Source organism: Cupriavidus sp. GW822-FHT02D05, assembly GCF_058802485.1.
The window spans coordinates 169,657-277,256 of sequence record NZ_JBXAOE010000010.1 but is presented as its reverse complement, the minus strand read 5'-3'; the positions used below and the strand labels follow the sequence as shown (position 1 = coordinate 277,256).

Sequence of the window (107,600 nt, the reverse complement as noted above, 5' to 3'; positions counted from 1 at the left end):
TCGAACTTGGGCTTTCGCCCAGGGCTTGGGGCCATCGATCTGAGGCTTCCAGGACATATTTTCCGACATACAAGGGGAGCAAGACCAGAACCAGCAGGCAACAACGAACGCAGTGCAAACACAACTGGAGACAGCCAAATGCAAACCAAAATGATCCGCCGCCTCTTCCCCCTCGCCGCCACCGCCGTGGCCACCCTGATGGCATCCGGCACCGCCTTCGCGCAGGAAGTCGTCAAACTCGGCTACACCGGCCCGCTGTCGGGCGGCGCCGCGCTGTACGGCAAGAACGTCCTGTCCGGCATCCAGATGGCAGTGGACGAAATCAACGCCTCGGGCCTGGAGGTCAAGGGCAAGAAGGTGAAGCTGGAAGTGGTGTCGCTGGACGACAAGTACGCGCCCGCCGAGGCCGCCATCAATGCGCGCCGCCTGGTGCAGCAGTACAAGACGCCCGCCGTGTTCGTGCCCCATTCGGGTGGCATCTTCGCACTGCAGGCGTTCAACGAGCAGGAGAAATTCCTGGTGATGGCCTACTCCAGCGTGCCGCGCATCACGGACACAGGCAACAAGCTGACCATCCGCATCCCGCCGTCCTACACTGGCTATATCGAGCCCTTCATCAAGGCGCAGATGAAGCGCTACGGCAAGAACGTAGCACTGGCCCCGGCCGACCACGATTACGCCAAGGCCTGGGTGCAGGCGTTTGTGCCGGCCTGGGAAGGCGCGGGCGGCAAGGTGGTGGCCAACAACCCGATGTCCTACACCAAGGCCACCGACTTCTACAGCGGCGTGTCACGCGTGCTGGCCGACAAGCCCGACGTGATGTTTGTGGGCGGCCCGTCCGAGCCGACCGCACTGGTGGTCAAGCAGGCGCGCGAGCTGGGTTTCAAGGGCGGCTTCATCGTGATGGACCAGGCCAAGCTGGATGAGATGGCCAAGGTCACCAACGGCCTGGCCATGCTCGAAGGCTCCATCGGCGTGATGCCGCTGGCCAACGATGCCCGCCCGGCCGCGCAAACCTACAACAGCAAATACAAGAAGCTGCATGACGGGCGCGACGCCACCACCGAGATGTCGCTCAACTACACCATGGTCTACGCGCTGGCCGGCGCCATGAAGCTGGCCGGCACCACCAGCGACGTGGCCGCGATCCGGGCCAGGATGCCGGAGGCGGTGAAGACGCTGGCCAAGGATGCCAACCCGAACGAGATCGAGAGCATCGACGCCAAGGGCGGCACCGTTGCCGACACCGTGGTGGGCTGGGTGCAGAACGGCAAGATCGCACCGGTGCGGCTGTCGGAACTGGCGAAGTAACGCGCGGCAAGAGACAGGCCCGGCGCACCGCCGGCGCCATCGGCAACGAGCCCGTCCTGGCTAGCCAGGGCGGGCTCGTTGCCCTTCAGGCGTGCGCAACCGCGCTCTCGCAAGCGATCCGCCCCGCCCTCACGCGTGGGGTGGCTGCGCATCCGCCGCCACGGGATGCGGCTGCGCCGCGTGTTGCTGCTGGCGCTGCAGTTCCTGCTGGCGCTTTTGCTGCTCCTGCTGCTGGCGCTGTTGGTCCTGCTGCTGGCGCTGCTGCTCCTGCTGCTGACGTTGCATCACTTGCTGCTGCCGCTGCTGCTCCTGTATCTGCTGTTGCTGCTGCTGTTGCTGTTGCTGACGCTGCTGGGCCTGCTGTTGCATGGCCTGTTGCTGCGCTGCCTGTTGCGCGCGCTGTTGCTCCTGCATCTGCCGTTGCATGGCTTGCTGCTGCCGTTGCTGCTCCTGCATCTGGCGCTGCTGGGCCTGCTGCTGGGCCTGCTGCTGCGCGGCCTGTTGCGCGCGCTGCTGCTCCTGCATCTGCCGTTGCTGCTGCTGGCGCTGCATCTCTTGCTGCTGCTGGAGTGCCTGCTGCGCACGCTGCTGGTCACCCGCCTGCCGCTGTTGCTGCTGGCGCTGCATCTCTTGCTGCTGCTGGAGCGCCTGCTGCGCGCGCTGCTGATCGCCCGCCTGCCGCTGTTGCTGCTGGCGCTGCATCTCTTGCTGTTGCTGGAGTGCCTGCTGCGCGTGCTGCTGGTCGCCCGCCTGCCGCTGTTGCTGCTGGCGCTGCATCTCTTGCTGCTGGAGCGCCTGCTGCGCGTGCTGTTGGTCGCCCACCTGCCGCTGTTGCTGCTGGCGCTGCATCTCTTGCTGCTGCTGGAGCGCCTGCTGCGCGTGCTGTTGGTCGCCCGCCTGCCGCTGTTGCTGCCGTTGCATGTCCTGCTGCTGTTGCAGCGCCTGTTGGCCGCGAGCCATGCCTTGCGGCTCCGGCTGCGGGCTGTGGCCATTCGGCTGTGCCTGCTGGAGGGGCGCTGCCGGCTGGCCGTTCTGCGGCGGCATGCCGCCGGCCTGGCCCGGGCGCGTGGTCCAGCCGCGCGTGCGCGGATCGATGCCCTGGGCGGGCGGCTGGGCGCCATGCTCGCCTGCCAGGCCCTGCGGCATCGGCGGACGGATCCCGCCTTCCGCCCGCTGCGGCACCATGGCCGGGTTGCCGAAGTTACCGCCTGCCGGACCGCCGACCTGGCCGCCTGCGATGCGGCCATGATTGGCCTGGGCTGCCTGGCTCAGCCGGACTGGCGCGGGCGCCGCCTGGATGGCGGCAGGACCGTTGCCCCGCCCTTGCCAGACTGGCCCGGCGCCAGGCACTGCGCCGCCGGCGCGGGCGAAGCGCTGGGCCAGTTCGTCGCTGGCCGGGCGGCCCGGGGGGCGCGCCGCGATAGCGGGACGCGCAAAGCCTTGCATCGCCGCGGCCGGAGCCGGCCGTGCGGGCGCCGGGCCGGCCAGGCTCGCCTTGACGGGTGCCAGCGGCGGCGCGCCATTGGCCTCGCCCCGCGGCAGGTCGCGCCAGGCCACGTTGCGAGCACCCGGAGGCACGCGCTGGCCCTGTACAAAGGCGCGCGCCGGCATGCCAGTGATGGCGCCGGGTACATCGCGATTGATGTACGTGTTGTGGACGTTGTTATTGATCGTCACGTTGTTGACCGCGACGTTGTTAATCCGCGTGATGTACGTCGGGCTTGCGCCGTAGACAGGCCGATAAGCTTCGCGCGGGCCGAGCGGGTACCAGGCGACGCCAGGACCATTGCCGATCTGGATGGACGCGTTCCAGCCACCGCCGCCGATAAAGCCGACCAGCGCTGGCGCATAGACCGGGCGCGCCGCGACCGGGCCCGGCATCCAGCCCCAGCGCTCGCCAACGCGCGCCCAGCGGCCGTAGTGGAACGGCGCAAAGCCCCAGGGCGCATCGTCGCACCAGCTCCACCCCCACGGCGCCACCCAGGCCCAGTGGCCTGTGCTGTACGGCGCCCAGTCCGCCGCCACCACACGCGGGAACCACACCGCGCCATAGCCGGGATCTTCCTGCCAGTCGCCGTAGCTATCCAGCTCGGCGGAGCCGGTCATTTCACGCGGCACGTAGCGTGCCGACGGCGATCCATCCTCCCGCGCGTCGCGCGCCAGGGCCCACCGGTCAAACGCATCCATCGGGGGATTGGAAGCACTGCCGTCTTGCGCCAGGTCGGAGCCATCGAAGCGGATCTGGTCACCGCGCCGCATTACCAGCGAGTGGTTGTCGCCGTAGACCACGGCAGTGCCGTGATGCATGGTGACGACCGTGCTGGTGCCGTCGGGCGCCACGTCCAGGCGGTAGTCGCCGGGCTCGCTGGGCACGAACGCCAGGTTGGGCGTATCCACCTCGACCGGCTGGTCCGGCGGCAGCGCGCGCACGCGCAATTGCAGCGTGCCCTGGGTCAGCTTGACCTGGGTAGCGCTGTCGTCGAGGTTGAGCACCGTCACGGCGGTACCGCTGCCCAGCCGGATCGCCGTGGAGCCGGCATGCAGCTCGGCACGGCCGCCATTGTCGACCCACAGGCGGTCGCCGGTGGTAATGGGCCGGTTCAGCGCCGCGGCTGCCCAATCGTCCGAACCCGCCGGGGCAAAGCTCAGGTTGCCGGCAGCATCGGTCACGGTGGCGATGCGGCCGGAGGGATCGGCGGACTGCGCCAGCGCCGGCAGTTGCCAGGTGGCGAAAACGAGGCCTGCGGCAAGCAGCAAGGCGCGGGCGCCGGGGCCAAGCCTGCGATCAGAGAACATTTGGAATACCTCTTGGTCAGTATGGGCGCCCGGGCCGAGACTCGCCGCCCCTGATATCACCATACTTCCGATAACGCCACGCAGCCAGACTGGCCGACTTGACTTTGTAAGCACATATGTCCCCGGCCCGGCCGTGACCGGCAAGCGCGCCCGCCTGCGTGCCCCGCGCGGCGGCCCAGGTGCTGCCGGCGTTAGCCGCAGGAGCCCGGTGGCCGGGACAAAGCCGGAAACAATTTGCCGCAAGCCGCGCGAGCGCGGGCCTTGCGCGCACGCCGCGCGGCAAGGCCATGGGACGATGGGGAAGTGGCGGAAAGTGGCGCAACGTGCCCGGGCAGCCGGCCCGGATCAGCGTGCCGACTGCTGCAGGAACTCGGTGAACTTGTCGGCGGACATGGGCCTGCCATACAGGTAGCCCTGTACCTCATGGCAGCCATTCTCGGAGAGGAAATCCCGCTGCTCGACGGTTTCCACGCCTTCGGCCACCACGCCGATGCCCAGGCTGCCACCCACGTTCACCATGGCGCGCACGATGGCGGCGTCGACCGGGTTCTGCGTGACATTGCGGATAAACGACTGGTCGATCTTGATACGGTCCACGGGGAAGGACTTGAGGAAGCTGAGCGAGGCGTAGCCGGTGCCGAAATCGTCGCAGGTCAGGGTCACCCCGTCGCGGCGCAGGGTCTGCAACTGCCCGGAAAACTCGTCGCCCTGCTGCAGGGCGATGGTCTCGGTGATCTCCAGCTCCAGCCGCTCCGGCGCCAGTGCCAGCTCGCGCAGCACGTGGCGGACTTCGGTCAGCAGCCGGCTCTCGCTAAGCTGCGCGGCAAACAGGTTGATGGCCACCCGCGGTGCATCGGCAAACCCGAGCGACCACATGCGCGCCTGGGCGCAGGCGGTATGCAGCAGCCAGACGCCGACGTCCGCCGCCACGCTGCTGGCGGCCAGCGCGTCGATGAAGCTGGCCGGCGTCAGCAAGCCCTGGGTGGGATGGCGCCAGCGCATCAGCGCCTCTGCGCCAACCACGCGGCCATCGCGCAGGTCGATCTGGGGCTGGTACAGCAACTCGAACTGGCGCTGCGCGTAGGCGTCGCGCAGCGCTTGCACCAGCGACAGGCGGGTCGTCACGTCGGTGCGCATCTGCGGCTTGAAGAAGCGGATGGTGCGGCCGCCGTCGCGCTTGGCCCGGCCCAGGGCCAGGCTGGCCGAGGCCAGGGCATCGGAGGCATTGTCGCCGCCAGCCGGCATCACGCAGGCGCCCAGGCTGGCCAGCACGTGGTGGCGCCGGTTGCCGTACTCGTGGGGCTCGGTCTGCAGCGAAAGGATGGCGGCGCTGACGTGGCGCACCAGGGTGGGATCGGCAATGGAAGGCAGCAAGACGGCGAACTCGTCGCCGCCGACCCGCCCCAGAATGGCATCGCGCGGCGAGGCGTCGCGCAGGCGGCGGGCCACCCGGCGCAGGATCTCGTCGCCCTCGGCATGGCCATGCATGTCATTGAACGCGCGGAAATCGTCGATGCCAAGCAGCAATAGCGAGCAGCGCGGGGAAGCCTCCGTGCGCAGGCGGCCCTCCAGCGTGTTCAAGAATGCCTGGCGCGACGCTACGCCTGTCAGCGGATCAATGTCCGCGTTTGGCGGGGCGCCGGCCTTCGCCTCTGACCTGGCCACCATGCCTGCCCTGTTCGTGATTATCGACATCGGTCCGATCTGTCTATTTGGCAAGTGTGACTAAAACCAGGAAAAAATCAAGCCGAGTTAAACGATATGTTGCGGCAACAAGTTGTAACGCACCGAATCCCCTTGCCGCTGCGCGGGCGCCATTGAAATGGCCGGGGCCTTACAGTACCCTACGCCGCTATCAACCGGCCGCTCGCGCCCGGCCCGCGCACGCGCGCCGATTCCCGTGCGCCCGGCCGGTCATGGACCGCCTTCCGACAAGAATAAGCAACGGGAAACCGCACCGTGACTCACTGGACCATCCGCACGCGCATCCTGGCAAGTTTTGCCTTCATCCTGGCGGTCATTTTACTCACGGCGGTGGTCGCCTATGACCGCCAGTCGGCCATCCAGACCCATGCGAATGCGCTGCGCGACGATGCGCTCCCGGGACTCTACTACAGCACCGCGATGCGCGGCGCCTGGGGCGAGACCTATGTGCTGGCCTGGCAGAGCGTGACCGCGGCCAATGACGCCGAGCGCCGGCAATACGCCGAGGCCAACTCGACCCTGCTCAAGCGGCTGGACGGCCTGGAGGCAAAGTACGCCGATTCGATCCGGCGCGCCGACGATCGCGAGCGCTTCGAGAAATACCGGGAACTGCGCCGGCACTATGACGAGCTTTCAGCGCCGCTGTTCGCGGCGACCGGCCCGGAGGTCGTCGCCGCGGAGGCCAAGCTGCGCGGACCCATCCACGCAGGCTGGACCGAAGGCCGCACGGCCGTGCAAGCACTGTTGGAAGATAACAACAAAGTGGCCGAAGAAGGCGCCAGCAGCATCAACCAGGCGGTGCAAACGGCCAAGATCAGCATCGAGGTCTCCCTGATCGCTGCCCTTCTGGAGTCGCTGGTGGCCGGCTACCTGCTGTTCCGCTCCATTACGGTGCCGATGCGCTCGATCGTCAAGCAGCTCGCCGACATGCGTGGCGGGGACTTCCGCCAGCGCCTGTCGCTAAACCGCAAGGATGAGTTCCTGGAAGTCGAGCAGGGCTTCAACCAGATGACCGGCGACCTCACCGCGCTGGTCGGGCAGGCCCAGCGCTCGGCCATCCAGGTCACCACCTCGGTCAACGAGATCGCCGCCACCGCGCGCCAGCAGCAGGCCACCGCCACCGAAACGGCGGCCACCACCACCGAGATCGGCGCCACCTCGCGCGAGATCTCCGCCACCTCGCGCGACCTGGTCCGGACCATGACCGAAGTCTCCGGCGCCGCTGAGCAGACCGCTGGCCTGGCCGGCACCGGCCAGGCCAGCTTGTCGCGCATGGAAGCCACCATGCACCATGTGATGGAAGCCGCCGGCTCGGTCAACGCCAAGCTGGCCACCCTGAACGAGAAGGCGGGCAATATCAACCAGGTGGTCACGACCATCGCCAAGGTCGCGGACCAGACCAACCTGCTGTCGCTCAACGCTGCCATCGAAGCCGAGAAGGCTGGCGAGTACGGGCGGGGCTTCTCGGTGGTCGCCACCGAGATCCGCCGCCTGGCCGACCAGACCGCGGTGGCCACCTACGACATCGAGCAGATGGTGCGCGAGATCCAGTCAGCGGTGGCGGCGGGCGTAATGGGCATGGACAAGTTCTCCGAGGAAGTGCGGCGCGGCATGTCGGAGGTGACCCAGGTGGGCGACCAGCTTTCCCAGATCATTGGCCAGGTGCAGTCGCTGGCACCGCGCGTGCAGATGGTCAACGAGGGCATGCAAGCCCAGGCGGGCGGCGCGGAACAGATCAACCAGGCCCTGATGCAGTTGTCCGAGGCGGCCCAGCAGACGGTGGAATCCCTGCGCCAGTCCAGCCAGGCGATCGACGAGCTGACGCTGGTCGCCAACGACCTGCGCACCGGCGTGTCGCGCTTCAAGGTTTGAGCGCACTTTGAGCGCCCCGGGCACCCACGCCACCCCATGAAACTCTTCCTGCTCTTTCGCATCGGGACCGACCACTACGCGCTGGACGCGAAGGAGATCGTCGAAGTGCTGCCGCTGACCACGCTCAAGCACTTGCCCGAGGCGCCGGCCTGGGTCAGCGGGCTGCTGGCGCGGGGCGGCCAGGTGGTGCCGGTCATCGACATCAATGCGCTGGCCATCGGCACGCCGGTCGCCAGCCGGACCAGTACACGCACCGTACTGGTGCATTACCGCCGGCACGCGGAGGCGCCTGCACGCCTGCTCGGGCTACGGCTGGAGTACGCCACCGAGACGCTGCGCTGCGAACCCGCCGAGTTTATCGACAGCGGCGTGGACGCCGCCCCGGCCCGCTACCTGGGGCCCGTGCGCAGCGGCAGCCAGGGGCTGGTGCAGTGGATCAAGGTCGATGCCCTGCTGCCCGACGACGTGCACGCCAGGCTATTCCCCGATCTGCCTGCGGCTGACGCCACCGCGCCAGGGCCATGACCACCGCCTCCCATATCGAAGCACTGCTCAAGGAGCGCATTGGCCTGGACGCCGCCACCGTCGGCCCCGGCATGATCGAGCGCGCGTTGCGCGAGCGCCTGGCAGCGGCCGCGGTGCCCGACCACCACGCGTACTGGAACCTGCTGCACTCGCACCCGGACGAACTGCAGTCGCTGATCGAAGCCGTGGTGGTCCCCGAGACCTGGTTCTTCCGCCATCGCGAGGCGCTGCTGGCGCTCGGGCGTTTCGCCGCCATGCGGGTCTTCGGCGGTGATCGCGCGCCGGACGGCGCCGCGCCCCTGCGCATCCTCAGCGTGCCCTGCTCGACCGGCGAAGAGCCTTACTCGATCGTCATGGCGTTGCTGGACGCCGGCGTGCCGGAGCCATGCTTCCAGGTCGACGCCGTGGACGTGAGTGCCCGCTCGCTGGAGCGCGCGCGCATCGGGCAATATGGCAACAACTCCTTCCGGGGCACCCCGCTGGACTTCCGCGACCGGCATTTCACCCCCTGCGCGGGTGGCTACGCGCTCAAGGCCAACGTGCGCGCCAAAGTGCGGATGCTGCGCGGCAACCTGCTCGACCCGGGGCTAATGGCCAATGAGCCGCCCTACCACTTTGTGTTCTGCCGCAACCTCCTGATCTATTTCGATGCGCCGACCCAGCACCGTTCGCTCAAGATGCTGGAACGGCTGAGCCGGCAGGATGCCACGCTCTTTGTCGGCCCGGCCGAGGCCAGCCTGCTCACGCGGCACGGCTTTATCTCGGCGGGCGTGCCGCTTGCCTTTGCCTTCACCCGGCGCAGTGCGCACCAGGCGGGCAGCGCCACGCCGGCAATGCCGCGCTATCCTGCACAGCCGAGTGCGCCGGCCCGGGCCGCCCCGCGACCGTGGCCGCAGCCGCCGAGGCCGCCGGCCGCAGGCGGCCATGCGGGCTCCATCGGCGTGCCGGCGCCCTCGGCACCGGCGCCTGGCGCCTCCACCACCGACAAAGCGGCCGAGCGGGCCGAGGCCAGCACCGACGCACTGTCCCGGATCTCCCGGCTCGCCGATCGCGGCGAACTGGCCGCCGCAGTGACGGCCTGCGTGGCGCACCTGGATGCGCAAGGTCCGTCGGCTGCCGGCTACTGCCTGCTGGGCGTGCTCCACGACGCCACCGGCCGTCCCGCCGACGCGCGCGAGTCCTATCGCCGCGCGCTTTACCTCGACCCGGCCCACCAGGAGGCGCTCTACCATATGGCTGCCATCCTGGAAGCGGAAGGCGACGGCGCGGCCTCGACCCGCCTGAGAAACCGCGCACAGCGCAAGACCCCGATCCGTCATGGCTGAGCCCGCATCGCATCCCCTGGCCGCGCATGGCCAGCCGCCCGGCATGGGCACTGTTACGGTCGCCGTCGACGATTGCTGGCGCCGCATCGGCGTGCTGGGCGATGGCAGCTGTGCGCTGCTGGCCGAGCACATCCATTGCCGCAACTGCCCAACCTATTCGCGCGCGGCGCTCACGCTGCTCGACAACCTGCCCACCGGCGAAGTCAGCCTGCCGGACGGCCACGCCGTTCATGCCAATGCCACCGCGCGCGGGCCTGCCATGTCATGCCTGGTGTTTCGCATCGGCGACGAATGGCTGGCGCTGCCCGCGGGCGCGCTGGCGCTGGTCACCGCGCCCTGCCCCGTGCACTCGCTGCCGCACCGCCGCCACGCCGCGGTACTGGGCCTGGCCAGCGTGCGCGGCAATCTGCTGGTATGCATCTCGCTGGCACGGCTGCTTGGGCAGGACCCTGCCGCCGGCGCCGCCTCCAACGCCGCCGCCAATGCCAAAGGCAGCGCCGGACACGGCGCCCGGCTGCTGGTGCTGGGCCAGGGCCGCACCGCCATCGCGCTGCCTGTGGATGAAGTCACCGGCATCGAACGGATCGCCGAAGCCGACCTGCAGCCTTTGCCGACCACCTTGTCACGCGCCTCGGCGCATTACACCCGCGCGCTGCTGACAAGCGGCCAGCGCACGGTGGGCTTGCTCGACCCGGCCCGGCTGCAACAAGCCTTGAAGCGGAGCCTGGCATGAACCCCGACCAGTTGCGCGACGCCTCGCTGCTCGAGCTGTTCGCGCTGGAAGCGCAGTCGCAGGCTGAAGTCCTCAACACCGGCCTGCTGGCGCTGGAGCGCGACCCCGCCGCGGCCGAGCAGCTCGAGGCGTGCATGCGCGCCGCGCACTCGCTCAAGGGCGCCGCGCGCATCGTCGGCCTGGATGGCGGCGTGCGCGTGGCACACGTGATGGAAGACTGCCTGGTGGCCGCTCAGCGCGGCGAGCTGCTGCTGCGGCCCGTGCATATCGACACCCTGCTGCATGGCACCGACCTCCTGCTGCGGCTGGGCTGCCCGCCCGGCGGCGATCTGGACTGGGCCGACCGGGACGGCAAGGCCGAAGTCGATGCGCTGGTGCTGCGCATGGCCGCGCTGCTGGCCGGCGAGGAGGTGGACTCCGACGCCTGGGCCGCGGGTCATGCCTCGGCGGCGGCAACGCCTGCGAGTGCATCCGCGGCCGAGCCAGAGGCCACGGTGACAGCGGCCGTCCACCCGGCGCCACCAGATGGCCCGCTGGCCGACGTGGTCTCCGATGCGGTCCCCGGCATGGTCCCCGGCACGGCCACGGCACCAGCCACGTTCGCGCCCGGCGAAGCCCCCCGCGAGCCGGAAGCCCAGGAGCGCATGCTGCGCGTCAGCGCCGATACGCTGGACCAGCTGCTGGCGCTGTCGGGCGCGGCGATGGTGGAGACGCACTGGCTCAAGCCCTTCGGCAACGCCCTGCAGCAGACCCGGCGCGTACAGATGCGCGCGCTGCAGGCACTCGACGCCCTGCAGGTCACGCTCGCGGCCGGCACGGCCGATCCCGCCGCCCACGCCGCGCTGGCAGAAGCACAGCGCCTGCTGGGCGAGAGCCACCAGCAACTGTCGCAACGGGTCACGGAGCTGGAGCAGTACGACCACCGCACCGGCCAGCTTTCGCACCAGCTCTATGACCGGGCGCTGGCGAGTCGCATGCGGCCCCTCGCCGACGGGCTCACCGGCTACTCGCGCATGGTGCGCGACCTGGGGCGCTCGCTGGGCAAGGCCGTGCACCTTGAACTGGTCGGCGAGAGCACCAAGGTCGACCGCGACATCCTGGAGCAGCTCGAAGCGCCGCTGGCGCACCTGCTGCGCAACGCGGTGGACCATGGCATCGAGCTGCCCGAGGCGCGCCGCGCCGCGGGCAAGCCGGTCGAAGGCCGCATCACGCTGAACGCGCGCCACAACGCCGGCCGCCTGATGATCGTGATTGCCGACGACGGTGCGGGCGTGGACCTCGACGCCTTGCGCGCCGCCATCGTGCGGCGCAAGCTGGTGCCCGAGGAAACCGTGGCCAGGCTGTCGCAGGCCGAGCTGCTCGACTTCCTGCTGTTGCCCGGCTTCAGCATGCGCGAAACCGTCAGCGAAGTGTCCGGGCGCGGCGTCGGGCTCGACGCCGTGCAGGACATGATCCGCCAGGTGCGCGGCAGCATCCGCCTGACGCAGGAGAGCGGGCGCGGCATGCAATTCCACCTGGAGTTGCCGCTCACCTTGTCGGTGGTGCGCGCCTTGCTGGTGGAGGTGTCCGGCGAGGCCTATGCCTTCCCGCTGGCCTATGTCATGCAGGCCATCAACCTGGAGCGCGGCAGCATCGAGCAGCTGGAAAACCGCCAGCACTTCCGCTTTGGCGGGCGCCAGGTCGGGCTGGTGAGCGCGGCACAGGTCCTGCAGCAAGCGGAGACCCGGCGCGACGAGGACACCGTGCCGGTGGTGGTCCTGGGCGATCACGAACGTACCTACGGCGTGGCGGTGGACCGGCTGCTGGGCGAGCGCATCCTGGTGGTGCAGCCCCTGGTGGCAAGCCTGGGCAAGATCAAGGACATCGCCGCCGGCAGCCTCACCGAGGATGGCACGCCGGTGCTCATCTTCGACGTGGAGGATATGGTCCGCTCCGTGGAGAAGCTGCTCTCGGAGGGCAAGATCGACCGCATCCGCCGCGCAGCGGAGGCCGCCCCGGTACGGCGCAAGCGCGTGCTGGTGGTGGACGATTCGCTCACGGTGCGCGAGCTGGAGCGCAAGCTCCTGTCCAACCGCGGCTATGACGTCACGGTAGCGGTGGACGGCATGGATGCCTGGAACGTGCTGCGCGCGGAATCCTTCGACCTGGTCATCACCGACATCGACATGCCGCGCATGGACGGCATCGAGCTGGTCAGCCGCATCAAGCGCGAGGCCCGCCTGATGCACCTGCCCGTGATGGTGGTGTCCTACAAGGACCGGGAGCAGGATCGCCAGCGCGGGCTGCAGGCCGGCGCGGACTATTATCTGGCCAAGGGCAGCTTCCAGGACGCCGCGTTGCTCGATGCGGTGCAAGACCTGATTGGAGAAGCACGCGCATGAAGATCGGCATCGTCAACGACTCCCACCTGGCGGTGGTCGCGCTGCGGCGCGTCATTGCCCTGGATCCCGCGTTGGAGGTCACATGGGTGGCCGAGGATGGCGAGAGCGCTGTGCGCCTGGCCGCCGCGCGCACGCCCGACCTGATCCTGATGGACCTGATGATGCCGGTGATGGATGGCGTCGAGGCAACCCGCCGCATCATGGCAGCCACGCCATGCGCCATCGTGGTGGTGACCATGGACCTTGGCCGCAACGCCACCCAGGTCTTCGATGCCATGGGGCAAGGCGCCATCGACGCCGTGGACACGCCCACATTGACCCAGCCGGATTCGCAACTGGCAAGCGGCCCCCTGCTGCGCAAGATCCGCAATATCGGCCGCTTGCTGGAGGGCCGCACCGGACCCGCGCGCGCGGCCGCGCCGCCAAGGCACAAGGCCAGCGCCGAGCGCCTTGTCGCGCTGGGCGCATCAGCCGGCGGCCCGGCCGCGCTGGCTACCGTGCTGGGCGGCCTGCCGGCCGGCTTCACCGCCGCCGTGGTCGCGGTCCAGCACGTGGACGAGGCCTTCGCGGCCGGCATGGCCGACTGGCTGGACGCGCAGTGCGCGCTGCCGGTGCGCCTGGCCCGCGAGGGCGAGGGGCCGCAGCCGGGCACCGTGCTGCTGGCTGGCAGCAACGACCACCTGCGCCTGGTCAGCGCCTCGCGCATGGTCTACACCGAAGAGCCGAGCGACTACCTGTACCGGCCCTCGATCGATGTGTTTTTCGAGACCGTGGCGCAGCACTGGCGCGGTGACGCGGTGGGCGTGCTGCTCACCGGCATGGGCCGGGACGGCGCGCTGGGCCTCAAGGCCATGCGCGAGCGCGGCTACCTGACCATCGCCCAGGACCAGGCCAGCAGTGCCGTCTACGGCATGCCCAAGGCCGCCGCCGCCATTGGGGCCGCCAGCGAAATCCTGCCTTTGCAGCAGATCGCCGCCCGCATCGTACGGGCATGCAATGCCATCAACAACCAGGGGTAGCACAGAGGCGCTAACAACATGAAACACAATGCAAACCTGGCCGCGCGCGCCTGCGCCGCCATGCCAGGATCATGCTGTTAGCGTCTCCAGGTCGGAGAGCACGAGGAAGACAATGTCTAAAGATACAACCCCTAGAGCGCCCCTGCGCCCGGATGAATACCTGGCCATGGTGCTGCTGGTGGACGACCAGGCCATGGTAGGCGAAGCGGTACGGCGCGAGCTGGAGCCCGAACAAGATATCGATTTTCACTACTGCGCCAAGCCTGACGAGGCCGTAGCCGTGGCCGAGCGCACCCGTCCCACGGTGATCCTGCAGGATCTGGTGATGCCTGGCATCGATGGCCTGACGCTGGTGCGCCGCTACCGCGCCAACCCGGCAACGCGCGATATCCCCATCATCGTGCTATCCACCAAGGAAGACCCGCTCATGAAGAGCGCGGCCTTCGCCGCCGGCGCGAACGACTATCTGGTCAAGCTGCCTGACACCATCGAGCTGGTCGCGCGCATCCGCTATCACTCGCGCTCGTACCTCAACCTGCAGCAGCGCGACGAGGCCTACCGCGCGCTGCGCCAGAGCCAGCAGCAGTTGCTCGAGACCAACCTGGAACTGCAGCGGCTGACCAACTCGGACGGCCTGACCGGGCTGTCGAACCGGCGTTATTTCGACGAGTACCTCGGGGCCGAATGGAAGCGCGCCAATCGCGAGCAAAGCCAGCTGGCGCTGCTGATGATCGACGTGGACTCGTTCAAGGCTTACAACGACACCTACGGCCACGTGGCCGGGGACGAGGTGCTGCGCCGTGTTGCCGGCGTGATCCGCGAGAACTGCGCGCGCCCGGCGGACCTTCCGGCGCGCTTCGGGGGCGAGGAGTTCGCCATGATCCTGCCGTCCACCTCGCCCGGCGGGGCACGGCTGCTGGCCGAGAAGGTCAGGCGCGCGATCGAGTCCCTGCAGGTGCCGCATAGCGGGTCGCTGGTGGGGCAGCATGTGACTGTCAGCATTGGGGGCACGGCGCTCGTGCCTGGTGCGGATTTGCCTTTTAGCCGGATTGTGGAGATTGCTGATGCCGGGCTTTATCAGGCTAAGCGGAATGGGAGGAATCAGGTTGTTATGACTTCTTGAGGGGTTGGGGCTTCAACTTCAACTGCAACTTCAACTGCGGTTTCACCACGCCTGCGGCCTGGGCACACCTTGACGGCTCGCTTCGCATCGCGCTTGGGTGTTACCCGCCTGACTGGCGGGTAACACGGCCGAACCGAATTGCTGCGGCGCGGGCTGCCGCCGGTTTGACCGTATCCGGTGCCGGCGCTACGATTGCCGCCAGACGCCATCCCATGAATATGGAGTACCGCCCCGCGCCAATGCGCGCCATAGTCGAGACTACCTCAGCCTGAACCATGCCCTCACAGAACCTGTCTGCGGCCCCGGAGGCCGATATCCGCGTCCTGCTGGTCGAGGATGACCCCGCCACCAGCGTGCGCCTGCAAAATGCGCTGGCCAGCTTGCCGGGCATCCAGGTGATGGCGGCCTGCGCGCAGCGCGCCAGCGCCTGCGAGTGGCTGGCCGCGCATGAGCCCGACGTGCTGCTGTGCGACCTCGGGCTGCCGGACGGCTCCGGCATCGATGTCATCCGTCAAGCGCGCCGGCTGCACCCGCGCTGCGACTGCATGGTGATCACCATGTTCGGTGACGAGGCCAATGTGCTGGCCAGCATTGCCGCGGGCGCCACCGGCTACCTGCTCAAGGACGAATCGGACGACAACCTGCGCGCCTCCGTGCTGGAATTGCGCGCCGGCGGCTCACCGATGAGCCCGGTGATCGCGCGCAAGGTCATCACCCGGCTGCGCAGTGCCAGCGTGCCTGGCATCCCGGCGCAGGGCGCGCAGGGCGCCCCTGGCATGGACGTGACGCTATCCGCCCGCGAGACCGAGGTGCTCGACCTGATCTCGCGCGGGTACACCTATGCGGAAACCGCCGGGCACCTGGCGATCAGCGTGCACACCGTGCAGGCGCATATCAAGAACATTTACGGCAAGCTGGCGGTCAACTCCCGCACCGAGGCCGTATTCGAAGCCCACAAGCTTGGCCTGTTGAAGACCTTTTGAGGCCAATGCCGATGGCCCTGCTGCCCATCCTGCGGCTGGTGTGCCTGAGTGCCCTGTGGCTCGCCATGGGCTGTGGGTTCACTGGCTGCCGCGCAGAGCGCCAGGATCCCGCGCGGCCATCCGCGCCGGACCCGGCAAACCAGGTGCAGGTGCTGCAGCAAGCGCTGGCCGTGGTCCGCCCCGACGGCGCCGGGCAAGGCCGGGCGCCCCAGCCGGCCGAGATCGCCCTGCCCCACGACTGGGACCGCCTCTACCCCGGCCGCGACGGCATGGCGACCTACCACCTGGTCTTTCCCTACCGCGGCGCCGGGCAGGACATCCCCGCGCTCTACCTGGCGCGCGCGGCCAACAGCTTCGAGATGCATCTCAACGGCAAGCTGCTGGCCGCCTCCGGCGCCATGGATGCGCCTGCCCTCTACGGCGGCCAGCGCCCCTTGTACATCCCCGTGCCCGAGGCCATGCTGCAGCCGGAGAACGAGCTGACGATCAAGATCGCCGCCCGCGCCAATGCCAAGGCAGGCCTGTCGCGCGTCGAGTTCGGGCCGGGCCGGCTGGTGCATTCGCACTACCTGGGCGCGCTCTGGTTCCGCGTGATCGGGCCGTTGGTGATCACGGCGCTGAGCCTGTTGCTGACGGCGATCTCGCTGCTGATCTGGTGGCGCCAGCGCGATCCATTGTTCGGCCTCTATGCGCTAGCCGAGATCGCATGGTCGGTCAGCGTGGTCGAGCGCCTGCTGGACAGCGCCCCGTTGCCGCTGCACGCGTGGCAGGTGCTGGTGCTGGCCAGCCGGACCCTGTTCATCGTGGCCACAGCCCGGTTCGCGCTGATCATCATCGACGTTCGCTCGCCGTGGCCGGCGTGGCTGGTCACCGCTTTCCTGTGGATCAAGCTGCCGCTGATCGTGGTGATGACATTCCTGTTCAACACCCCCAGCCTCAAGCTGTTCGACTGGGCCGTCAACATGCTGCTAGCGTGCGGCATCGCCACGGCGCTGGCGTGGGCGGCGCTGCGGCGCCCCAGCCGCGAGCGCCTGGTGCTAGCCGCCACGGTGGCGCTGGCCAGCGCGCTGAGCACCGCCGACGTGATCCGCATCCTGTTCAGCAACGATTTTTACTGGGACACCTCGCTAACCAAGTACGTCTCGCAGCTGTTCAGCCTCAGCATGGCCTGGCTGCTGGTGGACCGCTATACGCGCACCACCAGTTCGCTGGCCGAGCTCAACCGCAACCTGGACCGCAAGGTTGCGCAAAAGGAGGAAGAGCTGCATCTGCTCTACGCGCACTCACGTGAGATCGAGCGCGAGCAGGCCACCTTGCGAGAGCGCGGGCGCATCATGCGCGACATGCACGATGGCCTGGGCAGCACGCTGGTCGGGGCGCTCAGCCTGCTGCGCTCAGGCCATGGCTCGCCCATGGTGCTGCAGCAACATCTGCAGCAAGCGCTGGATGCCTTGAAGCTCTCGGTGGATGCCATGCAAGACACTGGCGGCGACCTCGCCGTGGTGCTGGGCAACCTGCGCTACCGGCTGCGGGCCCGCCTGGAGGCGGCGAAGCTGCGGGTGGACTGGCAAGTGGAGCGGCTGCCGCCCGTGGCCGGCCTGACGCCGCAGATCGTGCGCGAGCTACAGTACCTGCTGCTGGAAGCCTTCTCCAACGTCATGCAGCATGCCGGCGGCGCTACGGTGCAAGTGGTGGCGCGCAGCCTCGCGGGCGCCGGCCCCGCCCCCGAGGCCATCCTGATCGAGATCCGCGACGACGGGCGCGGCTTCGATGCGCAGTCCGGCGCCCAGGGCCACGGCCTGGCCAATATGCGCAGCCGCGCGGCCGCCATTGGCGGCGAGTTGTCGATTGCGTCTTCGGAGCGGGGCACGACCGTCAGCCTGCTGCTCTACCCGGCGCGGTGGGCCGAGGGCGAGGCCACCTGAGCGATAGCCAGGTGCGGCAATGCTAGCGCGTCTGCTCGATGTCGCTTTGCAGGACGTCGAGGTGCGACAGGTATTTGTGCAGTTCTTCGCGTCCGCTATCGGTAATGCAATAGACGCGGCCACTGCCTTCCACCAGCTCCGCCGTGATCGCGCGTGCGATCATCAGGCTGCGCAGGATGGGCCTGAGCGAACGGATGTTCTTTTCCACGCCATGCTCGCGCAGGCGGTCAACCAGCGTCATGACCGTCGACGGGCTCGACTGGACAAGCTTGAGGATGTACAGCTTCGAAACGAAGCCGTCTAGCGTTGGCGCTCTCATGCGGCTCCTGTGACACACCTGCCAGCGGTGCGATAGAGCAGATCTACATAGGCAGCCCTGGCGCGGCAAGCGCGCCCGGGCGTGTTACCTGCAAGCGGCCCGGTCGGCACCAGGCGCGCCAATTAAAAAAACGGGGTGCACGAGGCACCCCATTTCTTGCATTGCGCGCGCCAGCGCGAGGCCGGCGCGGGTGGGGCTTGACGACTACTCTTCCTGGAACGCCTCTTCGCGCTTTGCCTTGATGGAAGGCAGGGCAACGATGGCAACCAGCGAAGCTGCTGCGATCAGCAGGCCCAGCGACAGCGGACGGGTCACGAACACAGTGAACTCGCCACGCGACAGCAGCAGGGAGCGGCGGAAGTTCTCTTCCATCATCGGCCCCAGCACGAAGCCCAGCAGCAACGGAGCCGGCTCGCACTTGAGCTTCAGGAACAGGTAGCCGATGATGCCGAAGCCAGCTGCCATGAACACGTCGAAGGTCTGGTTGTTGACCGAGTACACGCCGATACCGCAGAACACCAGAATGGCCGGGTACAGGAAGCGGTAAGGCACGGTCAGCAGCTTCACCCACACGCCAATCATCGGCAGGTTCAGGATGATCAGCATCAGGTTGCCGATCCACATCGAGGCGATCAGGCCCCAGAACAGCGCGGGGTTGCTGGTCATGACCTGCGGGCCCGGCTGGATGTTGTGGATGGTCATCGCGCCCACCATCAGCGCCATCACGGCGTTGGGCGGAATGCCCAGCGTGAGCAGCGGGATGAAGGAGGTCTGCGCCGCGGCGTTGTTGGCCGATTCCGGACCTGCCACGCCTTCGATGGCGCCCTTGCCAAACTCATGTGCGTACTTGGAGGTCTTCTTTTCCAGCGAGTAGGCTGCAAACGAAGCCAGTGCCGCACCGCCGCCCGGCAGGATGCCCAGCGCGGAGCCCAGGAACGTGCCGCGAAGCACGGCCGGGATCATGCGGCGGAAATCTTCCCTGGTCGGCCAGAGGTTGGTGACGCTGTCGGTGAAGGTCTCGCGGGCTTCCTTCTGCTCCAGGTTCGCGATGATTTCCGCGAAGCCGAACATACCCATGGCCAGCGCGACGAAGTCGATGCCATCGGTCAGCTCGGGGATGTCGAAGGAGAAGCGTGCGGCGCCCGAGTTCACGTCGGTACCGATCAGGCCCAGCAGCAGGCCCAGCACGATCATCGCCACGGCCTTGGGCAGCGAGCCCGAAGCCAGCACCACGGCGCCGATCAGGCCCAGGCACATCAGCGAGAAGTACTCGGCAGGACCGAACTTGAACGCCAGTTCCGACAGCGGCGTAGCAAACGCGGCCAGGATCAGGGTAGCCACGCAGCCGGCAAAGAAGGAACCCAGGCCAGCGGTTGCCAATGCCACGCCCGCTCGTCCCCGCCGTGCCATCTGGTAGCCATCGATGGTGGTCACCACCGACGACGATTCACCCGGCAGGTTGACCAGGATAGCGGTGGTGGAGCCACCATACTGTGCGCCGTAGTAAATACCGGCCAGCATGATCAGCGCTGCCACCGGGGGCAGCGTGTAAGTCACCGGCAGCAGCATGGCGATGGTGGCCAGAGGCCCCAGGCCCGGCAGCACGCCGATCAAGGTACCCAGCACACAGCCCAGGAAGGCGTATGCCAGGTTCTGCAACGAAAGCGCCGTGGAAAAGCCCAAGGCAAGATGGTCAATCAATTCCATATGGCCGACTCCTTAACCAGTAATGAAAGCAGGCCACACCGGCATCTGCAGGTTGATGCCGTACACGAAGGCGCCCATGCTGATCAGCACCAGGACGATCGCGTTCAAGACCGCGCCCTTCCAGCTGAACTCATGGCTGGCCATCGACGACACCAGCACCAGCACGAACACCGACAACACCATGCCGAGCGGCTTGAGCAGCAGGCCGAACAGCACCACCGAACCCAGAATCCACAACAGGGTCTTCAAGTCCCAGCGGGCGAGCTGGTCAGCTTCACCCTTTTTCGATACCGAGCCGATCAGCACGAATGCACCGAGCACGGCGAGTACCAGGCCGAGTAGAAACGGAAAATATCCGGGGCCCATCTTGGCGGCTGTTCCCATGGAATAGCCGCGGGCGACCCAGGAAAAGCACAATCCGACCAGAATGAACATCAGGCCGGAGGCAAAGTCCTTTTGGCTGCGTATGCGCAAAACGATTCTCCTCAAAGTACGTGAAAGCAGTGCCCCTCCGCTCGCAGGCTCTTTGCATGCGGAGGTGGTCCGTTCGGCAGGAAGAAAATAGTGTCCCTGCAGGATGGAACGAACATTAGAGAGGCGATCTTTCAGCTTGCTTTCATTTGTCTTGGTTTAGGGGTATTCACCGATACGCTTGGAAATCCCGCCAAAATACATACATCACGCCGTGATGTAACACCGAAAGACGAATGAAAGGAAGCCGAAGGGAAATTGAAGGGGATCGAAAGGAAAACGTAAGGAAAACACGAGGATCATCCTGGTGCGGACGCGTGCCGGCAGACCCGAGGGCCGCTTGCATCACCTTACGGGCACGCGGGATATGCGGGCCAGCGACTCAGTCGGCGCCCTGCTTCGACATTGCGCGTGACTCTCCCGCCAGCGCCGGCTCGCCGGCGGCGCCGGCCGTGCTCAGGGCTTCCTCGCACGCTGTGCCCATGCTGGTATCGGGCGCCTGGGGCGCGAACTCCGGCTCCGGGGCCGGCCCGGGCGCGACCGGCAGGATACGGGCGGCGCGCCAGTTGCCAAAGCGGTAATACGCCACGGCCAGCGTGACCGAGACCACCGAGCCCAGCGGAAAGCTCCACCAGATCGCATCGGCGCCGACGGCGCGCTCGAGCACCCAGGCAAATGGCAGGCGCACCACCCACATCGACAGGAACAGGATCACCAGCGGGGCCATCACCGCGCCGGTGGCGCGCACGGTGCCGAACAGCACGATGGTGAAGCCGAACAGGATGAAGGACCACAGCACGATGGCATTGATATGCTGCGCAATACCGATGGCCGTGCCGTCATCGGGCAGGAACAAGCCCAGCGAGTGACGGTTGAACAGGTAGATCAGGGCAACCAGCGTTCCGGTCATCAGCAAGTTGAACATCAGCCCCACGCGTGTGATGCGCGTCACGCGACTCCACAGCCCGGCGCCCACGTTCTGCGCCACCATCGACGACACGCTGGCGCCAACCGCCAGCGCGGGCATCTGCACGTACGTCCACAACTGCGAGGCCACGCCGTAGGCGGCGGTGGTCTGCGAGCCGTAGCGATTGACCAGCGACATCATCACGATCGCCGACGACGAGATCACCACCATCTGCAGCCCCATCGGCAAGCCCTTGGCCACCAGCGCGCGCAGGATCGCGGTATCGGGCCTCAGGTAGGCGAGCTGGTGGCGCCGCAGCGCCAGGAAGTGGTGGCGGCGGTAGAGCACGACCAGCATCGCGGCCAGGCTCGCCAACTGCGCGATCAGCGTGGACAGCGCCGAGCCGGCGATGCCGAGCTCCGGGAACGGGCCGATGCCAAAGATCAGCAGCGGATTGAGCACCACGTCCAGCCCCACCGACAACAGCATGAAATAGAACGGCGTGCGCGAGTCTCCCGCGCCGCGCAGCGTCATCATCACGAAGTTGTAGAAATACATGAAGGGCAGCGCCAGGAAGATGATGCGCAGGTAGCTGATGGCAAGCGCCCTGGCATCGGCCGGCGTGCCCATCGCGGCAAGGATGTCGGGCGTGAAGGCGTAGCCCAGCGCCGCTGCCAGCACCGACAGCAGGACAAAGAAGGTGGTGCTGGTGCCCACCACGCGGCGCGCCTCGACCAGGTCGCGCGCGCCCACGGCTTGCCCGATCATGATGGTGTTGGCCATGCTGATGCCGAACACCACGCCGAGCAGGAAGAACAGGATGATGTTGGCGTTTGAGGTGGCCGTCAGCGCCGCCTCGCCGAGGAAATGCCCCACCCACACGGAATTGATCGAGGCGTTGAGCGACTGCAGGATGTTGCTGCCCAGCACCGGCAGCGAAAACAGCAGCAACGTGCGGCCGATCGGGCCCGTGGTCAGCTGGGCTTTGGATTTTGTTGGCATGTTCGGGGGTGGTCTCGTGTTTTTATCGTGTTCTTGTCGTGTTCTTGTCGTGTTCTGATTGCGCCTGGGATCGTCGGGAAACGCGGGGCAATGCCATGCGCGATGCCCACGTTTGCCACTATGTCACACCTTGCCGACAGCCCTTGTCGGTAGTCGTCTGTCAGACGGAAAGCCAATTGTAAGCAGTTGTTTGGATCAGGGCACGAGCTCTGCGCGCAAGGAGTCAAACATTGGCGAAACGCAATACACAAGTGGCCCTTGGTGTCTCGCAGAGCGGCCATGGCGGTGTCCCCGCCGTGGCGTCCAAGCGCCGTTTCCATCCATGAACCGTGAGGTCCGATATGACGAAGAACACGCCGATTCGCTTTTTGCAAGCTTCCACCGCCCTGGCTGCCGGCCTGCTATGTGCGGCCGCCTTTGCCCAGACGCCCGCCGTTCCTGCCGATAGCGGCAACGCCGCGGCGCCTGCCGGCATGACACAGATCGAGCCGCCGAAGGATCCGCTGGTCCAGCGCCGCGATGCCAACAAGCAGGCCTCGGACGAATACAAGACCAAGAAAAAGGCCGCCAAGACAGAGTACAAGCAGGACGTGAAGTCCGCCAAGCAGCAAAAGAGCGCCGAGAAGAAGGCCAACAACGACACCATGAAAAAGGACATGTCGACCACGCCCGCCGACGCGCAGAAGAACTAAGCGCGTACGGCCGCGTTTTGCCGCTTCCCCCTTCCCCCTTCCCCCTTCCCCCTTCCCCCTTCCCCCTTCCCCCTTCCCCCTTCCCCCTTCCCCCTTCCCCCTTCCGGGCAACCACGATAAAACGCCCCGCCTCCCCCAAGGAGGCGGGGCGTTTTATCGTGATGATCGCTTGAACCGCAGCGCCATTGGGCGAACCATCAGGCGCAATTTCCGAGTCTGTGGCATCTCCGGGTAGAATCGCGTTAGGTGCAAACTAGATCACATTATGGGAAGAACCGTGGATATCAATGGCAACGCATTGACAGGTGCTCAGCTGGAACAGTTACTGGATCGCCTCGAAGCCGATCTTGAGGAAGGCAATTCAAGCGAAGCCGCCGATTTGCTGGCCAGATTGCGCGCCAAGCCTTTGCGGGCCGACTCCCTTGAGTCCATCGACCGGCTGCATACGCTATGGATGCGCGCGGGGGATCCGGAGGCTGCGCTGGCGGTGGTCAACGTAGACGGCGCCGGCACGCTGGAAGCCACGCCGCGCGAAGCGCAGGCCGAACTGCGCATGTACCTGGCGCTCTATCGCCTCCAGATAGCCAACCACGTCAACGAGGAAGAGAGCATCCAGCGTGCCCTCGCTGAGATGCGCGCCATCGTGGCAGGGATGCCGGAGCTGAATGCGGACCGGTATCGGCAGCTTCGCGTGTTCGATAGCCTGGAAGTGCGCAAGCTGGGCATTGCGCTGGAGACAATTGACCTGCGCCATGCATTGAACGGGGCCATCGCGGAACGCGCGCCGTTCCGTGCATGGGACCTCGCCGACTATCAGCGGCGGCGCGCCTGGGCGCTGACGCGCCATGACAGCAACGACGAGGCCCGCGCAGCAGCTGGCGCGGCCATCCTGGCGCTGCAGACGGCCGACGCGCAACAGGACGTCGACGAAAACGACTGGCTGCGCCTGGGCAGCGCCCTGATCGGCATCGCGCCCGAGCGCCTCGCCGACTTCCAGCAGGCCGCGAGGGCCCTGACAGCGCAGCAGTCGTTGCCGCAGCGCCGTGAACTGGAAGTCCGGCTGTCCCGGCTCGCGGCGCGCGCCTTGTACGCGCAGGGCGATTTGCCTGGCGCACTGGACGCCTGCTCCGCCGCGCGCCATAGCCTGTCGTCGAACGGCAGCGATGACTTCATCGAATACGAGCTGCCGTGGCTGATGCAAGCCCAGCGCGTTGACGAGGCCGGCCGCCGGGCATTCCTGCACATCTATCAGGTCGAGGACGAGATGTGGGATGGCGCCGCGCAGCTGGTTCACGCGCGGCTGGCCGATGCGGCCGACGGCTCGGCCTGGTGGCCATTGTGCGCCATGCGGGCCTGCAATACGGAAGAAACGCTGGCAGCCTTCCTGTCAAAAGCGCAAGAGGGAGAACAGGATCCGCGGACCCTCTCCCCGACCCATGAAGCGCTCTTTGGCGCCGTGGGTGAGCAAGTGGATGCGCAGGCCTTGCAGTCGGTATTCGACGCAGCACGCGCACTGGCCGAGCAGCGTTCGCCGGGCCATCCATGGATCGCAAGACTGGCGGCGGTCAACGACGGCGCGGCGGGCCGCATCGATGCCACAACGCAAGCGGCGCGGCTGTATGCGGCGGCGCAGGAAGGCGGCATGCAGGACAACCGCACGGCCTATGCCCTGTTCGAGGCTCGGGTGCAATCGCTTGGGGTGATCCAGACGCTGAAGCTGCCGGCCTTCTCGCTGCCAAGCGGGCTGTGGGCGTACAACTTCGGGGTCGCGCTTGGCGATTTGCTCGGGGAACACCTGGACCGCGTCCCTGCCGAGTCGCGCAACGAAACCTACAGCGATTTCATCAAGCTGCAGATTGCCGCCTACGAACAAGGGCAGGCGTGCCTGGAGCGCTATTTCGAGAGCGGTGCCGGCCATCCGTACGATGCCTGCGCGCACCTCTACTCCATGCTGTGCAACAACCTGGCCATCATCTATCGGTACGACGAGCGGCGCTACGAGGATGCCGTCGAGCTGCACAGGCGCGGCATCGCCGCCAGCCCGTTTGCCGAACACTACGCCGGCCTGCTGAGCGTGCGGATCGCAATGCAGGATTCCGAGGGGATCATCAGCGCCGCCGAGCAGCTCTGGCACTACGCCGCCGAGTTTGGCTACAGCCGGCATGACCCCAACGACTACCTGAGCGAGGTGTCGCAGGCCCTGTACAAGCTCGATCGCGACCGCGAGATTCCCATCTGGGTGGAGCGCCTGGTGAAATGGGAGCGGGAAGAAGGCCAGGACGGTAGCAAGCTGTCGAGCAGGGACTTGGGCGTGCGCCTGCAAATGGCTTTCAACCTGGCGCATAACTGCCCCGAAGAAGCCGCGGCCCTGTGGAGCCGCATCGCGCACCACGTCGATGGTTGCTCGGAATCCTGGATGGTCAGCCTGGCGGCCGACACGCTCAGTGGGCTGCAGCGCCACGCCGAGGCCGCCGCCCTCTTTGAGCGTGCCATCGCACTCAATCCGCGCAGCAACGAATACGAGCTCGCCGATGTCAAGGCGATGGAGGAAAAAGTGGCGCTCTACCGCACGCAAGCCAACCCTGCCGGCAAGAGCAAGAGCTGGTGGCAAGTCTGGAAATGAGTACCGCCAGCCGGATGACAGGCTACGCGCCGCGCAACGCCCTCAATGCCGGCGCCCTGAAGGCGGGCATCGCCGCGCGCAGCCAGGCGCGTGGCGACGATGCCGCGGTGCGCGCCTGGCTGCTCAACCACTTCTATCGCCATCTCGTCGCCAACTTCGAGCCGGCCATCAAGATCGATTCGCTCGACGGTGCGCGGCAGGCCCTGAGATCCGAGGCGATGCCGGAGTGGGTTGCGGCGCGCTTTGGCGCGTCGGCCAAGGCGAGCGGCGAAGCAGCAATGCCACCGGCCCCGGTCGTCTGGGTGGATCCTGTCGAGCCGCGCCTGCTGGCGCTGGAAGCGCGGCTCGTCGAGTTCCTGACCTCGCGCAAGGGCACCGCTCTTGACGGCAAGCTCGACCGCATCACCTGCCCGCAAGCACTGGCGCTGTGGGACAAGGAACATGCCGAGATGGCCACGCGCATCGAGCGCGGCTGGCGCCAGAGCCAGCCCGAAGCGCTGCGTACCTTGCTGTCGACGCCGCATGGCGTGTTCGTGGAATTGCTGCCAGACAGTGCGCTGCTGCGCGCGGAAATGGCCTTTGAAAGCTACGTCATGCGGCATTGCCTGGGGCAGTTTTCCGACCGGCGCGCGCTCTCCGGCGGCTACGGCGAGCGCTATGCCGAAGCGGTGGCGCAGCAGCGCCTGCGCTTGCTGAGCTTCCGCGATGCCAGCGGACAACCGCATATCACCATCAGCGTGCATGTGCTGGCCAGTGGCGCGCTCACCATCGACCAGGTCAAGGGCAAGCAGAACAGGCCGCCCATCGCGCGCTACGTGGAAGATGTGCTAGCCTGCCTGAACGCCCTGGGTACCGATGCGGAAACCCCGGACGATTGCATCGCCATCGGCGTGGTGCGCACGCCAGCCGGCTGGGCGCGCATTGAAGACGTGGCCGACGCCGCGACGCAGACCCGATTGGTCGCCCGGTACCCACAACTCTTTGTCAGGCTCCGCGCGCCGACGCCAATGGTGGAGTGGCTGGTCGCCGCGCGCCAGCCTGGCTTGCTGACGGAGCGTTCGCCAATGGCGGCATCGGTCCGGTATGCCACTCGGCAAACGCCGGGCGCGGGTGACGCCGAGGCGGTTGTCGCCACCGAAGACGTGCCATGGCCGGACATCTCGCTGTCGCACGCGGCGCAAATCCAGGCTTCGCCCTCGCGAGGTGTAACGGAGCGCCAGATCGGATGAATGGGATGAATGTCTTCTACCTGCTCCTCGGGGCCTTTGTGCTATGGCGGGTCTACCGCTTCCTGCGCCCCAAGCGTCCCGCTGTGTTCACCCGGCGCAAGCAATGGGCATTGACGTTGGCGCAGCCCATGGTTGATGCCACCAGCATGACGGGGTTTTTCAACCCCGCATCGGACCACATGACCGACGCGGCGCGCGCGTTGTTCCGCGTGCAGTTGCTGCATCAGATGGAGTTCCGCGCCAATGCCACGGATGACGAAGTGCGCCAGCACCTCGCCCAGATGTTCGAATCACGGTGGTTTCGCGCCGACCTGCATGCGCTGCTGCCGACCGACGATCCGCGCGCCGCGCTGGCCTTTGCCTGCGTCCGGATGGCCTTTTTTGCGCGCACCGTCATGCTGATGGGCTGGGTCGAGCCGATGGCCGCGTGGCGCGTGCTCCTGCTCAACGCGCAGCGCGCGCAGGACTGTTTTGCCAGCTGGGAAGACTTCGGCCATGCCTTTATCGCCGGCCGCCAGCAATGGCTTGCCGCATTCCGCGCCGACCCTCTGGGCAAGGCCTTCGATGCAGCCAGCTTGCGCCAGCTGCTGGCGCCGCCCAAGGGCGCCTGGGCAGCGCTGGCATGGCCGGACCTGCCGGCGTTCAGCCCCGAGCCGCGCTGAGTCAGCGCCTGGACGCCGCCCGGTAGGCGGCGATGCGCGCCTTGAGTCCCGGCCGGGCGGCGGAGCGCACCAGCTCGGCCAGCTGCGCCGCGCGCGCCGCTTCTGCCATGGCGTGGCCGCCCTGCGTGGCGGCCTGGATAGCGGCATGGGTTGGGGCGTCCAGCCGGCGCGCACGCTGCGCCAACGTGGCAAGCGCGCCGGCGCGCGCCTGCGGCGCCATCAAATTGCCGGCCATGTCGCAGGCCAGCGCTTCCTCGGCCCGAACGGCCCGCCCGCTCGCGATCCAGTCCCGCGCCGTAGCCACACCCACCAGCTGCGCCAGCCGAGCGCTGCCCAGCACCAGGCCGAAGGCCGCGCCGGGGAAAGCCAGCGTGCTGCCCGGCGCGATCCAATGCTGCTCGCAGGCCACCATCAGGTCGGCGCCCGCGCCCATGGCGCGGCCCTGGACCAGCGCGACGGTGGTAAAGGGTGCGCCGTGCACGCTTTGCAGCAGCAGCTCGACGCGCACGAAACGCGCCAGCAGCGAATCGTCGCTCTCGCTATCCAGCTCACCCAGATCGAACCCCGTGCAGAAATGCGTGCCGGCGCCGTCAATGGCGAGCAGGCGGGTGCCATCGTGGTGGCACGCCAGCACCGCCGCCGCGAGCGCCTCCACCAGCCCGGCCGACAGCGCATTGCCACGCTCGGGCCGGTTCAGCGTCAATCGGGTGACGTCGCCTTGCTTGTCAATCAGCAGACCGGCTTGTTCCACGTTCACCCCTGCGCCGGCGCTGCCGCCGGCGCCCACAGGTTGGGCACCAGCGCATTGGAGTAGCCGGATACGAACGGCTTGGTGGCGCCGCTGGCGGCGTCATACACATGGCGCTGGATGCGGCCAATGTTGCCTCCATACAGATGCACGCTGATCGACACCCGGTCGTCATGCGCATTGCGCACGCGGTGCACATCGCCCAGCGTGGGCGAGACCGCGGCCACCTGGCCGGCGCTCAGCACCACGGCGTCGCCGTCTTCCACCAGCCGGCCGCCTTCCACGCGGTAGTGCTGGTCCACCTCGGCGCCGCGCAGCATGCCGATCAGGCCCCACACCGTGTGGTCGTGCACGGGCGTTTGCTGGCCCGGCCCCCAGACGAAGCTGACCAGCGAAAAGCGATCGAGCGGATCGCCATAGAGCAGATGCTGCTGGTAGTAGACAGGATGCGGGCGTGCCATGGCCTCAGGCAGCCAGTCGTCGTGCGCCACCAGTTCGCTCAGCGCGGCGCTGGCTTGCGCGAGGATGTCCGGCTCGCTGCTGCCCTCGCGTTCTGCCTGCGTAACCACGCGGCTGATGGTGGCAACGAACGCGCGCAGCCGATCGATGTTGCCGGTCTTGTCGCTCATGATGATTCCTCTATCTGCCTTTGACTTACGTGGGGTCTTGTTCCGTGGCTGCACTGCCCGCCTGGTAGCGGGCGCGCACGGCGGCGTTGTGCTCGCCCAGCGCCGGCGGGTCGCGGCGGATCGGCAAGCCCAGCCCGTCGAAACGCAGCGGCGAGGCGAAGGTGCGGGTCTGGTGGCCGCCAGGCAGCGTCAGCGGGCGCACCCAATCCATATGCGCCACCTGCGGATCGTCCAGCGCGGCGGCATAGTCGTTGATACGCGCATGCGGCACGCCAGCGGCATTGAAGGCGGCTATCCAGTGCGCCACGCCAGCGGTGGCAAAGCGCTCCTCCAGCAGGATCTTCAGTGCGGCCTGGTTGGCCGCGCGGTCGCGCGTGGTGGCGAAGCGCGCGTCCTGCGCCAGAGCGGGCAGTGCCACCACGCGCACCACTTCGAGCCACAGCTTCTGGTTGCCCGCGGCGATGGCAAAGTAGCCATCGGCGGCCTGGAAGGCCTGGTAGGGCGCATTGCGCGGATGCGCGGAGCCCAGCTTGGCCGGGCTTCGGCCGGTGCCGAAGTACTCGCTGGTCTGCAGTGCGGCGATGCCGAGCGTGCAACCGTACATCGGCACATCGATATGTGCGCCCGCGCCGCCGGCCCGCACCCGGGTGAGCGCGCTGGCAATGGCAAAGGCGCCGTACAGCCCCGAAGCAAAGTCCGCCAGCGGCACGCCGCACTTCACCGGCGCGCCATCGGGCTCGCCGGTTACGCTCATGACGCCGGCCGCAGCCTGGATGGTCAGGTCGAACCCGCCCTCGCCTGCGCGCGGGCCGCTCTGGCCGTAGGCGGACACCGAGCAATACACCAGACCTGGCTTTTGCTCGCGAAAGCTGGCGTAGCCCAGCCCGAGCCGGTCCATCACCCCCGGGCGGTTGTTCTCGATCACCACGTCGGCATCCAGGATCAGCGCACGCGCCAGCGCCACGTCGGCGGCATCCTTCAGGTTGAGCGCCACCGACTCCTTGTTGCGGTTGAGCGAGGCGAAGTTCTCGGAGAAGCCATCGGATAGCGGCGGCCACTGCCGCAAGGTGTCGCCCTCGGGCGCTTCCACCTTGATCACCTCGGCGCCCATATCGGCCAGCAGCATGCCGCAAAAGGGCCCGGCGGCAACGGTACAGAATTCCACGACCCGCACGCCTTGCAGCGGCAGGTCCTGTTGGTCGAGATCACGCATGGGAAGCATCCACAGGGAAGGAGAGAGAGGCGGCGCAGTGAATCAGCCGTCCTCTTCGGCAAGCTGCCGGCCGCGTTGCGACAACGCGCTGCAACGATTATAGGGAGTTGCAAAATACGATACTATCGTTCCACATTTGAGAACAGGGTGCGCCATCCGCATCAGATGCCCGCATGGAGCATAAGCATCGATGAACAACACCTTGATCAAGGGCCTCGGCGTGATCGAGTTGCTGGCGCACAGCGACCGGCCGCTGGGCCTCACCGAGATCGCCACCCGCCTGGGCCTGGCCAAGAGCAATGTGCATCGGCTGCTGCAAGCGCTGACCGAACTCAATTATGTGATTCGCGACGCCTCCGGCACCGGCTACAGTGCGTCGATCAAGCTCTGGGAGTTGGGCTCGGCGGTGCTCTCGCGGCTGGACCTGCGCCGCCATGCCCAGGCGTGGATGGACAAGCTGATGCACGCCAGCGGCGAGAGCGTGCACCTGTCCGTGCTGGACCGCGCCGAGGTGGTCTACGTGCACAAGATCGACAGCCCCAACCCCGTGCGCGCCTATACCCAGATCGGCGGGCGGGCGCTGGCGCACTGCGTGGCCACCGGCAAGGCGATGCTGGCCTTCCAGCCGGACACCGCGTTGCAGCGCATGTTCACCACGCTGGTGCCGTCCACACCCAACAGCATCGTCGAGCCCGAGCGTTTCCTGCGGGAGATGGCCAAGGTGCGCAAAGAGGGCTATGCGGTCAACCGCGGCGAGTGGCGCGAGACCGTCTACGGCGTGGCCGCGCCGATCTGCGACGGCAACGGGCACGTCATCGCCGCCATCGGGCTGTCGGGGCCCGCTGAGCGGTTCAAGCCGCACAAGATCAAGGGCTTTGCCGCGCTGGTGCTGAACGCGGCCACGGAGATCTCCGATGACCTGGGCGGCGGCAACCGGCACAATGCACTAGCGCTGGCTACGCGCAGCATGGTGGCGATGCGGCGCGGCTGAGCCCCGGGCATCAGCCATTCTTCCTGAGCCCGTGAGAGATCGCGGACGGTGGCTTTTGCTGCACTTTCTCCCGCCCCTCGGAAACGCCGGCGCCTGCCGATGCACAAAACCGGCCGACGCGTTAAGCTTGCGGTTTGGCCGCCGCGCCCACGCGCGGCATCCCCCACCGCGGCGGCACCGGCTGCGCTTGTCGCACGCAACCTTCTTCAGGAGAAAGGCATGTACCAGGATCTCGCCCTCTACATCGACGGGGAATTCGTCAAGGGAGGGGACCGACGCGAGCAAGACGTCATCAACCCCGCCACCCAGGAACTCCTGGGCAAGCTGCCGCATGCCAACCGCGGCGATCTGGACCGCGCCCTGGCCGCCGCGCAGCGCGCCTTTGAAAGCTGGAAGAAGACCTCGCCGCTGGAGCGCTCCAAAATCCTGCGCCGCGTGGCAGAACTGACCCGCGAGCGCGCCAAGGACATCGGCCGCAACATCACGCTGGACCAGGGCAAGCCGCTGGCCGAAGCCATCGGCGAAGTCATGATCTGCGCCGAGCACGCCGAATGGCACGCCGAGGAATGCCGCCGCATCTACGGCCGCGTGATCCCGCCGCGCCAGCCCAACGTGCGCCAGATCGTGGTGCGCGAGCCGATCGGCGTGTGCGCTGCCTTTACGCCGTGGAACTTCCCTTTCAACCAGGCGATCCGCAAGATGGTCTCGGCCATCGGCGCCGGCTGCACGCTGATCCTCAAGGGCCCGGAAGACTCGCCCAGCGCGGTGGTCGCGCTGGCCCAGCTGTTCCACGATGCAGGCCTGCCCCCGGGCGTGCTGAACATCGTCTGGGGCGTGCCGGGCGAGATCTCCACCTACCTGATCGAATCGCCGATCGTGCGCAAGATCTCCTTCACCGGCTCGGTGCCGGTGGGCAAGCAACTGGCCGCGCTGGCCGGCGCCCACATGAAGCGCGTGACCATGGAACTGGGCGGGCATTCGCCGGTGCTGGTGTTTGACGACGCCGACATCGAGCCGGCAGCGGAAATGCTGGCGCGCTTCAAGCTGCGCAACGCCGGCCAGGTGTGCGTATCGCCCACGCGCTTCTACGTGCAGGAAAAAGCCTACGACAAGTTCCTGGCGCGCTTTACCGAAGTGATCGGCTCGATCAAGGTTGGCGACGGCCTGGACGACGGCACCCAGATGGGGCCGCTTGCGCACGAGCGCCGCATCGCCTCGATGGAGCAGTTCCTGGACGACGCCAATCATCGCGGCGGCAAGGTGGTGGCGGGCGGCAAGCGCATCGGTGACAAGGGCTTCTTCTTTGCCCCAACCGTCGTCACCGACCTGCCCGACGACGCCAAGCTGATGGTCGACGAGCCCTTCGGCCCGGTAGCGCCGGTGACGCGCTTCAAGGACGTGGAAGAAGTGCTGCGCCGCGCCAACAGCCTGCCGTTCGGCCTGGCCTCGTACGTGTTCACCAACTCGCTGAAGACCGCGACGGTGGTGTCCAACGGCCTGGAAGCCGGCATGGTCAACATCAACCACTTCGGCATGGCGCTGGCCGAGACGCCGTTTGGCGGCATCAAGGATTCCGGCATCGGCAGCGAAGGCGGCCAGGAAACCTTCGATGGCTACCTGGTGACCAAGTTCATCACGCAGGTCTGATGTACCGTCCTGGCCGGGCAACCGCCCGGCCAGGAAAAGAGGGTTGGCGACGGCTAGCGAGCGCGCGAACCAGGCCTATTTCCCCCGGGCCTTGTGGTAGTCCTCGGCAAAGTCCTTCCACTGTGCCTGCGCCATCTCGCAGCCATGCCGCGCCAGCCGCAGCACCGGCGCGCGCCAGCGCGAACCGGCAGCGAATTCCTGCAACGCCTCGATCCGATCGGCGGCTTCATGTCCGCAGCCGCGCAGGTGCGCCCAGGCCGCCGAGCGCGCCATCGTGAGAAGCACCTCGTTCAGGCTGGCGCGATCGGTGTGAGGCCCAAGGTTCACGCGGTCGGCCGTGGGCTGCAGGCTCTTGACGATATAGGACGGGCTTGCTGGCCCGGGCCCCATCGCCACCGCTGAGAGCAGCGCAGGCGAAGCCGCCTGCATGGCGTGCTGGATATGCACCACGCGCGACGCGTCGCTGCCCCACGCGGGTTGCGCGCCATACGGCAAGCCTTGCCACGCGCTGGGCGCGGCGCGCTTGATGTCGATAAGCCGCTGGGCGGTCGGCGTGCCGGGCGCATGGGCTAGCACCACATAGCGCTCCAGCCCCAGGCTACCCACGCCCGCCACCCGCCGCGCCGCGTCGTCGGCCACGAACTGGCCGTGATGGGCCTGCCGCGCGAACTCACGCAGGATGGCGCCAGCGCGCTTGCGCTCGCCCTTGAGCGGTGCCAGCGCATGGATGTTGTCGACCAGCAGGCGTCGTTTCCCGCCACGCCGCACGGTGCGCGCCGCCAGGACCTCGCCGCGGCGGCGGCGTTTGACGCGGCGCAGCAGCGTCGCCACCAGGCCGGTAGCGGTGGCGCGCTCCACCCAGCGCGGCTTGCCGCTGGCCAGCACCGCCGCGTAGGTATCGAGCATGCGCTCGGCACCCGCGCGCGCGTCGGCATCCGACAGGCCGAGCTGCGGCGCCGCGATCATCAGGCTGGACAGCAAGCGCACGAGGTCCACCGTCAGCGGCGCAACCATCGCGTCGTCGAAGTCGTTCAGATCGAAATAAACCAGGCCGTTGTCGCCCTTGAAGCTGCCCAGGTTCTCCAGATGGAGATCGCCGCAGACATAGGTGGTGGGTGCCTCCATCAGCGCGGCCTCGGTGCCCACTGAGGCCGCGTAGAGGTGGTTGGTGCCACGTAGGAAGGCGAACGGATCGGCGGCGATGGCCGCGAGCTTGCGGGTCAGCCGCTCGGGATCGCGGCCATGGTTATAGATCAGGATGGCTTCCGTAGCTGGGTGCATGGTTTCCTCGTAGTGGCGGGCAACCGGGCAAGTGTACCCGGATGGCGCGCACGGAACATGCACCGCACGCGCAGGCACACTCAGCGGAAGAAAACCCCGCGCAAGAGGAACGTGTAGTCTGCCTCGGCCGCCATCAGGCCCACCAGCACCAGCAGGCAGAGCGGCGGCAGCAGGATGGCGCAGATCAGCGCCAGCCGCTCCCAGGCCATGTGCATGAACACGGCCACGATCAATCCGGCCTTCATCACCATGAAAAGCAGGATCAGGGTCCAGCGCAGATAGCCCTCGAAATGGAAGTAGTCCACCAGGTACGACAACGTGGACAGGACGAACAACAGTGCCCAGATCTTCAGGTACAGGCCAATGGGATGTTGCTGCCCATGTTGCTGCCCATGCGCTTGCCCGTGCGGCAAATCGCCGTGCGAGCCGGCAACGGCGGGGGCCTGCGCGGGCAATTCGGGAGATGGGGTCGACGCAGCCATGATGGGCCTCACCAGAGATAGAACAGCGCGAAGATAAACACCCAAACCAGGTCCACGAAGTGCCAGTAGAGCCCGGCGATCTCCACGATCTGGTAGTTGCCCGTGCGCTCGTAGCGGCCCCGCAGCACCTTGGTGGCGACGATCAGCAGGTAGATCACGCCGCAGCTCACATGCAGGCCATGGAAGCCGGTGATCATGAAGAAGGCGGAGCCAAACTGCGGCGCCCCCATCGGGTTGCCCCACGGGCGTACGCCCTCGGTCACGATCAGCTTGGTCCATTCAAAGGCCTGCATGCTGACGAAGGCCACGCCGAACAGCGCCGTGGCAAACATGAGCAACGCGCATCTCACGCGATCGCGCCGGTAGGCAAAGTTGACGGCCATCGCCATCGTCCCGCTGCTGCTGATGAGCACGAAGGTCATGATGGCGATCAGCAGCAACGGCACCTCGGTGCCACCCACCTTGAGCCCGAACACGATGCTGGGGTTCGGCCAGGGCGCCGTGCTGGCGATCCTGACCGTCATGTACCCGGTCAGGAAACAGCTGAAAATGAAGGTGTCGGACACGAGGAAGATCCACATCATCGCCTTGCCCCACGACACCTTGAAGGCCTGCTGGTCCGAGGACCAGTCGGCCACCAGCCCGCGCAAGCCGGTCACCGCCGGTGCGGATGAAGTGGGTAGCGAAGACATGGGCACGTCTCCTTCGAGAATCGGCCGGGCCGCCTAGCCGCGGCCGCAGATAAAGCGAACGAACTCCGGCGTGAGCCAGCCAAGCGCGGCCAGCAGCACCAGCCACACGGCCAGCAGGAAATGCCAGTAGCGCGCGCACAGGCGAATGCGCAGCGCGCTGCCCGGCCCGGCGCGCATGGCCATCGCCCAGCCAGCCAGGCCGCCCAGCACATGCAGGCCATGCATCGCGGTCAGCAGGTAGAAGAAACTCCCGGACGGGTTATTGGCAGGCACCACGTGGATGGCGAGCAGGGCCTGCCATGCCCACAACTGCGAAGCCACGAACGCCGCCGCGGCCAGGCCGCCGAAGCACAGCGCGCGGTGCGCCACCGAGACACGTCCGGCGCGGGCCGCGCGCGCGGCCACCAGCATCACCCCGCTCCCCGCAGCCAGCAAGGCCGTGGACAGCCAGACCTGCCACGGCAACGCCACCGCGTGCCAGTCAGGCGAATCCATGCGCATGGCGTACGCGGCGATAAACAATGCAAACAGCGAGCTCACCACGCCCATGAACACCCACAGCCCGATGCTGGCCGGCGCGGGCCTCGCGCGCTGCCTGCCCACATCGCCGGGGCCGGGGCCCGGGCGCCGCTCGCCGTCGGCACCGGCGCGATAGACCAGGTTAGCGTTCATGCCACGGCTCCATGGCTGGTGTGCGGCTCGGGCTCGGCGCCCCCGGCCTCGGGTGGCGCGTTCTGCGCGATGAAATCCTCGCTCGCGCCTGGCACGCTATAGGCATAGGCCCAGCGATGCACCACCGGCTGCTCCGCGCCCCAGTTGCCGTGCACGGGTGGCGTGTCCGGTGTCTGCCACTCCAGCGAGGCCGCGCGCCAGGGATTGGAGCCCGCCGGCCTGCCGTGCCTGAGGCTCCAGGCCAGGTTGAAGATGAACAGCAACTGCGCCGCCGCCACGATAAACGCCGCCACGGAGATATAGGCGTTCATGGTGTGCGCCGACTCGGGGATGAAGGCGTAGTTGTCGTAGGCGTAGTAGCGCCGCGGCATGCCAAGGATGCCCAGGTAGTGCATCGGGAAGAAGATGGCATAGGTGCCGACGAACGTCACCCAGAAATGAATGTGCCCAAGCTTGTCGTTGAGCATGCGGCCGGTGACCTTGGGGTACCAGTGATAGATCCCGCCAAACACCACCAGGATCGGCGAAACGCCCATCACCATATGGAAGTGCGCGACCACGAAATACGTGTTCGACAGCGGAATGTCCACGCTGACATTGCCCAGGAACAGCCCGGTCAGGCCGCCGATCACGAAGGTGCTGATAAAGGCGATGGCAAACAGCATCGGCACCGAGAAATGGATGTCGCCCCGCCACAGCGTGATGACCCAGTTATAGACCTTGATGGCGGTGGGAATCGCGATGATCAGCGTGGTGGTGGCAAAGAAGAAGCCGAAGTACGGGTTCATCCCGCTCACGAACATATGGTGCGCCCACACCACCACCGACAGCACGCCGATGGCCAGGATGGCCCACACCATGGTGCGATAGCCGAAGATGCTCTTGCGCGAATGCACGCTGACCAGGTCGGAGACGATGCCGAACGCCGGCAACGCGACGATGTACACCTCCGGGTGGCCGAAGAACCAGAACAGGTGCTGGAACAGCAACGGGCTGCCGCCCTTGTAGTTAAGCTGCTGGCCCAGCGACACGATTGCCGGCATGAAGAAGCTCGTGCCCAGCGTGCGGTCCAGCAGCATCATCACACCCGACACGAACAGCGCCGGAAAGGCCAGCAGCGCCAGGATGGTGGCCATGAAGATGCCCCACACGGCCAGCGGCATGCGCATCAGCGTCATGCCCTCGGTGCGCGCCTGCAGCACGGTGGTGACGTAGTTGAGCCCGCCCATGGTGGCGGCCACAATGAAGATCAGCAGCGACACCAGCATCAGGATGATGCCCCACTCATAGCCGGGCGTGCCCGGCAGGATGGCCTGCGGCGGATACAGCGTCCAGCCGGCGCCGGTGGGCCCGCCCGGCACGAAGAAGCTCGACAGCAGCACCAGCACCGAGAGGAAGTAGACCCAGAAGCTCAGCATGTTGAGGTACGGGAACACCATGTCGCGCGCCCCCACCATCAGCGGGATCAGGTAATTGCCGAAGCCGCCGAGAAAGAGCGCCGTGAGCAGGTAGATCACCATGATCATCCCGTGCATGGTCACGAACTGGTAGTAGCGGTTGGCGTTGATAAACGTGAAGTGCCCGGGGAAGCCCAGTTGCAGACGCATCAGGTTGGAGAGCACCACGCCGATCAGCCCCACGAAGATGGCAACCAGCGTGTACTGCACCGCGATCACCTTGTGATCCTGGCTCCAGATGTAGCGGGTAAAGAAGCTCTGCGGTCCGTCGTGGGCGGCCTCGTCGGCGTATGCCATTGCACTCCCTCCTGTAACCTTCTTTGCAACCTGCCTGCGACCTACCTGGCCGCCGCGCCCGACGCGGCGCCTGCCTGCGTTGCAGCGCCGGGCGCGCCGTTGGCGCGGATGTAGGCAATCAGCGCGCTCACCTCCTCGTCGCTCAGGGCCATCTTCGGCATGAGCGGGCCGAAACCCTTGACCAGGCGCGCCTGCGGATCGGTGATCTCCGTCTTCAGGTAAGCGTCGTCGACCTTCGCGCTGCTGCCGTCGGCAAAGGTCCCGGTACTGCCATACAAGCCCTTCCAGCTTGGCCCCACGCCAACGGTGCCATCGATGCTGTGGCAACCCACGCAGCCCTTGCTCTGGGCCAGCGCACGGCCCTGTTCGACGAGCGTATCGGCTGCCGGCGCGCCAGCAGGCGCAGCCGCTGGCGCCGTTGGGGGCGTCTTCACCATGGTCAGCGCAAACGTCGGCTGGCGCGCGAGCCATGCCTGGAACGCCGCCTCGTCCTCCACCACCACGTGGCCACGCATGTTGTAATGGCCGACCCCGCACAGTTGCGCGCACAGGATCTCGTACGTGCCCGCCTTGGTCGGCGTGAACCAGAACGACGTAACAGTGCCGGGCACCATGTTCATGCGGGCCCGAAACGGCGGCACGTAGAAGTCGTGGAGCACGTCCTTGGAGCGCAGCAGCACCTTGACCGGACGATTCAGCGGCAGATGGACTTCCTGGCCGGCGACGATGATGTCGTCCTGCCCGCGCGGGTCGTCCGGGTTCACGCCGAGCGGGTTGGCGGGCGTGACAAAGCGCGGGTCCGAGGTGCCGAGCTGGCCGCCCCGGCCGGGAAAGCGAAAGCCCCACTGCCACTGCTGGCCCACCACCTCCAGAACCATGGCGTCGCCGGGTGGACGCACGTACTCGGCATAGACGAACAGGCCCGGCGCCAGCAGCGCGATCACCCCAAGCGTGGTGCCCGCGGTCAGCCACAGCTCCAGCTTGGGGTTCTCCGGCTGATAGGCCGCGCGCGCGCCGTCGCGATGGCGGTAGCGCCAGACGATGTAGGCGACGAACAGGTTGATGATGACGAAGAAGATGCCGGTGATGACCAGCGTGATGGTCAGCGTGTCGTCCATCTGCTTCCAGTTGGAGGCAAGCGGTGTCGCCCACCACGGGCTCACGAAATGGAAGAGCACCGAAGCAACGACGATGATCACGATTGCAATGGCTATCGCCATACCGACCCTCCCCGCTTGCGTACAGAAGGTTGCGAACTACACGCAAGCTGAGATAAGACTAGTGCATCTGGTCCGCCACCGGCAAGGCGGCCTTGACAGCGCTTTGGGTGCGATGCCACACAAAATTGGCCCGGCCACGCGCCACCGGCGGCAAAACAAAAAGCGGCGGAGAAAGCCGGAGCTTTCATCCGCCGCCGCCGGCCCGCACGGCCCGTGTAGTGGCAATGCGCGGGTCTAAACCACTAAACCACTAAACCACTAAACCGCGTAGACGCAGGGCAATGGAAGCAGGGATATGCGCTGCGGCACGCGCTGATGGGTTGGCTGGTATTTCCTCCGGTTTGCGTGCTCAGTGAGATACATCCTTGCTTTCGAGCTTCCAGTAGGCAATGGCCGCGGTCATGCCGAAGATCATGTGGCCAACCAGCGTATGCCAGCCACGCGCATCGGCGAACCAGGTGAAGAAGTGCGTCATGCCGTAGAAGTTGAGCAGGTACACGGCAATGCCGAATACCGCGCCGGTAAGCAATGCCAGGCCCGTGCTCGAATCCAGGTGAAATGGCGCGATGATGGCCCCCAGGATCATGCCCAGCACCGCGCCGAGCACAAAATGGATCATCAGCGCCGCGGCCACGGTACCCACGCTGAACAACGAAGTCTGGAGCACGTCCTGCCCCATCAGGATCGCCGCGATCATCCGCGTCGTGCCCCACGGGTTGATGCCCGCCACCATCGTCGACCAGAACAGCTCGATCACCATCAACAGCGCCCCGGCCGCCAGCCCCGACACCGCTGCCGCGGTCCAGTCTGGCATGCGGCGCACGTAGTGGTGCGATTGCATGTGAAGTTCCATAGCCACCTCCAGATATGCTGTTTCACCGCCGCTTTTGCTGCAGTTGCGCTGCGGTTGCTCTGCTGTTGCTCTGCTGTTGCGCTTCTTATACGCAAGTTGCGACTCGACTGCCGATCAGGCCTGCGTATCTGCACAGCATAGGACACGCCGGCCTGATCGTTTGACCGCACACGCGCAAATAAGTGCTGGAGGTGGGCCGGCGCCACGTTGGCGCCGCAACGTGCCACGCGCGGGTGACAGGATCGGTACTTGGCGGGCAGCGATCCGTTCAGGCGGCGCTGGCCTGGGTGCCGGCGACCGCCGCGAGTGTCGCCAGCACGCCGTGCTCGCGCAGCATGCGCGTATGCGTGGCAAGCGTTTCGACGAACACGCGCGAAGCGGCCAGATCCCCGAACACCGGCGTGAACGACGCGATGGCCGCGATGCGATCCGCTTCCCGCGCATGCCGGGCATCGGCCTCGGCCAGCAAGGCATGCAGCGAAGATGCCAGCGGGTCTTCGATACGGTACTCGGCGCCGTGCTCGTCCCGGCCGCGCAGGAAATGCAGCCAGCCGGCCACGCCCAGCGCCAGGCGCGGAAACGGGGCACCGGCGCGCAAGCGCTCGCGGATCGGCGCCAGCAGGCGCTGCGGGATCTTCTGCGAGCCGTCCATGGCGATCTGGCTGGTCTTATGCTGCAGCGCGGGATTGGCAAAGCGCGCCAGCAGGTCGCGCCGATAGGCCACGGTGTCCAGCCCCGGCAGCGCAGGCAAGGTTGGCAGCATTTCCTGCTCCATCATGCCGGCCACCAGCGCGCGCACAGCCGGCACGGCGATGGCGCGGTCGGTGGTGGCCCACCCGGCCACCATGCCCAGGTAGGCCATGGTCGAATGGCTGCCGTTGACCAGGCGATGCTTGAGCGTCTCGAACGGGTGCGCGTGTTCGACGAACTGCGCGCCGCCCGCCTCCCAGCGTGGCCGGCCGGCCACGAAGCGGTCCTCCATCACCCACTGCAGGAAGGGCTCGCCCACCACGGGCCATGCGTCCTCCACGCCAAGCGCGGCGCTGATGCGCGCGGCATCGTCCACGGTGGTCTTGGGCACGATGCGGTCGACCATGGCATTGGGAAAGCCGCAGCGTTCGGCCACCCAATCGTGCAGCGCGCCATCCACGCGCGCGCAGAAGGCCAGCAGCAAGGCGCGCAGCGTGTCGCCGTTGGCGGCGATGTTGTCACAGCTGAGCAAGGTCAGCGGCGGCAGGCCGCGTGCCATGCGCCGTTGCAGGCCGCGCGCCAGATAGCCGATGGCGGTAACCGGGGCGCTGGCATGCAGCAGGTCATGCACGACGCCCGGGTCGCTGAAGTTCAATGTGCCGGTGGCGGGGTCATGGCAGTACCCCTTCTCCGTCACCGTCAGGCTGACGATGCGCGCGTCCGCATGCGCGATGCGCTCCAGCACGGCATCGGGATCATCGGCGGCCACCAGCACCGCAATCACCGCGCCGATCACCTGCAACTGCGCGAAGCGGCTGCCGTCGTCGCGCACCCCGCGCAGCGCCAGCGTGTACAGGCCTTGCTGTGGCGCCAGCGCGTCGCGCGTGTCAGGCCGGCGCAGCGAGACGCCGACGATGCCCCAGTCTAACGAGTGCGCGTCGGCGGCATCCGCGTGCAGCGCGGCTTCCGTCACCGCCGCCTGGTGCGCGCGGTGAAAGGCACCGATGCCCAGGTGGACGATGCCGCCGCGCAGGCGTTCGCGCGGATAGCGCGGGCGCAGTACGTCCTGCGGAAGTTGCGCGAGCGTGTCGGGATGCAGTCTTGGCGTCGTCATCGTGCGTGCCTGTGTTTGCCTGGCATTAGAACTACCAGTGCCAGAGCGTGCCATCGTGGGCAAGGCGATTCACCGGCAGGTAGGCGCGTTGATAGGGATACCTGGCCGCCAGCGTCTCGTCGATATCCACGCCATGTCCCGGCGCATCGCCCGGATACAGCATGCCGTTGGCAAAGGTGTAGGCGTGCGGGAACACCGCATCGGTCTCCTCGCTGTGGCGCATGTATTCCTGGATGCCGAAGTTAGGCACCCACAGATCAAAATGCAGCGCGGCGCCCATGCACACCGGCGAGAGGTCGGTCGCGCCATGCGAGCCGGTGCGGACCTGGTGCATGGCGGCGAAATCAGCGATGCGGCGCAGGTGCGTAATGCCACCCGCATGGACCACGGTGGCGCGGATGTAGTCGATCAACTGTTCCTGGATCAGCGTCTTGCAATCCCAGATGGTGTTGAAGACCTCGCCCACCGCCAGCGGCGTGGTGGTGTGATGGCGGATCAGCCGGAAGCTCTCCTGGTGCTCCGCGGGCGTGGCGTCTTCCATCCAGAACAGGCGGAACGGCTCCAGCGACTTGCCCAGGCGCGCCGCCTCGATCGGCGTGAGCCGGTGGTGCACGTCGTGCAGCAGGTGCAGGTCCCAGCCAGCCGCGTCACGTACCTTCTCGAACAGGCGCGGCGTGTGGTCCAGGTAGCGCTCCGTGCTCCAGTCGTGCTCCGATGGCAGCGACGCATCGGCCGGCTCGTAGAACAGGCGGTCCGACGACACGCCATACACCTTGTTAAGCCCCGGCACACCCGATTGCGCGCGCACCGCGCGGTAGCCCATTTCCTGGTAGCGCAGCACCTCGTCCACCGTGGCCTCGATATCGCTGCCATTGGCGTGGCCGTACACCATCACGCCGGTGCGGCTCTTGCCGCCCAGCAACTGGTAGAGCGGCATGCCCGCTGCCTTGGCCTTGATGTCCCACAGCGCGGTATCCACCGCGGCGATCGCGCTCATGGTCACCGGCCCCCGCCGCCAGTACGCGCCGCGATACAGGTACTGCCAGATGTCCTCCACCTGGTGCGGGTCGCGCCCGATCAGGCAGGGCGCCACGTGGTCCGCCAGGTAGCTCGCCACGGCCAGCTCGCGGCCGTTGAGCGTGGCATCGCCAATGCCGCTCAGGCCCTCGTCGGTCTCGATCTTCAGCGTCACGAAGTTGCGTCCCGGGGAACACACGATGACGCGCGCGGCGGTGATCTTCATGCTCTCTCCTGCGTGGTTTTCTTCGATGGTTCCCGGTGCCTGCTCGCGCTTACATGACCGCGCCCAGCGACCACGGCACGAACTCGTTCTGCCCGTAGCCGTGCAGCTCGCTTTTGGTCTTTCGCCCCGATGCGGTCTCCAGCATCAGCCGGAAAATCTGCTCGCCCTTGTGCGCGATGCTGGCGCCGCCATCGACGATGTCGCCGCAGTTGATGTCGATATCGTCGGCCTGCCTTTGCCACAGCGCGTTATTGGTCGCCAGCTTGAGCGAGGGCGATGGCGCGCAGCCGTAGGCCGAGCCGCGCCCCGTGGTGAAGCAGATCAGGTTGGCGCCGCCCGCCACCTGGCCGGTGGCCGAGACCGGGTCGTAGCCAGGCGTGTCCATGAAGACTAGGCCGCGCGCGCGCACCGGCTGCGCGAATTCGTAGACCTCCACCAGGTTGGTGGTGCCGCTCTTGGCCACCGCGCCTAGCGACTTCTCCAGGATGGTGGTGAGCCCGCCGGCCTTGTTGCCAGCCGAGGGATTGTTGTCCATGCTGCCGTGGTTGCGCGCGCAGTAGTCCTCCCACCAGCGGATCCGCGCCAGCAGGCGCGCGGCCACCGCTGGCGACGCCGCGCGGCGCGTCAGCAGATGCTCGGCGCCGTAGATCTCGGGCGTCTCGGACAAAATGGCGCCGCCGCCGTGGCGCACCAGCAGATCCACGGCCGCGCCCAGCGCCGGGTTGGCAGTCAGCCCGGAGTAGCCATCCGAGCCGCCGCATTGCAGGCCCACCGTGATGTGGCTCGCTGGCACGGGTTGCCGGTGCACGCGATTGGCATCGGCAAGCAGGTCCTGCACGATGGCCACGCCGCGCGCCACCGCGCCGGCCGTGCCGCCGCTGTCCTGGATGTTGAACGCATGCAGGCGCGGGCCGCCGGCCATGCCAGCGAGATGCGCCTCGGCCAGTAGGCCATCGATCTGGTTGGCCTCGCAGCCCAGCCCCACCACCAGCACCGCGGCAAAGTTCGGGTGGCGCGCGTAGCCCGCCAGCGTGCGGCGCAATACGCGCAGGTTCTCGCCCTCGCTATCGGTGGCGCAGCCCGCGCCATGCGTGAGCGCCACCACGCCGTCCACATTGGGAAACGCGCCCAGTGCCTCGGGGCGAAGCTCGCGCCGGAAATGATCGGCAATGGCGCGCGCCACCGTTGCGGAGCAGTTCACCGAGGTGAGGATGCCAATGTAGTTGCGGGTGGCCACGCTGCCGTCGGCCCGTTTGATGCCGTCGAAGCAGGCAGGTGCATCAACGTACTCGGTGGCGCGCGCATCGGCGCCGGCAGCGTATTCGCGTGCGAACTCGCCCATGGCCAGGTTATGCGTATGCACGTGCTGGCCCGGCGCGATCGGCTGGCGCGCAAAACCGATGATCTGGTTGTAGCGCCGCACCGGCGCGCCCGCGGCGATGGCGCGCACCGCCAGCTTGTGTCCGGGCGGCACCAGGCTGGCGACGGTCACGCCCTCGGCGGCGATGACGGTGCCCGGCACCAATTGGCGGCAGGCGATGACGATGTCGTCGGCGGGGTGTATGCGGATGACATTGAGGATGTTATCGGCTGGCATGCTGGCTCCGGGCGGATGGCTGAGAGGGACGAGCAGGATGTGCCGCCTCAGTTGGACCAGCCACCGTCGATCACCTGCGCCGTGCCGGTGGTGAATGCCGATTCGTCCGAGCCGAGATACACCGCCAGCGCGGCGATCTCCGCGGCGCTGCCGATGCGCCCCATTGGCTGGCGGGCGACAAAGGCGGCTTCCACCTCGGCCAGGCTCTTGCCGCCATCACGCGCCTGGTCCGCGATGCGCTGGCGCAGCGAGGGCGACTCCACCGTGCCAGGGCAGATCGCATTGCAGCGGATGCCATGGCCGATGTAGTCCGCCGCCACCGACTTGGTCATGCCGATCACCGCCGCCTTGGTGGCGCCGTAGACGAAGCGGTTGGGCGCGCCCTTGATGCTGCCCGCCACCGACGCCATGTTGACGATCGAGCCGCGGCGCTGCGCCACCATGGCGGGCAGGAAGGCGCGCATCATGCTGTACATGGCGCGCACGTTCAGGTTCATCGAGAAATCGAAAGCCGCTTCGTCGCATTCCAGGATGGTGCCGTGGTGCACGAAGCCCGCGCCGTTGAACAGGATATCGAGCGCGCCAGCCTGCTTCGCCGCGGCCTGCACCGCGGCGCCGTCCGTCACGTCCAGCCGCAGCGTGGTGCAGCCGGGCTGGCCGGCCAGCGCCTCGAGCAGGCGCTCGTTGATATCGGCGGCGATCACGCGCGCGCCTTCACGCAGATAGGCTTCGGCGGTGGCGCGGCCAATGCCCTGCCCGGCCGCGGTGACGAGGGCCAGCTTGCCAGCGAGTCGTTGCGTCATCAGTCGTTCTCCATGAGCGGTCCCGGCCACGTTTGCGTAGCCGGTGAAATCATCAGGAAACCAGCGTGCGCGCCACCGTGCGGCGCCCGATCGCGGCCCAGTCCCATTCGATGCCAAGGCCCGGCGCGTCCGGGGCGATGGCGTAGCCAGCCTCGATGCGCACGCTGCTGGCGGCAATCTCGTCGAGCTGCGGGATGTACTCCACCCAGGCCGCGTTGGGCACCGCAGCGCATAGCGACACATGCAGCTCCATCAGGAAGTGCGGGCAAATCGGCAGGTTGTGGGCCTCGGCCAGGTGCGCCACCTTAAGCCAGGGCGTGATGCCGCCAATGCGCGCCACATCGGCCTGCACGATCCCGCAGGCGCCCTGGCGCACGTACTCGGCAAACTGGCCAGGCGAGTACAACGACTCGCCCACTGCGATGGGCACCGAGGTGGATGCGGCCAGCCGCACGTGCCCGCCGATATCGTCGGCCGGCAGCGGCTCCTCGAACCACGCGATGCCCAGCTCGGCGTAGCGAGGCGCGCGCCGGATGGCCTCGGCGGCGGTGAAGCACTGGTTGGCATCCACCATCAGCTCGAAGCCGTCACCTACCGCGGCACGCACCGCCGCGAGGCGCGCCACATCCTCGCTCGCCCGCGCACGGCCCACCTTCAGCTTGGCGCCGCGAAAACCCGCCTCGCGCGCCGCCACGGCCTCGCTCACCAGCGTATCGGCATCCAGGTGCAGCCAGCCGCCTTCGGTGGTGTAGACCGGCACGCGCGGTTGCGCCCCGCCGGCGGCAAGCCACAGGGGCTGGCCGTCGCGCCGGCAGCGCCAGTCCCACAGCGCGGTATCGATGGCGGCCAGCGCCAGGCTGGTGATGGCGCCGACCGAGGTGGCGTGCGTGGCAAACAGCAGCTCGCGCCAGATCGCCTCGATCTGGGTGGGATCGCGCCCGATCAGGCGCGGCGCCAGGTGATCGCGCAGCAGCGCCATCACCGATGAGCCGCCGGTGCCGATGGTATAGGCGTAGCCCGTGCCCTCGGCGCCATCATCGCAGCGGATGCGCACCATGGGCGTTTCCTGCGTGACGAAGGACTGGATGGCATCGGAGCGCGGCACGCGCGGCGGCAGGTCCACCTGCAGCAGTTCGACCTGGACGATGGTGGCGCTCATTTGCTGCCCACCAGGTTCGGCAGCCACAGCGTGATCGCCGGGAAATAGGTGATGGCGATCAGCGTCAGGAACAACGGCACCAGCCACGGCAGGATGGCCACGGTAGTGCGCTCCACCGACAGCTTGGCCACCCGCGCCAGCACGAACAGCACCATCCCCAGCGGCGGATGCAGCAGGCCGATCATCAGGTTGAGCGTCATCACCAGCCCGAAGTGGATCGGGTCGATGCCGAGCTTGAGCACGATGGGCAGCAGGATCGGGACCAGGATGGTGATCGCCGCCGTGGTGTCGATAAAGCAGCCCACGATCAGGATCAGCACGTTGGCCAGCAGCAGGAACACCCATTTGTTGTGGGTGAAGCCAAGGATGGCGTCGGACAGCATCTGCGCGGCCTGGCTAGTGGTGAGCAGCCAGGCGAAGATCGATGCCGCGGTGACGATGAACAGCACCGATGCGGTGGTCTCGATGGTGTCGAGCGTGGCCTTGGCCAGCGAGCGCAGCGTCATGGAGCGGTAGCGCACCAGCCCGAGGAACAGCGCCCAGATCACCGCCGCCACCGCGGCCTCGGTGGGCGTGAACCAGCCCAGCGTCATGCCGCCAATCAGGATCACCGGCGCCATCAGCGCCATCACCGCGGAAAAGTCGAAGTAGCAGTCCAGCGCCAGCAGCACCACCAGCGCGATCAGCGCGGCCACGTTGGTGGACACGCCAAAGCGCGTCATCAGCCAGATCGCCAGCGGAAAGGCCAGCACCACCGCGATCTCGATGCTGGCGTTGCCCAGCAGCTTCCAGGAGAACGCCGTATCGCTGCCCCAGCCGCGGCGGTGGGCAAACCACGCCACCGTGCCCATCATGAACAAGGTCAGCACCAGGCCCGGCACGATGCCGGCCAGGAACAGCGAGCCGATCGACACATTGGCCATCATGCCGTAGATCACGAACGGCAGCGACGGCGGGATGATCGGCCCGAGCGTGGCCGAGGCCGCCGTCACGCCAACCGCGAACTCGGTCTCGTAGCCGTGGTCCTGCATGGCCTTGATCTCGATGGTGCCCAGGCCCGCCGCATCGGCAATGGCGGTGCCCGACATGCCGGAGAAGATCACCGAGCCGATGATGTTGACGTGGCCCAGCCCGCCGCGCATCCAGCCCACCAGCGCCACGGCGAAGTTATAGATGCGCCCGGTGATACCGGCCACGTTCATCAGGTTGCCGGCGAGGATGAAGAAGGGCACGGCCAGGAGCGGAAAGCTCTCCACGCCGGCAATCATGCGCTGCGCCAGGATCACGTCCGGCACTGTGCCGGAGGTCCAGATATACAGCAGCGAAGCCACCGCCATCGCAATGGCGACTGGCAGGCCCACCAGCATCAGCAGCAGGAAGGAAACAATCAGGATCCACATGGCGGCGCGCGCTCCGGGTTGGTCGTCGGTCGTCGGTCGTTGTCTGTCGTTGTCAGTCGTCGTCAGTCGTCGCTGGCCTCGAACGCTTCGGGGCGCTCCAGGATGGAAAAACCCTGCGTCCAGTTCAGCCAGCTCACCTGGCAGGAGCGCAGGCACATCAGGACGAATCCGGCCAGCACCAAGTAGTAGATCCAGCTCTTGTTCCACTCGATGGTGGTCATCGGCTCGTCGCCCACCACCAGGATGTAGCGCCAGACCAGCCAGCCGGCATAGCCAAGAAAGGCAGTGCGCACAATGTCCACCAGCGTGGACAGCGCGCGTGCCGGCGCATGCGGCAGGTAGCGGTAGATCAGGTCCACCTGGATATGCCGGCTCTTGCGCACGCACATGGCCGCGCCGATGAACACCACGCCGATCAGGCAGTAGGTGGCCAGCTCCTCGGTCCAGGCCAGCGAGTCGTTCATCACGTAGCGGGTGAAGAACTGCAGGAAGACCAGCACGGTCATGAGCCAGAACAGCCCCAGCGTGAACCAGTCCTCGGCGGCGTAGCCGGCAAGGTCCACCTGCTTGTTGTTCGCCTCCTCGAAGCTGTGCGCCAGCTCCGCGACGGTGGCCAGTTGCGGCGCACCGCCTGAGGTCTCGCCGGCAACGGCCTGCGCGGGCAGGTCGTCGGCAAGTCGGGAACGCATTTCCATGGTGTTGCTCCGCAAAGACTGCGATCTGCCTGATCTGTGGTCTGTGATCTGCCATCGGGCGCCTGCAAGCCCGCCGCGCCTGCCGCCGGGGTCACTGCACGGCCTGGATCTTGTCCCAGTCGGCCTTGCGATAACCCTGCGATTCAAAGCTCACGTTCTTCAGCACCGCGTCGCGGTACTCCGGCACATTGATGTCGGTGACCGTCAGGCCCTTTTGCTTGAATACCGCTACCAGCTCCTTCTCCCGCGCCACCACGTCGGCGGTGGCGCGCATGGCAGCTTCCTGCGCCACGTCGCTGAACATCTTGCGGTCGGCCTCGGAGAGCCTCTTCCACAGCCCTCCCGAGATCACCGTGTTGAGGTGGTCGACGATATGGCCCGTGAGCACGATGTACTTCTGCACCTCGTAGAATTTCTTGGCTTCGATAGTGGGCAGCGGGTTCTCCTGCGCCTCCACGGTGCCGTTCTGCAGTGCCAGGTACACCTCGGCAAAGGCAATCGGCGAGGTATTCACGCCGCAGGCGCGTGGCATGGCAAGGTAGGCTGGCACATCGGGCACGCGCATCTTCAGGCCCTTCATCTCGGCACAGTGCGAGAAGGGCTTGTTGGAGGTGGACTGGCGCGTCCCGTAGTAAGTCGTGGCGACGATATGGTTGCCCGATTTCTCCTCGTAGCCGCGCGTGAGTTCCTTGTAGATATCGCTCTTGGTATAGGCCAGCAGGTGGTTGGCGTCGCGGAAGGTGTAAGGGTAGTAAGTCACGCCGATGCGCGGGAACGACTTGGCGGCAAAGCTGGAGCCCGAGATGATGATATCGACCGAGCCCATCGCCAGGCCCTGGTTGATGTCGTTCTCCTTGCCGAGTTGGGAGGCGGGAAACACATCGATCTGGTACCTGCCGTTGCTGCGCTTCTTGATCTCATCGGCGGCCCACACCGACCACTTGTGAAACGGTTCCGAGGTCTCGTACACGTGCGCCCACTTGAGCTTGGTCTGGGCCAGCGCGCTGCCGCAGGCTAGGCTGGCCACGCAGGTTGCCAGCACAAGTGCGGCCGGCAGCAACGTTGACGGCAGGCGCAGGGAAAATGGCTTCATGCTTCGTCTCCTTCGGTGTGGTGGGCCTTGCGCTGTCTTGCGGATGCGCTTGCGGCAGTCAGGTGCTGCGTGGATGGATCTATGCGGCGGTGAGCTGTACCTTGGTGCTGCGCGTCTTGTCGGCAGCCAGCGCGAATGCCTCCACGGCCTGCGCCAGCGGCAGCTGCGCCGACAGCAGCGGGCGCACGTCGAGGCGGCCTTGCGTAAGGTAGCGCACGGCCCAGTCGAACTCGCGCCCGAAGCGGAACGCGCCGACATACTCCAGCTCGCGCGCCATGATGTTGTTGGCCGGAAAGTGCAGCCCCTCGGCCGGCAACGTGCCGATCTGAACGATGCGGGCGCCACGCCGCGCGGCCAGCAGGCAGGTGTCCAGCGCCGCGCCGCTGCCGGCAGCTTCCAGGCAGACATCGGCGAGGTCCTGCAGCGCCTGCGGTGGCTCCCGGTCGGTGCGGATCACCTGGTCGGCGCCAACCCGCAACGCCACTTCGAGCGGGCGGTCCGCGATATCGCAGGCGATGATATGCGCGGCGCCGGCCAGGCGCGCGGCCATCACCGCCAGGCTGCCGATGGTGCCGCCGCCAGTGACCAGCACGGTCTTGCCCAGCAGCTCGCCGGCGCGGTTCACGCCATGCAGCGCCACCGAGAGCGGCTCGGCAAACGCCAGCTCACCCAGCGAGATATCGCTGTCCACCGGCGTCAGCTGGCGCTCGTGCATCAGGAAGTGCTCGCGGAACATGCCTTGCACGTGCGGATAGATGCTGGCGCTGCCGAGAAAACGCATGTTCCGGCAAAGGTTGTCGCGCCCGGCCCGGCAGTAGTCGCATTGCCCGCACGCATGCGAGGGATTGATCGCCACCTTGTTGCCCGGCGCGACGCGCGTGACCGCGCTGCCAACGCGGGAGACGATGCCGGCCGCTTCGTGGCCCGGCGTCAGCGGCTCGCGGATCACGAAGGCGCCGACCTTGCCGTGGAAGTAGTAGTGCAGGTCCGAGCCGCAGATACCGGCCGCACCAAGGCGCACCTCGACCTCGAACGGCCCGGGAGCGGCAGGCTCCACTTGCGTGAAACGCAGGTCTTCGCTCGCATGGATGTGGCAGACCAGGGACATCATGACTCCTCGGCAAGCTTGCGCGGCTTGCGCCGCGTTGGGGTTGGCTCGGTTGGCTCGGTTGGCTCGGTGGGCTCGATTGGCGCGCCTGCGGGCCACGCCGCGTAGAAGCGGCTGTGCGAGGCTTCCAGGTGCAGGCACATGGCGTCGCGCGCGGCATCCGCCGAGCCCGAGGCGATGGCGGCCACCACGGCGCGGTGCTCGGCAATGGCCGCGTGCCAGCTGGACGCGTTCTCGAAGTGGCTGCCGAAGCGGGCAAAGAGCGGGTTATGACGCTCGTCGAACAGCTCGGCCACCAGGCGCTGCAGCACGGCATTGCCCGAGACTTCGGTAATCCGCAAATGGAACAGGCGATCGCCTTTGACCGGAATCTGTCCGGCGCCGGCCTCCTCCTGCATGATGGCAATCGATTCTTCCAGCGCGTCCAGCAATGCCGGCGTGGCATGCCGCGCGGCGTTGGCCGCCATCTCGCCCTCGATGGTCTGTCGCGCGCGGATCACATCCAGCGGCGGCTCGGCCATCACGCTGGCAGCGCGCGCACGTTCCGGCGGACAGGCGTAGATGCCCGAGCCCATCCGCACCTCCACCAGCCCCTCCACCTCCAGCGCAATCAGTGCTTCGCGCACCGATGGCCGCGACACGCCCAGTTGCACCGCAAGGTCTCGCTCCGGCGGCAGGCGCGCGCCCACGGGAAACTCCCCGTTCTCGATCAACCGGCGCAACTGGTCGGCAATCTGGCGGTAAAGGCGGCGGGGTTCGATCTGCTGCAGGGGCATGTCGGCGCGCGATCCCGAAAATGATTTGGGCCAGGAGGTAAAGTGGCCTGACCAATTTTTAGGAAGTTTTTACGCGCGCTACAAGGGGAATTTATGCAGCGCTGCAACAGGCCGGCGCCGGTGGTTGCCCTGGCGTCCGCGCCAGCGGCCAACACGGCATGGGTGGCGGGTGCAGCAAAGGATGTAGCGAGGCGGCTTGTGCACGCGTCCCGACAAAATGCAGCTTACGGGACAACCCCAATGTCATCGTCCTTGGCCTCCCTGCGACACTTTCTATACTGGAAGCACAAGCAGAGAGACAGGAGACGGCAATGCTGCACTTCACGTCACATGATCTTGTGTTCCTGATTCCGATGGCGCTGGTTGGCATGATTGCCTTCGGCGGGATCCCCTTCACAGCCCGGGCCTTGCGCATCAGTTGCCGCGCGGCGGGTGCGATCTTCGGGGCTCTGCTGGCGGTGGCCTTGCTGGAGGCGCTTCCGTTGCTTATCTGAACGCTTCGAGCGTTCCCGGCTTGCTTGTGAAAAAGGGGGCCGCTATGACACTGAGCCTGTTGGCTGTCTTGATGGCGGCGTTCCTGCTGGTCACCGTGGCCACGGCGATCTGGCGCTGTAGCCACCCCTACCGCATGCGCTATCGGCGCTGCGCCGAGCAGCGCAAGCGCGCCGGCATCTGCCGGCAAATGCAGCGGCACTAAGCCGCCTTCTGTGATGTATTCGTAATCCGGGCCGGGAGCGCCCGGTAGCTGATCGTTTGCCTGGCTGCGTTTGCCGGCCCGGCCGATCAGATCTCGATCATCGCGAATTCGCCCTTGCCCACGTCGCATTCAGGGCAACGCCAGTCTTCCGGAATGTCGTCCCAGCGCGTGCCCGGGGCGATGCCATCGTCCGGCCAGCCCTGCTCTTCGTCGTAGACCCATCCGCAAATCAAGCAAACCCAAGTCTTGTAAACAACGGCTTCCTGCTGCAAAACGCACTCCTGTATCGATTCCGGGCGAAATGATACAGCGTTTTTTGCACGTACCCCGCCGATTGGGCCGAGCGGCAGGGCGCAGGGGACGGCAACGCCACCCCCTGCGCGGGCAAGGCTAGGTTTGCCGGCGATTTACTGCCGAATGGTGAAGTCGACCCGGTTGGGTGCGCCCTTGTCCTTGATGCCATCGGCGTCGAGCTTCGAGGCGGTCAGGAACAGGCGGCTTTCCGGCACCTTGGCATCGCGCTCCAGCGCCTGCTTGACCGCCAGCGCCCGCTGCTCGGCCAATTGCCGGAGTTCCACATCGGTCACCGGCGCATTCTCCAGCAGCAGCGTCTCCATCTCCTTGGTGGGCAGGGATTTCGACAGCCCGATCACATTGCGCGGCTTCTTGAAGGAGGCGCGCTTGTAGACCGCTTCCAGGTACTTCGGGTACTCCTGCGGCGACACCGTCACCTTGGCGCCTTGCTCGCCCTCTTCGTTCTCTTCGGCCACGGCGCCCGCCTTCGCGCTGGCGCGCATCTCGCGCGACTTTTGCTCGGCCACGCGCGCGTCCAGCCAGGCGCGCTTGGCGCCGGCGGTATCGGTGGCGGGATCGATGCGGCCGCTGATCTCCAGGCGCAGCGCCGGGCGGTCGGCCAGGGCCTTGCCCAGTGTCGCGATCTTCTGCGTGGCCGCCGGCGTGAGCGTGGAGGTGCCGGGCGCAAATTCCACGTAGCCCAGTTCGTCGCCACCGCCAAAGGCAGAGGCAATCAACGAGAACGGCGAGGTAATGGCCTTGGCCAGCAGGTTGACGATCACCCGCACGATCACGCCACCAATGCTGAACTCCGGGTCCGACAAGGAGCCCGACACCGGCAGGTTGATGTCGATCACGCCATTGCGGTCCTTCAGCAGCGAGACCGCCAGCAGCACCGGCAGCTTGGTCGCGCTAGGGCTGTCGACCTTGTCGCCAAAGGTGAGCTGGTCCAGGTAGAGGTGATTGCGCGCGTCCAGCTTGCCGTTCTCGATCTTGTACGCCACATCGACCGTGAGCTTGCCCTTGGTGATCGGGTAGCCGGCGTATTTGGCCGCGTACGGGGTCAGCCGGGTCAGCTCCACGCCTGCGGCCTTGGCGGCGATATCGAGGTAGAGCGTGTCGGCCAGCGGATTGAGCTTGCCGTCGATCGTGACCGGCGCATCATCGTCGATGCGGCCTGCCAGCGTGAGATCGGCGGGCGCCGGCTCCGTCGAGGACACCTTGGAGACCGATCCCTTCATGTCGGTCAGGTTGGCAGAGTAATTCGGCTTGACAAAGAAATCCGAGAAATTGATGTTGCCTTTCTCCACCGTCACGCCGCCAATCCGGATCTGCGGCTTGGCCGCGGCGGAAGCCACAGGCGCGGGCACCGGGGCCGGTGCGCTGGCGGCGCTCGCCGATGCGGGATTGGCTTGTGTCAGGCTGGTGCTGGGCGCGGCCTCGCCCTTGGCAGCGCCGCCGGCCATCACATCCTGCAGGTTCAGGCGGCCGTTGGCATTCAGGATCACCCGCGCGTAGAAATCCGACAGCGCGACACCGGCCACGCCGACCTTCATCGGCCCCTTGGCCTCATCCATGGCGAAATCGATGCCGTTTACTGCAAGCGAGCGCCAGCGCAGGAAGTCGTCACCGGTCACCCGGTCGACGCTGCGCACATTGCCGAGCAGCGCATTGCCGGTGAAGCGCGCGGCGATTGGCTTGCCGGCGGGCGCCTCCACGCCGAGGCGGCCCTTGACGGTAGCGGTGCCGCCACGCAACGCGGCGTTGAAGCGATCGGCCAGGTAGGGCTGCAGCGGCGCGAGGTCCAGCTCTCGGAAGTCGACCTGCAGTTGCGCCGCGGGTCCGGCAGGCAGCACGGTGCCGTCGAGTGCCATCGCGCCGCGCCGGCCCACGTCGGCCTTGAGCTTCACCGGGATGGCCCCGGCCGCCATCGGCCAGTTGAGCGCGCCCGTGCCGAGGCTGATATTGCGGAATTGATGGATCACGGGGCGGTCGCGGTTGGCGGCCGCGGGCGCATAGTCGGTCACGCGCAGGCTGCCCCCATCGAGCGTGAACTTGCCGAGCTGTGCCTTCCAGGGCAATGGCTTGGCGGCAGCCGCGCTCTCGGGCTGGACAGCCTTGGCCTGGACGGCGGTGCTGCGTTGGGCGGACTTCTGCCTGGATTGCACAGCCCACAGGCGCGCGCTTTCGAGCAATTCGCCGCGCAAGTCACGCGTGATGGCGATCTGCGGCTTGGCGACCACCAACTGGCCGGCCTGGAAGGAATGCGCGCCAAGATCGAACGCGATGTCCTCCAGCGCCACGCGCTCGGCGAGCATCAGCGGCAGGTTGGCGGTATCGCTGTCGTCGCGGGCACGCGCGCGGCGCGCGTCACGCCGGCGCTCGCTATCGGCGGCGGCAGGTTGGCTTGCGCCAGTCGTGGCGGCTGCTATTTGCGCCACCGTCACCGGCTCCCGGGTGGTCAGGTAGAGCGGCGCCAGTTCGACGCGGGACTTTTCCAGCGAAAAGGCAAAAGCGGGGCCGCCCCACGCCATCTTGTAATGCAGTTCGGCATTGATGGCAGTGTCGCCAAGCCGGGTCTGGAGCTCCGCCGGCCACCACGCGGCAAACCCTTGGGGCTTCAAGCCGCTGGCTTGCAGCGTGCCGTCCATGGTGCCGCCACGCAGGGACAGCTCACCCTCATGGTTGAGCGTCTGGCCTTCGCCGATCGCCAGCTTGGCCTGCACCTTGGCCGGCTTGTCGCTGTCGCCGGAAAGACCGGCCACGTCGGCGTCAAGCGGCCCGAGCGCGAGCGTGCCGGGCCCGGAAGGCGCCGAGTCGTCGCGCAGGCCCAGGCGGGCCTCTTTGACGGTGATCTGGTCTATCGCATAGCGCCAGGGCTTTTCGGGCACCGGCGCTATGCCGGCGGCGGCGGGTGCCGATGCCGGGCCAGCCTTGGCGGCGGCCGGCGCGGATGCGGGCGCCGCCGCTGCCGATGCGGCGGCAGCCGGCGCGTGGGCCGGCCTTTCCACCTTGGCGGCTTCCGGCAGGAACGCGTCGGCCAGGTCAAGCGAGCCATCAGCGTGCCGCACTGCCTGCACGGCCAGGCCCTCCACGGAGAGGCTGCGCAGGTGGGCCATCCGCCCCAGCGGTTCAATGCGCGCGATGTCCACTGCTACCCGCCCGGCCTTCACCAGGGGCGATCCATCATGCTTGCGGATATCGGCGTCGCGCAGCGCCGCGGTGCCTGCCAGGAAGACGTCCTGCTTGTCCTTGTCCTGGATAAAGCCCAGCGTCAGCCGTGAATCCAGCAGCCCGCCCTTGATATCCGCATCCTTGAGCTTCGGCGCGAACGGCATGTAGCGCGCCAGCTCCAGGGCGTCGAGGTTGATATTGAGGTGGGTCTCACGCGATGCCGCGAACGGCAGCATGGTGCCGTCCAGCGCCAGCGCGGATCCGTTGATGTTCGCGCTCAGCGTGGGCCGGGTGACGATCTCCACGTCATGCGGCAGGTTGGACAGGAACGGCAGCGTGATGGTCAGGTTGTCCACGCGCTGCGTCTGCTTGAGCAGCTTGTCGTCGAACACCAGGCTGCCGCCGGTCAGCGCGATATTGTTGACCGAGAAGCGCGCCGGCTCGGATTTTGGCGCGGGCGGCTTGGCCGCGAAGCGCTCCACGATGTCGGCGTAGTTCATGCGGCCGTTGGCGTCGCGCGCAAGATGCAGCGCGGGCCGGTCGATATGCACGGCATCCACCACCGGGGCGAAGTGCCACAGTGACGCGATGGCGCCATCGATCTTGGCTTCGCCCACGGTCAGCATGGGCGTGGTGCCATCGGGCTCGTAGATAGTCATGTCGGAAACGTCGACGGCCAGCGAGAACGGATGCACCTCGGCGCCCCCGAACGTGACCTTGCGCCCCAGCGCTTCGCTGGCCTGTTTGGCTGCGAACGATTTGATCAGCGGTGGCCCGCCAAAATACCCGGCCAGGCCAAACACCGCCAGCGCGGCCACAATGCCGCCGGCTACCCGCAGTCCGGCCCTGCGACGTGGCGTTGCAGTTGCTGCCTGCATGGAGAACTTGATTGCCATGTGATCCCAGAAGATTCGACCCCAACTACCCGCGTCCGCTAACCCGTTGGAGAGCATGATGGAGCAAGCATTCCACACGGTGTCGCCAGACGGATCGGCCACTTTGTGGCCCGGATTTCACTTTTTAACGACATTATCGCAACGCTTGGGGGCAAAGCAAAGGCATTCAAAGGGATTTAAAAAGGGATTTCAGGACGATCCCAAAAGGAATTCAAGCGCGCCGGCTGGAGCCGGTTCAACGCCGATCTGGTATCGTCACGCTTTTGCGAAGCGTCTTGTCGCATGCCAGCGGCTTATCCGCCACTTAGTGCCTGCTTCTCCCGCGCTGTACCCTCCGGCCAGAACCCTCCACGTCAACCGTGTTGCGCGCTTCGCATGCGAACCATTTCCATGCGAGTCTCCTCATGTCTACCATCAGCAGTACTGCCGGAGCAGATAGCGCGCACAGCCAGCAAGCGCGCCCGCTGACCGGACAGGATTACAAGACGCTTGCCCTTGCCGCCCTCGGGGGGGCGCTCGAGTTCTACGACTTCATCATCTTTGTCTTCTTCGCCACCGTCATCGGGCAACTGTTCTTCCCGCCGTCGGTGCCGGACTGGCTGCGCCAGCTGCAGACCTTCGGCATCTTTGCCGCCGGCTACCTGGCTCGCCCGCTGGGCGGCATCATCATGGCCCACTTCGGCGACCTGCTTGGCCGCAAGAAGATGTTCACGCTTTCCATCCTGCTGATGTCGGTGCCGACGCTGCTGATGGGCCTGCTGCCGACCTACCATGCGATCGGCCTGCTGGCGCCCGTGGCGCTGCTGCTGCTGCGCGTGCTGCAGGGCGCGGCGGTTGGCGGTGAAGTGCCCGGCGCCTGGGTGTTCGTCTCCGAGCACGTGCCCGCGCGCCGCACCGGCTATGCCTGCGGCACGCTGACCGCAGGCCTGACGGCTGGCATCCTGCTGGGTTCCCTGGTGGCCACCGGCGTCAATACCATCTTCACCCCGGCCGAGCTTGTCGACTGGGGCTGGCGCATGCCTTTCCTGCTGGGCGGTGTGTTCGGCATCGGCTCCATGTACCTGCGCCGCTGGCTGCATGAAACCCCGGTCTTCGCCGAGCTGCAAAAGCGCAAGGCGCTGGCCGCGGAGATGCCGCTCAAGACGGTGGTGCGTGATCACCGCGGCGCGGTGGCGGTATCGATGCTGCTGACGTGGATGCTGTCCGCGGGCATCGTGGTGGTGATCCTGATGACGCCCACCTTCCTGCAGAAGATCTATGGCTTCGATGCGCGCACCGCGCTGGTAGCCAATAGCGTAGCCACGCTGTGCCTGACGGTCGGCTGCGTGGTGGCCGGCCTGATGGCCGACAAGGTTGGCCCGCGGGTCACCCTGTTCGTTGGCGGCCTGCTGCTGGCGATCAGCTCGTACGTGTTCTACAGCACCCTGCACACACGCCCGGACCTGCTGGTCCCGCTGTACGCGGTAGCCGGCTTCTTCGTGGGCACCATCGGCGCGGTGCCGTATGTGCTGGTCAAGGCGTTCCCGGCCCAGGTACGGTTTTCCGGGCTGTCGTTCTCGTACAACCTGTCGTACGCGATCTTCGGCGGGCTGACCCCGATGATCGTAACGCTGATGCTCAAGAACGATCCGCTGGCCCCCGCCTACTACGTGGTGGCGCTGTGCCTGCTGGGCATGGTGACGGCGCTGTTCGTCAAGGACCGCTCGCTCGCCTGAACTTGATGGCGACTACTGCGCCTGCGTCAAGCCACACGCCGGCCATGAAAAAAGGAGGGCCGCATCCGCGCCCTCCTTTTTTACGCACATGCGCTGGCCAGCGCTAGCGGCGATGCTGCTTGAAAAACTCCCACATCAACGCGCTGGCATCGGGGCCAATCGGCGCATGGTAAGGGTAGTCGCCATCGCCGCCGCTCCAGGCGTGATCGAGGCCGGCAACCTCGCATAGCTCGACCAGTTCGCGGTTCCAGGTGCCAAAGCTGGCTTCCAGGTAGTCCCCGGCCGGCAGCAGGGCACTGGCCGGCTGGCCGTTTGCGCCGTCAGCCTGCGCCACACCGGCATCTGCATCGGCCGCCGCGGCGGCTTCCTGCTCCGCGCCGGCGAGGTGCCGCACCGCGGCACCGTTCATCCGCTCCTCGACCCGGTCGTTCATGCCGTTGTACGCAAGGAACTGGCGCGCAAGCAAGCGGGCGTTGATGGGATGCACCGCCCCGTCGTCCATGCCGTGCAGCACGATGGCCGGCATCTTCGGTCCGCCCGGCGTCACGCCGGCGGCATCCAGCAACATCGCCGGGTCGGCTTGTGTGCCGTGCTGCATGGCACGCAAGCCGTCGCTGGCCGTATGGCCCGCACCGATCACGACCCCGGAATGCAGGCCCACGGCGGCAATCTTCTCGGGATAGCGCAAGGCCACTACCGCCGCCATGCTGGCGCCCGCGGACAAGCCCGCCAGATACACCTGGTCGGCACGGACGTCCCGCCTGGCCGCCAACGCATCGATCAATACTGCCAGCGCCTGCGCCTCGCGGCCGCCTTCGGTGGCACCCAGGTCGAACCACTGCCAGCAGCGCTGCATCTGGCGCCGCAGGGGCTGCTGGGGATAGGCCACCATGAAGCCTTCGCGCTCGGCAAGCGCGTTCATCCGCGTGCCCGCCGCCAGATCTTCCGGCGTCTGCCGGCAACCATGCAGCATCACCACCAGCGGCATAGGCCGCTTGGGCGCGCCGGAAGGCACGTATAGCCAATAGGGCAAGCGAGGCACCAGCTCGCCAGGCAGCGGCGCGAGGCGGTGGTGGTGGGGAGCCCATTCTCCGGGCAAGGGGTGGCGCGGCGGCAAAGGCAGCGGCGCCGGCGAACGCGCCCGAAGACGGGGCGCTGCGGGATTAAGGGTAGCGATACGGTTGAACCACGTTTTGAGATGGTGCGCGGACTGGGGTTGCGCCCGGCTGATCTGCCGGAGCTGCGCATGCCAGTCCGCCGAAAGGCTTTTGGTCATGAAGACTCCTGCTATCGATATTGTTGCGATGCAGCATAGCACACGACAACCCAGCGCTTGCTGTCGCTTTTCCATCACATGTTATGAAAGCAAGACATTAGATTCTTTCATCTAATCCAGCATGTGCCAGCAGATGCACTTCCGTGTGTGCCAACAATTACCAAAACGCTGAATTCAGCCGACGAAAGAATGCAGATCACTAAGAGATAGCGGCAAAAGGCACGCGGTTATACTGCGTTTGCGTGCATCGCAGGCAAACGGAGAATGTCATGACCACGCCCGACGCAGCGTTTCCAAGCTGCTCGCTGTGCTTGTTCCAGCCAATCTGCCGCAACGCGGAAGCGTCAGCTGCAAACGATCAGCGGCAGCGCAGCCTGGCCCCGGCCAGCATGCTCTGGCGCGCCGGAGAAACGGTGCACCGCCAGGGCCGGCCCGTACTGGCCATGTTTCCCGTGCGCAACGGCAGCGCCAAATCCGTGTTCGAGTCCCCGCTTGGCTGGCGCCAGGTGACCGCCTTCGCGCATTCCGGCGAAGTGCTCGGGCTGGAGGATCTCGATGGCCAGGCCCATTGCACCAGCGCGGTGGCTATGCAGGACACGCACTGTTGCGTGGTGCCGGTGGAGACGGCACGCGCACACCTGCTCAGCGCCGAGTACCGCGAGACAATGCTCAGCACGTTGCGCCGCAATGCCGAGCGCGAGCGAACGCTGCTGGTCGCGATCGGATCGATGAAAGCCGCCCAGCGGCTGGCTATGCTGCTGCTCGACCTCGCTGGCGAGCAACGCCGCCGGGGCAATGCTGGAGCGGCGCTGACCCTGCCGATGTCGCGCAACGATATTGCCAGCTACCTGGGACTGACGCTCGAAACCGTATCCCGCCTGTTGGCGCGTTTTGCCACGGTCGGGCTGATCACCGTGCGGCAGCGGCAACTGCGCATCGTCGATCCGGCGGGGCTGTGCTCCGTCTACGAAGACCCCGAGCGGGTACCGCTGCGCCCGCCCCGACCTGCAACGGATAGCCCGTCCATCTCCGCTCCGGGCCAGGCCCGGCTAGACTCGGCCAAAGGCATCCACGCCGCGGGCACCTCGGTAGCGTAGGACGGAAGCTGACAGCAAGGCCGTGCAAACGCGGCTATGTTCAGACTATGCCGCCGTGTGCGGGGTAGCCCCCAGGGAAATCCCCCTGCGGCCATGCCGCTGGCGCCCGACATCGCTTCCGGTACCTGTATCTCTATGCGGGACTTTCCTTTCGCCGTGCGCGCGGGCCTGGCGCCGCTTGGCTTCCTGATGATGACCGGACTGGCGCCGGCGGCCGCCGCGCCGGCTTCGCTATCGACGCTGGCGAGACTGCTGCTGGGCACGGTAGATGGCAGGAGCACCGGCATGAGTGGCGTAACACGCCTTACCGGCGGTGTGGCCAGTTCAGACGCGGAACTCAACAGGGCTTGCCAGGAACTGACTCGCGCCGGGCCATTCACGCTGGACGCAGCCACGCGGCTGGAGGGATGCAGCGTCTCGCCCGGCAAGCGCGTGCAGTTCCGCCTCAGCCTGGTTGGCGTGGATGCGACCCGAGAGGGTACTGTGGCATTCATGGCGAGCGCCCGCCCCGTGCTCGAGCGCGGTATCTGCCGCAACCCGGACGTGCCGGTGCTGGGCCAGTTGGGCGTCACGCTGAACTATCGTTACGCGGGAATCGGCAACCGGCCGCTGGGAGAAGTCACGATTACGCCAGACCGTTGCGGCCCGAAATAGAGACTATTTTCTTTCTTGCGCGCATTCCTGGCGATACGCCTCATCGAGCTTCTTGCGCTCCGCTTGCCGCTCGATATTGGGATGGGTGCTGCCATCCGCGCTGGTCACCGTGGCTTTGCCGGTGGTCCATTGCGCTCCCGCGGGCAGTGCATTGATCTTGTCGAGCAAGCCCTGGCAACGGGTGCGCTGGGATGGCGTGAGGGTGCCGTCCGCCGCCGGCCCGACATTGTCGGTGGCGGTATCCAGCAAGAGCCGCGGCGGCGGCGGCGCGACCATCGGCGCGGGCACTTCCAACTCGGCGGCAGTGGCAGCCTGGCCCGCAAGCAGCCCCAAGCCCAGAGCGGCAGCCATGATGATCGAAGCCCGTTTCATGTTCAGTTCTCCACAGCGGGGACGCATTGCGCCTCCCATGACGATGTTCCAGGGGTCGCCCTGCCGGCTGATACCGAAAAACCGCTGTTTCCGATGTCCCTCCTCAGGTGGCGGCAGCCGCCGGCAATGCAGGCACGAACCAGACTTAGCTTCGTTCCTTACCGTTGCCGGCCCGACCAGTGCGATTGCGCAGTTGCTCAAGCTTGAGCAGCGCATCAGCAAGCATACTCTTGAGGCGGGTGTTTTCCTCCTGCAGGTCTCGCAACTTGCGGCTGTCGCGCGCTTCGCTGCCAGCGCCCTGGCCGTACTTGATGCGCCATCCATAGAATGAAGCATCGCTAAAACCATAGCGCGCGCATAGCTCGCGCACCGGCACGCCGGTACCGGCTTCCGCCAGGTAGCCGCGGATCTGTTCCTCCGAGAAACGTCTGTTCACTGACTGCCTCCGCTAGCAAAGGCCGCTCGTGCCAATGCCCGAGCTTGACCATTTCTACCCCTGCCGCAAAGTTACCACCCGCACCGCAAAAGGCAATTCAGTGTGTTCAAGCCGCGAGTTAAGCAAATTGGAGAGGCAACCCGCCGCGAGGCGGCCCCCGTCTGACCGGCAACCTACGGCAACGCAAGCAAACCCGCGAGCATATCATCCATGACCAAAAAAACAACTCAACATTTTAATTTATCGATAAAAACAATGTTGAAATCTAGCGCCATCACATGCCAACCTGGAAAAAATCATAAAAAACTAGATCGAATTGCCAAAATTTGATAGTCCACTTCCCGATTCTCTGATTCTCTTTTTACTGTCACACAACCGCAAAGAAATCCTGATACGCGAAAAAAAAGCCGACTTTGCGCCGCACAAAGCACCAAATCACACAAAGTTATGAATCGAATGGCATAAATATTTTTAATGTCTTTATGTCATGACAAACAGCACTTTTTGACTTGGTTTTATGAAATGACTTCCAGAAGACTACTGGCAAGTTTCAAAGTTCTGTATTAATCTTGTCTGGCATTAACTAAATTTCGATCTCCAGCAACCGGGCCTCGCGCCCCGGCGCAGACTGGCGACGATAAGCGCAACGCGTAGCCGGTCGGCTGGTCGTTTTTTCGGCGTTGCTTCTAGATGCCGGGCCACATGCAAGCAGCACTGCGTCGTCATTTCCCAAGTAAGCCGGGAGATTTTGAAAACCGTCATGTCTTGCGGATGCAATGGCACTGCGAGAGGCCCTGCGTTGACGGCCTGGCACGGCAATGGACCAGATACGCCAACTACCCGGCACGGCAGGTGCGGCATGGCCTTGGGGCCTTGGCGCACCTGCGGAGAGACAGAGAAGAAAACAAAAACAAGTTTCGAATCGGGAGAAGTCACCATGCGGCATGTCAGCACCAAGCTCTTGCACGTTTTTGTTTTGTTGATGGAATATCGTGACCTGAGCGCCGTCGCCGCCTGCACGCAAGGCCGGGTTCCGACCATTGCCTACAGCCTCGCGCGTCTGCGCGAAATCACCGGCGACCCCCTTTTCATCAAGCGCAATGGCACGCTGGAACCTACCGCGCATGCCTTGCGGCTGGAGCAGACCGCCCGCCAGATCTTGTCAAAATGGGCGCACCTGGTACGCCCGCTCGCCCCCGTCGCCGAGGAGGCAAGCCCGCACCGCCGTATCTCGATCGGGTTTTCGCCGTCGATCGGCGATCCGGTCATCACCGAGATCCTCACAGCCATGTGCGAGCAGTTCCCCGATGACCGCTTCATGACGCGGCCAGTCTTTGCCGACGCCGCGCTGGCCACCCAGCTTGGCAGCGGCGAACTGGACTGCGCCTTCGTGGTCGATAGCCACTTTGTGCCAGAGGACATAGCGCTGCACAACATCATGGCCACGCCGCGCCGCCTGGTCAGCGTGGTGCGGCCAGGCGGCGTTGAGGATGCGGATGGACGGCACGAGTGGATATTGCTGCAGGAAGACACCGAGCCCGGCAGCCCGCTGCAGGGTTTCCTGAACCGGCTCGCGCACGATCCCGCCTACCGTGAAACCGTAGTGCCATCCTGGCACACGCAAGTTGCGCTGCTGCTTGCCGCGGGCGGCATCTGTCCGCTGCTGGACTTCAACGTGCCGCTAGTGACACGCAAACACAAAACACGCCTGTTGGCGCCGCCCAGCAGTTTCCCGGAATGGGCAGCCCTGCATTTCTGGGCGCCGGTCCGCGCCGGCAATGCGCTGCGCGGCATCATGGAGATCGGCAGCACCGTGCTGCGAGATCCCGTCAGCGCGATCGAGCGCCGTCACCAGTCACTCGAGACGCGCACCGCTGCCTACGCAGCCTGACCCTGCTGCCACTGAAGCACGCCGCGCCGCGGCGTGTCGCCTCGCGGCTAGCCACGCCCGCCGGCCCGTGAGGGTTTCCGCGCCCTCCTCTCAAAATTGAGAATAGTCTCAGTCCTGACGTCGAAGCCAACGCTTATGCTTCATGGGCACCTCCTGCTTCTTGTTCGTCCGAGCAAAGCATGCGCCTGGAGGTGCTTTGTTCCTGTGCTGTTCGCGCCGCCGGCGAAAAGCCGTGCGGCGCGTTTTTTCAAGGGAGCGATCCACTTGCGGCAAGCGCCGCCCAGCGCGAATCGAAGCACTCGCTTTTCATGTTCGCGGCATCCGTGCCGTAAGCCCTTCCAGCTCGCGCCAGGCATGTGCGGCCCGGACACCGTGCATGCCTGCGCTTGCTCAGGAGCATTGCCATGCCTTTGAAAATCTTGATTGCCGATGACCATCCCGCCATTACGCTCGCAGTCAGGAGCCAGTTGCGGAGCCAAACCGGCTGGGAGGTCTGCGCCGATGTCCACAGCTGCGCCGAGCTGCTGCAGGCCGTGCGCGCATTCCGGCCCGATATCGTCGTCACCGATTACCACATGCCCTGCAGCAACGCGAGCGATGGCATCCGCCTGCTAGCCAGCCTGCGGCGGCACTTTCCGGCGCTAGGCGTGGTGGTGCTCACCATGATCACCAACCCGCTGGTTCTGCGCGCCATCCTGAACACAGGCGCCCATGGCCTCCTGCTCAAGGACTCGCAGCTGGACGAACTGGTCACCGCCATCATCCGCGTCGAACGCGGGCTGCGCTTTATTGGCGACTCCGCCGCGCGCGTGCTGGATCAGTCCGGCGCCCACTACGCACCCGGCAGCGCCGGCGCCCTGTGCCTGTCGGTACGCGAGTCTGAAGTCATGCGGCTCTACCTCAGTGGCAACTCGATCACCGGGATTGCCGGGCAGCTGAGCCGCAGCGTCAAGACCATCAGCCGCCAGAAAAACAGCGCCATGCGCAAGCTTGGGGCCAGCAATGAGCGCGAGCTGTTCGACTTCGCGGCGCAACAGGGCCTGGTGCTGCCGACCCCGGATCGTCCTCAGGAGAGCCAGCCGGCCAGCCAGTCCGACTGGCTATAATCGCAGCGCCGCGCAGGCAGCGGTTTTCCGCCAGCCCCGCCACTTAGCTACTTAGTCAGCCAACATCATCGCCATGTCCAACCTTGCCGCAACCACTGCGCCCGCCGTTCCAGGCACCCAATCCGATGCGGCAAGGCCCCTGCGCGTGCCCGCCATGCTGGTGGCGGCGCCGGCCTCGGGCCAGGGCAAGACCACCGTGACGGCCGCGCTGGCATGGCTGCACCGCCGGGCCGGCCGCACCGTCCGCGTCTTCAAAAGCGGCCCCGACTACCTCGATCCCTCCATTCTCGCGGCTGCCAGCGGCGCGCCGGTCCACTCGCTCGACTTGTGGATGACCGGCGCCGAAGACGCCGCGGCACGCCTTGCCCAGGCAGCGGCCGAGGCCGACCTGATCCTGGTGGAGGGCGTCATGGGCCTGCACGACGGCACCCCCAGCAGCGCCGACCTGGCACGCCATTTCGGCCTGCCGGTGCTTAGCGTGATCCAGGCCGGCGCGATGGCGCAGACGTTCGGCGCGCTGGCCTTCGGCCTCGCTGGGTACGGCCAGCCGCTCGCCTCCATGCAAGTGCTTGCCAATGGGGTGGCCTCCCCGCGGCATGCCGACATGCTGCAAGAGAGCCTGCCGGCGCATATCGCCTGGGCCGGCGCGCTGGCGCGCGACAACGCGGCATCACTGCCCGAGCGGCACCTGGGCCTGCTGGCGGCCGATGAACTGCCCGACCTCAACACGCGGCTGGACCGCCTCGCGGATGCCCTCGCCGGGCAACCCATCGGCGCCCTGCCCGCAGCCGTGGAGATCGCCGCGGCGCCGCCGCTGCCCGTGCCGCCGCCGCTGCTGGCCGGCAAGACCATCGCCATCGCCCGCGACGCCGCGTTCCGCTTTATCTACCCTGCCAACCTGGATACGCTCCAGGCGCTCGGCGCCCGGCTGGTCTTCTTCTCCCCGCTCGACGACGCTGCCTTGCCCGCCTGCGATGCGCTCTGGCTGCCCGGCGGCTACCCCGAGCTGCACGCCGCGCGCCTGTCGGCCAACACAGGCATGCTGGCCGCCCTGCGCCAAGCCCATGCCAACGGCCTGCCGATCCTCGCCGAATGCGGCGGCATGATGGCGTTGTTCGAGACGCTGGTCGACAAGGCCGGGGATAGCCACGCCGTGGCGGGCCTGCTGCCTGGCACGGTGACAATGCAACGCCGCCTTGCCGCGCTCGGCCATCAACAACTGGCGCTGCCCGAAGGCACCTTGCGCGGCCACACCTTCCATTACTCCTGCGCGCAAACCCCGCTGGCGCCCTACTGCCACGCCACCGTGCCGCGCGACGGGTCGCGGGGCGAGGCGGTGTTCCGGCAAGGTGCCTTGATGGCGTCCTACACGCATCTGTATTTCCCGTCCAACCCGTTGGCCATCGCGGCGCTGTTCAGCGGCGCGCGGTAAGCGCAAACATCACGCAATGCCACAAAACTCGCGCCGGTACTGCTCCGGCGTGGCGCCAGCCTCGCGCTGGAACATCGCGATAAACGCGGATGCCGTGCTGTAGCCGAGTTCGAACGCGATCTCCTGCACGCTGCGGCCCGCCTCCAGGGCATCGATAGCACGCAGGAAACGCAGGCGCTGGCGCCAGTCGCCGAACGACATGGCCAGCTCGTGCTGGCAACGGCGCGCAAGGGTGCGTTCGGTCATGTGCACGCTGGCGGCCCATTCGGCCAGCGTGCGATGGTCGCCAGGATCGGCCTGCAGCGCCTCCAGCACGGCGGCCAGGGCGGGCGTGGTTGCCGCCGGGAGGTAGCAGCGCTGCACCGGCGCCACGGCAAGCTGGTCGACCACCACATGCGCCAGCCGAAGATCGGCCGGCGTGCGTGGCACATGCAGGTCGCGCGCGGCAAAGTCCGCCAGCACGCTCTTGATGATCGGGCTGATGCGCACCGTGCAGGGCTCGGCCGGCAGTTGCGCGCATAGGCCGGGCTCGATGTAGATCGAGCGGTAAACGATCGCGTGGCGCAACGTGCAGCTGTGCACCACCTTTGGCGGAATCCATATCGCGTACTGCGGCGGGGAAAGCAGCCGCATGCCCACGGTTTCCATCTGCATCGAGCCGTGCGCGGCGTAGTTGAGGTGACCCCAGCTATGGCTGTGCGCCTCCGCCAGGGTATCGGCGCCGAACTCGTCATAGCGCAGGTAGAAGGGGCCCTCCATCCCTTCGACATCCAGGATCGGCAGGAAACGCCACTTGTCGGCCATAGCCATGCTTGTTAGGTCCGTTGCTACACAGAGTCCGGAATTAGTCCGGAATTCCGGTCGATATGTCCAAATTGAGCTATATAAATCAACACAGACGCGCTCATGATAGCGTTCCATACACATCAGAGAAAGCGCTCATGTGGCAATACGCCTTTCCGCTCCTGGCCGTCGTGATCTGGTCGGGCAACACCGTCGTCAGCAAAATGGCCGCCGGCACCATCGCGCCGGCCGAGATCAGCTTCTACCGCTGGTTGCTGGCAGCCGTGCTCTTCACGCCGCTGGCACTGCGTCCCGTGCTGCGCAACTGGGCCGCGATCCGGCCCGGATTGGGGCGGATCGCCGTGCTGGGCCTGCTCGGCATGGTGGCCTATCAGTGCCTGGCCTACTATGCCGCCTACCTGACCACGGCGACCCACATGGGCATCATCGGCTCGCTCACGCCGATGATGGTGCTGGCATTATCGATCCTGCTATTGGGGCAGGGCCTGACCGCCGGCGCCGTGGCGGGGTCCGTGCTGTCGATCGCCGGCGTGCTGGTGGTCGTATCGTCCGGAGACCTGGGCAGCCTGCTGACCAGCGGCGCCAACCTCGGGGACGCACTGATGCTGCTGGCCATGCTGGCCTACGCGGTCTATGTGATTTTGCTCAAGCGCTGGAAGATGAAGGACGTGCCGGCGTTGCAACTGCTTTACCTGCAGATCGTCGCCGCCGTCATCGCGTTGCTGCCGCAATACCTGCTCACGCCAAAGATGGGCCTCTCGGCCGCCAATCTCCCTCTGGTCGGATTCGCCGGGCTCATGGCGTCGATGGTTGCACCGCTGGTGTGGATGCACGCCGTCGCCCGCATCGGGCCGAGCCGTGCGAGCATGTTCTTCAACCTGATCCCCCTGCTCACCGCGCTGATTGCGGCGGGCTTGCTTGGCAAATCGCTCGCGCCATATCACGCGGTCGGCGGGGTGCTCACGGTGTTGGGCGTGCTGCTGGCCGAGGTATGGACGGCGCCGTTGAGGCTGCAACCGGCTCGGCCGTAGCATCGGTTGGGGTAGTCAGGACGGTTGGACCAAGGTCGTCGTGGATGCCGCGCTCACACGGCGTCCGCCTTGTCCTGCTGTGTGCGCAGCACCGCTTCGGCAATGCCACCCTCAAGCTCTTCCAGGCCCTTGGACAGATCGCGCATGGTGGTCTCGGAGACGTTTTCCAGCACGTCCTGCAGAAATGCCGAGCGCAGCGGCAATGCCTGCTCCACAACGCCATGGCCGAGCGCCGACAGCGTGACATTGGTCACGCGGTTGTCGCGCTCGCTGGTGTTGCGCTCTACCCAGCCGAGCTCCTGCAGCGCCTTGAGCTGGCGCGTGAGCGCGCCCGGGTCCATGCCGACGCGGTCGGCAAGGGGCTTTTGCGCAATGGGCCCAGCATGGGCGTACAGCGCGGACAGAATGCGCCAACGCGGCAAGGGATGGCCGATGCGCTGCTCGAAAGCCGCGGCATAGGCCCGGTAAGTTCGCCCGAACTGCTGTAGCACAGCCAGGCTTTGACGCTCCAATTCCACTCCAATCTCCTGCTTGGGGCACCGTCACGCGACGGGCAACCTCCCTACATTATCGGCTAGCCCCGCGCCCTACTCCGTTGCCATGACCGGCTTGACGGCACGCTCCAGCTTGATCGGCGGCACCCGCCGCGAACGCCACAGGCCCAGCACCGCAATCACCGCGGCCAGCGCCAGCCCCATATGGATGGCGCCAACCAGCGACAGCCGGGCCTGCTCCAGCAACAGGGCGCCATTGTGCCCGGCCGCCTCCAGCTGCGACAGCAGGCTTGCCTGCGCCGCACGGTCGATCAGGATCTGCGGATCCGCCATGCGCGCCTGCCACTGCCCGGCACCAGCGCTCTGCAGCGCGTCGTGCACGCCACTGAGGTAACTGCGCGTGACCAATGTGCCCACCACGGCGGTACCGATCATGCCGCCGACCATGCGCAGCGACTGCAGCATCGCCGTGGCAATGCCCAGATGCTCGCGGCCCGCGGTCTGCTGCGCGAACACCGTCAGGTTGGGCATGATGAAGCCGAGCCCGAAGCCACATAGCAGCATCATGCCCAGCAACAAATGGTGCGACATCCCGCGCGTCGCCTGGGACAGCCCGAGACAAGCCAGCGCCAGCATGCCGAATCCCGCATACAGCATATTGTTAGGCTGGCGGATGCGGGTGATGATGCGCCCATTGATGATGCTGCCCACCGTGATGCACACCACCAGCGGGGTCACCAGCACGCCCGCCTCCTTCGGCGAATAGCCAAAGCCCCCCTGGAACAGCAGCGGCGCGTACAGCAGCAACGAGAACATCGCGAAGCCGACGAACACGGCCAGCAGGAACAATGGCGCCAGCCCGGGATTGCGGAACATCTCCAGCGGCAGGATCGGGTTCGGCGTGCGGCGCTCCCATTGCCATAACCCAACCAAGGCACACACCGACATCACCAGCAAGCCGCCGGTGACCAGCCCGAACCCACGCTCGGGCATCAGCTCCACGCACAACTGCAAGCCGCCCAGCCCCACGCCGATCAGCGCCGCGCCGAGCCAATCCACCTTGATCGCGCCGGTATTGGTCTGCTGGCGCAAGTGCGGCAGGTAGCGCCAGGCAAACCACAACCCCAGCAAGCCCACCGGCAAGTTCACATAGAACACCGAGCGCCAGCCATAGGCCTCGGTCAGCACGCCGCCAAGCGACGGCCCCACCGCGTTGGCAATGCCGAACGCCGCGCTCATCATCACCTGCCAGCGCAAGCGCACATGCGAATCGGGGAACAGGTCAGGGATACAAGCAAACGCAGTGCCCACCAACATGCCACCGCCAATGCCCTGCAGGCCGCGCGCAAGCACCAGGAACGGCATGCTCGTTGCCATGCCGCACAGCGCGGAAGCCAGCGTGAACACGACGATGGACACCATCACGAAGGGCTTTCGCCCGTAGTAATCGCCCAGCCGCCCGAAGATCGGCACCGTGATCACCGACATCAGCAGATAGGCCGTCGCCACCCACGCGTAGTACTCAAACCCCTGCAGCTCCGCCACCACGGTCGGCAGCGCGGTGCCGACCACGGTCTGGTCAAGTGCCACCAACATCACCACGAACGCGATACCCAGCATGGCCAGCAAGGACTCGCGGAATGGCAGCACCTGCCCGCTGCTATGCGCCTCGTGAGGCTGCGAAATCATTTTATTGTTCCATCAATGATTGTGTAGTCAAGCATTATAGGACAGGGTTAGCGGCCCGGTGATAGAGATTGAGAGATTGCGATCGATGAAAATCAAGTCTGCTGCCGGCAGATACAGTTGTCCGGCTTGGTGACGACTTAACCTTGGGCCCGCTGCTTCGCCGGATCCGAAACCGAGTGGGAAGCCGAACTACAGGTGCAACCGGAATCTGCGCCGCGCCATCAGTGGCATGGACGGGCAAAAACCTTCAAGCCTAAACCACCCCATACCGCGCAAGAAACATCGCAACCGCCGAATCCACCACCTGCCGCTGCATCGCCGCATCCAGCGGGGGCTGTCCCATGGTGATCTGCGGCCAGAAGGCAAACGCCTTGATCAGCGCCTGCAGCTGACAAGCGGCAAAGGCGGGATCCGCCGCTTTCAGCTTGCCGTCGGCCTGGGCCGCGCGTATCCAGACATGAATGCCCTCTTCCCGCTCGCCCAGCCTGGCGACCATTTCCCTCGCCCGCTCCGGCGAGTGGATGGTCTCGGCGATGGCCACGCGTGCCAGGTCCATGAAGCTGGCGTTGTTGAGCATGTTCATCTTCAGGCGCACCAACTCGCGCAACTGCGCATCCACCGGCTGGTCACTCGCGTAAGCCGTGTCAAGTTCGCCCTGGCTGCTCTCCCACAACTGGGAAAGGATCTCGGCAAACAGCTCATCCTTGCTGGCAAAGTGGTTGTAGACCGTGCGCTTGGAAACCGCTGCCCGGGCGGCGACCTTGTCCATGCTGGTGACTTCGAAGCCGTTGTCGCGAAACTCGGCGATGGCGGCCTGAATGATGGCTTCGCGTTTGCGATCCGTCAGGCGTTGGGCTGGGGGCATGGCGTTCCTGGGGGGCCTTGGCGTTGGGGAAATGGGTAATTTTACACCGACAAGTTTACTTTCCATAAAATGGAAACTACACTGTGCAGTACAGTTTTCGCAAATCGAAGCGGGATGGAACGGCCCCGCCGCTTGCCCTGCCCCCCACTTTGGATCCTGATTGCCATCATGACCAATCATTCGCCCCGCCCCGTCAGCCGCCAGAGCTACACCCAGTCGCCGGAATCGCGCGCGAGCCAGGCTCGCGCCCTGGCCGGGCCGCCCAAGGGCGGCTTGCTCAAGACCCTCGGCATCGCCTGGCGCTTTCTCTTCGACAAGCCCGCGGACACCCAGCCCGCCGGCCCGGTTCCGGTGCAAACGCTGACGCAGGCTGACCTGCTCGCCGCGCCGGACAACACGGTGTTTCGGCTTGGGCATTCCACCGTGCTGCTGAAACTACGCAACGCTTTCTGGATCACGGATCCGGTCTTTAGCGAGCGCGCTTCGCCGGTGCAGTGGGCTGGCCCGCAGCGGTTCCATCAACCGCCGATCGGCATCGACGCCTTGCCGCCCATCAAGGCCGTGATCCTCTCGCACGATCACTACGATCACCTGGACCGTGCGGCCATCATGGCACTGGCGGACAAGACCGAGCACTTCCTGACGCCGCTCGGCGTAGGGGATCGCCTGATCGACTGGGGGATCCACGCGGGCAAGGTGAGGCAGCTCGACTGGTGGCAAACCACCGAGGTGGAGGGCGTGCGTTTTGTCGCGACACCGGCGCAGCATTTTTCCGGGCGAACGCCGTTTGACGGCAACCGTACGCTGTGGGCGTCTTGGGTGATTCTGCACACCGATCTGCGTGTGTTCTTCAGTGGCGACACGGGCTACTTCGACGGCTTCAAGCGTATCGGCGAGCGCTATGGCCCATTTGATCTCACACTGATGGAAACCGGCGCTTACGACGTGAACTGGCCCGCCGTGCACATGCAGCCTGAGCAGACCCTGCAGGCGCATATCGACCTGAATGGCAATTGCCTGCTGCCGATTCACAACGGCACCTTCGACCTGGCCATGCACGCCTGGCACGAGCCCTTCGACCGCATCATCGCGCTGGCCGCCGCGCGCGGCGTTCCAGTCAGCACGCCGCGCATGGGCGAGGCCGTCAGCATCCTGCAAGCGCACAACGCGGATCGCTGGTGGCTGGACGTGAAGACGCGCCGCAACCGCAAATCGATGCCTGCCGCAAGCCCGCGCATTCTCAACGAACAGCCCTGAGAAAAGCAATGTCGGGCGCATGACGGCCAAACGGCAGGCCTGGGCCACGCCAAACTCACAATCGCATCACGGTGTATCATGGCTGCGTTGCAGGCTTCGCGCCTGCATCAGCGTTCTCAGGGCGGGGTGAAAGTCCCCACCGGCGGTGATGGCGATTTTTTCGCATAAGCCCGCGAGCGCCCGGTTCTCCTCGAAGTCTCCGAGAGCCGGGGTCAGCAGATTCGGTGCAACTCCGAAGCCGACGGTCATAGTCCGGATGAAAGAGAGCGCGATGTTTCTGTTCCCCGCCCCGTCTCCCGGCGCCGGGGGACTAAACTCGTGCGCCCTGATTCTGGTAACCCACTCTTCTGAAGAAGGCCATGAATCAGTTAGTTTCTCCTGTCCAGCGCGACCACCGCGACCTCCAGGACACCGCACCCGTCAATCCGGCCTGGCGCTTTGCGTTTATCCACGCGCAATGGCATGCGGATATTGTTCACCAGGCCCGCGACGCCTTCCTCGCTGAAATGGCCGCGCGCGGCGTAGCGCGCGAGGCAGTGGACGTGATTGAAGTGCCTGGCGCGTTCGAGATCCCGCTGCATGCACGCAAGCTGGCGGACACCGGGCGCTATGCGGCGATCGTGGCGTCGGGCTTTGTCGTCGATGGCGGCATCTACCGCCACGAGTTTGTCGCGGACGCCGTCATCAGCGGCCTGATGCGCGTGCAACTCGATACGCAGGTGCCCGTGCTCTCCGCCGTGCTGACGCCGAAAAGCTTCCACGATCACGAAGACCACCGCAAATTCTTCAGCGAGCACTTCGTCGTGAAGGGCCGCGAGGCGGCGCAGGCCTGCATCAAGACCGTGGAAAGCCTGAGCAAGCTGGCGGCGTGACCGGATCGGGCCCGCGCCAGGGCTCGGGGGCGCGGCGCGCATCTTCAGAGAATCAGTACGTCTCCAGGTGCAGCCGCCCGTCCTTCTTGAGCGCGGCGCCCACCGTGTCCCACGACAAACCCGCCTGCTGCGCCACGTCCCGCAAGGCCAGCACCACGCCCTCCTCCATGCTCTTGAGCCCGCAGACGTAGAAGCAGGTGTTCGGGTCCGCCAGCAGCGGCCCCAGGTCGGCCGCGCGCTCGCGCATCACGTCCTGCACATAGCGCTTGGGCTGCCCCGGGGTGCGCGAGAACGCGAAGTTGATATCGATGAAGTCCTTGGGCAGGCTCTGCAGCGGGCCGAAGTAAGGCAGCTCCTCCTGCGTGCGCGCGCCGAAGAACAGCATCAGCTTGCCGCCCTCGAACTTGCCGGACTTGCGCAGCCGCCGGCGCCATTCCGTCATCGCGCGCATCGGCGCGCTGCCGGTGCCCGTGCAGATCATCACGATATGGGAGCGCGGATGGTTGGGCATCAGGAAGCTGGCGCCAAATGGCCCGATCACTTCTACCCTGTCGCCCACCTGCAGGTCGCACATATAGTTCGATGCCACGCCGCGCACGGGGTTGCCTTGGTGGTCTTCCAGCACGCGCTTGATGGTGAGCGAGATATTGTTGTAGCCCGGCCGCTCGCCATTGCGTGGGCTGGCCAGCGAATACTGGCGCGCATGGTGCTGGCGGCCGCTGGCATCCACGCCCGGCGGCACGATGCCGATCGATTGGCCTTCCAGCACCGGAAACGGCGCGGTGCCGAAGTCCAGCACGATATGGTGCGTATCGTAGTCGCGCCCGACCTCGGTGACGCGCGCATTGCCAACCACGGTGGCCGTGACGGAGCGGGCGGCGGCCTTGGCGCCGTAGAGGTTGGTATAGGCGTGCGCGGCCGACCACGGCGGCACGGTGGCGCCGTACTGGGCGCTGTTGAAACCGTCTTCGTCGGTGACGGCCGCTAGCGATGACGCCGGGGCGGATTCGAGAAGCGGCTCGGCATCCGCCGCCACGCCTTGCGCGGCAAGCTGCTCGGAGGAAAGCTCGTCAGGCAACGTGTCCCAGCCAAACTGCTCCACGATGCCGTAGGCCTTGGCGCGCGGCATGGTGCGCCAGTTGTCGATCGAGCCGGTCGGGCATGGCGAGATGCAGGCCATGCAGCCGTTGCACTTGTCCGCGTCGACCACATAGTTGCGCGCATCGTGGGTGATGGCCGCGACCGGGCAGGTGGCCTCGCAGGTATTGCAGCGGATGCAGATCTCGGGGTCGATCAGGTGCTGCCTGATGACCTGGATGTCGGACATGTCCATGGCGAACTCCGGGGGTGATGCGACCCCTGTGGCCGGGGCCTTTTGCCGCGGGAGCCCACCGGGCCCCCGCCTTCTTGCGATTCTTGCCTTTCGATTTCTGGCTTTCGACTCGCGACGCTCAGTTGAAGCGCACGTACTCGAAATCCACCGGCTGGCGGTTGATGCCCATTACCGGCGGCGCGATCCAGCCGGCAAACTTGCCGGGCTCGACCACGCGGCCCATCAGGCTGGCCACATAGGCGCGGTCAGTCTCGCTAGGCAGCCACTGGTCGACATTGGCGTTCCATTCCGCGTCCGAAATCACCCGGCCATCCGGCGAGATCTTCACGCCGGAAAGCGCGCCGATATTGCGGTGGAAGGCTTTATGCGGGACCTTCAGGCGCAAAGGGATGCCAGCCTTGTCGATCACGCGGTTCCAGCGCTCCACGCCGGCCACGCTGTCCTTGATGTAGTCGTCTCGCAGCACTTCGTTGAGCGCGTTGAGCATCGGCACTTCCTTTTCGATCAACTGGCCGCCGCTGGCCTGCAGGACCTTGTAGGTCTGGCCCTTGAGCACGTGGTCGTCGGCGCGCTTGCCTTCTTCGTAGCGGCCCTTCAGGCCGGTGCTGTAGAAGGTCGCGGCGTTGCTCGACTCATCCGCGCCGAACAGGTCGATGGTCACGCTGTAGTGGAAGTTCAGGTAGCGCTGGATGGTCGGCAGGTCGATCACGCCGGCGGCGCGCAAGCGGGCCGGGTCGTCGGTCTTGAGCTCGTTCATCACCTGGCAGGTGCGCTGGATCACACGCGAGACGCCGCTCTCGCCGACGAACATGTGATGCGCTTCCTCGGTCAACATGAACTTGGTGGTGCGGGCGAGCGGATCGAACGAGCTTTCGGCCAGCGCGCACAACTGGAACTTGCCGTCGCGGTCGGTGAAATAGGTGAACATGAAGAACGACAGCCAGTCCGGCGTCTGCTCGTTGAACGCCTGCAGGATGCGTGGGTTGTCTTGCTGGCCGCTGCGGCGCTCCAGCAGCGCTTCGCCTTCTTCGCGGCCGTCGCGGCCGAAGTACTTGTGCAGCAGGTAAACCATGGCCCACAGGTGGCGGCCTTCTTCCACGTTGACCTGGAACAGGTTGCGCAGGTCGTACATGCTCGGCGCGGTCAGGCCGAGGTGGCGCTGCTGCTCCACCGATGCGGGCTCGGTATCGCCCTGCGTGACGATGATGCGGCGCAGGTTGGCGCGGTATTCGCCGGGCACGTCCTGCCAGGCGTCTTCACCCTTGTGGTCGCCAAAGTGGATCTTGCGGTTGGCCTCGGCGGGGTTCAGGAAAATGCCCCAGCGATAGTCCGGCATCTTCACGTGGCCAAAGTGCGCCCAGCCTTGCGGGTCGACGCTGATGGCGGTGCGCAGGTAGATGTCGAAGTCCTGCGAGCCATCCGGGCCCATGTCGTTCCACCAGCTCAGGTAGTTGGGCTGCCATTGCTCGAGCGCGCGCTGCAGCGTGCGGTCTTCGCTGAGGTTGACGTTATTGGGGATCTTGTCGCTGTAGTTGATGCTGGACATCATGGTCTCCGGGCTGGCTATGCGTTGGATGCGGCGTGTTCGGGTTCGGGTTCGGGTTCGGGTGCGATATCAACGATATCGGCGGTGTCAGGTCAGACGCGGTTCCAGTCGAACGCGGCCTTGTCGCCCTTGCCGTAGACCTTGAGCGCGCCCTTCTCGCCCACCGCGTTGGGGCGCTGGAAGATCCAGTTCTGCCAGGCGGTGAGCCGCCCGAAGATGCGGGTGAACATGTTTTCCTGGCCGTTGAAGCGCAGGTTGGCCTCCATGCCGGTGAGCGCATCCGGCGACATGGCCGCGCGCTCTTCCAGCGCGATGCGCACTTCATCGGTCCAGTCGATGTCGTCGGGGTTGGCGGTCACCAGGCCCACCGCGAATGCGGCGTCGGCGTCCAGGGGCTGGCCGGCCTTGGCGCGCACCGCGTCCAGCGCCGGCTGCTCGTCGTAAAAGCGCCGTCCCAGGCGGCTCTGACCCGTCACCATCGGGTACAGCCCGAAATTGGTCTCGGCCACGGTGATCCTGGGCGCGCGCGCCTCGTCGTCCGGCAGCGCCAGGTGGTAGCTGCGGTCGCACGCCAGCGCCAGCTCCAGGAAGGTGCCGGCAAAGCACGAGCCCGGCTCGATCAGCGCGAACAGGCTGCGCGAGGACAGATCCAGGCGGGAGAACGTGCGGCGCAGCAGGCCGATGGTTTCGCGCACCAGCCAGTGATCCTGGTTGGCGAGCAACGTGGCGTCCATGGCCAGCACGTTGGCGGCGTCGCCTTCGGACTTGATCAGCCAGGTGCCGATATCCAGTTCGTTGGTGCGCATCGACAAGATGGCGTCTTCGAGTTCGCGCGCCAGTTGCAGCGGGTACCAGGCGGCGCCGGCCTCGGCGATGGCGGCGACGCTCGTCGGCTGCGTGGCGGATGGGCCCTTCACGGTGAAGGCAGCCTTGCGGCCCGCGCGGTCGATCTCCACGGTGACGTAGGTGTAGCGCAGTGCGTCGGCCTCCAGCGTGCGCGCGAGCGGGGTCAGCGCCACGCCGCTGGCGTTGGCCGGGCGGTCGCTCTGCGCGGCCAGGGCCTGAGCGCGCTCCTGCACTTTTTGCGCAAAGACGGCGGGCTTGGCGATGTCGTCCACCAGGCGCCAGTCCTTGGCGCGCTGGCCACGCACGCCTTCGGTGGTGGTGCAGAAGATATCCGCAAGGTCGTGGCGCACGTGGCGCTTGTCGGTCACGCGGGTCAGGCCGCCGGTGCCGGGCAGCACGCCCAGCAGCGGCACTTCGGGCAGGCTCACGGCGGAGGAGCGGTCGTCGACCAGGATGATCTCGTCGCAGGCGAGCGCCAGCTCGTAGCCGCCGCCGGCGCAGGCGCCGTTGACCGCGGCGAGGAACTTCAGGCCGCTGTGCTTCGACGAATCCTCCAGCCCGTTGCGCGTCTCGTTGGTGAACTTGCAGAAGTTCACTTTCCAGGAATGGCTGGAGACGCCCAGCATGAAGATATTGGCGCCGGAGCAGAACACCTTGTCCTTGCCGCTGGTGACCACCACGGTACGCACCTCGGGATGCTCGAAGCGGATGCGGTTGACCGCATCGTTGAGCTCGATGTCCACGCCGAGGTCGTAGCTGTTGAGCTTGAGCTTGTAGCCAGGACGCAGGCCAGCGTTCTCATCGATGTCTACCGCCAGCGTCGCTATGGGGCCGTCGAAGGTTAGCTTGAGGTGCTTGTACTGGGACGGATCAGTCTGGTATTCGACGCGGGGGGCGGTAGTCATGGCTGTGTCTCCTCAGCAATGAAGCACAATAGTGCATGGATTGGGTTTTGGTGAAAGAACTATAGTTCATACATCAAAACTCCGTCAAGCAATATTGTGCATCTACCCACCAAGGAATCAGAGCGGCAGTTGCAATGCGTAGCGCACGCGCTCGCGCAGCGCCAGGAAGGTGGGCTCCAGCGGCTCGGCGCTGGTGTCGACGCTGAACTCCGCCTTGGAATAGAAGGCCGCGCGGCCAGCCAGGATATGGCGCAGGTCTTCCATGGCCTCCTTGCTGGCGGCCATCGGGCGGAAGTCGCCCTGGGCGCGCACGCGGTTCATGTGATCTTCCGGGCTAGCCTGCAGCCACACCGTGGTGCAATGGGCCAGCAGCAGGTTGAAGGTGGCAGGGTCGGACACAAGGCCGCCAGGCGTGGCGATCACCGCTTCGGGATAGATCTGGATGGCTTCCTCCAGCGCGCGCCGCTCATAGCGGCGGTAGGCGTTCATGCCATACAGTCCCTGGATTTCGGAGATGCTGCAGCCGGCGAACTTCTCGATCTCGCGGCTGAGTTCCACAAAGGGAAAGCCCAGGTCCTCGGCCAGCATGCCGCCCAGCGTGGACTTGCCGGCGCCGCGCAGCCCGATCAGCGCCACGCGCGGACTGCGCGCGGCGTTGCCGCCGCCGGTGCCGAGCATCTCGCCGACCGCAATGCGCACGCGGCGAAGCGTGCCTTCGTCGCGGTGTTCCAGCAGTTCCCGGATCAGCAGCCATTCCGGCGATGAGGTGGACACATCGCCAAGCAATTCGGCCAGCGAGCAGTGCAGCGCCGAGGCGATCTGCAGCAGCACCAGGATGGAAGCATTGCCACTGCCGTACTCCAGGTTGGCCAGGTGCCGCTCCGAAACCCCGGCGGCCAGCGCCGTGGCCTTGCGGGTCAGCCCCCGGCGCGAACGGAGCTCACGCACGCGCTCGCCCAATGCGGCGAGAAAGGCGTTTTTCTCCACCCCGCCAGCTTCCGCGGCGCTACCGTTGCCTGGCGCGGCATCGGCGTCCTGCTCGCCGGCAGCCTCCCGCGTTAACCCGGGAACATGCAATATAGTGCTTGACATGATTTCTTGGTGGCTCTATGTTTCACACATGCACAATAATGCATGAAGCGCGGGTATGCAACCCGGCTGAGCCTAACGGAGCCCCTTCCATGTCCCCCACCGAATTGCGCGAGCAGATCGCGCGGCTCACGGCCCGCATTGCTGGCCGCCCACTCGATGCCGCCCTGGATACCTGGCTGAATGCCGAGCATGGCGCAGGCAGCGCCACTTACAGCGAACTCAAGGCGGCCTGCCAGGCTGGCGTGGCCGAGGGCTGGCTGTGCAACCGCGAGGGCGGCGGCATCCGCTATGGCCGCATCTTCAAGCCGGCCGAGGACCTGCACGGGTTCTCCGTCGACGTGGTCGACATGCAAGACATCGCCGGGCCGCATCACACGCACCCCAATGGCGAGATCGACCTGATCGTGCCGATCGACGCCGCCGCCGAGTTCGACGGCCGCCCCGCTGGCTGGCTGGTCTGCCCGCCGGGCAGCGCACACCGGCCCACCGTCAGCCACGGCCGCGCGCTCGTCCTTTACCTGCTGCCCGACGGCCGCATCGACTTCACCCGCTGAGATTGCCTTCATGACCGAACTGCTTTCCAACTATCTTGGCGGCCGCTGGCAAGCCGGCTCCGGTGCCGGCGCGACGCTGTCCGACCCTGTACTGGGCGATGCGCTGGTGCGCGTGGATGCCACCGGGCTCGACCTTGCCGCCGGCTTCGCCTTTGCGCGCGAGCAAGGCGGCGCCGCCTTGCGCGCCATGACCTACCGCGAGCGCGCCGCCATGCTGGCCGCCGTCGTCAAGATCCTGCAGGCCAACCGCGATGCCTATGACGAGATCGCCACCGCCAACAGCGGCACCGTGCGCAACGATTCCGCCGTGGATATCGATGGCGGGATCTTCACGCTTGGCACCTATGCCAAGCTCGGCGACGCGCTAGGAGAGCGGCGCTACCTGATCGACGGCGATGCCGCGCGGCTCGGCAAGGACCCGCTGTTCCAGTCGCAGCACGTGCTGGTGCCCACGCGCGGCGTGGCGCTATTAATCAACGCCTTCAACTTCCCGAGCTGGGGCTTGTGGGAAAAGGCCGCACCGGCACTGCTGGCGGGTGTGCCCGTGATCGTGAAGCCCGCGACAGCCACCGCCTGGCTGACCCAGCGCATGGTCAGGGACGTGGTGGACGCTGGCGTGTTGCCGCCCGGCGCGCTGTCGGTGGTATGCGGCAGCGCGGCCGGATTGCTGGACCAGCTGCAGCCGTTCGATGTGGTCTCCTTCACCGGCTCGGCCCAAACCGCCGCGCTGATCCGCTCGCATGCGGCGGTGACGCAGCGCTCGGTGCGCGTCAATATCGAGGCCGACAGCGTCAACTCGGCCCTGCTGCTGCCCGGCGAAGCCGCCGGCAGCGAAGCGTTCGACCTGCTGGCCAGGGAAGCCGCGCGGGAGATGACGGTCAAGTCCGGGCAAAAATGCACGGCCATCCGCCGCATCTTCGTGCCCGAGACGCTGTATGGCGCTGCCGCCGATGCCATCGGCGCGCGGCTGGCCAGGGTCACCGTGGGCAATCCCCGCCATGAAGCGGTGCGCATGGGCGCGCTGGTCAGCCGGGCGCAACTCGCATCGGTGCGCGAAGGGCTGGGTTACTTGCAAGCCCAGGCCGAGGTGCTGCACGACGGCGCGACGCACGCGCTGGTCGATGCCGATCCGGCCGTGGCCTGCTGCGTCGGGCCCACGCTGCTGGGTACGCGCGATGCGGACGCTGCCGATCGCGTGCACGACACCGAGGTGTTCGGCCCCGTGGCCACGCTGGTGCCCTACCGCGATAGCGCCCACGCACTGGCGCTCGTGCGCCGGGGCCAGGGCTCGCTGGTGGCATCGCTCTACGGCAGCGATGCCGATGCGCTGGCCCAAGCCGCCGTGGAACTGGCCGACAGCCATGGCCGCGTCCACGTGATCTCACCCGAAGTTGCCCAGCTGCATACCGGCCACGGCAACGTCATGCCGCAATCGCTGCACGGCGGCCCGGGCCGCGCAGGCGGTGGCGAAGAACTGGGCGGCTTGCGCGCGCTGAATTTCTATCACCGGCGCAGTGCCGTGCAGGCAAGCACCAGCGTGCGGGCACAGCTTTAATGCACCACCGGCACCACCAGCACCAGCACCGCCACGGCAAACCCACCAAAACATCGATCCATCGATCCGTCGATAGGGGGAGACAAGCATGACAGCCGAACCACAAGTCCAGCCACCCGGCACGCCGTTCAACTTCGCCCAGCACCTGATCGCGTGCAACGCGCAGCGCCCCGGCAAGACCGCCTACATCGACGACCACGGCACGACGCGCTACGGCGAACTGGCCGAGCGCATCCGCCGTGTTGCCGCCGCGCTGCTGGCCAGCGGCATCCATCGCGAAGAACGCGTGCTGCTGCTGATGCACGATGGCAACGACTGGCCGGTGTGCTTCCTCGGCGCGATGTATGCCGGCATCGTGCCGGTGGCGGTCAACACGCTGCTCACCGCCGACGACTACGCCTATATGCTGCAGCACAGCCGCGCGCAGGCCGTGCTGGTATCGGGCGCGCTGCTGCCCGTGCTGCAGCAGGCCATGGCCCAGGGCGGCCACGAAGCCGGGACCGTGATCGTCTCGCGGCCCGCCGGTCCGCTGCCCGATGGCATGATCGCCCTCGAAGCGTGGATCGAGCGCAACGCGCCGCTAGCCGCGCCGGCCAGCACCGGCCCCGACGATCCCGGCTTCTGGCTCTATTCGTCAGGCTCCACCGGACGCCCCAAGGGCGTGCTGCACAGCCAGGGCAACCCGTACTGGACTGCGGAGCTCTATGCCAAGCCCGTGCTGTCACTGGGCGAGGCCGACATCTGCTTCTCGGCCGCCAAGCTCTACTTTGCCTATGGGCTCGGCAATGCCCTGACCTTCCCGCTGAGCGTGGGCGCCACCGTGGTGCTGATGGCCGAGCGGCCAACCCCCGAGGCCACGTTCAGGCGCTGGCTGGACTATCAGCCGACCGTGTTCTTCGGCGCGCCGACCGGCTACGCGGGCATGCTCGCCGCGCCCGGGCTGCCCACGCGCGAGCAGGTCTCGCTGCGCCTGTGCTCCTCCGCCGGCGAGGCCTTGCCCGCCGACCTGGGCGAACGTTTCACCGCGCATTTCGGTTGCGAAATCATCGACGGCATCGGCTCGACCGAGATGTTGCATATCTTCCTGTCCAACCGCCCCGGGCAGGTTCGCTACGGCACCACGGGCTGGCCGGTGCCGGGCTATGCGGTGGAACTGCGCGACGAAGACGGCCACGCCGTGCCCGACGGCGATGTGGGCGACCTCTATATCCAGGGCCCGAGCGCAGCGCTGATGTACTGGGGCAACCGGGAAAAATCACGCGAGACCTTTCGCGGCGGCTGGACCAAGAGCGGCGACAAATACGCGCGCAACGCCGACGGCAGCTACAGCTACGCCGGGCGCAGCGACGACATGCTCAAGGTCAGCGGCATCTATGTCTCCCCGTTCGAGGTGGAAGCCACGCTGGCCCAGCACCCCGCGGTGCTCGAAGCCGCGGTGATTGGCGTGCCCGACGACGCGGGCCTCACCAAGACCAAGGCCTTCGTGGTACTCAAACCCGGCGCGCAGGTCAGCGAGACGGAGCTGAAAGCCTTCGTCAAGGAACGGCTGGCGCCATACAAATACCCGCGCATCATCGAATTCATGGGCGCGCTGCCGAAGACGGCCACGGGGAAGATCCAGCGCTTCAGGCTGCGCGAGATGGAAGGCGCGCCGGCGTGAGAAACAATGCGGGAGCACGCCAGCGCCCAACGGCATAACAAGCGCCCGCCCTCTCCCCCGGCCCCTCTCCCACAAGTGGGAGAGGGGAGCCAACCAGCGGCAAGATCAACCAACTGTGGTAGCCGTGTTTCCCGCCCGAAGGGGCGGGAAACACCCAAGCGCGATGCGAAGCGAGCCGTCAAGGTTCACCTAGGCCGTATGGGGCGCCTCGGGATTCGGCGAAAAGAGCGGAAAAGAGGGACCCATGTCTGAGTATCGCCTTAAGGCGATGCGAGTTTGGGTCCCGGCCGCTCTTTTCGCCGAAGCCCGAGGGGAAGTCGCCCCATCCGGCGCGCCTTCTTTGCCTACTTTCTTGGCAAGACAAGAAAGTAGGTCGCCGCCCCGCAGGGGTGGTGAAACCGCCTTTGACTTTAAGCCTTTGCCTTTGACGTTTAGCAACCCCACCAAACAAAAACAAAACCCAAAAGGAGACCCCCCATGCCCCACATCGACATCCACAAACTAGCCGACGAAGCCCGCTTCAACCGCTTCCACGCCCAAATCCTCCTCTGGTGCGCCCTCATCATCATCTTCGACGGCTACGACCTCGCCGTGGTCGGCATCGCGCTGCCGTCGATCATGAAGGGCATGGGCGTGGACGCCACCAGCGCCGGCTTCATGGTCAGCGCCGCGCTGTTCGGCATGATGTTCGGCGCCATCTTCATGGGCACGGTGGCTGACCGTATCGGGCGGCGCCGCGCCATCGCCATCTGCATCCTGCTGTTCAGCGTCTTCACCGCGGCGGCCGGCTTCACCAGCGATCCCGTGACGTTCAGCGTGACACGCTTCCTGGCCGGCCTGGGCATCGGCGGCGTCATGCCGAACGTGGTGGCGCAGATGACCGAGTACTCCCCGCGCAAGATTCGCGGGACCATGGTCACGCTGATGTTCAGCGGCTACTCGGTGGGCGGCATGCTGGCCGCGCTGCTGGGCAAAGGCATGATTGAAAGCTACGGGTGGCAATCGGTCTTCCTCGCCGCTGGCCTGCCGGCACTGCTGATCCCGGTCATCCTGAAGTCCTTGCCGGAGTCCATGCCCTTCCTGATCAAATCGGGCCAGATCGACGCACTCAAGCACATCGCCTCGCGCCTGGAGCCAGGCTACCAGCCCCAGCCCGGTGACCGGTTCGCGCTGCCCGCCGGCGAGAAAGCGGGCGACGCGCCCATCGGCAAGCTGTTCCAGGACGGACGCGGCTTTTCCACGTTGATGTTCTGGGTAGCGTTCTTCATGTGCCTGTTCATGGTCTACGCGCTCAGCTCCTGGCTGGCCAAGATGATGGCCGGTGCAGGCTATAGCCTGGGCTCGGCGCTCACCTTCGTGCTGGTGCTGAACTTCGGCGCCATGATCGGCGCCATCGGCGGTGGCTGGCTGGCGGACCGTTTCAATATCAAGTACGTGCTGGTGGGCATGTACGCCCTGGCCGCGGTATCGATCACGCTGCTGGGCTACCCGGTGCCCACCGCGCTGCTGTTCGTGCTGGTAGCGCTGGCCGGCGCCTCGACCATCGGCACGCAGATCGTCACCTACGCCTATGTGGGGCAGTTCTATCCGATGGCGGTCCGCGCGACCGGCATCGGCTGGGCGTCAGGCATCGGGCGCAGCGGGGCCATCCTGGCGCCGATCGTGATCGGCGCGCTGGTGGGCATGTCGCTGCCGCTGCAGCAGAATTTCGTGGCCATCGCCATTCCGGCGGTGATCGCGATGATGGCGGTGTTGCTGATCGATCATCGGCGCTCGGCTTCGGCGCAGCATGCCGAGGGCAAGACGGAGCATGTAGCACCCATCGCGCTGGTGGCGAGGTCACACACAACATCGTAAGGGGGCGTGGCGGCGCAGGCGCCGCCACGCATGCACTTACGGGTAAGATCGCGGTTCGCTCCGACCTGCCCGGTCAACGGGCGCATCCCGAAAGTTCATTCAAATCCACAAACGATGACCCCATTTCGCGGAAAGCTTCGGACGCGCCATCTGGAGATCATTCTCTCCGTCGCGGAACTTGGGAACCTGTCCAAGGCCGCCGAGCAATTGCACATGACGCAGTCCGGGCTTTCGCGGGCGGTTGCCGAGGTCGAGGAGATCGTTGCCGGGAAGCTGTTCGAGCGATCCGCGAAGGGCATGATGGCCACCGCGCTCGGAACCGCGATGTGCCGCCATGCGGCCTTGCTCCTGAGCGACTTCCACAAGGCCGAGGCGGATCTGGGTGCCATCGCCAGGGGCGATCTCGGCAACATGATCCTGGGCTGCTTCTCGATGTTCAGCCGGTGGCCGCTGGCGGAGGCCATTCTCCAGTTCCGCCAGGCGAATCCGCGCGTGGAGATCACGGTGGAAGTCGGATCGCACGAAGCCCTGATCGAGAAACTGGATGCGGGCGCGATCGACCTGCTCATCAGCCGCGCCCCGAGAAGCCAGAGCGCCGAAACCTACCGGACCGCCGCGCTGGTGCATGACGGCATCGTGCTTGCGTGCGCTCCGGATCATCCGCTGGCCAGGCAGGATGTCGATATCGCGACGTGCATCCAGTACCCCTGGATCTCCGCGCCACCAGGAAGCATCCTTCGGGAAATGCTGGTGCATGAAATCCGGGAAGCCGGTCTCCCGGCGCCGGAAATCGTGGGCGCGCTCTCGCTGGAACTGGGGCGCGAACTGATGTCGCGCGGCCACTTCCTGTGGCAGCTCCCCGAAAGTGCCGCACGCTTCATGGCCGCGCGCGGCGAGGTTTGCATCCTCCCGCTGTCGTTCAACCTCAGTCTTGGTCCGCTATCGGCCATCTGGCGGCGCGACCGGACCAGCACGCGGCAGACGCGCAGCTTTATCCTCAGCCTGCGGCGCGTCGTCGAATCCTCCTGGGACGCCGGCAGCCACTGAGCCTGCGGCTTGCCCCATTCGCGGGCAATCACACACCCCTTCAAAGCCGTCCGCACCGCGCTGGCGTCACCGCGCGTTCCCGTGCCGTGGCCCGCGTCCGCCATGCTTATTCACCTGCCTCGAAGCACCGGCACAGGCCATGCGACCTACGCATGACGCTTCTCAATTTCGTCATGCCTTGCCGCGCCACCTTCGCTCTACCATCGGTATCGGTCACAGGCCAATGACATCGCCCACGCGGCAAGTCGTTGCCGGATATCAGAGAGATCGCCACCTTGTGCTGCTGAGCGTGAGCGCTCCAACCGAAACCACAAAAGGAGGAAACAATGAGGACGAAAGGCCGCAGGTCTGCCATCACGGGAAGTGCATTTCCACGAATTCATCTGCGCCGGCTTTGCCTGGCAAGCCTGGCGACAACCGCGCTGGGCATGGCGGCCAATGCATCGGCCGCGCAGCCCGACGGGGTCTCACTCAGCGGCCTGGTAACGGCGGGTCCCACGGTGACGTCGAATGTCGGAGGGGCTTCACGCTATGGCGTCGATTCCGGCCCGTACCGGCCCAACTACATCGCCATGAACGGTTCCGAGACGTTGTCGCCAGACATGGCGGCGTACTTCAGGCTGGCCGGCCGGTTCTTTGCGGATAACGGCCAGACGGTCGGGCAGCTCTTCAACACCAATGCGATCGTTGGCTTGCGCGGTTCGCTGGGCGACCTCGCCCTGGGATACACGCGAGACTTCATGTTCGATTTCCTGACGATCCCGGGCTTCAGCGGCTCGTGGTTCGGCGGCATCTGGGGCAGCCCGCAGGGGCCGTTCCTGAATTTTGGCGGCGTCTATAGCCCGGCTCGCGTGGGTTCGTTCGACGCCGACCGGACCAACGGCGAAGCGCTGGCCAACGCGGCCAAGTACACCAGGCAATTCGGGCCGCTCAAGCTCGGCGCGATGTACGCCCTCGGCGAGCGCACCAGTTCGATCAACGACGGAAGCACCTATAGCCTCGGCGCACTCTACGAAACCCCGCGCTATGGCGCCGCCGTCGCCTATACGGATTTCAGGGACAGCAGCACGCCGACCAGCCGCGCGCACTTCCAGACGATGGGGCTGGGGGCAAAGTGGAACATCGGCGAGTCGACGATTGCTGGGTCTTACACCCGCGTGAGAAACGCGCTCACCAATGGCGCGATCGACACGTTCGGCGCGGGCTCGACAGTGCCTGTGGGCGATAGCTACACGATCAACCTTCACTACCAGTACATGAAGGGCAACGCGGCGCTGCAGGATCGCTACGCGCATCAGGTCCTGCTGAAACTGGACAAGGCGCTGTCGCTGAGAACCCATGTCTACCTGCAAGCCGCGTTCCAGAAGGCGGGGGGCACCGCGGACGCCAAGGCCTTTATCAACGGCGCTGCCGGCCCGTCGGACAGCAACAAGCAAGTACTGTCCGGGCTCTTTGTCGAGCACGCATTCTGAGCGGGACGAGCGCCTACCATGAAAAACCCCCCATTGCGTGCCGATCCCCTGGACATCTCCGCGGTAATCGACGACATCCCGCCCAATCGACACCGCCGCCGCATCATCGCCATCTGCTTTGCCGTGGTTGCGCTCGAGGGCTTCGATGCAGCCATCATTGGATTCATTGCGCCGCAGATCGCTACGCACTTCAGCGCGAAGCCCGCCGAGATTTCCGCTGCCATCGCAGCGGGCATGTTCGGGCTGCTGCTCGGCTATGTCACCGCGGGGAGCATTGCTGACACACGAGGACGAAAGCCTGTGCTTGTGGCCGGCACGCTAGCGTTTGCGCTAGCCACCCTCGCCTCTGCGTTCAGCGCATCGCTATTCCAGCTGGTGGCATGGCGATGCCTGACCGGCGTGGGCGTCGGTGTGGCGATGCCCGCCGTTGCCGCGCTGCTGGCGGAATTGCTGCCCGCCCGCCGGCGCGCATCGGCGCTCTCCGGCGTGTTCTGCGGATTCCTGTTCGGCTCTGCCGCGGCGGGCTTCCTGACGGGGCACCTGATCGATGGCATCGGCTGGCAGGGGCTGTTTCTCCTCGGAGGCATCGGGCCGCTGCTGCTCGTTCCCGCCATCCTTGCTCTCTTGCCCGAGTCGCCAGCATTCCTGGTGCAGATCGGGGCCGGTTCGGGCCGGGTATGCGCCGCCCTGGCCAAGCTGGGCGCGCCCCAGCCTGGCGCAGCGATGTTCAAGGCCCCCGCGCAGCCGGCCGAGATCACCAAGGGCAGCGTGGCGCAGCTCTTCAGTACGCAGTACCGGTCAACCACGGTGCTGCTCTGGCTGCTGATGTTCCTGATACTGGGCAGCTTCTATGTCATCGCGAGCTGGCTCCCGACCTTGATCAAGAGTACCGGGGAAAGCGTTGCCATGGCTTCCAGGACGGCCTCCCTGTTCCAGTTTGGCGGCCTGGTCGGCGCGGTGGTCGGCGCCTTCGCCATCCGGCGCGTCGCGCCGTTGCGTTTCGTCGGAATCGCCTTGCTGATCGGTGCCGCCAGCCCGCTTCTGATCGCCGCGCCCGATGCCACGGCAGGGTACGCCATCGCCGTGTTCTGCTCGGGCTTCCTGATCAGCGGGCCCATCGTCGTGCTCAACGCCGTCGCGGTTGCGGCCTACCCCACGCAGATACGTTCCGTGGGCGCGGGCTGGGCCAGCGCGCTCGGCCGCGTGGGATCGCTGGCCGGCGCGGGCTCTGTCGGGCTATTGATCAAGTCCGGCGTGGGGCTGCCCGAGATCATCGCCGCTGTCGGTGCCGCGGTGCTGGTGTGCGCCGTGATCGTACCGTTCCTTATCCGCAAGTTGCGTGAACCTGGAGTCTGATCCAATGCCTGTCAAAGAGAAATCCATTGTGGTGTCCTTGTCCATCGGCGCCATCCGTGGCGAGGCGTCCGATGGCGTCTTTGCATTTCGCGGGGTGCCTTATGGCGAGCGAGCCCATCCTGGGAACCGGCTATCCGAAGTGATGCCGCCGTCCGCATGGACTGGCGAACGCGATGCCACCGCGCTCGGCGCGGTCTTTCCGCAAGCCCCTTCGCGCCTGGCTACGGTCATGGGCAACGGCATCGACCGCAACCCGCAATCCGAAGACGCATTCCTCCTCAATGTGTGGGCGCCGCGGGACGCGGAGCGCCGGCCAGTGTTGGTGTTTATTCACGGTGGCGGTTTTCTCACCGGCGGTGGCACCGCTGCCTGGTATGACGGCGAACGCTTGGCCAGGGAAAGCGGGATGGTGGTGGCAACGGTCAACTACCGGCTTGGCGCGCTGGGCCATTTCACCGATGCCAGCGATGCGCGCGGCGCCAATCGCGCCGTTCGCGACCTGATTCGCGCCCTGGAGTGGGTGCAGGAACATATCAGCCGGTTTGGCGGCGATCCGGCGCGCGTCACGGTGGGCGGCCAGTCGGCCGGTGCCTACTACGCCTGGTTGCTTGGCGTCAGCCCTGCGTCGAAGGGGCTGCTCCATCGAAACGCCATGTTCAGCCTGCCGGCCCTGCCGCCGCTTTCACCGGACGACGCGTATCGCACGAGCCTCGCGCTGCTCGACGCCGCAGGCGCGCAAGACATCGGCGCGTTGTCGGTCAATGAGATCCTTGCGGCGCAGAGCCAGTTGATGCGCTCGCGCGCCAGTTTCGGTGAAGTCTCGGTCGGCTTGCGGCCGGTGGCAGAAGAAGGCCTTGTCCCCGACTGGCTCTTCGACCTGCCGCGCGCGGCCAGGCAAGCGCACGTGTCAGCGTCCCTGCTCGGCTTTACGGCTGACGAGAGTACCGCCTTCATGGCAGCCGCGCCCGAGGTGGTGGAAGCCTCGGCGCAGCAGGTCATGGCTTGGTTCGAGAACAAATTCGGGGCGGCCGCAATGGAGCACTACGCGGCCTTTGCTGCCGCGCGCCCTGCCCACACGCCGTACACCCAGTTGGTCGATGCAAGCGGATACGGCCTGTTCGGTGCCGCGGCGCGCGAGATCTCCAGCGCTCTCGCCAGCGCGGCCAAGCCTGTCTATCCGTACCGGTTCAGCGTGCAGAGCCGCGTGCCAAACCTCATGAGCCCGCATTGCCTGGAACTGCCCTTCCTGTTCGGGAACCGCGGCAACTGGCTTGATGCACCCATGATTGCGAACATCCCTGAAGAGATATTCGAGAACGTGGGCGCCGCCTTCCGCCTGGCCATATCCAGCTTTGTCACGACGGGCAAGCCAGCCACGCCGTCTGGTGCTGCGTGGCAGCCCTTCGATGTCGCCGAGCCGGGCATCGCGGACTTCGCGGATGCCGGCCTCTCCTGGCAGCCGTGGCATCCCTTGCTTGCCACTTAGTGCCAGCCATGGGTAGCGAAACGTCCGAGAACCGGTGACAACCTCGTCTCCGGCCGACAACACCCGCCCCGCTCTGTGTGGCGGCAGACATTCGCAGCCCTCTCCTGGTCCCAGACTCATCCCTGTACGTGACTGGCCCCTAGCACCGTACCTTCGCCCCGCCATGCCCTTTCCCAGGCTGGCGGGGCTCCTTTGCGCTCCGGCAGGAGAGTCGTCAAGCCACGGATGCCATCACCGGGCCAGCCGTGCCCCCGGCCACATCCGTACCACCAGGGCCCCGACGGCCGTCGCGGTCGACAACAGCGTCACCGCCATCCAGCCCCAGCGCGCCAGCAGCACGCTGCCCAGCGCGGCGCCGGCCGCCATCCCCACGAACATGCCGACAAACAGCACCGCATTGAGGCGGCTGCGGGCGCCAGGCTCGATGCCGTAGACGATGGTCTGGTGCGCGACCAGCGTCACTTGCACACCAAGGTCGAAGCCCAGCGCGCTGGCGCCAATCAGCCACAGCCGTGCGTGCGGTGCGAGCAGCGGCGAGAGCAGCATCCCGGCGAACGAGATCGCGGTCAGCGCGATGCCCAGGCGGGTGACGAGCTCCGGGCCCTTGCGGTCTGCCAGGCGGCCGGCCAGCGGTGCGGCGAGCGCACCGGCGGCACCGGCCAGGCCGAATGCGCCGGCAGCCGCGCTGCCCAGGTGGAACGGCGCGCCGTGGAGCATCACGGCCAGGGTCGACCAGAATGCGCTGAAGCCAACCGACAGCAGCCCCTGCGACAGCGTCGCCCGGCGCAGCGCGCCGTGCTTCTGCCACAGCTTGCCGAGCGAGCCCAGCAGCGCGCTGTACGCAAGATGGGTGGTGGGCTTGAAGCGCGGCAGGCCGCGCGCGGCCACCACGCCGATCAGCGCAATGCTGGCCGCTGCGATCACGAACATGATGCGCCAGCCGAAGTGCTCGGCCACAAACCCGCTGAGCACGCGCGAGAGCAGGATGCCGAGCAGCAGCCCGGTCATCACGGTGCCGACGACCTTGCCCCGGTGCGACTCGGGCGCCAGCGTGGCGGCGGCCGGCACGATGTCTTGCGCCATCGTCGCGGCCAGCCCGATCGCCAGGCTGGTGGCCAGCAGCAGCCCGATGCCGGAGGCGGCGCCGCTGGCCAGCAGCGCGACGCTGAGCACGGCAGCCTTGGCCAGGATGATGCGCCGGCGGTCATAGCGGTCGCCCAGCGGGGCCAGCAGCAGGATGCCCAGCGCATAGCCGAGCTGCGTGAGCGTAGGCACCAGGCCGACCGCCGCATCGGACGCGCCGATGTCCGGGCCCAGCACGCCGAGCATGGGCTGGCTGTAGTACAGCGACGCCACGGCTAGGCCGGCGCCCGCGGCAAGCAGCAGGACCAGCCGTGCGGGCAGGCCGGTGGCAGGGGAATCCGCCGTGTGCGTTGTGCGCGCGGCAGCGGTGGTATGTGCGGCTTGAATGGAAGACATTGCGTTAACCCTCAGTTGGAAAACATGGCTGGAGTTTGCCGGTGGCCCTCGGCACGTGGTAGTACTACACTTCGCACAATGGCTATACGCCAGACGCATGACCAACAGCCGCCATGCCGGAAACCATGAAAACCCAGCCCTCCGCTCCAGTCGCTCCGGCCACCTCCTCCACGCCTTCCGCCGACCGCGTCGAGCTGATGCAGACCTTCGTGCGGATTGTCGAGGCCGGCAGCCTGTCGGCGGCCGCCGCGCAACTAGGCACCACCCAGCCCACCATCAGCCGCCGCCTGCAAAGCCTGGAGCGCTCGCTTGGCCTGCGCCTGCTGCAGCGCTCAACCCATGCGATGAAGCTCACCGAGGATGGCGAGCGCTGCTTTGGGCGCGCCAAGGAGCTGGTAGCGGGATGGGAGGCTTTCGAAGCGGACCTGCGCGGCGCCGGTGACGAGCCCGAAGGCACGCTGCGGGTCGTGGTGCCGCATGCCTTCGGGCAGCAGCAGTTGCTGGGGCCGCTGGCGGAGTTCCTGCGCCGTCACTCGCGGGTGACGGTGGAGTGGCTGTTGTATGACCGGACACCGGAGTTCATTGCCGACGGCATCGACTGCGCCATCCACGTTGGCGAGGTGAGCGACCCGTCGGTGGTGGCGATCCGGCTTGCCGAGGTGCCCCGCATCGTCGTTGCCGCGCCTGCCGTGCTGGATGGCTTGGCGACGCCCTCGCACCCGAACGAGCTAGCCATGCTGCCCTGGCTTTCCCTGCGCACCTTCTATCGCAACGAGGTGACGCTGACCCATGCGGCGACAGGCGAGAACCAGCGGCTGACGTTCCGCCCGCGCATGGGCACCGACAGCCTGTATGCGTTGCGCAGCGCGGCGGCGCTGGGACTAGGCGTGGCCGTGGCGTCGGCCTGGCTGATGGCCGAGGATATTGCACAGGGCCGGCTGCTGCACCTGGTGCCCGAGTGGCAGGCATCCTCGCTGCCGATGTACCTGATCTATCCCTATGCGAGCTTCTATCCCGCCAAGCTGCGCCGCTTTGTGGAGACGATGCGGCAATGCGTGCCGGCGACCATGGCAGGCTGAATCCTGGCCGAGCGCAAGCTGCCGGGGGGCGGCAGGCTCAGTATCGAGGTGCTCGGCATCGACCTGCCGGGCCGCTTCGCGTGATAGCCAAAGCCCGGAAACCAGAGCCACCCCGGCGCCATCAGATCTCGTCCGGCACCCGCTCCAGGTCCTTCATCCACACCACGGACTCCGAATCGCTCGGTGCCCGCCAGTCTCCGCGCGGCGACAGCGAGCCGCCCGACCCCACCTTGGGCCCGTTCGGCACGCACGAGCGCTTGAACTGGCTGGTCCGGAAAAAACGGTCGAGGAAGATGCGCAGATTGCGCTTGATGTCGGCCACCTTGTACACATTGCGCACCACGTCCAGCCCGTCAGGCCAGTTGCCCTTGTCGCGCTCGCCCCATGCGCTCAGGGCAAGGAAGGCGATCTTGGTCGGCGTGAAGCCGAACCGCAGCGTGTAGTACAGGTTGAAATCCTGCAGCTCATACGGACCGATGAAATTTTCGGTCTTTTGCTGGGGCGCGTCGGCGGAGTCGCCCGGCACCAGTTCCGGGCTGATCTCCGTGCCAAGCACGTCGAGCAGCACGTCCGAGCCGGCATTGCCGATCTGCCCGGTCTCCGCCACCCAGCGGACCAGGTGCGAGATCAGCGTCTTGGGCACGCTGCCATTCACGTTGTAATGCGACATGTGGTCGCCCACGCCATACGTGCACCAGCCCAGGGCCAGCTCGCTCAGGTCGCCGGTGCCGATCACGATGGCGTGGCTGTGATTGGCGAAGCGGAACAGATGGTTGGTGCGCTCGCCCGCCTGTACGTTCTCGAACGTGACGTCGTACACAGGCTTGCCGGACGCATAGGGGTGCTCGAGGTCCTTGAGCATCTCGACGCAGCTTGGCCGGATGTCGATCTCCTTGGCCACGCAGCCCACCACCTCCATCAGCTTGCGCGCCTGGAGCAGCGTGCGCTCGCTGGTGGCAAAGCCCGGCATGGTGATGCCGATGATGTTGGTGCGCGGCAGCTTCAGCCGATCCATGGCCTTGGCGCACACCAGCAGCGCGTGCGTGGAATCCAGCCCGCCGGAGACGCCGATCACCACCTTGGAGATGCCGCTGGACGACAGCCGCTGGACCAGCGCCTGCACCTGGATGTTGTAGACCTCGCTGCAGCGCTCGTCGCGCCGCCGCGCGTCGGACGGCACGTAGGGGAACCGCTCCACCGTCCTGCGCAGCGGCAATGGCTTGTCCAGCGCCAGGTTCATGGCAAAGGGGATCACCTTGAACTTCGCCACCTCCGCGCCGTGGCGCCGCACCGAGTGGCCGAACGTGGTCTGGTGCATGCGCTCGCGCGACAGGCGCTCGAGGTCGACATCCGCAAAGGTCAGGTGCGAGCTGTCCGCAAAGCGCTCGGACTCCGCGAGCAGCTCGCCGTTCTCGTAGATCAGCGCCTGCCCGTCCCACGCCAGGTCGGTGGACGACTCGCCCTTGCCCGCCGAGCTGTACAGGTACGCCGCCAGGCAGCGCGCCGACTGCTGGCTGACCAGCTGGTGCCGGTAGCCGGACTTGCCGACCACGATGTTGGAGGCCGACAGGTTCACCAGCACGGTCGCGCCCGCCAGCGCCGCGAACGACGACGGCGGAATCGGCACCCACACGTCCTCGCAGATCTCCACATGGAAGCGCAAGAACGGCACGTCTTGCGCCTCGAACAGCAGGCCGGCGCCAAAAGGCACCTTGCTGCCGCACAGCAGCACCTCCGTGGCTACCGCGCTATCGGCCGAACTGAACTGGCGCGCCTCGTAGAACTCCCAGTAGTTCGGCAGGTAAGTCTTGGGAACCACGCCAAGGATACGCCCGCCGGCTACCACCGCCGCGCAGTTGAACAGCTGATGCTCGACCCGCAGCGGCAGCCCCACCACCAGCGTCGCGGCAATCGACTTCGACGCATCGACGATCGCGGCAAGGGCCGCCTCGCAGGCGTCGAGCAAGGCGCGCTGATGGAACAGGTCGTCGCAGGTATAGGCGGACAAACCCAGCTCCGGAAAGGCCACCAGCGCCGCGCCCTGGCTGGCGGCATCCCTGGCCAGCGCGATCGTTTCGGCGGCATTGAAGGCCGGATCGGCCACGCGGCACACCGGCACGCCCACGGCCACGCGGGCAAAGCCATGGGCGTAGATATTGAGGAACGGGTTCTTCGTGTCAGTCATGTCAATCATGTCAATCATCCTTGCACTGCGCGGTGCAGCGCTTGCGGCGCAGGCCGGGCGAGAAGTAGGTTGTGCGGTATATGGCGCAATTCTACGACGCGCGCGGGGGGACGTCCCGAAGCAACGAGGCGTTGGCGCGCCACAGTGGTGCGCGTAGTTGCTGGAGAACAGCCCGGCGCAAAGCCCAAGGGCCGGCAAACTGCGCCAGGAAGGCATGCGGTCCTTCATGCCTCGGCGCCTGCCGCGCGCTCGCTAAGGCGGAGACACGAAATGCCGGACCCTGGGCGCCGCCGGCCCCAGGTGCAGCGCATGGACGCGGGCCTGGATCGCCTTGTCGTTCACACTGAAGCGCTCATGCTGGCGCAGATGCTCCAGCCACGACTCGATGACAAACGTTTCCACATAGCGCCCCGGCTCGTCCATGTCCTCGAACAGGCTCCATGACAGCGCCCCGCCCCGCCGGCGCACGCGCCGCATCTCACGGGCGGCGGCATGGAACGCAGCGGCATTGGCCCTGTCGATGTAGTACTCGACGCTGATCATCACGGGGCCGCGATCGCCCGCTGCCTCGCCAGGCACCGGCGCGCCCGCATGATGTGGCGACGGGGTGAGATCGAGGTCGGGAGAATCGGCCAGCCGCCAGCGCATGGCCAGCGCGGCGGCAAGCAGCATGCCCACGCCGGCCACCTGCAGTGCCGGCGCGGTGCCCTCTAGCGAGGCAACCTGTCCCCATACCGCGCTGCCGGCCGCCATCGAACCAAAGAACACCAGCAGGTAGACCGCCAGCGCCCGCGCCTTGACCCACCCGGCGGAACTGCGCTGCGCACCGCCATTGAGCACGGACAGCACGACAATCCACGCCATGCCTGCGAACAGCAGCACGATGGCGATCAGGGCAAAGCGCTTGATGCCCGACATGGCGAACAAGGCCAGCGCAAAGATCACGCTGGCGCCCAGCACCAGCCAGTCGGGCGAGAGCATCTTGCGCAGGCGCGGCAGCATCAGCGCGCCGCCGATCGCGCCGGCGCCCACGCACGCCAGCAGCAGCCCATAGCCACCGGGGCCCACCGCCAGTTCCTTGCGCGCTACCAGCGGCAACAGCGCCCAACCGGCGCTGCCGAAGGCAAAGAACGCCACCGCGCGAACCAGCACCACCTGCAGCACTGGCGCCGCCTGCACGTAGCGCAGGCCCGCCCGCACGGCCGGGAAGAAATGCTCGGGCGGCAAGCGCCGTGTGGTCTGCGCGGGCTGCCATCGGCAGATCACCCACAGCACGCCCACCACCGACACCGCATTCAGGAGGAACACGGCAGGTGGACCAAACAGAGTCAGCACGACGCCGCCCAGGGCGGGCCCGATCGCCCGGCTGATATTCACCCCCAGCGAGTTGAGCGCTACCGCCGACTGCAGCTCCGGCTTGGGCACCAGGTCCGGCACGATGGCCTGGAACGGCGGCGCGCTCATCGCCGCACCGGTGCCCAGCAGGAAAGTGGCGGCCAGCAAGACCGCCGGCGTTACCAGCCCGGCCAGCGCCAGCAGGCCCAGCGCCGTCGCCACCACCAGCATCCAGGCCTGGGCAAACAGCAGGTATTTGCGCCGGTCCACGATATCGGCCAGCACGCCGGACGGCAGGGCAAACAGGAACATCGGCAGCGTGGTGGCGGCCTGCACCAGGGCCACCATCAGCGGCGACGGGCTGACCGAGGTCATCATCCAGCCGGCGCCCACATCATGCATCCAGGTGCCGATATTGGAGACCAGGGTTGCTAGCCAGATGGCCCGGAACACCTTGTTGCGCAAGGGGCTCCACGGCCCGCCCGCAGGCTGCGCCAGCGCGGTGCCGGAGAGTTCCTGATTCATTTCAACTCCAGGTCCAGTGATGCCGGGCGGCCCGCTGCGGCTACGCGCCAGGCTAGCCACGATGACGCCGGTGACGCAGGTCGTACCAGGCCACCAGCACGAAGCCGCCAACCAGGCCGAGGTGTTCGAAGAAGGCATTGGCCGCCATGAAACGCTCCGGCGGCGCCATCAGCCAGAACCGGTTGGCGATCAGGGTGGCAAAGGCGGTGAACACCGCCAGCGCCAGCGCGCCGGCCCAGCGATAGAAGCCGAGCAGGATCATCAGCGAAGCCCCCAGTTCGAGCGCGATGGTGGCCGCCGCCAAGGGCGCCGCTGGCGCCAGGCCGAAGTGCGCCAGTTCCGCCACGGCGCCGGGGAAATCCAGCGCCTTGTTGATGCCGCCCTGCAGATAGGCCGCGCAAAGCCCCAGCAAGCCTATCCACGCTATGACGGACGCGGTGCGCGACAGGCCATTGCCGCGGGAGATCCCGGGGTACGAGCTTCTCGATTCCATCGATGCATCCCCTTGATAGGTAAGTTGCCAACTCGCTTGCCTAACCGCAAAGGCGCAAAACCGGAACGGCCCGCGCCGCCAGCCGTCCTGCCGGCCACGAGCCGCGACGGCGTCACACCATGTGATTGTAGGATGCGACGCGGGCCAGGACGAAGGGAACCGAAGCCGCACAGCGCCGCACGGCTGCGGCAATAACCCTGCCGCCGTGTGTGCGCGCATGCTGCTCTATCATGTCGGTCATCCGAAGATGGCTTCACATGAAATTCTCATCCGTCGTACGCTGCCTCGCGGCGATCTCGTTGCTTGGGGCGGCGCTGGCAGGCATGCCGGCCCGGGCCAATACCAATACCAATGCCAGCGCCAACCCCGCTAGCGACTTCCCGCAGCGGCCAATCCGCCTGGTAGTGACATTTCCGCCGGGCGGCGGCACCGATACCCTGGCGCGGGTGATCGGCACGGAACTTGGGCGCAGCCTCGGGCAGGCCGTGGTGGTGGACAACCGGCCCGGTGCCAGCGGCAATATCGGCGCGGAGCTGGTGGCAAGGAGCCCGGCAGATGGCTATACCCTGCTGGTGGTCAACAGCAGCTTCGCCATCAATCCCGGCGTGTTCCGCAAGCTGCCCTTCGAGCCAGGCAAGGACTTCAGCGCGGTCATCGCGTTTGCGTCGGTGCCGTCCGTGATCGCCGTGCCGGAACAGTCCCCGATCCATAGCGTCAAGGACCTGATCGCTGCCGGGCGCTCGGGCAAGCCGCCCAGCTATGCGTCGTGCGGCAACGGCACGCCGCAGCACCTGGCGGGCGAGTTGCTGAAGATCTCGGCAAGGACCGATCTGCTGCATATTCCCTACAAGGGATGCGCACCCGCCATGACCGACGTGCTGGGCGGCCAGGCGGACGTCAGCATCAACACGCTCACCAACACCCTGCCCTACCTCAAGACTGGCAAGCTACGCGCGCTGGCGGTCACGTCCCGTGGCCGCTCACCGTTCCTGCCCGAGGTGCCCGCGGCCAGCGAGCTTGGCCTGCCGGGCTACGACGTCGACCAGTGGTTCGGCATCCTGGCGCCAGCGGGCACGTCGCCCGAAGTCGTGCAAAAGCTCAACCTGGAGATCGCCAGGGTCATTGCCAGGCCGGAGGTCATGGCCAACCTGGCGAACCTGGGTTTCGCCACCACCCACAGCACGCCGGCGGAGTTCCAGCGGGTGGTAAACGCCGATATCACGCGATGGACCAAGCTGGCCCTGCGGATCGGCCTCAAGGCTGACTGATGCAAATCGATGCAAGGAAAGGGCGACGTCAGCGCATGGGCTCGGCCTGCTGGTAAGCCGCGGCCTGCGGCCATGGACTGAAGCCCACGGCCTTGCGGCCGGTCTGCACAACGCCGAAGTCGCTCGCGTCCAGGCTGGCGGCAAGCAGCTTGCCGAAGGCGTTCAGCAAGACATCGGAGGTCAGCCCGGAGGGGCCGGCCAGCGCCGGGCAGATGATCCAGGTGATGTCGTCACGCGTGAACACCCGCAGTGATTTCACCAGGTCAGCGGGCTGCAGTTTCTCGTCCCGCACCGCCGCGTAGTCCAGCGCGAACGCGTTGACGAAATCCTCGGTATGCCGGTGGCCCAGGCACACCACCACCTTGGGCCGCCAGCGCGCGCACATCTCGGCCAGGAAGCGGAAGCGTCCGCCGTGCCGGCACAGATTCAGGTAGTGCTCCTTGGGCACCAGGGCCGGCTGGCCGCGGAACACCGTGGACCAGGGGGTCAGGCCATCGAGCTGCATGGGCAGGGGAAACAGGTTGAGCTTGAACTCGGCCCCGCAGGCGGCGTACAGGTGGTGCTCGTAATATGGCTTCCAGCCGGCATCGTCGTCGCGCAAGCCCAGCACCTGAGCGCGGGCGGCGGCCATGATGCGGGCGATGCGCTGGTGGCTGAGCCATTTGCCCATGCTGGCGCGGTGCGCGGCGCGAAACGCCGCGTCCCAGGCCAGCGGCGCCAGGCGCGGCTTGAGTGGCGCGCGCAGGTGCTCGGACCACGGATGCGGGCTCCTGTCGCAAAACCAGACCGAGGCCCGCGGATTGCCCCCCTCCATCCCCACATATGAAGCAAAGTAAGTATCTAGTTCCTGTCTTGTGAACACCGTGGTGTTCTCCATGCTGCCCCCCTGATTGCCTGGTGGGTCCCCTCTTCAGCTCTTGCCGCAGCGTGCCGGCGCCCGGGGGGCGCGCGTGCCGTTGCGATCGTTCGCCGGATATCCCGCGCCGGCCAGGGCTGGCGCTGAATCGTGCCGGGCATTTGTGGTGCGCCACGTCTGCTGCATGCTGGATAGCCTCCGCTATCCTAGTGGTCCGCCTTGCCAGTCTTGAGCATCTCGGCAATCTCGGTCGCGGAGGCCGGTGCGAATTGCGCTACGCAGGAGCGCGTCAGCGCCAGCGTGTATGAGAACGCCATGGCGCGGTCCTCGAACGTGCGGTTGAGCATGAAGTGCGCGGCAGGGACCTGGCCGTCGGCCAGCTTTGACAGGCGGACCAGCGCTCCCCAACTGCCTTGCGCCACCTGCAGGATATCCACCTCGATGGCATATCCGGCCTCGATATACGTCCTGGCCGGGCCTGCCAGCCGGCGTTCCGGTTTGTCGAGCACCATCTCGTTCCTCCACGATTCAGGTCGATTTGTGACAACCACAGCCACGCACGGCGTGCGTGGTTCCATCCGCCCATGGCTGCGGCCCCCCCGCGGCCATGGGCTTGTCATGCGTGCGTCAGCCTCGCATTGGTGCGCTCGCGCCGGCCAGCCGGGTGGCGGCGGGCGGCTTCGCGGTGGACTGGCGCACCACCAGCCCGCTGGGAAAGCACAGGCGGATCGGCGCTTCGTCTGGTTGCGCCAGCCGCAACATGACCCGCCGCACCATGGCTTGCACCATCTCGTCAAAGGGCATGGCCACCGAGGTCAGCGCGGGATTGGTGTACGAGCACATGCCGATATCGTCCATGCCGATCACCGAGACGTCGTCCGGCACCGACAGGCCCGCCTGGTGCAGGCCGGACATCAGCCCGATCGCCATCATGTCGTTGACCGCGATGAGCCCGGTAGGGCGCATGCTGGCCTGCGCCAGCTGCCCCGCCAGGACTTGGCCCAGTTCCGCCAGTTCGGCATCGCCGTAATGCGCGGTGGGCGGGCACTCTATCACCGCCGCGTCCCCCAGCCCGGCCTCTTTCACCGCCGCCTGGAAACCGGCGATCTTGCTCGCGCGGCTCACCGTGCGCCCGGCGGGCATGACAAAGGCGATGCGCCGGTGGCCCAGCTCGATCAGGTGCGACGCGGCCAGATGGCCCGCCTGGAAATTGTCGGGCGCCACATGATCGATGTACGCAGGCATGTTCGCGTCGGCGCCGCCGTCGTAGCTGACCATGGCCAGCCCCTGCCGGGTCGCCGCCTGGAAATGCTGCTCGTCGGTGAGCGACGACACGATGATCACCCCGTGCACGCCGAACGAGAGCAGATCGTCGAGCATGCGCGACTCCTGCTCCCGGTCCCGGTTGGTATTGCCCAGCAGCACGCGGTAGCCGTTCTGGCGCTGCGCCTCGGCCTCGATCTTCAGCGCGAGCTGGCCGTACATGGGGTTGGCGGTGGACGGCACCAGCAGCCCCAGCATCGGCGTCCGGCCGGTCTTGAGCTGGCGCGCGACCTGGCTGGGCCGGAAGCCAAGCGTGCGGATGGCCTCCTGCACCCGCTCGAACGTGGCGGGATTGAGCCGTTCGGTGCGTCCGTTGAGCACGTTGGAAACGGAACTCACGGATACGTTCGCCAGCCTGGCGACATCTTGTATGGTTGCCATTATCGGGATCTCATGCCAGCGTCATCAGGCGGGATAGCCATGGCGTCAGCGATGGCGTCGGGATCAACAACAGCAAGATCAGCGGCAGCAAGGCGAGGTACTTCAGCATCGGCCCCGCCACCTGCTCCATGCGCGTGGCGGCCATCGCGCAAGTGGCGACCAGCCCCGGGCCCGAGGGCGGCATGAACAGGCCAAAGCCCATGGCAATCACCATCACCGTGCCGAAGTGTAGCGGATGCACGCCGGCCTGCTGGCCAATGGACATGAGCACCGGGCATGAGCAGCCGGCCGAACAGGATCGGCGCCGGCGGCAAAGTCCAGGGGGGATGGCACCAGCCTGCGGCGAGGCGCGTCGCGCTGCACTTCGTCTGACGCCATGATTGCCGCGCTTGCGCACTTGGTCTCCGGTACTCGGCACCAAGTATTAAGCGTCTCCGTAAAACGATTTACTAAATCGATTTACAAATCATAGATGGTCGTGAGACAAATGCAAGGAGGACGGCTTGCCGGGTATCGCCGCCATCGCGGCGGTGCCCGGCTGCGCATTCTGAAGGAAGTGGTTCAGGCCGTGACCGCCCTGGCGCGGGCAACTACAGCAAATACAGCAAATACAGCAACCAAGCCACCGCCCTCAATCCCAGGCAGGCGCCAACCCCTCCGGGCTGGTCAAGCGTGCGCCCCGATCCAGCGCACCGATGGCAGCCATGTCCTGCTCAGACAGCCGCACCGCAAGCGCACCCAGGTTGCTCTCCAGGTTCGCACGCTTGGTAGAGGAAGGAATCACCGCATGCCCAAGCTGCATAGCCCAAGCCAGCACCACCTGCGCAGGCGTAGCCTCGTTGCGCTGCGCTATCGCCTGCACCACCGGATCCTGCAACACCTTGCCGTAACCCAGCGTCATGTACGAAGTGATCGGAATCCCCTGGCTGCGGGCAAAGTCAGCCACCTTGCGATTCTGCAAGAACGGATGCAACTCGATCTGGTTGGTCGCGATGGCACCCGCCCCCACCACGTCGATCGCCTGCTGCATCAGCCCGATCGTGAAATTGGACACCCCGATCTGACGCGTCAGCCCCTGCTCGCGAGCATCAGCCAGCGCGCCCATGAACTCAGCAACCGGCACCCCATCACCTGGCGACGGCCAGTGGATCAGCGTCAGGTCGACATGGTCCGTACGCAGCTTGGCAAGGCTGTCCTTGAGGCTGGGCACCAGCTTGTCGCGCGACAGGTTCTCGGTCCAGATCTTGGTCGTCAGGAACAGCGCCGAGCGCGCCACACCGCTCTCGGCGATGGCCTGGCCGACCTCGGCCTCGTTGCCGTAGATCTGCGCGGTATCGATGGCGCGGTAGCCAACGTCAAGGCCGTTGCGCACGGAGTCGATGACGGTCTGGCCTTGCAGGCGGAAGGTGCCGAGGCCAATGGCGGGAATGGACATTGTGTTTTCCTATATCAGGTCATGCGTTGGCGGCCACGGCCGGCTGCGGCCATGGCCGGAATGAATCCGCGCTTCAGGCGGGCGTCAGGCGAGCGGCATCTCGTTCTCGATCCACGCCGTCACCGACGCGTGCCGGGGCTGCCAGCCCAGTTCCGAGCGCGCGCGCCGGGCGCGCACGCGGCTGTTGGAGCCGAAGGAGTAGCGCGACTGGCCCTCGCCCCAGATGGGCGTGGCCTCTTCGACTGACCAGGACTGCACGGCCCCGAGGCCAAGCCGCCGGGCAATGGCAGCGCCGATCTCCGCGTACGAAGCCTCGCCGTTCTCGACGAAGTAAAAGGCGCCCGCGGGCGCACTGTCGAGCACGCGCGCATAGAGGTCCACCACATCGGCGATATGCACGTTGGACCATCGGTTCACGCCCGCGCCGACGATGCGCACCACGCCGCTTTGCCTGGCCTGCGCCACCAGCGGCGGAATCTGCACGCTGTCGGCATGCAGCCCGGCGCCGACGCCGTAGATCATGCTGTTGCACAGCACGGCGCTGCGCACGCCTTGCGCAGCGGCCGCCAGCACCATCTGGTCGATGGCGTGGCGCGCCTGCTTGCCCAGCTCCACCACGAACGGCGTCTGTTCGTCGAAGATACGCGGCGACAAGGCATTGCCGCCGGCGTCGTCGCCGATCACGCTGGAGCCGCTGGTATGCAGCAACGGTTTGCCCGAGCCGCGCAATCCGGCCAGCAGCGCCTCTACCGCGGCGCGGTGGTCGCTGCTGGCGGCGTTGATCACGCCGTCGGCCTGCGCGGCTTCGCGCGTCAGCAGCGCGGCGTCGTCGAGCGTGCCCTGCACGGGCACGACGCCGCGCATGGCCAGCTGTGCGGCCTGCGCCGGGTTGCGAACCAGGCCGCGCACGCTATGCCCGGCTGCGATCAGGTGAGCCGCGACAGAGCCGCCGATAAAGCCGGCCGCGCCGGTGATGAAGATTTGCATGGGATGCTCCTGGAAGCGGGCTTGTGAAGCGCGCCGGATTGGGGCGGGGCCGTGAGACCGTGAGGCGGCGGCCATGGCCGGATGAACGTGACCCGAGTATCCGCGCAACCCATGCAGAGAAAAACCGTGCGGCGTGCAGAACATATTTGATTCCGGCGCAAGAATGGGCAGCGCGCACGCAAAATGTGGCGCGCGCTGCCTGCGCTGCCGTGCTTAGCCCCAGGCCGGGAACGGATCGTCGCCACCGATTAACGGCGCGGCGACGCCAGATAAGGCTGCACGTTTGCCGCCGGCATGGCGTAGCCGGCGTAGCCCATCATGGTGTCCGCCCGCTCCACCCGCATCGCGCCGCTGATCCACACGGTGTCCATGCTGCGCAGCCCCGCCAGTGGTTTGTCCGTGCGCACAAGGATGACCTGGTTGGCGGGCGGCGGCGGCACATGGATGCACGCGCCAAAGTACGGCACCAGCAGAAATTCGCGGATCGCCTCGCCCTCGCCGTCGAGCGAGACGACAAAGCCCGCTATGCGCACCGCCGCGCCATCGAGCGAGGGCTCCACCGGTGCGTTCTTCCAGTACTGCCGGGCCTTGTACAGGGCGATCTGCGCGCGCGGGTCGGCGTCCTCCAGTTCATCGAGCCGCAGGCCCTTGAACGGCGCCAGTGGATCCCAGCCCTTGGGCAGCAAGGCCTGCCAGCCGATCTCGCGCAAGGTGGGGTCAGGTGTGGCGGGCGCGGGTTGCAGCGCCTCGCCTATCGCATAAGCGGGCGGCTCGGCAGTGGCTGCATCCGCTTTGGCTTGCGCAGGCGCCGACGGCCGGAAGAAATACGCCGCGCCAGCAATAGCCACTCCGATGACAGTGAGCGCAAACAAGGCACGCCGCACACGTGGGGTCATGCCGGGCTTGTTCATCATCATGTGGTCGGCATCAGCCCGTCGGCCAGGCTGAGGCGGTAAGCGCGCCACCCGGGCAGCAGGCTCACGCAGAAGCCGGCGGCGACCGCGGCGCCAAGCAGTGGCCACTCACCCGGCGTCGGCCAGGCCGCTTGCAAGGCCACGCCGTACGTGGCTTCCAGATAGGGCCCAAGCCCCGCTGCCAGCGCGCTCAGCAGCAGGAGCCCGAGCAGGGCACCGGCGGCCATCACCACCAGCCCCTCCAGCGCCAGCATGGCCAGCAGGTCGCGCGGGTGGGCGCCGACGGCACGCAGGATGGCCAGCTCGCGCCGCCGCTCGCCCAGCGCGGCAAGGATGGAGGACGCCAGCCCCGCCAGCCCGACCACCACCACCAGCGCCGACACCAGCAGCATGGCGCGCTCGGCCACCCCGATGACGCGCCACAGGTCATCCAGCGCTACGCCCGGCAACACCGCCGTCAGCGGCTCGTGCGGGTCCTCGGCAATCTCGCGCTGCACGGCAAACACTTGCGAGCGCAGCTTCAGCCCGACCAGCACGCCCGTCACGCTATGGGGCGTCAGGTCGAACTTGCGCACCTGCTCCGGCAGGATCGCCAGGCCCGGCAGCGGCACGCCGCCCTCCCAGCCCAGGTGGATGGCTTGCATCGCATCCAGGCAGATATGCACGGTGCGGTCCACCGGCGTGCCGGTGCGCGCCAGGATGCCGCTGACCACGAAGGGCTTGTCGGCATGGTCATGATGGCCGGCAGGATCGGCATGTGGCCCATCGCCACCGCCGTCGCTGTCGCCGTCGCTGTCGCCGTGGCTAAGCACGATGCGGTCGCCCACGCGGTAGCCGAGCCGGCTCGCCACCTCGGCGCCAAGCACCGCATCGAACAGCGACGGGAAGATCCTGCCCTGCGCCAGCTCCAGCGCACGGCGATCCCCGTAGCGGTAGTGGGTGAAGTAGCTGGCCGTGGTCGCCAGCACCGGGAAGCCGCGGTGCGAGTCGCCCAGCGAGATCGGAATGGTCCACGCCACCGCCGGATGCCGCGATAGCCGCTCTACGCTGTCCCAGCGCATGTTGTTGGTGGCCCCGCCAAGGTGGAACACGGTGTAGAGCATCAGTTGGATCGGGCTGGTGCGCGCCCCGACCACCAGGTCGGTGCCGGACACCGACTGCGCGAAGCTCGCCCGCACCGCATGCCGGATACGCTCCACGCCCAGCAGCATGGCAACGGACAGGGCTATTGCCAGCAGCATCAGCAGCAGGTTGAAGCGGCGGTTCCACGCGCTGCGCGCCGCCATCGATAGCATCAGCATCATGCCGGCGCCATCACGTCACTAGCCTCGATCGCGCCGGTCGCGTCCATCGTATCGATCGCCGGCAGCGACAACCTCTGTGCGAAGCTCGCCGACAAGCGCTCGTCATGGCTGACAAACACCAGGCTGGCGCCGGCGGTGCCGCATTCGCGCTGCAGCAACGCCATGAAGGCCTGCTGGCGCGGCGCGTCCAGCGCCGAAGTGGGCTCATCGGCCAGCACCACCTGCGGGCAGCCGATCAGCGCGCGCGCCGCGGCCACGCGCTGCTGCTGGCCAACCGAGAGCTGGGTGACAGGGCGCTGCCACAGGGCCGGCGACAGGTCGAGCTGCCTGAGCAGCGCGTGCGCTGCGGCTTCCGGCGTCTCGCCCTGCGCCGCCGTACGCTCGCGCCGGGCGGGCGAGAAGCGGCAGGGCAGCAGCACGTTGTCCACGACCGACAGGTAGGACAGCAGGTTGAACTGCTGGAAGACCAGGCCAACATGATCGGCACGGAAGCGGTCGCGCTGCGAGGCCGATAACGCGTCGAGCGCGGTGCCCAGCACGCGCACGGTGCCTTGCTGTGGCAGCAGCACGCCGGCCAGCATCGACAGCAAGGTGCTCTTGCCGCTGCCGCTGGGCCCGCACACGAACACCTGCTCACCCGCGCCCAGCCGGAGCCGGTCAAGCCGCAGGCCGGGCGCGGCCTGCGCGGGCCAGGTGAATGCGATGTCCCGCAGGTCGATGACGGCATCGCCGCCGGCCTTGCTGGGCTCGCCATGTTCGCTACGTTCGCCGATACCATTCGCCATCCAGAACCTCGCCAAGCATAATGCAACAGTGTTGCATTATGCTGCGACCCGGCAAGAGATGGCAAGCGGCCCCGGCGTCTACCTTGCCGGGCGCGCCGGCACGCGGCTCGCGGTGACCGTGACCTCGACCAGCCATCCCGGCGGCACCAGCCGCAACACTTCGGCGCGCGTACGCACCGGCACGTTGGGCTGCTTGCCGGTTCCGAAGTACTGGTTATAGACGCCCGAGAAACCGGTGAAATCCGGCTTGCCCGTGGCCGGGTCCGCCACGATCAGCGCCTGCATGGAGACGATGTCGCCCATCTGGTAGCCGCGGTCCTTGAGGATGTGCTCGATCTGGCCGAGCACGTTGCGGGTCTGGGTTGCGGTGTCGCCATAGGAGGCCGCGGTATCGGGCGGCGCGGAGGCATTCGCCACCGTGGGCCCCACGCCGCTGAGCACGAGTTGCTCCGCGCTGGCGGGAATCTCGATCGCCTCGGCGAACTCGCGCGCCCAGGGTTCGGTCATGTGCGCCGGGTTGCGATGCCGGACGATCTGCTCGGCGGCGTTGGCCGTGGCGATGCAAAGTGCCGGAGCGACGACGGTGGCGATGGAAATACACGATAGCAAGCGTGTTGCGCGCATGGGGGGCCTGTCGGTAGAAGCAAGGAAGGAGGATCCGGGCAACGCGGCGTTGCCTTGCCGGACCGTGCAAACGCGGGACGCAGAACACTGAACACCGAACGCGTTCGCGATTGTCACGACCCCATGCTAGTAGCCGCCCCTGTGCGCGGACAAATGACTCCTTGCGCCGCATGCATGCCCTGAGGTCATGCGTGGGTCCAACGACAGCTCAGATCGACGGCATCGCCGCCACCTCGGCGTGCAGCCAGTTGCGGAACGCCGCGATGGCGTAGTCGTCGGCCCGCTCCTTGCGGTACAGCAAGCAGTAGTCGCCGCCGCTGGTGATGCGTTCGCGCACCGGCACGGCCAGCCTGCCCGAGGCGATCTCCTCGGCCACCAGCACATCGGGCACCAGCGCGATGCCGCGGCCTTCGATGGCGGCCCGCACCGACATGAAGAAATGCCCGAAATGCAGGGCCTGCGCGCCGGCCGCGTAGGGCACGTCCAACGCGGCAAACCAGTCGGGCCAGGCATGCGCGCGGGAGTCGGTGTGAATCAGCGGCAGCCGCGCCAGCGCGGCCGGGCTGGCGGGCAGCCGGCCCTTCACCAGCCCAGGCTTGCATACGGGCACCAGGCTGTCGGGAAACAGCGGCTCCGTGGCCACGCCCTTCCACTCATCCGTCATCACCAGGTCGATGCGCGGCGCACCCTTGCGGGC

Annotated in this window: 91 protein-coding genes and 1 riboswitch (1 of these 92 running past the window's edge); of the genes, 37 read left to right on the top strand and 54 right to left on the bottom strand. The window is 66.6% G+C overall.

Annotated features, from left to right (window positions below; translation table 11 throughout):
- The first annotated feature begins 138 nt into the window (after positions 1–138).
- Positions 139–1,311, top strand: coding sequence for an ABC transporter substrate-binding protein (locus tag AC1RQK_RS15925; protein ID WP_492376485.1), 1,173 nt, complete (start codon positions 139–141; stop codon positions 1,309–1,311).
- Between the two features lie 129 nt (positions 1,312–1,440).
- Here the strand turns inward: AC1RQK_RS15925 and AC1RQK_RS15920 are convergent, their stop codons facing one another.
- Together AC1RQK_RS15920 and AC1RQK_RS15915 are read right to left on the bottom strand one after the other, a co-directional pair.
- Positions 1,441–4,107 carry a DUF6600 domain-containing protein gene (locus tag AC1RQK_RS15920; protein ID WP_492809779.1) on the bottom strand — a complete coding sequence of 889 codons (2,667 nt, stop codon included), beginning with the start codon at positions 4,105–4,107 and terminating at the stop codon, positions 1,441–1,443.
- Between the two features lie 345 nt (positions 4,108–4,452).
- Positions 4,453–5,775: a putative bifunctional diguanylate cyclase/phosphodiesterase gene (locus tag AC1RQK_RS15915; RefSeq protein WP_253928481.1), complete on the bottom strand. Its 1,323-nt coding sequence runs from the start codon at positions 5,773–5,775 to the stop codon at positions 4,453–4,455.
- Positions 5,776–6,066: 291 nt separating this feature from the next.
- On the opposite strand from AC1RQK_RS15915, the gene AC1RQK_RS15910 reads away from it, so the two are divergent.
- The 9 genes from AC1RQK_RS15910 to AC1RQK_RS15870 all read left to right on the top strand — a co-directional run bounded on the left by AC1RQK_RS15910 (position 6,067) and on the right by AC1RQK_RS15870 (position 17,697).
- Positions 6,067–7,683 (top strand): methyl-accepting chemotaxis protein, encoded by a 1,617-nt coding sequence (locus AC1RQK_RS15910; protein WP_492809777.1) that lies wholly within the window; start codon positions 6,067–6,069, stop codon positions 7,681–7,683.
- Positions 7,684–7,719: 36 nt separating this feature from the next.
- Complete coding sequence (locus tag AC1RQK_RS15905; protein ID WP_492376488.1) at positions 7,720–8,208, top strand: chemotaxis protein CheW; 489 nt, start codon at positions 7,720–7,722, stop codon at positions 8,206–8,208.
- A complete protein-coding gene (locus AC1RQK_RS15900) occupies positions 8,205–9,533 on the top strand; it encodes a CheR family methyltransferase (RefSeq protein ID WP_492809775.1) in 1,329 nt (442 codons plus the stop codon). Before AC1RQK_RS15905 ends, AC1RQK_RS15900 begins: the two co-directional genes overlap by 4 nt.
- Complete coding sequence (locus tag AC1RQK_RS15895) at positions 9,526–10,266, top strand: chemotaxis protein CheW (protein WP_492809773.1); 741 nt, start codon at positions 9,526–9,528, stop codon at positions 10,264–10,266. Before AC1RQK_RS15900 ends, AC1RQK_RS15895 begins: the two co-directional genes overlap by 8 nt.
- Positions 10,263–12,647 (top strand): hybrid sensor histidine kinase/response regulator, encoded by a 2,385-nt coding sequence (locus tag AC1RQK_RS15890; RefSeq protein WP_492809771.1) that lies wholly within the window; start codon positions 10,263–10,265, stop codon positions 12,645–12,647. The genes AC1RQK_RS15895 and AC1RQK_RS15890 overlap by 4 nt, the downstream gene beginning before the upstream one ends.
- Entirely contained in the window at positions 12,644–13,666 is a 1,023-nt protein-coding gene (locus tag AC1RQK_RS15885) for a chemotaxis response regulator protein-glutamate methylesterase (RefSeq protein ID WP_492376492.1), read from the top strand. The genes AC1RQK_RS15890 and AC1RQK_RS15885 overlap by 4 nt, the downstream gene beginning before the upstream one ends.
- 112 nt (positions 13,667–13,778) lie before the next feature.
- Positions 13,779–14,789, top strand: a complete 1,011-nt coding sequence (locus AC1RQK_RS15880) for a diguanylate cyclase (RefSeq protein WP_492376493.1) — start codon at positions 13,779–13,781, stop codon at positions 14,787–14,789.
- 275 nt (positions 14,790–15,064) lie between these two features.
- Positions 15,065–15,772 carry a response regulator gene (locus tag AC1RQK_RS15875; RefSeq protein ID WP_492809768.1) on the top strand — a complete coding sequence of 236 codons (708 nt, stop codon included), beginning with the start codon at positions 15,065–15,067 and terminating at the stop codon, positions 15,770–15,772.
- Between the two features lie 11 nt (positions 15,773–15,783).
- Entirely contained in the window at positions 15,784–17,697 is a 1,914-nt protein-coding gene (locus AC1RQK_RS15870; protein ID WP_492809766.1) for a sensor histidine kinase, read from the top strand.
- Positions 17,698–17,719: 22 nt separating this feature from the next.
- On the opposite strand, the gene AC1RQK_RS15865 is transcribed toward AC1RQK_RS15870, so the two are convergent.
- The 4 genes from AC1RQK_RS15865 to AC1RQK_RS15850 form a co-directional block, all read right to left on the bottom strand.
- Entirely contained in the window at positions 17,720–18,016 is a 297-nt protein-coding gene (locus AC1RQK_RS15865) for a helix-turn-helix transcriptional regulator (RefSeq protein ID WP_043356716.1), read from the bottom strand.
- 204 nt (positions 18,017–18,220) lie between these two features.
- Positions 18,221–19,723 carry a tripartite tricarboxylate transporter permease gene (locus AC1RQK_RS15860; RefSeq protein ID WP_150987429.1) on the bottom strand — a complete coding sequence of 501 codons (1,503 nt, stop codon included), beginning with the start codon at positions 19,721–19,723 and terminating at the stop codon, positions 18,221–18,223.
- Between the two features lie 12 nt (positions 19,724–19,735).
- Complete coding sequence (locus AC1RQK_RS15855) at positions 19,736–20,197, bottom strand: tripartite tricarboxylate transporter TctB family protein (RefSeq protein ID WP_150987427.1); 462 nt, start codon at positions 20,195–20,197, stop codon at positions 19,736–19,738.
- Positions 20,198–20,576: 379 nt separating this feature from the next.
- Entirely contained in the window at positions 20,577–22,103 is a 1,527-nt protein-coding gene (locus AC1RQK_RS15850) for an MATE family efflux transporter (protein ID WP_492809763.1), read from the bottom strand.
- A gap of 341 nt (positions 22,104–22,444) precedes the next feature.
- Between AC1RQK_RS15850 and AC1RQK_RS15845 the strand changes: the two genes are divergently transcribed.
- From AC1RQK_RS15845 to AC1RQK_RS15830, 4 genes are all read left to right on the top strand, one after another.
- Entirely contained in the window at positions 22,445–22,795 is a 351-nt protein-coding gene (locus tag AC1RQK_RS15845) for a hypothetical protein (protein WP_492376735.1), read from the top strand.
- A 265-nt stretch (positions 22,796–23,060) separates the two neighbouring features.
- On the top strand, positions 23,061–25,418 hold the full coding sequence (locus tag AC1RQK_RS15840; protein ID WP_492809761.1) for a coiled-coil domain-containing protein: 2,358 nt from the start codon (positions 23,061–23,063) through the stop codon (positions 25,416–25,418).
- Positions 25,415–26,647 (top strand): hypothetical protein, encoded by a 1,233-nt coding sequence (locus AC1RQK_RS15835; protein ID WP_492809759.1) that lies wholly within the window; start codon positions 25,415–25,417, stop codon positions 26,645–26,647. The genes AC1RQK_RS15840 and AC1RQK_RS15835 overlap by 4 nt, the downstream gene beginning before the upstream one ends.
- 5 nt (positions 26,648–26,652) lie before the next feature.
- Complete coding sequence (locus tag AC1RQK_RS15830; protein ID WP_492375885.1) at positions 26,653–27,309, top strand: DUF1266 domain-containing protein; 657 nt, start codon at positions 26,653–26,655, stop codon at positions 27,307–27,309.
- A 1-nt stretch (position 27,310) separates the two neighbouring features.
- On the opposite strand, the gene AC1RQK_RS15825 is transcribed toward AC1RQK_RS15830, so the two are convergent.
- Genes AC1RQK_RS15825 through AC1RQK_RS15815 form a run of 3 tightly spaced genes read right to left on the bottom strand, consistent with a single transcriptional unit; the run spans position 27,311 to position 29,899 of the window.
- Entirely contained in the window at positions 27,311–28,060 is a 750-nt protein-coding gene (locus AC1RQK_RS15825) for an enoyl-CoA hydratase/isomerase family protein (protein ID WP_492809757.1), read from the bottom strand.
- A 2-nt stretch (positions 28,061–28,062) separates the two neighbouring features.
- The gene (locus AC1RQK_RS15820; RefSeq protein WP_492375887.1) at positions 28,063–28,686 is read right to left on the bottom strand and encodes a cysteine dioxygenase family protein; all 624 of its coding nucleotides are present in this window, start codon (positions 28,684–28,686) and stop codon (positions 28,063–28,065) included.
- A gap of 25 nt (positions 28,687–28,711) precedes the next feature.
- Positions 28,712–29,899: a CaiB/BaiF CoA transferase family protein gene (locus tag AC1RQK_RS15815; protein ID WP_492375888.1), complete on the bottom strand. Its 1,188-nt coding sequence runs from the start codon at positions 29,897–29,899 to the stop codon at positions 28,712–28,714.
- A gap of 190 nt (positions 29,900–30,089) precedes the next feature.
- On the opposite strand from AC1RQK_RS15815, the gene AC1RQK_RS15810 reads away from it, so the two are divergent.
- Entirely contained in the window at positions 30,090–30,890 is an 801-nt protein-coding gene (locus AC1RQK_RS15810; protein ID WP_492375889.1) for an IclR family transcriptional regulator, read from the top strand.
- Positions 30,891–31,109: 219 nt separating this feature from the next.
- The gene (locus AC1RQK_RS15805) at positions 31,110–32,537 is read left to right on the top strand and encodes an NAD-dependent succinate-semialdehyde dehydrogenase (protein ID WP_043356737.1); all 1,428 of its coding nucleotides are present in this window, start codon (positions 31,110–31,112) and stop codon (positions 32,535–32,537) included.
- A gap of 75 nt (positions 32,538–32,612) precedes the next feature.
- On the opposite strand, the gene AC1RQK_RS15800 is transcribed toward AC1RQK_RS15805, so the two are convergent.
- The 17 genes from AC1RQK_RS15800 to AC1RQK_RS15720 all read right to left on the bottom strand — a co-directional run bounded on the left by AC1RQK_RS15800 (position 32,613) and on the right by AC1RQK_RS15720 (position 51,169).
- The gene (locus AC1RQK_RS15800; RefSeq protein WP_492809754.1) at positions 32,613–33,818 is read right to left on the bottom strand and encodes a DUF2252 family protein; all 1,206 of its coding nucleotides are present in this window, start codon (positions 33,816–33,818) and stop codon (positions 32,613–32,615) included.
- 80 nt (positions 33,819–33,898) lie between these two features.
- Positions 33,899–34,300 (bottom strand): cytochrome C oxidase subunit IV family protein, encoded by a 402-nt coding sequence (locus tag AC1RQK_RS15795; protein WP_492375891.1) that lies wholly within the window; start codon positions 34,298–34,300, stop codon positions 33,899–33,901.
- Positions 34,301–34,308: 8 nt separating this feature from the next.
- Positions 34,309–34,992 carry a heme-copper oxidase subunit III family protein gene (locus AC1RQK_RS15790; RefSeq protein WP_492375892.1) on the bottom strand — a complete coding sequence of 228 codons (684 nt, stop codon included), beginning with the start codon at positions 34,990–34,992 and terminating at the stop codon, positions 34,309–34,311.
- A 33-nt stretch (positions 34,993–35,025) separates the two neighbouring features.
- Positions 35,026–35,664: a cytochrome c oxidase subunit 3 family protein gene (locus tag AC1RQK_RS15785; RefSeq protein WP_492375893.1), complete on the bottom strand. Its 639-nt coding sequence runs from the start codon at positions 35,662–35,664 to the stop codon at positions 35,026–35,028.
- The gene (gene ctaD, locus AC1RQK_RS15780) at positions 35,661–37,418 is read right to left on the bottom strand and encodes a cytochrome c oxidase subunit I (RefSeq protein ID WP_492375894.1); all 1,758 of its coding nucleotides are present in this window, start codon (positions 37,416–37,418) and stop codon (positions 35,661–35,663) included. The genes AC1RQK_RS15785 and ctaD overlap by 4 nt, the downstream gene beginning before the upstream one ends.
- Positions 37,419–37,459: 41 nt before the next feature.
- Positions 37,460–38,638 carry a c-type cytochrome gene (locus tag AC1RQK_RS15775; RefSeq protein ID WP_492809751.1) on the bottom strand — a complete coding sequence of 393 codons (1,179 nt, stop codon included), beginning with the start codon at positions 38,636–38,638 and terminating at the stop codon, positions 37,460–37,462.
- Between the two features lie 349 nt (positions 38,639–38,987).
- On the bottom strand, positions 38,988–39,491 hold the full coding sequence (locus AC1RQK_RS15770; protein WP_459375043.1) for a hypothetical protein: 504 nt from the start codon (positions 39,489–39,491) through the stop codon (positions 38,988–38,990).
- A gap of 268 nt (positions 39,492–39,759) precedes the next feature.
- Complete coding sequence (locus tag AC1RQK_RS15765) at positions 39,760–41,295, bottom strand: mannitol dehydrogenase family protein (RefSeq protein ID WP_492809749.1); 1,536 nt, start codon at positions 41,293–41,295, stop codon at positions 39,760–39,762.
- 31 nt (positions 41,296–41,326) lie between these two features.
- Complete coding sequence (manD, locus tag AC1RQK_RS15760) at positions 41,327–42,538, bottom strand: D-mannonate dehydratase ManD (RefSeq protein ID WP_492375897.1); 1,212 nt, start codon at positions 42,536–42,538, stop codon at positions 41,327–41,329.
- A 49-nt stretch (positions 42,539–42,587) separates the two neighbouring features.
- Complete coding sequence (locus AC1RQK_RS15755; RefSeq protein WP_492809747.1) at positions 42,588–44,135, bottom strand: UxaA family hydrolase; 1,548 nt, start codon at positions 44,133–44,135, stop codon at positions 42,588–42,590.
- Between the two features lie 47 nt (positions 44,136–44,182).
- On the bottom strand, positions 44,183–44,938 hold the full coding sequence (locus AC1RQK_RS15750) for an SDR family oxidoreductase (RefSeq protein ID WP_492375899.1): 756 nt from the start codon (positions 44,936–44,938) through the stop codon (positions 44,183–44,185).
- A 52-nt stretch (positions 44,939–44,990) separates the two neighbouring features.
- The gene (locus AC1RQK_RS15745) at positions 44,991–46,097 is read right to left on the bottom strand and encodes a mandelate racemase/muconate lactonizing enzyme family protein (RefSeq protein WP_492809745.1); all 1,107 of its coding nucleotides are present in this window, start codon (positions 46,095–46,097) and stop codon (positions 44,991–44,993) included.
- On the bottom strand, positions 46,094–47,497 hold the full coding sequence (locus AC1RQK_RS15740) for a TRAP transporter large permease (protein WP_492809743.1): 1,404 nt from the start codon (positions 47,495–47,497) through the stop codon (positions 46,094–46,096). Before AC1RQK_RS15740 ends, AC1RQK_RS15745 begins: the two co-directional genes overlap by 4 nt.
- Before the next feature lie 62 nt (positions 47,498–47,559).
- Positions 47,560–48,192 (bottom strand): TRAP transporter small permease, encoded by a 633-nt coding sequence (locus AC1RQK_RS15735; RefSeq protein WP_492809741.1) that lies wholly within the window; start codon positions 48,190–48,192, stop codon positions 47,560–47,562.
- A gap of 91 nt (positions 48,193–48,283) precedes the next feature.
- Positions 48,284–49,285 carry a sialic acid TRAP transporter substrate-binding protein SiaP gene (locus tag AC1RQK_RS15730; RefSeq protein WP_492809739.1) on the bottom strand — a complete coding sequence of 334 codons (1,002 nt, stop codon included), beginning with the start codon at positions 49,283–49,285 and terminating at the stop codon, positions 48,284–48,286.
- A gap of 79 nt (positions 49,286–49,364) precedes the next feature.
- Positions 49,365–50,393 (bottom strand): L-idonate 5-dehydrogenase, encoded by a 1,029-nt coding sequence (locus AC1RQK_RS15725; RefSeq protein ID WP_416053361.1) that lies wholly within the window; start codon positions 50,391–50,393, stop codon positions 49,365–49,367.
- Positions 50,393–51,169, bottom strand: coding sequence for a FadR/GntR family transcriptional regulator (locus tag AC1RQK_RS15720; protein ID WP_492809737.1), 777 nt, complete (start codon positions 51,167–51,169; stop codon positions 50,393–50,395). The genes AC1RQK_RS15725 and AC1RQK_RS15720 overlap by 1 nt, the downstream gene beginning before the upstream one ends.
- Before the next feature lie 311 nt (positions 51,170–51,480).
- Between AC1RQK_RS15720 and AC1RQK_RS15715 the strand changes: the two genes are divergently transcribed.
- Complete coding sequence (locus AC1RQK_RS15715) at positions 51,481–51,663, top strand: hypothetical protein (RefSeq protein WP_006163669.1); 183 nt, start codon at positions 51,481–51,483, stop codon at positions 51,661–51,663.
- 44 nt (positions 51,664–51,707) lie between these two features.
- On the top strand, positions 51,708–51,866 hold the full coding sequence (locus tag AC1RQK_RS15710; RefSeq protein ID WP_170301920.1) for a hypothetical protein: 159 nt from the start codon (positions 51,708–51,710) through the stop codon (positions 51,864–51,866).
- A gap of 86 nt (positions 51,867–51,952) precedes the next feature.
- On the opposite strand, the gene AC1RQK_RS15705 is transcribed toward AC1RQK_RS15710, so the two are convergent.
- Positions 51,953–52,138 (bottom strand): rubredoxin, encoded by a 186-nt coding sequence (locus tag AC1RQK_RS15705; protein ID WP_043356767.1) that lies wholly within the window; start codon positions 52,136–52,138, stop codon positions 51,953–51,955.
- 135 nt (positions 52,139–52,273) lie between these two features.
- Positions 52,274–56,230: a DUF748 domain-containing protein gene (locus tag AC1RQK_RS15700; RefSeq protein ID WP_492809734.1), complete on the bottom strand. Its 3,957-nt coding sequence runs from the start codon at positions 56,228–56,230 to the stop codon at positions 52,274–52,276.
- Between the two features lie 404 nt (positions 56,231–56,634).
- Here AC1RQK_RS15700 and AC1RQK_RS15695 point away from each other — a divergent pair, with 404 nt between their 5' ends.
- Positions 56,635–57,945 carry an MFS transporter gene (locus tag AC1RQK_RS15695; RefSeq protein ID WP_492372614.1) on the top strand — a complete coding sequence of 437 codons (1,311 nt, stop codon included), beginning with the start codon at positions 56,635–56,637 and terminating at the stop codon, positions 57,943–57,945.
- Positions 57,946–58,048: 103 nt separating this feature from the next.
- On the opposite strand, the gene AC1RQK_RS15690 is transcribed toward AC1RQK_RS15695, so the two are convergent.
- A complete protein-coding gene (locus AC1RQK_RS15690; RefSeq protein ID WP_492372613.1) occupies positions 58,049–59,221 on the bottom strand; it encodes an extracellular catalytic domain type 1 short-chain-length polyhydroxyalkanoate depolymerase in 1,173 nt (390 codons plus the stop codon).
- A gap of 269 nt (positions 59,222–59,490) precedes the next feature.
- On the opposite strand from AC1RQK_RS15690, the gene AC1RQK_RS15685 reads away from it, so the two are divergent.
- The gene (locus AC1RQK_RS15685; RefSeq protein WP_492809732.1) at positions 59,491–60,318 is read left to right on the top strand and encodes a Crp/Fnr family transcriptional regulator; all 828 of its coding nucleotides are present in this window, start codon (positions 59,491–59,493) and stop codon (positions 60,316–60,318) included.
- Between the two features lie 135 nt (positions 60,319–60,453).
- Positions 60,454–60,972, top strand: a complete 519-nt coding sequence (locus tag AC1RQK_RS15680) for a hypothetical protein (protein WP_492809730.1) — start codon at positions 60,454–60,456, stop codon at positions 60,970–60,972.
- Positions 60,973–60,975: 3 nt separating this feature from the next.
- Here AC1RQK_RS15680 and AC1RQK_RS15675 read toward each other — a convergent pair whose 3' ends face one another.
- Both AC1RQK_RS15675 and AC1RQK_RS15670 read right to left on the bottom strand, forming a co-directional pair.
- The gene (locus AC1RQK_RS15675; RefSeq protein ID WP_254615495.1) at positions 60,976–61,344 is read right to left on the bottom strand and encodes a hypothetical protein; all 369 of its coding nucleotides are present in this window, start codon (positions 61,342–61,344) and stop codon (positions 60,976–60,978) included.
- 145 nt (positions 61,345–61,489) lie between these two features.
- Positions 61,490–61,780 carry a transposase gene (locus AC1RQK_RS15670; protein ID WP_492372610.1) on the bottom strand — a complete coding sequence of 97 codons (291 nt, stop codon included), beginning with the start codon at positions 61,778–61,780 and terminating at the stop codon, positions 61,490–61,492.
- Positions 61,781–62,717: 937 nt separating this feature from the next.
- On the opposite strand from AC1RQK_RS15670, the gene AC1RQK_RS15665 reads away from it, so the two are divergent.
- The 3 genes from AC1RQK_RS15665 (at position 62,718) to AC1RQK_RS15655 (ending at position 66,209) form a co-directional block, all read left to right on the top strand.
- Entirely contained in the window at positions 62,718–63,671 is a 954-nt protein-coding gene (locus AC1RQK_RS15665) for a LysR substrate-binding domain-containing protein (protein WP_492372609.1), read from the top strand.
- Positions 63,672–64,075: 404 nt separating this feature from the next.
- The gene (locus AC1RQK_RS15660; protein ID WP_492372608.1) at positions 64,076–64,777 is read left to right on the top strand and encodes a response regulator; all 702 of its coding nucleotides are present in this window, start codon (positions 64,076–64,078) and stop codon (positions 64,775–64,777) included.
- 73 nt (positions 64,778–64,850) lie between these two features.
- Positions 64,851–66,209 carry a cobyrinic acid a,c-diamide synthase CobB gene (locus AC1RQK_RS15655; RefSeq protein WP_492809727.1) on the top strand — a complete coding sequence of 453 codons (1,359 nt, stop codon included), beginning with the start codon at positions 64,851–64,853 and terminating at the stop codon, positions 66,207–66,209.
- Positions 66,210–66,218: 9 nt separating this feature from the next.
- Here AC1RQK_RS15655 and AC1RQK_RS15650 read toward each other — a convergent pair whose 3' ends face one another.
- Complete coding sequence (locus AC1RQK_RS15650) at positions 66,219–67,013, bottom strand: AraC family transcriptional regulator (protein ID WP_492372623.1); 795 nt, start codon at positions 67,011–67,013, stop codon at positions 66,219–66,221.
- 137 nt (positions 67,014–67,150) lie between these two features.
- On the opposite strand from AC1RQK_RS15650, the gene AC1RQK_RS15645 reads away from it, so the two are divergent.
- Entirely contained in the window at positions 67,151–68,044 is an 894-nt protein-coding gene (locus tag AC1RQK_RS15645) for a DMT family transporter (protein ID WP_492809725.1), read from the top strand.
- Between the two features lie 53 nt (positions 68,045–68,097).
- On the opposite strand, the gene AC1RQK_RS15640 is transcribed toward AC1RQK_RS15645, so the two are convergent.
- The 3 genes from AC1RQK_RS15640 to AC1RQK_RS15630 all read right to left on the bottom strand — a co-directional run bounded on the left by AC1RQK_RS15640 (position 68,098) and on the right by AC1RQK_RS15630 (position 71,092).
- On the bottom strand, positions 68,098–68,562 hold the full coding sequence (locus AC1RQK_RS15640; protein WP_492372605.1) for a MarR family winged helix-turn-helix transcriptional regulator: 465 nt from the start codon (positions 68,560–68,562) through the stop codon (positions 68,098–68,100).
- A 69-nt stretch (positions 68,563–68,631) separates the two neighbouring features.
- The gene (locus tag AC1RQK_RS15635; protein ID WP_492372604.1) at positions 68,632–70,227 is read right to left on the bottom strand and encodes an MFS transporter; all 1,596 of its coding nucleotides are present in this window, start codon (positions 70,225–70,227) and stop codon (positions 68,632–68,634) included.
- Between the two features lie 253 nt (positions 70,228–70,480).
- A complete protein-coding gene (locus AC1RQK_RS15630) occupies positions 70,481–71,092 on the bottom strand; it encodes a TetR/AcrR family transcriptional regulator (protein ID WP_492809723.1) in 612 nt (203 codons plus the stop codon).
- Positions 71,093–71,260: 168 nt separating this feature from the next.
- Between AC1RQK_RS15630 and AC1RQK_RS15625 the strand changes: the two genes are divergently transcribed.
- Both AC1RQK_RS15625 and AC1RQK_RS15620 read left to right on the top strand, forming a co-directional pair.
- Positions 71,261–72,349: an MBL fold metallo-hydrolase gene (locus AC1RQK_RS15625; RefSeq protein ID WP_492376641.1), complete on the top strand. Its 1,089-nt coding sequence runs from the start codon at positions 71,261–71,263 to the stop codon at positions 72,347–72,349.
- 108 nt (positions 72,350–72,457) lie between these two features.
- A riboswitch (FMN riboswitch) is annotated at positions 72,458–72,621 on the top strand.
- Between the two features lie 87 nt (positions 72,622–72,708).
- Positions 72,709–73,221 (top strand): 6,7-dimethyl-8-ribityllumazine synthase, encoded by a 513-nt coding sequence (locus tag AC1RQK_RS15620; protein ID WP_416051634.1) that lies wholly within the window; start codon positions 72,709–72,711, stop codon positions 73,219–73,221.
- A gap of 52 nt (positions 73,222–73,273) precedes the next feature.
- Here the strand turns inward: AC1RQK_RS15620 and boxA are convergent, their stop codons facing one another.
- From boxA to AC1RQK_RS15600, 4 genes are all read right to left on the bottom strand, one after another.
- Entirely contained in the window at positions 73,274–74,554 is a 1,281-nt protein-coding gene (gene boxA, locus AC1RQK_RS15615; protein WP_492809720.1) for a benzoyl-CoA 2,3-epoxidase subunit BoxA, read from the bottom strand.
- A 118-nt stretch (positions 74,555–74,672) separates the two neighbouring features.
- Complete coding sequence (gene boxB / locus AC1RQK_RS15610) at positions 74,673–76,100, bottom strand: benzoyl-CoA 2,3-epoxidase subunit BoxB (protein ID WP_492376640.1); 1,428 nt, start codon at positions 76,098–76,100, stop codon at positions 74,673–74,675.
- A 92-nt stretch (positions 76,101–76,192) separates the two neighbouring features.
- The gene (gene boxC / locus AC1RQK_RS15605; RefSeq protein ID WP_492809718.1) at positions 76,193–77,851 is read right to left on the bottom strand and encodes a 2,3-epoxybenzoyl-CoA dihydrolase; all 1,659 of its coding nucleotides are present in this window, start codon (positions 77,849–77,851) and stop codon (positions 76,193–76,195) included.
- Positions 77,852–77,968: 117 nt separating this feature from the next.
- A complete protein-coding gene (locus tag AC1RQK_RS15600; protein WP_492809716.1) occupies positions 77,969–78,943 on the bottom strand; it encodes a helix-turn-helix transcriptional regulator in 975 nt (324 codons plus the stop codon).
- An 89-nt stretch (positions 78,944–79,032) separates the two neighbouring features.
- Here AC1RQK_RS15600 and AC1RQK_RS15595 point away from each other — a divergent pair, with 89 nt between their 5' ends.
- The 8 genes from AC1RQK_RS15595 to AC1RQK_RS15560 all read left to right on the top strand — a co-directional run bounded on the left by AC1RQK_RS15595 (position 79,033) and on the right by AC1RQK_RS15560 (position 89,930).
- Positions 79,033–79,497: a DUF4863 family protein gene (locus AC1RQK_RS15595; RefSeq protein ID WP_492376636.1), complete on the top strand. Its 465-nt coding sequence runs from the start codon at positions 79,033–79,035 to the stop codon at positions 79,495–79,497.
- A gap of 10 nt (positions 79,498–79,507) precedes the next feature.
- A complete protein-coding gene (locus AC1RQK_RS15590) occupies positions 79,508–81,052 on the top strand; it encodes a 3,4-dehydroadipyl-CoA semialdehyde dehydrogenase (protein ID WP_492809714.1) in 1,545 nt (514 codons plus the stop codon).
- Positions 81,053–81,140: 88 nt separating this feature from the next.
- Entirely contained in the window at positions 81,141–82,712 is a 1,572-nt protein-coding gene (locus AC1RQK_RS15585; RefSeq protein ID WP_492376634.1) for a benzoate-CoA ligase family protein, read from the top strand.
- A gap of 477 nt (positions 82,713–83,189) precedes the next feature.
- On the top strand, positions 83,190–84,569 hold the full coding sequence (locus AC1RQK_RS15580) for an MFS transporter (RefSeq protein WP_492809712.1): 1,380 nt from the start codon (positions 83,190–83,192) through the stop codon (positions 84,567–84,569).
- Positions 84,570–84,575: 6 nt separating this feature from the next.
- Positions 84,576–85,616, top strand: coding sequence for a LysR family transcriptional regulator (locus AC1RQK_RS15575; protein WP_492809710.1), 1,041 nt, complete (start codon positions 84,576–84,578; stop codon positions 85,614–85,616).
- Between the two features lie 326 nt (positions 85,617–85,942).
- Entirely contained in the window at positions 85,943–87,088 is a 1,146-nt protein-coding gene (locus tag AC1RQK_RS15570; protein ID WP_492371418.1) for a porin, read from the top strand.
- 18 nt (positions 87,089–87,106) lie between these two features.
- Positions 87,107–88,444 (top strand): MFS transporter, encoded by a 1,338-nt coding sequence (locus tag AC1RQK_RS15565; protein WP_492809707.1) that lies wholly within the window; start codon positions 87,107–87,109, stop codon positions 88,442–88,444.
- Positions 88,445–88,448: 4 nt separating this feature from the next.
- A complete protein-coding gene (locus AC1RQK_RS15560; protein ID WP_492809705.1) occupies positions 88,449–89,930 on the top strand; it encodes a carboxylesterase family protein in 1,482 nt (493 codons plus the stop codon).
- Positions 89,931–90,161: 231 nt separating this feature from the next.
- Here the strand turns inward: AC1RQK_RS15560 and AC1RQK_RS15555 are convergent, their stop codons facing one another.
- On the bottom strand, positions 90,162–91,409 hold the full coding sequence (locus AC1RQK_RS15555) for an MFS transporter (RefSeq protein WP_492371415.1): 1,248 nt from the start codon (positions 91,407–91,409) through the stop codon (positions 90,162–90,164).
- A gap of 125 nt (positions 91,410–91,534) precedes the next feature.
- Here AC1RQK_RS15555 and AC1RQK_RS15550 point away from each other — a divergent pair, with 125 nt between their 5' ends.
- The gene (locus tag AC1RQK_RS15550) at positions 91,535–92,488 is read left to right on the top strand and encodes a LysR family transcriptional regulator (RefSeq protein ID WP_492809703.1); all 954 of its coding nucleotides are present in this window, start codon (positions 91,535–91,537) and stop codon (positions 92,486–92,488) included.
- Positions 92,489–92,609: 121 nt separating this feature from the next.
- On the opposite strand, the gene AC1RQK_RS15545 is transcribed toward AC1RQK_RS15550, so the two are convergent.
- The 3 genes from AC1RQK_RS15545 to AC1RQK_RS15535 all read right to left on the bottom strand — a co-directional run bounded on the left by AC1RQK_RS15545 (position 92,610) and on the right by AC1RQK_RS15535 (position 97,026).
- Positions 92,610–94,673, bottom strand: a complete 2,064-nt coding sequence (locus tag AC1RQK_RS15545; RefSeq protein WP_492809787.1) for an NAD(+) synthase — start codon at positions 94,671–94,673, stop codon at positions 92,610–92,612.
- 252 nt (positions 94,674–94,925) lie between these two features.
- Positions 94,926–96,533, bottom strand: coding sequence for an MFS transporter (locus tag AC1RQK_RS15540; protein ID WP_492371413.1), 1,608 nt, complete (start codon positions 96,531–96,533; stop codon positions 94,926–94,928).
- 52 nt (positions 96,534–96,585) lie between these two features.
- A complete protein-coding gene (locus AC1RQK_RS15535) occupies positions 96,586–97,026 on the bottom strand; it encodes a DoxX family protein (RefSeq protein WP_492371412.1) in 441 nt (146 codons plus the stop codon).
- 257 nt (positions 97,027–97,283) lie between these two features.
- Here AC1RQK_RS15535 and AC1RQK_RS15530 point away from each other — a divergent pair, with 257 nt between their 5' ends.
- Positions 97,284–98,294: a tripartite tricarboxylate transporter substrate binding protein gene (locus AC1RQK_RS15530; protein ID WP_492809701.1), complete on the top strand. Its 1,011-nt coding sequence runs from the start codon at positions 97,284–97,286 to the stop codon at positions 98,292–98,294.
- Between the two features lie 28 nt (positions 98,295–98,322).
- Here AC1RQK_RS15530 and AC1RQK_RS15525 read toward each other — a convergent pair whose 3' ends face one another.
- The 11 genes from AC1RQK_RS15525 to AC1RQK_RS15475 all read right to left on the bottom strand — a co-directional run.
- A complete protein-coding gene (locus tag AC1RQK_RS15525; protein WP_492809699.1) occupies positions 98,323–99,171 on the bottom strand; it encodes a transcriptional regulator in 849 nt (282 codons plus the stop codon).
- Positions 99,172–99,356: 185 nt separating this feature from the next.
- On the bottom strand, positions 99,357–99,662 hold the full coding sequence (locus AC1RQK_RS15520) for a hypothetical protein (RefSeq protein ID WP_492371409.1): 306 nt from the start codon (positions 99,660–99,662) through the stop codon (positions 99,357–99,359).
- 115 nt (positions 99,663–99,777) lie between these two features.
- A complete protein-coding gene (locus AC1RQK_RS15515) occupies positions 99,778–100,854 on the bottom strand; it encodes a LacI family DNA-binding transcriptional regulator (protein WP_492371408.1) in 1,077 nt (358 codons plus the stop codon).
- Positions 100,855–100,864: 10 nt separating this feature from the next.
- Positions 100,865–101,119, bottom strand: a complete 255-nt coding sequence (locus AC1RQK_RS15510; RefSeq protein ID WP_492809697.1) for a TRAP transporter large permease subunit — start codon at positions 101,117–101,119, stop codon at positions 100,865–100,867.
- Between the two features lie 366 nt (positions 101,120–101,485).
- Entirely contained in the window at positions 101,486–102,289 is an 804-nt protein-coding gene (dkgB, locus tag AC1RQK_RS15505) for a 2,5-didehydrogluconate reductase DkgB (protein WP_492809695.1), read from the bottom strand.
- An 84-nt stretch (positions 102,290–102,373) separates the two neighbouring features.
- Positions 102,374–103,276: an NAD-dependent epimerase/dehydratase family protein gene (locus AC1RQK_RS15500; RefSeq protein ID WP_492371405.1), complete on the bottom strand. Its 903-nt coding sequence runs from the start codon at positions 103,274–103,276 to the stop codon at positions 102,374–102,376.
- A gap of 248 nt (positions 103,277–103,524) precedes the next feature.
- Positions 103,525–104,193, bottom strand: coding sequence for a DUF3299 domain-containing protein (locus AC1RQK_RS15495; protein WP_492809692.1), 669 nt, complete (start codon positions 104,191–104,193; stop codon positions 103,525–103,527).
- Positions 104,190–105,494 (bottom strand): ABC transporter permease, encoded by a 1,305-nt coding sequence (locus AC1RQK_RS15490; protein WP_492809690.1) that lies wholly within the window; start codon positions 105,492–105,494, stop codon positions 104,190–104,192. The genes AC1RQK_RS15495 and AC1RQK_RS15490 overlap by 4 nt, the downstream gene beginning before the upstream one ends.
- On the bottom strand, positions 105,491–106,279 hold the full coding sequence (locus AC1RQK_RS15485; protein WP_492809688.1) for an ABC transporter ATP-binding protein: 789 nt from the start codon (positions 106,277–106,279) through the stop codon (positions 105,491–105,493). Before AC1RQK_RS15485 ends, AC1RQK_RS15490 begins: the two co-directional genes overlap by 4 nt.
- 78 nt (positions 106,280–106,357) lie before the next feature.
- Positions 106,358–106,903, bottom strand: coding sequence for a RidA family protein (locus tag AC1RQK_RS15480; protein WP_492371401.1), 546 nt, complete (start codon positions 106,901–106,903; stop codon positions 106,358–106,360).
- A gap of 208 nt (positions 106,904–107,111) precedes the next feature.
- Positions 107,112–107,600, bottom strand: partial view of a LysR substrate-binding domain-containing protein gene (locus AC1RQK_RS15475; RefSeq protein ID WP_492809686.1) — the 3' portion only. It continues 462 nt past the right edge of the window; only the last 489 of its 951 coding nucleotides appear in the window; its start codon lies off the right edge, out of view; its stop codon occupies positions 107,112–107,114.

Excerpts from the sequence above, each read along its gene's own strand:
- AC1RQK_RS15925 (WP_492376485.1), top strand. The coding sequence starts at position 139 with ATGCAAACCAAAATGATCCGCCGCCTCTTCCCCCTCGCCGCCACCGCC.
- AC1RQK_RS15920 (WP_492809779.1), bottom strand. The coding sequence starts at position 4,107 with ATGTTCTCTGATCGCAGGCTTGGCCCCGGCGCCCGCGCCTTGCTGCTT.
- AC1RQK_RS15915 (WP_253928481.1), bottom strand. The coding sequence starts at position 5,775 with ATGGTGGCCAGGTCAGAGGCGAAGGCCGGCGCCCCGCCAAACGCGGAC.
- AC1RQK_RS15905 (WP_492376488.1), top strand. The coding sequence starts at position 7,720 with ATGAAACTCTTCCTGCTCTTTCGCATCGGGACCGACCACTACGCGCTG.
- AC1RQK_RS15900 (WP_492809775.1), top strand. The coding sequence starts at position 8,205 with ATGACCACCGCCTCCCATATCGAAGCACTGCTCAAGGAGCGCATTGGC.
- AC1RQK_RS15895 (WP_492809773.1), top strand. The coding sequence starts at position 9,526 with ATGGCTGAGCCCGCATCGCATCCCCTGGCCGCGCATGGCCAGCCGCCC.
- AC1RQK_RS15890 (WP_492809771.1), top strand. The coding sequence starts at position 10,263 with ATGAACCCCGACCAGTTGCGCGACGCCTCGCTGCTCGAGCTGTTCGCG.
- AC1RQK_RS15885 (WP_492376492.1), top strand. The coding sequence starts at position 12,644 with ATGAAGATCGGCATCGTCAACGACTCCCACCTGGCGGTGGTCGCGCTG.
- AC1RQK_RS15880 (WP_492376493.1), top strand. The coding sequence starts at position 13,779 with ATGTCTAAAGATACAACCCCTAGAGCGCCCCTGCGCCCGGATGAATAC.
- AC1RQK_RS15875 (WP_492809768.1), top strand. The coding sequence starts at position 15,065 with ATGCCCTCACAGAACCTGTCTGCGGCCCCGGAGGCCGATATCCGCGTC.
- AC1RQK_RS15870 (WP_492809766.1), top strand. The coding sequence starts at position 15,784 with ATGGCCCTGCTGCCCATCCTGCGGCTGGTGTGCCTGAGTGCCCTGTGG.
- AC1RQK_RS15865 (WP_043356716.1), bottom strand. The coding sequence starts at position 18,016 with ATGAGAGCGCCAACGCTAGACGGCTTCGTTTCGAAGCTGTACATCCTC.
- AC1RQK_RS15860 (WP_150987429.1), bottom strand. The coding sequence starts at position 19,723 with ATGGAATTGATTGACCATCTTGCCTTGGGCTTTTCCACGGCGCTTTCG.
- AC1RQK_RS15850 (WP_492809763.1), bottom strand. The coding sequence starts at position 22,103 with ATGCCAACAAAATCCAAAGCCCAGCTGACCACGGGCCCGATCGGCCGC.
- AC1RQK_RS15845 (WP_492376735.1), top strand. The coding sequence starts at position 22,445 with ATGACGAAGAACACGCCGATTCGCTTTTTGCAAGCTTCCACCGCCCTG.
- AC1RQK_RS15840 (WP_492809761.1), top strand. The coding sequence starts at position 23,061 with ATGGGAAGAACCGTGGATATCAATGGCAACGCATTGACAGGTGCTCAG.
- AC1RQK_RS15835 (WP_492809759.1), top strand. The coding sequence starts at position 25,415 with ATGAGTACCGCCAGCCGGATGACAGGCTACGCGCCGCGCAACGCCCTC.
- AC1RQK_RS15830 (WP_492375885.1), top strand. The coding sequence starts at position 26,653 with ATGAATGTCTTCTACCTGCTCCTCGGGGCCTTTGTGCTATGGCGGGTC.
- AC1RQK_RS15820 (WP_492375887.1), bottom strand. The coding sequence starts at position 28,686 with ATGAGCGACAAGACCGGCAACATCGATCGGCTGCGCGCGTTCGTTGCC.
- AC1RQK_RS15815 (WP_492375888.1), bottom strand. The coding sequence starts at position 29,899 with ATGCGTGATCTCGACCAACAGGACCTGCCGCTGCAAGGCGTGCGGGTC.
- AC1RQK_RS15810 (WP_492375889.1), top strand. The coding sequence starts at position 30,090 with ATGAACAACACCTTGATCAAGGGCCTCGGCGTGATCGAGTTGCTGGCG.
- AC1RQK_RS15805 (WP_043356737.1), top strand. The coding sequence starts at position 31,110 with ATGTACCAGGATCTCGCCCTCTACATCGACGGGGAATTCGTCAAGGGA.
- AC1RQK_RS15800 (WP_492809754.1), bottom strand. The coding sequence starts at position 33,818 with ATGCACCCAGCTACGGAAGCCATCCTGATCTATAACCATGGCCGCGAT.
- AC1RQK_RS15795 (WP_492375891.1), bottom strand. The coding sequence starts at position 34,300 with ATGGCTGCGTCGACCCCATCTCCCGAATTGCCCGCGCAGGCCCCCGCC.
- AC1RQK_RS15790 (WP_492375892.1), bottom strand. The coding sequence starts at position 34,992 with ATGTCTTCGCTACCCACTTCATCCGCACCGGCGGTGACCGGCTTGCGC.
- AC1RQK_RS15785 (WP_492375893.1), bottom strand. The coding sequence starts at position 35,664 with ATGAACGCTAACCTGGTCTATCGCGCCGGTGCCGACGGCGAGCGGCGC.
- ctaD (WP_492375894.1), bottom strand. The coding sequence starts at position 37,418 with ATGGCATACGCCGACGAGGCCGCCCACGACGGACCGCAGAGCTTCTTT.
- AC1RQK_RS15775 (WP_492809751.1), bottom strand. The coding sequence starts at position 38,638 with ATGGCGATAGCCATTGCAATCGTGATCATCGTCGTTGCTTCGGTGCTC.
- AC1RQK_RS15770 (WP_459375043.1), bottom strand. The coding sequence starts at position 39,491 with ATGGAACTTCACATGCAATCGCACCACTACGTGCGCCGCATGCCAGAC.
- AC1RQK_RS15765 (WP_492809749.1), bottom strand. The coding sequence starts at position 41,295 with ATGACGACGCCAAGACTGCATCCCGACACGCTCGCGCAACTTCCGCAG.
- manD (WP_492375897.1), bottom strand. The coding sequence starts at position 42,538 with ATGAAGATCACCGCCGCGCGCGTCATCGTGTGTTCCCCGGGACGCAAC.
- AC1RQK_RS15755 (WP_492809747.1), bottom strand. The coding sequence starts at position 44,135 with ATGCCAGCCGATAACATCCTCAATGTCATCCGCATACACCCCGCCGAC.
- AC1RQK_RS15750 (WP_492375899.1), bottom strand. The coding sequence starts at position 44,938 with ATGACGCAACGACTCGCTGGCAAGCTGGCCCTCGTCACCGCGGCCGGG.
- AC1RQK_RS15745 (WP_492809745.1), bottom strand. The coding sequence starts at position 46,097 with ATGAGCGCCACCATCGTCCAGGTCGAACTGCTGCAGGTGGACCTGCCG.
- AC1RQK_RS15740 (WP_492809743.1), bottom strand. The coding sequence starts at position 47,497 with ATGTGGATCCTGATTGTTTCCTTCCTGCTGCTGATGCTGGTGGGCCTG.
- AC1RQK_RS15735 (WP_492809741.1), bottom strand. The coding sequence starts at position 48,192 with ATGGAAATGCGTTCCCGACTTGCCGACGACCTGCCCGCGCAGGCCGTT.
- AC1RQK_RS15730 (WP_492809739.1), bottom strand. The coding sequence starts at position 49,285 with ATGAAGCCATTTTCCCTGCGCCTGCCGTCAACGTTGCTGCCGGCCGCA.
- AC1RQK_RS15725 (WP_416053361.1), bottom strand. The coding sequence starts at position 50,393 with ATGTCCCTGGTCTGCCACATCCATGCGAGCGAAGACCTGCGTTTCACG.
- AC1RQK_RS15720 (WP_492809737.1), bottom strand. The coding sequence starts at position 51,169 with ATGCCCCTGCAGCAGATCGAACCCCGCCGCCTTTACCGCCAGATTGCC.
- AC1RQK_RS15715 (WP_006163669.1), top strand. The coding sequence starts at position 51,481 with ATGCTGCACTTCACGTCACATGATCTTGTGTTCCTGATTCCGATGGCG.
- AC1RQK_RS15710 (WP_170301920.1), top strand. The coding sequence starts at position 51,708 with ATGACACTGAGCCTGTTGGCTGTCTTGATGGCGGCGTTCCTGCTGGTC.
- AC1RQK_RS15700 (WP_492809734.1), bottom strand. The coding sequence starts at position 56,230 with ATGGCAATCAAGTTCTCCATGCAGGCAGCAACTGCAACGCCACGTCGC.
- AC1RQK_RS15695 (WP_492372614.1), top strand. The coding sequence starts at position 56,635 with ATGTCTACCATCAGCAGTACTGCCGGAGCAGATAGCGCGCACAGCCAG.
- AC1RQK_RS15690 (WP_492372613.1), bottom strand. The coding sequence starts at position 59,221 with ATGACCAAAAGCCTTTCGGCGGACTGGCATGCGCAGCTCCGGCAGATC.
- AC1RQK_RS15685 (WP_492809732.1), top strand. The coding sequence starts at position 59,491 with ATGACCACGCCCGACGCAGCGTTTCCAAGCTGCTCGCTGTGCTTGTTC.
- AC1RQK_RS15680 (WP_492809730.1), top strand. The coding sequence starts at position 60,454 with ATGCGGGACTTTCCTTTCGCCGTGCGCGCGGGCCTGGCGCCGCTTGGC.
- AC1RQK_RS15675 (WP_254615495.1), bottom strand. The coding sequence starts at position 61,344 with ATGAAACGGGCTTCGATCATCATGGCTGCCGCTCTGGGCTTGGGGCTG.
- AC1RQK_RS15665 (WP_492372609.1), top strand. The coding sequence starts at position 62,718 with ATGCGGCATGTCAGCACCAAGCTCTTGCACGTTTTTGTTTTGTTGATG.
- AC1RQK_RS15660 (WP_492372608.1), top strand. The coding sequence starts at position 64,076 with ATGCCTTTGAAAATCTTGATTGCCGATGACCATCCCGCCATTACGCTC.
- AC1RQK_RS15655 (WP_492809727.1), top strand. The coding sequence starts at position 64,851 with ATGTCCAACCTTGCCGCAACCACTGCGCCCGCCGTTCCAGGCACCCAA.
- AC1RQK_RS15650 (WP_492372623.1), bottom strand. The coding sequence starts at position 67,013 with ATGGCCGACAAGTGGCGTTTCCTGCCGATCCTGGATGTCGAAGGGATG.
- AC1RQK_RS15645 (WP_492809725.1), top strand. The coding sequence starts at position 67,151 with ATGTGGCAATACGCCTTTCCGCTCCTGGCCGTCGTGATCTGGTCGGGC.
- AC1RQK_RS15635 (WP_492372604.1), bottom strand. The coding sequence starts at position 70,227 with ATGATTTCGCAGCCTCACGAGGCGCATAGCAGCGGGCAGGTGCTGCCA.
- AC1RQK_RS15630 (WP_492809723.1), bottom strand. The coding sequence starts at position 71,092 with ATGCCCCCAGCCCAACGCCTGACGGATCGCAAACGCGAAGCCATCATT.
- AC1RQK_RS15625 (WP_492376641.1), top strand. The coding sequence starts at position 71,261 with ATGACCAATCATTCGCCCCGCCCCGTCAGCCGCCAGAGCTACACCCAG.
- AC1RQK_RS15620 (WP_416051634.1), top strand. The coding sequence starts at position 72,709 with ATGAATCAGTTAGTTTCTCCTGTCCAGCGCGACCACCGCGACCTCCAG.
- boxA (WP_492809720.1), bottom strand. The coding sequence starts at position 74,554 with ATGGACATGTCCGACATCCAGGTCATCAGGCAGCACCTGATCGACCCC.
- boxB (WP_492376640.1), bottom strand. The coding sequence starts at position 76,100 with ATGTCCAGCATCAACTACAGCGACAAGATCCCCAATAACGTCAACCTC.
- boxC (WP_492809718.1), bottom strand. The coding sequence starts at position 77,851 with ATGACTACCGCCCCCCGCGTCGAATACCAGACTGATCCGTCCCAGTAC.
- AC1RQK_RS15600 (WP_492809716.1), bottom strand. The coding sequence starts at position 78,943 with ATGTCAAGCACTATATTGCATGTTCCCGGGTTAACGCGGGAGGCTGCC.
- AC1RQK_RS15595 (WP_492376636.1), top strand. The coding sequence starts at position 79,033 with ATGTCCCCCACCGAATTGCGCGAGCAGATCGCGCGGCTCACGGCCCGC.
- AC1RQK_RS15590 (WP_492809714.1), top strand. The coding sequence starts at position 79,508 with ATGACCGAACTGCTTTCCAACTATCTTGGCGGCCGCTGGCAAGCCGGC.
- AC1RQK_RS15585 (WP_492376634.1), top strand. The coding sequence starts at position 81,141 with ATGACAGCCGAACCACAAGTCCAGCCACCCGGCACGCCGTTCAACTTC.
- AC1RQK_RS15580 (WP_492809712.1), top strand. The coding sequence starts at position 83,190 with ATGCCCCACATCGACATCCACAAACTAGCCGACGAAGCCCGCTTCAAC.
- AC1RQK_RS15570 (WP_492371418.1), top strand. The coding sequence starts at position 85,943 with ATGAGGACGAAAGGCCGCAGGTCTGCCATCACGGGAAGTGCATTTCCA.
- AC1RQK_RS15565 (WP_492809707.1), top strand. The coding sequence starts at position 87,107 with ATGAAAAACCCCCCATTGCGTGCCGATCCCCTGGACATCTCCGCGGTA.
- AC1RQK_RS15560 (WP_492809705.1), top strand. The coding sequence starts at position 88,449 with ATGCCTGTCAAAGAGAAATCCATTGTGGTGTCCTTGTCCATCGGCGCC.
- AC1RQK_RS15555 (WP_492371415.1), bottom strand. The coding sequence starts at position 91,409 with ATGTCTTCCATTCAAGCCGCACATACCACCGCTGCCGCGCGCACAACG.
- AC1RQK_RS15550 (WP_492809703.1), top strand. The coding sequence starts at position 91,535 with ATGAAAACCCAGCCCTCCGCTCCAGTCGCTCCGGCCACCTCCTCCACG.
- AC1RQK_RS15545 (WP_492809787.1), bottom strand. The coding sequence starts at position 94,673 with ATGACTGACACGAAGAACCCGTTCCTCAATATCTACGCCCATGGCTTT.
- AC1RQK_RS15540 (WP_492371413.1), bottom strand. The coding sequence starts at position 96,533 with ATGAATCAGGAACTCTCCGGCACCGCGCTGGCGCAGCCTGCGGGCGGG.
- AC1RQK_RS15535 (WP_492371412.1), bottom strand. The coding sequence starts at position 97,026 with ATGGAATCGAGAAGCTCGTACCCCGGGATCTCCCGCGGCAATGGCCTG.
- AC1RQK_RS15530 (WP_492809701.1), top strand. The coding sequence starts at position 97,284 with ATGAAATTCTCATCCGTCGTACGCTGCCTCGCGGCGATCTCGTTGCTT.
- AC1RQK_RS15525 (WP_492809699.1), bottom strand. The coding sequence starts at position 99,171 with ATGGAGAACACCACGGTGTTCACAAGACAGGAACTAGATACTTACTTT.
- AC1RQK_RS15520 (WP_492371409.1), bottom strand. The coding sequence starts at position 99,662 with ATGGTGCTCGACAAACCGGAACGCCGGCTGGCAGGCCCGGCCAGGACG.
- AC1RQK_RS15515 (WP_492371408.1), bottom strand. The coding sequence starts at position 100,854 with ATGGCAACCATACAAGATGTCGCCAGGCTGGCGAACGTATCCGTGAGT.
- AC1RQK_RS15510 (WP_492809697.1), bottom strand. The coding sequence starts at position 101,119 with ATGTCCATTGGCCAGCAGGCCGGCGTGCATCCGCTACACTTCGGCACG.
- dkgB (WP_492809695.1), bottom strand. The coding sequence starts at position 102,289 with ATGTCCATTCCCGCCATTGGCCTCGGCACCTTCCGCCTGCAAGGCCAG.
- AC1RQK_RS15500 (WP_492371405.1), bottom strand. The coding sequence starts at position 103,276 with ATGCAAATCTTCATCACCGGCGCGGCCGGCTTTATCGGCGGCTCTGTC.
- AC1RQK_RS15495 (WP_492809692.1), bottom strand. The coding sequence starts at position 104,193 with ATGATGATGAACAAGCCCGGCATGACCCCACGTGTGCGGCGTGCCTTG.
- AC1RQK_RS15490 (WP_492809690.1), bottom strand. The coding sequence starts at position 105,494 with ATGATGCTGATGCTATCGATGGCGGCGCGCAGCGCGTGGAACCGCCGC.
- AC1RQK_RS15485 (WP_492809688.1), bottom strand. The coding sequence starts at position 106,279 with ATGGCGAATGGTATCGGCGAACGTAGCGAACATGGCGAGCCCAGCAAG.
- AC1RQK_RS15480 (WP_492371401.1), bottom strand. The coding sequence starts at position 106,903 with ATGCGCGCAACACGCTTGCTATCGTGTATTTCCATCGCCACCGTCGTC.